Here is a 113,536-nt window from a genome sequence, read left to right as displayed (position 1 = left end):
ACAGGGCAAGTTGCTGAAATTGGTATCTTACCATTTATCTCGATAATGGCTTATATTTCAATAAGCCTTGGTTTAATTAACTTATTTCCGATACCAATGTTAGATGGAGGACACTTAATGTTTTATGCATTTGAGAAGGTTCTAGGTCGTCCTTTATCACAGAAAATGCAGGAAGGTTTTTTTCGAATCGGAATGTTTTTGTTGATATCATTGATGTTTTTTACAACTTTTAATGACCTAAAAGACCTAGGTTTATTTAATTAATTTCATTTTATATAAAGTTAAAAAGTAAGTAAAATCAACACTTATTTAATTAATACAAGATATTGTATCTAAAAAAATTTGAGACACTAAAAAAAAGCTTGATTTACAACGTTTATGACAAGTATGAATATTAACCAACAAAACCGGAGCTAAAATGAACAAAAAACAACTAATTGCATCGCTTTCAGGCTCTTTAAATTTGAGCAAAGCCGATGCTGAAAGAACATTTGATACAATTACCAACACTATTTTAGATGCACTAAAAGGTGACGATTCAGTAAAAATAGCTGGATTTGGTACTTATAAAGTAGCTAAGAGAAAAGCTAGAGTTGGAAGAAACCCAGAACAGGTGAGCAGATCCAAATCGCTGCTTCTCAAAAGGTAAAATTCTTACCAGCGAAAGCTTTAAAAGAAGTATTCAATAAATAATTATTTTTTTTAACAGCCCTAACGTTTTCAAAACACGTTTAGGGCTGTTACTATATGCAAAAACTGCATATCTATTTTACCTGATCAACGTTAGTTTTTAGAAATTAAAAATTTATAAGTCATAACCTTAACAGGAGGTCTTATGACTAAATTAATAAAGAAGATAACTGCACCATTACTTAGTTTAGTATTTTTACTAAACATGAGTAGCGCAGGTATGGCAGAGACAACAGTGTCTGCTGAAGTGGGGTTTATTTTTAATACTCTATTATTTTTAATTTGTGGTTTCCTTGTCATGTTCATGGCAGCAGGTTTTGCAATGCTAGAATCTGGTATGGTAACTTCAAAAAGTGTTTCAGTAATTTGTGCAAAGAACATCGGGCTTTATGCAATTGCTGGAATTATGTTTTGGCTAGTTGGTTACAACTTAGCTTATGGTATTCCAGAAGGTGGATATATTGGATCATTCACACCATGGTCAGATGCAAGTGCAATTGACACTGGTTATGCGGATGGTTCTGATTGGTTCTTCCAAATGGTATTCTGTGCAACAACAGTTTCAATTTGCTCAGGTGCTATGGCGGAAAGAATCAAGTTATGGCCATTCTTCTTATTTGCAGCTATTTTAGCTGGAGTAATTTATCCAATCGTAATGGGTTGGCAGTGGGGTGGAGGCTGGTTAGCTGAAATCGGTTTCTCTGACTTTGCGGGTTCAACTTTAGTACACTCAACAGGTGGAGCTGCTGCATTAGCAGGTATCATTTTGTTAGGTGCTAGATCTGGAAGATTTGACAGCAAAGGTCAACCAAAAGCGTTACAACCTTTTGCTGCATCTTCAATTCCATTAGTAACAATAGGTGTGTTTATCCTATGGTTAGGTTGGTTTGGATTTAATGGTGGATCTCAATTAGCATTAGGAACTTTTGATGATGCAGTTGCGATATCTACTATCTTTATCAATACAAATCTTGCAGCTTGTGGCGGTGTAATGGCTGCAGGTATCATTACAAGATTAATGTATGGTAAAACAGATGTAATTCAAATGTTAAACGGAGCAATTGGTGGCTTAGTTGCTATCACTGCAGAACCTTTAGCACCATCACCACTTGCAGCAATTTTAATTGGAGCAGTTGGTGGATTGATCGTAGTGTTTGGAACTAAATTATTATTTAATTTCAAATTAGACGATGTTGTAGGTGCAATCCCAGCTCACTTATTTGCTGGAATTTGGGGTACACTTGCAGTTCCACTAACTAATGCTGATGCAAATTTTAGTGCTCAGCTAATTGGTGTGCTTTCAATTAACATTTTTGTATTTGTGGTGTCTTACATCGTGTGGTCAGTAATGAAGGGCTTATTTGGTATCAGATTAAGTAAAGAAGCTGAAACTAAAGGTACTGACGTTACTGAAACAGGTGTAATTGCTTACGCGATACGAGACTAATTGCATGCAATAAAGAGGCTCTTCGATCTCCATATCGTTATCTCATTGGAGAGCCTCTAAAACAGAATAACTATCTCTCTCTCTTATAGTTAGAAAAGGCCCCTTTTTGGGGCCTTTTTTTTATACACATGTTCTATCGTCATAACTCTTTTGATTAATCAGCAATTCTTAAAATAAAAAACTTTAATAAAAGAACCATCATAACAAGGAGAGATAATGATTAATTTATTTAAAAATTTAACAATTAGTTCTGTAATCTTTTTCAGCATTACAGGTTTAGCCTCAGCAGAAACTACTATATCAGCTGAAGGACAATATATATTTAACACACTTGGTTTTTATTTAGGTGGTGTATTAGTTGCATTTATGGCTGCAGGATTTTGTATGCTTGAGTGCGGTTTGGTAACGACTAAAAGTGTATCAACAATTGCTGCAAAAAATATTGGTAAATTTGCTATAGCATCAATTGTATTTTTTCTATGCGGTTATAATCTTGCATATGGAATACCTGAGGGTGGATACATAGGAACATTCAAAATTTGGAGTGATGCTTCAGAAATTGGAACTGGTTATTCAGATTATTCAGATTGGTTTTATCAAGCAATGTTTGTTTGTGCGACGGTATCTATAGTATCAGGAGCGGTTGCAGAAAGAATTAAAATTTGGCCATTCTTTATTTTCTCAGCAATTATGGCTGCATTTATTTATCCAATCTCTATGGGTTGGCAGTGGGGTGGTGGCTGGTTAGCTACTGCTGGTTTTTCTGATTTTGCAGGATCTACTTTAGTTCATGCTTGTGGTGGTGCTGCAGCATTAGCAGGTGTTATAGTTTTAGGTGCAAGAGCTGGTAGATTTGGAAAAAAAGGTGAAACTAAATCTTTAGTTCCTTTTGCAGCTTCTAGTATTCCTTTAGTTACACTTGGAACTTTTTTATTATGGTTTGGTTGGTTTGGTTTTAATGGTTTCAGTCAATTAGCAGTTGGAACTTTTGATGATGTTACAGCAATTAGTAAAATTGCAGTTAACACTCATTTAGCAGGTGCAGCTGGAACAGTAACTGCAGCGTTAGTTACTAGATTAATTGGTGGTAAAACAGATATCATCATGATGTTAAATGGTGCTTTAGCTGGTCTTGTTGCAATAACTGCTGAACCTTTAAACCCAAGTCCAATCCTTGCAATGGTAATTGGTTCTATTGGAGCAATCATAATGTACTTTGGAACTAAGTTTCTAGAGTCGAAACACATAGATGATGTAGTCGGTGCAATCCCAGTTCATATGTTTGCAGGTATTTTTGGAACAATGGTAGTTCCGATTTCAAATCCAGACACAACATTTGGAACACAGTTTACAGGTGTACTAGCAGTTTGTGTATTTAGTTTTGTACTTTCTTACATAGTTTTTAGAGCACTCAAAGAAACTATTGGCTTAAGAATTAGTGCTCAAGCAGAAAAACTTGGAACTGATGTTGCTGAAGTTGGTGTTAAAGCTTACGCAATCAGAGACTAAAAAAATTATCTCTCTATAACGTCAAAGGGTCCCTTAGAAATAAGGGGCCTTTTTTATTTTTGTGAAAGGTTTTTAATAGTTTCTAAAACGTCTTTAGCGTGATCTTTAACCTTAACGTTATCCCAAATCTTGATAATTTTACCCTTTTTATCTATTAAAAAAGTAGTTCTAAGAACACCCATAAACTCTCGTACCCATAAACTTTTTTTTACCCCAAACTTTATATTTCTTAAGAACTGTTAGCTCTTCATCAGCTAATAAATCAAATTTTATCTTATATTTATCTCTAAATTTGTCGTGACTTTTTAAATTATCCTTAGAAATTCCATATACTTCACACTCTAATTTTTTAAATTTAGAGAGTAATTTGTTAAAATCATTTGTTTCGATAGTGCATCCTGGAGTGTCATCTTTTGGATAAAAATAAATAACAACATAATTACCGATCGAATCTTTTAATGAATAATCATCTTTTGAAGTTGAAGGAAGTTTAAAATTTGGAGCTTTAGTATTAGTTTTTAGCATAATTAACTAGCAATATAATGTTTTTGATATATTTTGAAATAGAATAATGACTATAAAATCAATTCAAACTTTATTTTCTGAAGCGATGCAAGAAATAAAAACAATTAATGCGGATGAAGCTTTAAAAATGGTTGAAGAAAATAACTGTAATTTAATTGATATTAGAGAAGGTAATGAATTAGAAAGTACTGGTAAAGTAGAAAATTCAGTTCATATACCAAGAGGAAAATTAGAAATTTATTTAGATCCTAACAGTGCTTTGTTTCAACAAGGTGTTTTAGATCAAAATAAAGAAATGGTTTTATTTTGTGCTGGTGGAGTAAGATCTGCTTTAGCGGTTAAAGCTCTAAAAAATATGGGGTATGAAAAAATATCACATATCGAAGGTGGCTTTGGTTCAATTAGCCAAAGCAAATTCAAAATAGTATAATTTAATTTAATTCCTCAAGAGCATATTCAAGACGATCTTGTCCCCAAAAAATTTTATTATTTACAATAAAAGTCGGTGCCCCAAAGACTTCTTTTTCAAAAGCATCACTAGTTAATCTTTTTAAATCATCTTTAATTGACTGTTGATTAATTTTATCCAAAAAGGCTTTACTATCTATATTTAAGACTTCTAGTAATTTTAAAACTTCGTTTTCTGATGATAAATCTAAATTATCTTTCCAATAAGCATCAAAAAAAATATCTAAGTATTTCTCTTTTTGATTACCATCTAGTGATAAATATCCACGCATTATCAAAAGTGAATTAATTGGAAATTTTAAATTCCATTTAAAAGAAATACTGTTTTTCCTTGAAACTAATTCACAATCACTCTGCATATTTTTCATTTTATATTTATTAAATGCAGGAGCGCTTATCCCTGCTAAATTATGAAGACCACCTAGTAAAATAGGCTTATAATTAAAAGTAATTTTTTGATTTTCCTTAATGTTTTGTATTTTTTTATGGGCTATGTATGAATAAGGGCTGATTATATCAAAAAAAAAATCAATGTAACTACTCATACAAATTCATTCTTTTTGCATAGAAAATTCTAATAATCCAATACAAGAATAAACCAATTGGTCCAATTAAATAAGTGATGATTAAAGGGATCGCTACCAACATTTTATTGATATAAAATTTTTGAGAGTCTTTAACGATCCACCCACCAATAAATAGGTTAATTGCAATAAAGTGTGTCCAAAAAAGCATTAAATATAAATGATCCTCAAACAATCTAGAAAGTTCATCTAACCCTAGATATAACGTAAAATTACTAACAAAATCGTAACCAAGTAAATAAGATTTATATAAAACAAAAATATAAGCACCACTTAAAACAAATATTGGAAATATTGAGGCTACAAAAATTCTAGCTAGATGAGAGTGTGGAAAAAAAATTAGCATAAACCAAAATGGTAGCACACCTATATTGATCCACATATAAAGTGTCTCAATAGTAAAATAACTATAAATTTGTTCGATCATTTAAATATATTATATAAAATCTAACCATGATTCCTATAAGAAATAGAAAAAAAACACTCCAAGTAACCGTAGAAGAGATGAGAAATTTTGCATTTGCCTATGTTGAAAAATATGCACCTTCAAAACAGCAGTTAAAAACTTATTTACTGAAGAAATATATGAAACTTTCTTCTTCTGATGTAAGAAAAAAAGACGTTAATAAATTGATCGATATTGTCTTGTCAGATCTAGAAAAAAACAAATTTATAAATGATCAATTTTATTCTGAAAGCAAAGCAAAAAGCATGATTCAAAGAGGAAACTCTATAAATAAAATTAGAAACTATTTAATGGGAAAAGGAATTCATGATGAGTTTATAAAAGATACCGTTGATAAAATTAAAGAAGATAACTCTGATCAAGATTTTTTTTCTGCTATAAAAATTTGCAAAAAAAAAAGAATAGGTCCAGCTAGAGCTGAGGACAATAGAACATTATTTTATAAAAAAGATATATCTTTATTGGCAAGAAATGGTTTCGATTTTGAGACTTCCAGAAAAGTAATGGATATAGAAAAAGATGAATACCTTAAAATAATTAATCTACTTTAGTTTTTTATCTTTTTCTTCCTCAACTAAATTATTAATTTTTTGTCTTATATAGTTTTTAACGAATACAAAAACTAATAAGCCAAAAATTGAAACAGAAACTATTATAATAAGTATAATTCTTAATTGCTCATCCATTATAATATATTTTTACTCTTTAAAATTAAGCTTGGATTTTTTAAGATCTTTTTTTCCATATAATATTTCATTCCCCATTAAAATCTGTAACAGTTCCACCCGAATGTATTAATATTGCATGACCTGCTGCTATATCCCATTCATAAGCCCTTGGCTCTGCAACGTAACCATCATATTCGCCAGCTGCTACCACACAAAACTTTAGTGAACTTTTCATTCTAACATTTTCAACAACCCCAATATCTTGATATATTTTTTGAATTTCAGGTTTAATTTTATTTGAATAAGAAATAAATCTAATTGGTCTTGCTATCATTAGCTTTTTCATTAAGTTTTATAGTATTTCCATTACTTAATTCAAAAGCATTTCCTTCACCATAAGAATAAAACATTCTTTTTTTAGCAGGCGCATAAATTAACCCTGCGGCAGGTTTGTTATTAATAATTAAGCCTGCATTAATTGTGAATTCTTCAAGGTTATTTATATAATCATAAGTTCCATCTATAGGATCAACCAACCAAAAATTTTTCAATTCAGTATTATCTTTGTTGTCAGATGTTTCTTCAGATATAATTGGTATATCTGGTGTGATTTCAGATATTTTTTTTGTTATAAATTTATTAACTTCAAGATCACCATTACTTACAGGCGTGTTGTCAGATTTAATTTCTTTTTTTAATCCTTTTTCTCTAAGATAATTGATAAGTCTCCAGCTTTTAAAAAAGGATCAATTAATTTTTCTACTATTATTTTAATATCCATTTTAAATTTATTTAATTCGTTTTAACTCAACATTTTTAGCAATGATTACTTTTTTTCCAGCATTTTCAAAATTAACTGTTACTTTATCATTGATAATAGATTGAACTTGTCCAATACCCCAGTCTTTATTGTTTGGATTAGTGACTTTGTCACCTGGTTCATAATCTAAAATCATTTAATTTAACTTATATTGTAAATAAGTATAAATACCACCTTATGAATAAAGAATTAAACTCTATTGGAATTAATAAAAAACCCTGAGGATACTACAGTAGTAGTTGCCATGTCTGGTGGAGTAGACTCTTCAACTGTAGCCGGAATTATGAAAAATGAAGGTTATAAAGTTATAGGAATAACTTTAAAACTTTATGATGATGGAAAAGAAGTTGCTAAATCTAAACAATGTTGTTCTGGACAAGATATAATGGATGCAAAACGTGTTGCTCACAAATTAGGAATTGAACATAAAATTTTATATTATCAAGATAAGTTTAAACAAGGTGTAATAGATAACTTTGTTGATAGTTATTTAAATGGGGAAACTCCAATACCATGTGTTCAATGCAATCAAACAGTAAAATTTAAAGATTTATTTGAAGTTTCAAAAGATCTTAAAGCAGATGCATTAGTAACTGGTCATTATGTAAAAAATATTACTGCAAATAACTCCAACAATATGTACAGAGCAATTGATGAAAATAGAGATCAAAGTTATTTTTTATTCAATACAACACGTGAACAATTAGATTATTTAAGATTTCCGTTAGGGGGAATGTTGAAAGATAAAACAAGAGAAATTGCAAAAGAGTTAGATTTAAATGTTGCAGATAAACCAGATAGCCAAGACATTTGTTTTGTACCCAATGGAGATTATGCATCAGTGATTAGAAAATTTAGACCAGACTCTTTTCAAAAAGGAAATATTAAGAATTTGGACGGAAAAGTAATTGGTGTTCATGATGGAATTATTAATTTTACAATTGGTCAAAGAAAAGGAATTAAAGTTTCAGATAAAGAGCCTTTATATGTTTTAAAAATAAATTCAGAAAATAATGAAATTATAGTTGGGCCAAAAGAAAACCTTGGAAAAAAAAACATATCTCTTAAAGATCTAAATTTATTAACTGACAAAAAAGATCTAGATAAAAATATTTTTGTAAAAGTGAGATCTACTGGAAATCTTCTTGAAGCAAAAGTTGAATTAAAAGATGATAATACAGCTCAAGTAAATTTACTTACTCCTGAAGATGGTATTTCACCAGGACAAGCATGCGTATTCTACAGCAAAGACCAATATGGCCATAAAGTTCTTGGGGGTGGGTGGATTAAAGAATAGAAGAATTATTTCTTCTTATTTTTTCTTTTAGCTCTTCTCTTTTTAGAGCCTTGTTTTCTTCTACCTCTATGTTTCTTCGGGTAACTCATTCAGTCCTATTTATTAATTTATTGACGTTTTTTACGGGATATAGCATTGTCTTCTTAACATATCAAATTTTATTATGAGCAATTCTTTTAAAACCTTTTTAAAGCACACGGCAAAAGACTTTCATAATCAGTCTGTTAATCCACCAATTGTGCGAGCTTCAACGATTATTTTTAAATCGATGCAAGATATTAGAAAAACACAAGATAAAGCAAAAAAAAACCCCACAGGAGGACACTTTGATTATGGAAGACAAGGAACCTCAACGACTCATATTTTACAACAAATTTTATCCAAACTAGAGGAAAGTTATTTTACTTTTTTAACACCAACAGGTTTTGGAGCTGTTTTTCTTGCAATTTTTAGCGTCACAAGACCTGGTGATGAAATTGTAGTAGCTGATCCAGTTTACAGTCCTACTCGATTACTTTCACAAGATTTTTTAAAAGAATTTAATATTAAAACAACTTTTTATGATCCACATGATCTTAAAACATTAGAAAAAGCTATTACAAAAAAAACTAAATTAATTTTTGTAGAAAATCCAGGTAGTAATACTTTTGATTTTCAAGATTTAGGTAAAATTATCTCTATTGCAAAAAAAAATAAAATTTTAACTGCAATTGATAATACATGGGGAACTCCATATTTTTTAAAACCTATTAAGCTTGGGTTTGACATGTCGATTGTGTCGGCTACAAAATATTATTCTGGACACTCTGATGTTATGGGAGGAAGTTTAGCAGTTAACAAAAAAGTTTTCGCAAAAGTAAAAGCAGCAGAAAGAGTGACGGGTTTAAGGTTGGGACCCGACGATGCTTATTTAATAACAAGAGGATTAAGAACTTTAGATGTTAGATTAGATCGACATAGAGAAAATGCAAAAAAAGTTGCAGAATTTTTATCTAAGTTTAAAAATATTAAGTTGTTATATCCATATAAAAAAGATTCTTATAATTTTAGAATGTGGAAGAAATATTATTCAGGAGCTTCAGGTTTAATGGGTTTAAGAATTAAAGCTAAGAATGAAAAATCTGTTGTTAAATTTGTAAATAATTTAAAATTATTTGGTCATGGTTATAGTTGGGGTGGGTTTGAAAGTTTGGCATTGCACCAAAATGTTAGAGAACAAGGAAATAGAAGTTACCTTAAATTAGACAAAAATGAACATCTTGTTAGATTACACATTGGTTTAGAGGATCCTAGCGACCTTATCGCTGATATAAAGCAATCACTAAAACATTTAAAGTGATCTTTAAATGTCATCTGAAAAATTTATTAAAAATAAAACCGTCTTAGTCACTCTGATTTCAGCCTGCGCAATTGTAATTGTGTCTCTTGGAATTAGACAAACGTTTGGGATGTTTTATTTTGATTTTTCAACTGACTTAGGAATTACTCTTTCACAATTTGGATTTGCACTAGGTCTGCAAATGCTTCTTTGGGGAGTTTTTGGTCCATGGTTTGGTGTCATTACAGACAAGTATGGTGGACATATAGCTGTATCTATTGGTTTTGTTTTTTACTTAGCAGGTATCTTATTACTTTATTCACAGTACAATACAGGACTATATTTTGTAACTGCAATAGGTGTGTTAATTGGTGTTGCACTTGGAGCAACAGCAATAAGCATTCCAGTTTCAGTTGTCGCCAAACATTTTCCCCAATCTAATAGAACTTTAGCAATGGGAATTGTTACAGCTTCAGGCTCGTTTGGATATTTTATATCACCAATATTTGTAAGATACTCACTAGTAGAAAATGGGTGGGAAAATACTCTTTTAATTTTTGCAGCATTTATTTTTATAGGATTAATTTTAGCTTTCTTTCTAACTACGCCAAAAAATGTTGTTGGAGGGAAAATAAATGACAACCAAACAGCTATAGAAGCCTTAAAAGAAGCTTTTGATAATAAAAGTTTTATTTATTTAACCCTAGGTTTCTTTGTTTGTGGATGGCATATAACATTAGTTGCAACACATATACCCGTTTATATAAGTGATAGGGGGTTACCCGAATGGTGTACAGTAACAATCTTATCAATGATAGGTTTGTTTAATATATTTGGAACATTAACATCGGGATATTTAGCTCAAAAATTTAGCAAAAAAATAATTCTTAGTATAATTTATTTTGCAAGAGGCTTGGTAATTGCTATATTTATTTTTCTTCCACCTAGCCCAATCATAGCTATATTTTTTGGTATGGCTTTTGGTTTTCTTTGGCTTTCAACGGTTCCTCCTACCATGGGGTTAGTTGGCTTTATATTTGGCACAAAATATATAGGACTATTATATGGTATTGTTTTTTTGAGTCATCAAGTTGGTTCTTTTTTTGGAGCATACCTTGGAGGAGTATTTCATGATTTATATGGTTCATATGATTATGCTTGGTACATATCTATTGCTTTATCAGTCTTTGCAGGTTTGATACATCTACCCATAATAGAAAAACAAGTTCCAAGACTTCAAACAGCTTAGAAAATTGAATAAAAAAAATTATTTAAACAGTATTAATAATTCACAGAAACCTTTTATAATTTATAAAACAATTAAAGGTTTTGACTTATTCACTGATTTTTCTAAGAAAATAATTTTAAATAATCAAAATATCAAACACTTTTTAAATCAAAATCACAGCTATAAGAAAAAATATAAAAGTACAGATTTGTATATTGGCTTTTTTGGGTATGAATTACTGAATAATTTAATTGGAGTTAAGGTACCTAGACAAAAGAGTATTAATTTTCCAAAAGGAATTTTTTACAAACCAGAGACAATAATTAATTTAAAAGAAGATTTAATCTACGAACCTCAATCAACTCATAAAATTGATAGAAATTTTAAAATAAATATTGATCAGAATTCATACACAAAAATTTTTGATAAATTTAAAAAGAAAATAAGATCTGGTCAAACATATCAAATAAAAATATGCACAAAATATAAGAATAAATCAAAAATAGATCCTTTAGATTTTTTTTGTAGACTCGCTAAAACTAATCTTGCTCCTGAGGCATTCATGATTAAAGATAAAAATTATTCAATTATTAGCTGCTCTCCTGAAAATTTAATCAATAAAAAAGGGCCCTCTATATCAACTAAACCAATAGCTGGGACTTTAAGAAAAACTAAAAATATTAATAAAAGAAAAGCATTAAATTTCTTTAAAAACAACATTAAAGAAACAAAAGAGCATAACATGATTGTTGATATGGAAAGAAATGATCTTTCAAGAATTTGTATACCTGGAAGTGTAAAGTTAAAAAAAGAGAAATCTGTTGAAGAATACAAAGATCTTTATCACTACGTAAGCTTAATTTCTGGCAAACTTAAAAAAAAAGTCGAGAATATAGATATCATAAAAGCTATGATGCCCGGTGGTTCTGTCATTGGTTGTCCTAAAATAAGTACTCTTAATCTTTTAAACAAACAGGAAAAAGAGAATAGAAATATTTATACAGGTAGCTTTGGTTATATAAAATTTAATGGTGACATGAAGTTCAATATTATTATTAGATCAATTTTAAATTATAAAAATATATCTGAAATTTCAGTCGCATCAGGTGTTGTAATTGACAGTAATGCAAAACACGAATTTAACGAGAACTTTATTAAAGCTAAAGCATTAATAGATTTATTTAAATGATATATGTTATAGATCATAAAGACTCATTTACACACAATGTGGTGCATCAATTATCTTTATTTGATAAAGTAGAATGTGATGATTTTTCAAAGGTTAATAAATCAAAATTAAATAAAGCATCTACAATTGTTTTTTCACCAGGTCCTGGATCACCAAAGGATTATCCATTATCTTCAAAAATTTACAAACAATTTAAAGGTAAAAAAAAAATAATTGGAATTTGTCTTGGTTTTCAACAAATACTATTTAGTGAAGGAGCTAGTATAATTGAACAAAATAAAATTTATCATGGATTTCAATCTGAAGTACTAGTTAATAAATCTAGTAAGTTGTTTATTGCTGGTAATAAATTTAAAGTAGGCAGATATCATTCTCTAAAATTAAAAGAACCTTTTAATGCAGAAAATTTTGACATAACGATGAGATGTGTTATTTCAGGAGCCGCGATGTCATTTGAAAATAATGTTGATAAAATTTATGGATTTCAATTTCACCCTGAGTCATTTTTAACTTTAAATGGTAAATTACTTATTAAAAAAATCCTATCAGCTTAAAGATCTTAAAGAAATTGATTTCAAAGATCTTTGGGGAGACCATGGTGTATTCACAACAATGTGGATATTTGGCAATCCACCAAAAATTCTTTTTTTTAAAGGCCACATTAATAATCTGATAAAATCATCCAAGGTTTATTCAATATACAAAACATCTTTAAAAAATAATATTTTGAATTTATTAAGAGAAAACTTAAATTCAAAAACCAAATATAATCATTTATTAAGAATAGCACTTAATAAAAACACTTTATCAATTTCACTTCGAAAACGTATTAAGCCAAATTTAAATTTTGATTTAAAATTAGTTAAATTAAAAAGACAAAAACCTGAGTTTAAAAATTTAAAATATAAAGAAATTTTAAAACATTTGTCAAAACTTGATAATTCAAGATCTGATATTGGATTGTGTTCAAATAATAAAATTTTTGAAACTGGAACTTCTAATTTACTTTTTATAAAAGATAATAAATTTTTTTCACCAAAAGAGAAATTTTATAAGGGAATTACTTACAAATTTTTCAAATCAAAAATAAAAAAAATTTATAAAAAAGATATCTTAGTTAATTCTTTAAAAGAGTTTGATGAAATTCTTTTAATTGGATCTGGAAAAGGTGTTGCTTCAGTACAAACCATTAATCAAATAAAGTGGAAAAGAAAAAGTCTAAAATTTTACAATATTCTTTCTCAACATTATAAATCTGCTGTAAATAAGTGTGCTAAATATAGATAAATGTAATGAGAGATCCTAATAACCCATGTTTATTTTGTAATTCTAAAGCTAGCGGTATAGCTCATGAGAATAATTTAGCTTATGCAAGTTATGATACTTATCCTGTTTCAGAACAACATTGTTTAATTATACCTAAAAGACATGTGGCAGATTATTTTGAATTATCTGATGATGAGATTATCGCATGCAATGATTTGATTAAAATTGTAAAACAAGAGGTTCTTAAAAAAGATAAAAATGTAAAAGCATTTAACATTGGAACCAATGCTGGAAAAATAGCCGGTCAATCAATCATGCATTGTCATATTCATTTGATTCCAAGAAGAGAAGGTGATGTTGATAACCCCCAAGGTGGTGTTAGATCGGTAATACCAAAAAAACAGCATTATAAACGTAAAATATAAATTATAGGTTGTTATTAAAGACACATTGACCAATAGTTAGGGTTGAACTATAGAATTAAGTAGATTAAAAAACTTTCTAATTTTACTATAAAATTTTACATAAGGGTAACATGTTACAAACAAATCCATTTTCTATTTTAGCTGAGACCGTATCTCCATTCGCTATGCAATCTTTTATTTTAGCAATGATTGCATTAATTGCGCTAGGCACAATCATTCAAATGATACATCATAAAAATTTGACGTATTTTTTAAATAATGCAAAAAAAGCCAAGCTTCAAGCAACTAGAGAAATAGGAGCGGGCGAAAAAGTATCAATTATTGCAAAAACAACTGTTGTTGATATTGGAACTACAGCTGAACTTGGATTTGGAAAACGAAGATTATCCCATGTACTTGGAATGTATGGCACAATCATCTTTTGGGTGTCTTCAGCAGTGTTGGTATTTTGTTATACAGGTGCTGATAAATCATCATCATCTACGTGGTCAATGTTGTGGCATGTCGGTGCCATTTTAACATGTGTGGGTGGATATTGGTTTTGGTTTTTCTTAAGAGTTGACGTTTCGGCAGAAGCTCATCCTTGGTATAGAATAATTAAAGCCGATTTATTTGTATTAGCATTATTAGCATGCTCGACTTTTGGACTAGCTTGGTCATATACTCAATCTAATGGTCAGTCAGAACTTTCTTTCTTATTTTTGGCCTTATTTGTTGTTTCGAATCTAGTTTTATTTGGAGGAGTTTACTGGTCAAAATTTGCTCATATGTTTTACAAGCCTGGTGCTGCAATACAAAAAAATCTAGCTGAAGCTGATGGGTCTAGAGATAATTTACCTCCACCAGCAGATGCGCCTGAACAGTTTGGTTTAGGAATTAAAAGAGAACAACCTAAACATTATTAATTATGAAAATTTTAAATAAGGAGAGAAAATAATATGTCAACATTTGTATACATGACTAGATGTGATGGCTGTGGTCATTGCGTAGATATTTGCCCATCAGATATAATGCACATTGATGAAAATATTAGACGTGCAAAAAACATTGAACCAAATTTTTGTTGGGAATGTTATTCTTGTGTAAAAGCTTGTCCTAATCACGCTATTGACGTTAGAGGTTATGCTGATTTTGCTCCAATGGGTCATAGTGTTAGAGTAAGAAGAGAAGAGGAAAAAGGAACCATTTCTTGGAAGATTAAATTTAGAAATGGAACTACTAAAGATTTTGTATCTCCAATTACTACAAAACCATGGGGAAAATTTATTCCAAAACTTGCTGATGGAGACAAACCTAATCAAGGTGAAATTAATTCTCAAAGATTGTATACTGAGCCTGAAGGACTTAATATTGATGGTGAGTTGCCAGTTGTTCCAAAAGACTCATTTAAAAAAGGAGTTTACTACTAATGGCAAAGCATAAAACACATTACGAAGATTGCGATGTACTAGTTGTTGGTGGTGGTATGGCTGGAACTGGTGCTACTTTTGAAGCTAGACACTGGGGTAGAGACATGAAGATTATTTGTGTTGAAAAAGCAAATATCGATAGAAGTGGTGCAGTTGCTCAAGGTCTTTACGCTATTAACTGTTACATGGGAATGCAGTGGGGTGAAAACCAACCTGAAGACCACGTAAGATATGCAAGAAATGACTTAATGGGAATGGTTAGAGAAGATTTAGGTTACGATATGGCTCGTCACGTTGACTCAACAGTTCACATGTTTGATGAGTGGGGCCTTCCAATGATGAAAAATGAAGAAACTGGCAGATACTTAAGAGAAGGTAAATGGCAGATTATGATTCATGGAGAGAGCTACAAACCTATCGTTGCAGAGGCTGCAAAAAAATCAGCTGATAAAATTTACAATAGAATTATGATCACTCATCTACTTATGGATGAATCTCAAGAAAACAGAGTAGGTGGTGCTGTTGGATTTAATATGAGAACTGGTGACTTCCATGTATTTAGAGCAAAAGCTGTTATAGTTGCAGCTGGTGGTGCTTCTCACATTTTCAAACCAAGAGCTGTTGGTGAAGGAATGGGAAGAACTTGGTATGCCCCTTGGAGTAATGGTTCAGCTTATGCATTACCGATTGCTGCTGGAGCTAAAATGACACAAATGGAAAATAGAATTGTGTTATGCAGATTTAAAGATGGATATGGACCTGTTGGAGCTTATTTCTTACACTTAAAAACTTACACTCAAAATGCTAATGGTGAAAACTATGAGAAAAAATGGTACGACCAAACCAAAGAGCTTGTTGGTGAATATATTGATCATCATCCAACTCCAACTTGTTTAAGAAATCATGCATTTATTCAAGAGACGATGGCTGGTGGTGGACCAATTCATATGGTTACTACTGAAGCTTTCCAAGACCCTCATTTAGAAACTGTTGGTTGGGAAAATTTCTTAGGTATGACAGTTGGTCAAGCAGTTGTTTGGGCATCTCAAAATATTGATCCAAAATATACAAATCCAGAATTAACCACATCCGAGCCATATGTAATGGGTTCTCATGCTACATGTTCAGGAGCTTGGGTAAGTGGTCCTGAAGATTTATCTCCACCAGAATATTTCTGGGGATATAACAGAATGCTTACAATTGATGGATTATTTGGAGCAGGTGATACTGTTGGTGGAAGTGCTCACAAATTTTCATCAGGTTCATTTACCGAAGGTAGACTAGCTGCAAAAGCTGCAGTTAAATACATTGAAGATAAAAAAGCTGAAGGTTTAAAAGTAACTGATAAACAATGCGAAGATTTTAAAGCTAAAGTTTATAAACCACTTGAAACATATACAGTCGCTCAAAATGAAATTACTGGGGGAACGGTTTCTCCAAGTTATATTTCACCAATTCAAGGGCTACAACGTCTACAAAGAATAATGGACGAATATGTAGGTGGAATAGCTACTAATTATATGACTAATGCTAATATGCTTAAGAGAGGTTTAGAACTTTTAGCATGGTTAGAGGAAGATCTTGAAAATGTTGGTGCTGAAGATTATCACCAGCTAATGAGAGCTTGGGAGCTAAAACACAGAGCTTTAACTTCTCAGTGTGTAACTGAGCACACTATGTTTAGAGAAGAAACTAGATGGCCAGGATACTATTACAGAGGTGATCATATGAAACTTGATGATGACAATTGGCATTGTTTAACAGTATCTAGAAGAGATCCTAAAACTGGCAAATTTAGTTTGGAGAAAGTTCCTGTCTACCATATCGTGGATGAGAACGAGAAGAAAAAAGCTTCTTAATAAGACTTTAGATCAAACAACATGGATATATTGTCAAAGACAGACGATGAGGTTTATGAAATAGCTAAGCCTATCTGGGATAATTTAGTTAAATCATCTAATTTAAAAGATTACGGTGGTTTTACCAAAGATTTCTCCACTCAAATGTTGTTTGGAGCTAACGAAGTAGAGCTTGGCAAGCAATGGGCTAACAATAAAATAATCACTAATTTAAAAGAAACATTTGAGCCATTTGGCTGCCTTAGAAGAGGTGTTCATGTCACTGTTTTAATTAAACAGACCAATAAAGAAATCTCGGGAGAATTTCTTGGTAGACTTGTTTTAGGTGAAGAAGATGGAGTAGTGAAAGTCTTTGGAGCAACCATCTACTAATCAAAAAAATAATTTAAATTTAAGAATAATGTTTGACAAATATTTATACGGGTGTATTGACGCAGTTAATGCGACTTTCAAACATAAAAATCATAAATAAAATTATTGAGTTAAAAACTGTTTTAATAAAAACAGGTATATTTATGAGCCTTGCTGCTTATTGGGGTGTTATTTTAGTTGGAACTTTTATCACATTTAACTAAGTTGTTTCTTAACAACTGTTAATTTTTTTATGGAAGTATTTTTACCTATAGCTCAAGTTTTTGTTAACCCAATCGAAATACTTTTGTTAAGTGCAATAGTTGGAGTTCTTTCAGGTTTGTTTGGAGTTGGTGGAGGTTTTTTAATGACACCTTTCTTAATTTTTTTAGGGGTACCACCAGCATATGCAGTTGCAAATGAAGCTAACAATATTTTAGCAACATCTGTTTCAGGCTCAACAACTCATTATTTAAAAAATACATTAGATTATAAAATGGGATTTATGATTGTTATTGGTGGAGCCATAGGAACATCATTAGGAATTTTAACTTTCACATATTTTAAAGATTTAGGAAAAATTGATACAGTAATTTCGTTAGCTTATATGTACATACTTGCAATAATAGGAACATTAATGCTTGTTGAAAGTCTGAGAGAAATAGACAGAGCTAAAAGAAATATTGTAATTAAAAAAAAATTGCATGTTCATTATTGGATTCATGGCCTTCCATTAAGGATGAGATTTCCAAAGTCAAAATTATACGAAAGTATTTTTACTCCAATTATAATAGGTTTGTTGGTTGGTTTTATAGCTGCAATAATGGGTATTGGTGGTGCTTTTATTTTAGTACCTGCAATGATTTATATCATTAAGATGCCGACAAAATTAGTTCCTGGAACTTCTTTATTTGTAACTATTTTTGTAAGTGTAATTGTTACTTTTTTGCATTCATTTAATTATGGTTCAATAGATCTATTGTTAGTAGCAATGTTAGTTGTTGGATCTATTATTGGTGTTCAAATTGGACAGAAGCTTGGTGAAAAAATTGACAGTTCAGGATTAAGAGCATTATTAGCTATCTTGCTATTAGTAGTTGGTATAGCAATTGCCTATGAAACTTTTTTTGCTGAACAATCTATTGCAGAAATATCAAGTGTATCTAGTTCAGATTTAAACTTTTTTTCAAAATTTATTAAAGAATTTTCAAATGATATGCCATTCTTTTATGGGTTATTTTCAATTATGTTTGCTATTCTTTTAGGTGTAGGTGCAGCTTTTATTAGAAGGTTTTTTTCAAATTTTAAGAAAAAAATGTTAATGAAATCTTAGCTAAGAAAATTGATATAAATTTCAATTGATATAATACTTACAACACCAACTGTCGCCATTCCAACAAATCCAACAACAAAGGGTTTGTAGCCCATATTTTTTAAGTCTCTAAGGTTTGTCGACAAACCAATAGCTGCCATTGCCATTGTAAGAAATACTTTAGATGAGGCTTTAATGTATTGAACTATGCTAACCCATGTTTCATTATATGAGCTCAAGAAAACTTGATCTCCTGCATTTCTCAAGATAATCATTCCAACAAATCCTAAAACAAAATAAGGAAAAATAGCTATTATTGAATAGTTTTGCGCCTTTGTTTGTCCTCTATTATAAAGATATGCAAAAAGAGGGATCATTATAACAAGAAATGTGTTTCTAATTAATTTAGTAACAGTTGCTATATTTAATGTTTCAGGACTATTGAACTGTTGGTCATAAATAAGACCTGCTGCAGCAACCTGAGAGGTTTCGTGAATTGAGGTTCCTAAAAATAAACCAACAAAAGTAGGGTCAGCATCAAAATAAAAATTAGCAAAATATGGATAAATAAGCATTGATAATATTCCAAACAATGTAATGTTAGCTATGGCATAAGATACTTCATTTTTTTTTGCACCAATGACTGGTGCTGTTGCCATAATGGCTGTTGTTCCACATACAGTGCTACCAATTGAAATTAAATAAGCCATTCTTGTAGGAATTTTAAGTTTTTTTACTAAAAGTTTAATTACAATCAGTACACTAATAATGCATATTATAATAAGAGGTATAGCTATTGCCCCAAACTCTAAAAATTCAAAAGGTTTTAATTGAATCCCAAGACAAATAATTCCAAGTTTTAAAATATATTTTTGAGTAAAATCCAATCCTTTGATAAAATTTTCTCTCATTTGAAATATATTTCCAAATAACATTCCAAATAAAATAGCAATCATTGCTGTAGATATTGGGCTTTTATCATAACCCAAAAGTTCGATACCAATAATGTTATTGAAACCTTGAGAGAGAGTATAAAGTACAAATGCTAAAACAATACCAGGTATTACTACCAGGTATTGTTTATAATTCATAAGAAGCTAGATTTGATTAAGCACTTCTGTAAAGTTTAGTCATCACAAATTCTTTATGACCTAAAGCTTCAGCACAAGTTAATCTTCCGTTTGCTACTCTAAGAGTAGTTTTTATTAATTCATCTCCTGCTTGAGACATATTCATTTCACGAGTTAAGATTTTTGAAACATCGCAATCAATATGTTCGCCCATACCTTTAACAGTTAATGGATTTGCAGTTAATTTAACAACTGGCTCAATTGGATTACCAACAATATTACCTTGACCTGTTGGGAATAAATGAATGTTAAAACCTGCTGCAGCTTGAAGTGTTACACATTCTGCTGCTGCTGAAGATGTATCCATAAAGTATAAACCTTTACCTTTAGTTGGTTCTTCTGCGGGCTCTAAAACATCAATAAATTTACAATTTCCAATTTTTTGGAAATTTCCAAAAGCTTTTTCTTCAATAGTAGTCAATCCACCTGCAATATTCCCAGCTGTTGGCTGACTTTCTGAAAGATCATCTGTTGCTTCTTTTAAAATAAAATCATTGTAAGAATTCCAAGTTTTCATAAATTTATCAGAAGCTTCTGGTGTTGCACCTCTGGTCGCACAAACTTGTTCAGCACCTGTTAATTCAGAAGTTTCTCCAAAACATAAATGAACACCCATTGGTTCTAATTTATCCATTAGATTACCAACTGTTGGGTTAGCAGCTAATCCAGATGTTGTATCAGACTCTCCACATTTTACTGAAATCCAAAGATCACTCATTGGACACTCTTCTCTTTGTTTTTCAGAAGCCCACATTACAAATTCTTGAGCTTTTTTAGAAGCTTTCATTGTAGTTCCAATGTCACCAGTTCTCTCAATATGAAATCCTTCAACTGGTTTTCCAGTTTTAGCAATACCATCAACTATTTTTTTAGTCCATTTTGGCTCAATACCAATAACGATTACTGCTGCAACATTTGGGTTACAGCCAGTTCCAATCATAGTTCTAAAATGAAGATCTAAATCTGCTCCAAATTGCAGTCTTCCATATGAATGGGGTAGAGCGATTGTTCCTTTAATATTATTTGCAACAGCCTCAGCACATGCATTCGAAATGTCATCTACTGGAAGAATAATTACATGATTTCTTGTACCAGCTCTGCCATTTTCTCTTTTATAACCTAAAAAACTTTTTGGAATTTCCATACTATTACCACTTCTTTGTTTTTACATTGTGAACATGAACGTGTTCACCTTTTTTAATTGATTTAACTACTTTACCAATATCGTGACCATATTTAAGAATTGTGTCACCCTCATTTAGATCGGTCATTGCAATTTTATGCCCCAAAGGGATCTCATCCATAGATTGAATATTAGTTGAACTGTCATCTTCCATTATCCAGCAAGCACAGTCTTGTTTTGGAGTTATTTTTTCAATAACAACTACTCCAACGTTGTCTTTTTTATCATGAATTATAATGTCTGTAGCCATATTTATAGTGTCGATTTGTTTGTTTGAAATTTTTAAAATCTTATATATTAATCGCATAGATTAACAAACGAATTTTAAAAAATTTTAATTTATACATTAGAGAGGTATGGTTTTATGACTAAGATGACAACAGAGGAAGCTTTTGTAAAAGTATTGCAAATGCATGGTATTGAACACGCATTCGGAATTATTGGTTCAGCTTTTATGCCAATTTCAGATATTTTCCCAGATGCAGGAATAACTTTTTGGGACGTTGCTCACGAAACTAATGGTGGATTAATTGCAGATGGCTACACAAGAGCCACTGGTAAAATGTCAATGGTGATTGCACAAAATGGACCTGGAATTACTGGATTAGTTACACCTATTAAAACTGCGTATTGGAATCATACTCCATTGTTACTAGTTACACCTCAAGCTGCAAATAAAACTATGGGCCAAGGTGGTTTTCAAGAAGTTGAGCAGATGAATTTATTTAAAGATATGGTTTGTTATCAAGAAGAAGTTAGAGATCCTTCAAGAATGGCAGAAGTGTTAAATAGAGTAATTGAAAAAGCAATTAGAGGATCAGCTCCAGCACAAATAAACGTGCCTAGAGATTATTGGACACAAGTTATTGATATTGATCTTCCTCCGATTGTAAGATTAGAAAGACAAGCAGGTGGTGTTGATGCAATTAAAAAAGCAGCTGACTTATTATCTAACGCAAAATTTCCAGTAATTCTTTCAGGAGCTGGTGTTGTAATTGGTGGCGCCATTGAGGATTGTAAAAAACTTGCTGAAAAATTGGATGCACCAGTTTGTTCAGGTTATCAACACAATGATAGTTTTCCAGGAAGTCATCCTTTGGCAGCTGGCCCATTAGGATACAATGGTTCAAAAGCTGGGATGGAATTAATCCAAAAAGCAGATGTTGTTTTAGCATTAGGCACAAGACTGAATCCTTTTTCAACTTTACCAGGTTATGGAATGGATTATTGGCCAAAAGATGCAAGTATTATTCAGGTTGATATGAATTCAGATAGAATTGGTTTAACTAAAAAAGTTTCAGTTGGAATTTGTGGTGATGCTAAATTAGTTTCACAGCAAATTTTGGCTCAACTTTCACCAACTGCTGGTGACACGGACAGACAAGCAAGAAAAGATATTATTCATCAAACTAAATCAGCTTGGTTACAAAAATTATCAAGTCTTGATCATGAAGATGACGACAAAGGTACAGTTTGGAATGAAGAAGCTAGAAAAAGAGATGCAGATAGAATGTCTCCTAGACAAGCTTGGAGAGCAATCCAAGCAGGTATGCCTGATGATGTAATTATCTCAAGTGATATTGGAAACAATTGTGCAATTGGAAATGCTTACCCAACTTTTGAAAAAGGAAGAAAATATTTAGCACCAGGATTATTTGGTCCTTGTGGATATGGCTTTCCTTCAATTTTAGGTGCAAAAATTGGTTGTCCAGATACTCCAGTAATTGGTTTTGCTGGTGATGGAGCATTTGGAATTAGCATGAATGAGATGAGTTCATGTGCTAGAGAAGAGTGGCCTGCAATTGCAATGGTTATTTTTAGAAATTACCAATGGGGAGCTGAGAAAAGAAATACTACTCTTTGGTTCGATGATAACTTTGTTGGAACAGAATTAGATCCAGAATTAAGTTATGCAAAAGTTGCAGATGCTTGTGGATTAAAAGGTGTAACTGTTAGAACAATGGAAGAAACCACTAATGCAATCAAGCAATCTTGTGAAGATCAAAAGAAAGGAATTACAACGTTTATAGAAGTAATTCTTAACCAAGAACTTGGTGAGCCTTTTAGAAGAGATGCTATGAAGAAACCAGTTAAAGTTGCTGGTATCAACAAAGCTGATATGATCAAACAACCTTCTTTAAACTCTTAAGATCTTTAAAATTTATACCAATTATCGTAAAGTCACTTCATGGAAGTGACTAACGATAATGGTTGTAGTTGGATAAAAGATTTAACTCCTCGAACAAATATCAAAACTCTTCATTCAAATGAAGATTGTGAGTGGCTGATTATTGGTGCGGGGTATACTGGGCTATCTGCAGCAAGAAAATTAGGTCAATTATATCCAAATCAAAAAATCATATTAGTAGATTCACAACTAGCTGGTGAGGGCGCTAGTAGCAGAAATTCAGGTTATTTAGTTGATACTACTCTTAATGACGGTTTCACTTCTAATAAAGAGCTAGATAATTATAAAAAAAAAACTGACATTTATGATTTAGGAATAAACTCTGTCAAAAAATTTATAAATGAACACCAAGTTGATTGTGACTGGAATGAATGTGGAAAATATTTTGCATCTTCAAAAATAGAAGATGAAAAGATTTTAATAAACTTTTCAAATACTCTTTCAAAATTAAATTTTAAACATAATTTATTATCTCATAATGAATTATCCAAAACATTGGGTACAAATTTTTATAATTTAGCACTTCATACTAAAGGTGGAGTGTTGTTGCATCCAGGAAAATTGGTTAGAGCAATGATTGACGTGTTACCAAAGAATGTTTATTTATATGAAAATTCATCTTTATTAAATTGGAATAAAACTAAAGATATAATCTCTTGTGAATTTAAAAATGGAAAAATTAAAGCAAAGAAAATTATTTTTGCTGCAAATGGCTTTTTAAAATCTCTAGGTATTAAATCAAGCTATAATTTTCCAATAACTTTAACTGCAAGTATGACAAGACCATTATCTAATGATGAGTTTAAATCTATTGGTCAACCAAAAGAATGGGGTGTGTTACCTGTAAGACCAATGGGTGCTACTATTAGAATGACTAAAGATAAAAGAATTTTGATACGAAATACAGCTGAGGTTCATAATCCTTTTAAGATGTCTGAGTCGAATTTACAAAAAAGATCTATTAATCAAAGAATTGGGATTAAAAAAAGGTTTCCACAATTACCGGATGACATTATTCAATCATCATGGTCTGGTGTTGTATCCAGAACAAGAAATAGCTCTCAAATATTTGAAAAAATTGATAATAACGTTTTTGCTGCTGGTTGTTATAATGGCTCAGGTATTGGAGTAGGTACCTTATTTGGTGAACAAATTGCTATCAAAGCTAGTGAAGAAAATTCAAAAGAAATAGAAACTATAGAAGCTAGAAACAAACCTACTTGGTTACCACCTCAACCTTTTTTAAATTTAGGCGTTAAATCACGTTTAATTTATGAGCGTTTAAGAGCTAGATCAGAAATTTAAAGAACAACCAAATCTAATTTTTGCTTACCTAATCTTTCATTACCATTTTCGGTGACTAAATAGGTTTCACCTAAATTCATAGCTAAATTACTATCTGAATCCATCAATATCATGTGCATGAAGAAGACATTACCAGGAGTTATTACATAAGGATTACCAGTGTATAACATTGGCCAGTCCATCCAGTTAGGTGAAAAAGTTGATCCTAAAGAATATCCACAAGCATTCATTCTTGCTTTATTAAATCCTAAATCATCAAATGTTTTTGCATGAGCATCAAAAACATCTCCTGCAGTTTTTCCTGGAACCAAAGTGTTTACACAGTTGGTTAAAGCTTCAACACAAGCTTCATGCATTTTTATATGTTTGGGGTCAGCTTTTCCTATAGGAATAGTTCTAAACATTGCAGAGTGATAATGTTTAAAAGTACCAGCCCATTCTAGACTTAATTGATCTGTGTTTGATAAGTTTCTTTTTTCAGCTTGGTATCTACAAAGTAAAGCATTATCACCAGAACCTATGATATATTCATTAGCAGGATAATCTCCACCACCTTCAAGAACTGCTCTTTGCATTTCAGCTAAAATTTTTGCTTCATTAGCTCCAGCTTTTGCATATTTCCAAGCTTCATCTAAAGCTCTATCTGCCAGCTCAGCAGCTTGTTTTACATATACTAATTCTTCATTAGATTTTATAACTCTTAGTTTTGTTATTAGTTCAGATTGATCTTCAACTTTACAATAATTTTCTAAGGATTTATTTAATCTTAAAGCGTTACGTCCTGTCATACCGTAAGCTTCATATTCAATACCAATATTTTTATTTTTTAGATCAAGTTCATCTAAAATTATTTTAAGATCATCAGTTGGATTTATTCCATCTTTATCCACCCAAATTCTTATATCTTGAATATTTGATGTATTTTGAGCTTGTCTTAAGTCAGGTGCACGAGTTAATAAAACTATATTTCCTTTTTGATCTAAAACTAAAGTTTGAAAAAAAACATATCCAAATGTATCGTAACCAGTAAGCCAATACATCGACTCTTGTCTAAACATTAAAAGAGCATCTAAATTTTGCTCTTTCATAGATTTTAAAACATCTTGTTTTCTTTTAGAAAATTCTTCTTTACTAAAATGAAGCGCCATTAAGAAATAATTGCTTTTACTGATCCTAATTTATCAATTTTACCTGTGTATAAACCTTTTCCAAGAATAGGAACTACACCTACAGTAGAACCAGTGAATACATAAAAATCTCTTCCCAAATCAACTTTATCTTTTTTAACTTTATTTAGAACAAATCTTAAAGAGTTAAGTGGGTTGATGTATACTGCGTTGGTATTGCCACTAACACTTTGCTTAACTTTTTTGTTTGAAATATTTGCTTTTAAATTACCAATATTAATTCTCTTATATTTTTTCTTTTGACCAATTAAAAACTTAACATTTCCACCGAAATCACTACTTAGATCTCCAAAAGAGGTTATTCCTTTTCTTTTTTGTCTATAACCAACTACCTCAATACATGGAGCCATATGTGATATAAATTTAGTAACATTTTTGCTTGTAATTGATCCTTTTGAAGAAAAAAAAGACTTTTTAATTAAATAACAAACTTCAAGCTCAATCCCTAAAGTTGATTTATTTATTTTAACACGTTTACCACTTTTTAAAAAATTTCTTTCATAAACTGATGCGTAAAATGGTTCTTTTTCTTTTAATTTTTTTAATAAGAGGAATACCTGTTCCACCAGCTTTATATCCAATTACTGGTTCTTTAATTTTACTTTCACACAGTTTTCTAAATTTGTCTGCTTCAGTAAGTTTTTTTGTAAATTTTTTAGGTATCGCTGAAATAATTTTATTTTTTAAAAAAGCGTTAACTAATTTATCTGAAAGCTTATCTTTTAAAGTTTTTTTCATTAGACTTTTTTATTTTAATACAGACATAGGATCAAGTCTTGTTTGAAACCAATTAATTCTAAAATCAAGATGGGGCCCAGTTGATCTTCCAGTTGATCCAACAGTGCCTATTATATCTCCTTGATTTATTCTATCTCCAACTGAAACTAAAACATTTTCAAGGTGAGAATATATTGTTGAAATACCATGACCATGATCCATAATTACTGTTCCACCAGTATAATATAAATCATCTTCAGCCATTGTAACAACACCAGTGCCAGACGATTTGATCATTGTTCCCTGTTTTGCAGCTATATCTATGCCGTAGTGAGGCCATCTTGGTTTACCGTTCAAAATTCTTTGACTGCCATAGACACCACTTATAATACCTTCTACTGGCATAATAAATTTTTCTTTAAAATAAATTAGATCAGAGTTGATAGCTCTTGCTTCACCAATTGCATTATTTTCTTTTTTAATTCTTTTATAAACTGACTCTGGTGGAGTAACTTTGCTCTCCGCAAGTCCATCAATTCTTTGTATGTTGTATTCTCTCTTTAAAACTTTTTTAGTAATTATTGATTTTTTCCCATTTAAAGTTTTGGTAAAAGTTAGATCAAATTTTCTATCTCTATCAATTCCAAAAACAAAAAAACCATCTCTAGATACTTTTACTTCTTTTTTACCAACTTTAATTTGTGCTTTAGGATTTGTTTTACCTAATATGAAATGACCTTGGGTAAAATTTCCTTGAAACTCAATTGCGTTTACTTGTGATGTTGTAAAAATGAATAATACTAAGAAAAATCTATAAATTATTGTGCTGTCCATCCGCCATCTATTACTATTGATGTACCTGTGATCATTGAAGAAGCTGAAGAAGCCAAGAAGCAAACAGTAGTTGCTATATCACTTTCTGTTGCTAATTTTCCCATAGGAATATTGCCTAAAGCTAATTTCTTAAATTTTTTATTTTTAAAGAAGTTTAAGACCATTGGTGTTGCAACAAATGTTGGAGCAACAGTGTTAACTCGTATGTCATTTTTTGCCAATTCAACACCCATTCCTTTAGTTAAACCCTCAATACCAAATTTAGTCATATTATAGACGTTTCTACCACTCATACCAACATGACCTAATTGAGAAGACATATTTATTATTGAGCCTGGTCTTTTTTTATTTTTTAACATCTTTTTAACAACAAGTTGAGCTACGTTAAAAGCAGCCTTAAGATTAAGATCAACCAAGTAGTTCATACTTTTTTGTTTAACTTTCTCAAAAGGTTCTGGAATATTTGTGCCTGCATTATTTACCAAGACATCTATAATTTTAATTTTATCTATCTTCTTTTTTAAATCTTCATAGTCCATTACATCACAAGGAACTTTAACAATTTTTCCTTTAATTTTTTTGATTTGCTTTTCTAATTTATCAAGATCAGATGGAGTTCTACTTAGGGCAATGACTGTTGCTCCAGCTTCAGCTAATGCAATTGAACAAGCTTTACCCAATCCTTTACCTGCACCAGTAACTAAAGCGTATTTATTTTTTAAGTTAATTTTTTGTAAATACATTATAGAAATAATATTTTAATATCTGTGTAAATCAACTCTACTGCAACAACTAATATTGCTAGTAATCCTGCCCATGCTATCCACTTGTATTTTTTAATCCAACCTGAGATTAAATTAGCTGCTGTAGCCATCAAAACAATTGATAACGCCAAGCCAAAAATTAATAACATGTAATGATCTCCTGCAGCTCCTGCTACACCAAGCACGTTATCTAAACTCATTGTAAAATCTGCCAATAAAACTGTCCATATAGCTTTCATGAAACTTGAATTATCTACTTTTACATCCTCTTCATCTGACTGACCCTTGATTACGTCCGTATATAGTTTGTAAACTATATAAAGAAGCAATAATCCACCAACTAACCTTAGGCCTGTTATCTGTAACAAATAAGCGGTTAGCATTGTTAAGATAATTCTTAAGATAACAGCACCACCAATACCCCAAAAAATTACTTTTTTTCTTTGTTCAACAGGAAACTTTGATGCAACCATTCCAATAATAATTGCATTGTCTCCAGCTAGAACTAAATCAATAAAAATGATCTGACCTAAAATTGTTAATTGCTCTGGTGTAAATAATTCTGCAAACATTTAGTGCTCTAGTATCATATCTGCACCTTTTTCCGCAATCATTATTGTTGGTGCATTAGTATTACCAGAGGTTATGTTAGGCATTATCGATGCATCGATCACTCTAAGATTATTTATTCCTTTAACTCTTAATTTTTCATCAACTACAGCCATATCATCTTGGCCCATTTTACAAGTCCCAACAGGGTGAAAAATAGTTTGAGCATAATTTGACGCCTCTCTAACTAACTCCTCATCATCATTAATATTTATTCCAGGTCTATATTCTTCTGGCGCATATTTTTTAAAAGTTTCAGATTCTAAAATAATTTTTCTTGTTAATTTCAATCCTTTTGCTGCAACCATCCTATCGTGATCAGTAGAAAGATAGTTTTGTTTAATTTTTGCGTAAGTTCTTGAGTCTTGATCTACTATGCTAACGTGACCTCTGCTTGAAGGCCTTACATTTGATACAGTTGGAGTAAATGCATGAAAATCATGGTTTTTAGTAGCAGCTAAAGTATCCATACTCATTGGTTGTACGTGCCACTGTAAATCAGGAAGTTCTAGAGTAGGGTCACTTTTTGCAAACATGCAAAGTTGACTTGCACCCATTGTCATAGGCCCGCTTCTTTTAAAAATGTATTCTAATCCAATCATTAAATTACCAAACAAACTATTAATTTTCTTATTAAGTGATTTTATTCCATGAATTTTGTAAATTGGTCTAAACATTAGATGGTCTTGTAAGTTTTCACCAACTCCTTTTAGTTCGTGTACCATATCAATACCTAAGTTTTTTAATTTATCTGAATTACCAATTCCAGACACTTGTAGTATTTGAGGAGAACCTATTGCTCCAGATGATAAAATAATTTCTTTATTTGCTTGAACTTTTTTTAATTCATTATCCTGCCAATATTCAACTTCTTTTGCAGTTTTGTTTTCAAAATTAATCTTTTTAACATGAGCTTTAGTGATTATTTTTAAATTTTTTCTATGTTTAATAGGGTTTAAATACCCAACCGAAGTACTACATCTAAATCCATCTTTTTCTGTGACTTGGAAATATCCACAACCATGATTGTCACCTGTGTTAAAATCTTTTGTTTTAGGTATTCCAAACTCTTCTGCAGCATTTTGAAATTCATTTAATAATGGTAGTTGAATTCTTTGATCAGATACAGATAAGGGGCCGCCAACTCCATGAAATTCACTTTTACCTCTTTCCTGATTTTCAGCTTTTATAAAATAAGGTAAAACATCATCCCAACTCCAGCCAGTATTTCCCAACTGTCTCCAAACATCATAATCTCTATGCTGTCCTCTTACATACAAAAGTCCGTTAATAGAAGAGCTTCCACCTAATGTTTTTCCTCTAGGGTATCTAATAGAAATATTATTCATACTTTCGTCAGGCTCAGTTTTATAGCACCAATCTACATCAGGGTTATGCATAGTTTTAAAGTAGCCAACTGGAATATGGATCCATGGATAATTATCTTTACCACCAGCTTCAACTAATAAAACTTTATGATTTGGATTTTCAGACAATCTATTGGCTAGCACACATCCTGCAGAGCCTGCTCCAAGAATAATATAATCAAAGTTTTCCATATTATTTTATTAGTATGTTTTTAATACTTGCAGAGTTTAGATTAATTTCAATCTACAACTTATAAATTAATTTTTATTAAATATCTAATCTTAAGTAGATTTTTTTTTTTAATATGTTAGTTTTTTTAATGCTTTCAGAAGATCAACTATCAATTTATAAAAAAAATGGTTTAGTTAAGAGTTCTACTTGCCTATCAGATGATAAAGTAAAAGATTTAAATAATGCTCTTGATAAATATTTAGATGATCACAAAGATGAAAACACTGAATTTGTATCTGGGTTATATGAAAGAGATAGTGATTTTCTTAAATTCGCAATGTATCCTGAAATAATTAGTGAAGTTAAACAATTAATTGGTGAGGATATAGTTCTCTGGGGATCTTCATTGTTTTGTAAAAAAGAGAAAAATGGAAAAGAAACTCCGTGGCACCAAGATGGAGAATATTGGCCAATTAAACCTTTAGAGTCCGTTACTGTCTGGTTATCTATTGATGAGGTAACAGAGGAAAATGGTCCATTACAATATATTCCTGGTTCTCATTTAGATAGAAAATTGGCAGAACATAACACTCTAGATTCAACTGACGTTACTTTAAACCAGACACTTAAAAATATTGATGAAATTAGAGATCAAGCAAAATCTGTTATTCTAAAACCTGGAATGTTTTCTATGCACGATGTGTATTTGTTTCATGGATCAAGAGCAAATAATTCTGGAAAAAGAAGAGCAGGTCTTACTTATAGATATATGCCAGCGTCATCTTTTTATGATCATGAAGCTGCTAAAGTCATTGAAGACAAAATTGGTTATTCTCTTCAAAGACAATTACACTTAGTAAGCGGTACTGATAAGTCTTCAAATAAAATTTATCAAGATCATACTAAATAAAATTTGCTACAATTCGAGACAATAATTATTGGTGCTGGAATTTCTGGTCTTTATCAGCTTCACAAATGTAGAGATGAATTAAATTTAAAAACATTAGCTATCGAAGAAGGATCAGATATTGGAGGGACTTGGTATTGGAATAGATATCCAGGTGCACGATGTGACTCTGAAAGTCATACTTATGGCTATACCTTTTCAGAAAAAATTTATAAAAATTGGACTTGGAAAGAAAAATATCCAAAACAAAATACAATTCTTAAATATCTAAAATTTGTAGAAAAAAAATTAAATCTTAGAAAAGATATTTTATTTAACAATAAAATAATTTCAGCCAAATATTTAGAAAATAAAAAATTATGGCAAATAAAAACAAATAAAAATAAAATATTTTTAACTAAGTATCTTATTTGTGCGGTTGGCTCTCTTTCAGCTACAAATATACCTAATATTAAAGGATTGAAGACGTTCAAAGGTGAATATTATCATACAGGTAGATGGCCAAAGAAAAAAATAAATCTTAAAAATCAAATTGTTGCACAAATTGGAACAGGCTCAAGTGGAATACAAGTTGCCCCAGAAATTGCAAAGACAGTTAAAAAGTTAGTAATTTTTCAAAGAACTCCAAATTACAGTATTCCTGCAAGAAATAAAAAATTAACTAAAGAAATGATTAATGATTATCTAAAAAATTATGAAAAGATAAAAAAACTAATAAAAAAAACACCTGGTGGCCATACATTCAGTTTTCCTGATAGATCAGTTTTTGATTTTAATAAAATAGAAAGAGATAAAATTTTTGAAAAAGCTTGGCTTAAAGGTAGTTTGGCTTTTAGAGCATGTTTTGGTGACATCACTAAAAATCTTAAAGCAAACGAAAAAGCATCTAACTTTATTAAAGAAAAAATATTAAAGATTGTTAAAGATAAAAAGATTGCAAAAATTCTAACAAACTTTGATCATCCCTTTACGTCAAAGCGTCCCACACTAAATACAAATTATTATGAAACTTTTAATAGAAAAAATATTGAATTAGTCGATTTGAAATCTAACCCAATTATTAAAATTACAAAAAATGGAATAAAAACTAAAAATAACGATTTTGATTTTGATAAAATAATCTTTGCAACAGGTTATGATGCTTTAACGGGTCCACTTTTGTCTTTAAATTTAGTTGGAAAAAAGAAAACCAAATTACAAAATTTTTGGAATAAATCACCCAAGACTTATCTTGGGCTAATGATTCCAAATTTTCCTAATTTATTTATAATACAAGGTCCGGGTAGTCCTTCAGTTCTTACGAATGTACCCGTGCAAATAGAACAGCATGTAGAATGGATTACAAATTGTCTTAATTTTTTAAATAAAAATAATAAAAAAACAATTGAACCAACTATCAATTCAGCAAAAAAATGGAGTGATGAAATTAAAAGATTAGCAGATGCGTCACTTTTTATGAAAGCTAAAATCTCTTGGTATAAGGGAGATAATATACCAGGAAAGCCAAAAGTCTTTATTCCTTACCCGGGTGGATTGCCTAGATATAGAAATATATGTAATAAAGTCGAAAAAAATCAATATAAAGAATTTTTAATAAAGTAATTATGAAAAAATATTTCCTAATAATAAGTTTATTTATTTGCTTTAATTTAACGGCTGCTGAAATTGAAATCATTTCTGACAAACCTGGAGATGGGAAAAAAATAATTTATCATTCATGGGTTCAAATTGAGTACACAGGTTCTTTTGAAAGTGGAGAAGTTTTTGATACTAATATTGGTAAAGATAGACCGTTAGTTGTTCAAATCGGAATGAAAGAAGTAATTCCTGGTTTTGAACGAGGAATAATTGGAACTACAAAAGGAACTAAAAGAAAAATTAAAATACCAGCTGAATTAGCATATGGAGAAAAAGGTGGTGGAGACGTTATACCCCCTAACACTGATTTAATATTTGAGTTTGAAATTATTGATGTGTTAGACCCTCATTATAAAATGATTAATTCAGATGAATTGATAAAAAGAATAAAAGATAATGCAGTAGCTCTAGATATTAGATTAGAAAACCAATGGGAAAATGGTGTTATAAAAGGAACTTTTCAGGAAACAGCTTTTAATAAAGATGGAAAATTCAACGTATACTTAATGGATAAGGTAAGAGCCCTTGCAGCTGAAGAATCTCAAAATATAGAAATTATCTTTATTAGTCATGATGGAGAGACAGCCGCAATACTTGGCAACGCTTTTGCTGAAGATCTTGGTTTTAAAAATGTTTCAGTTCTTAAAGGTGGAATTCTTCAATGGCTAAAGGAAGATAGAAAATTAGTTTCCCATAAAAAAGATAATTAATTTAAATTTGTTTTTTTCTTTGAAGATTTTTTAATCTAATTTCATCGTGAAATAAATCTATTACTCTTTCTTGTAAAAAAGAAGATTCTGACAGTGCTACATCATTGTTTATAACTTTGGTTATTTTTTTTTTATTAAAAGTTCCCCATTTGATTAATGATTTTACAATTGGAACGGTAGATTTTCCAAATTCAGTTAAAGAATATTCGGTATTAAGAGTTTCTACTTTTGAAACTTTTTTAATTAAAAGTTTATCTCTCTCCATATCTTTTAATTGCTTAGATAGCATTTGAGATGTTATTCCATTTAAGGATCTTTTCAATTCTCCAAAACGCATATGTTTAGATAGCAAACTATCTAAGATCATTATTTTCCATTTACCACCAATTAATTTTAAGGCATTAGCTACAGGAGAATATTTCATTTCGGTATTTTTTATATACTAGTCTATAGAATTGACCAAATAGTTTTTTAATTGAGATTAATTGCTTGGATAAGATTGAGAAATAATATTATATCTCAAAAAATTAAATTTTTATTTAACCCTGAAAGAAAATATATAAATGAAATTAGAAAATAAAGTTGCCATAGTTACTGGTGGAGGAAAAGGTATTGGTGCAGAAATTTGTTTAGGATTAGCAAAAGAAGGGGCAAAAATTGTTATTGCTGAAATGGATATTGAAAGTGGAAAGAATACACAAAAAAAAATTATAGAAAATGGAGGAGATGCAATTGTAGTGGATACTAATGTTGCTGATGAATTTAGTGCAAATAATATGGCTGAAGAAGCTGTCAAAAAATTTAGTAAAATAGATATTTTAATTAACAACGCAGGTATAAGGCATATTAATAATATATTAGATCATACAAAAAAGCAGTGGGATGAAATGCTTTCTGTAAATCTAACTGGGCCATATCTTTGTTGTAAGGCTGTAATTCCTCACATGATTAAAAATGGCAAAGGCAAGATTGTTAATTTTGGTTCTATTGCAAGTTTTATGGGTAGGCCTGATAGAGTTGCATATGTAGCTGCTAAGACTGGTGTTTTAGGTTTAACTAGAGCTTTAGCAGTAGATTTAACTGGAAAAAATATAAACGTTAATACTATTTGTCCAGGTTTGATTTCAACTCCTTTCAATCAAAAATTTGCAGAAGATCCAGTACATGGTGAGGCATGGGGTAAAGAAACTATTGTTGGACGATGGGGAGTGCCTTCTGATATATCTGGTGCAGCAGTATTTTTATCAAGTGATGATGCTGATTTTATTAATGGATCAGAGATAAAAATTGATGGTGGCTGGTTAGCTGCCAAAACCAGAAAAGGTGAGTTGGAAAATTAAATGAGTGATGATTTTAAAAAAAACTTAGATTTAGCTTTAGGAAATGCAAAAAGATTAACAAATAAAATTTTAATTGATGGAAAATTAATTTCTGCAAAATCTTCAAATAAAATTAAAGTAGTTAACCCAAGTACAGGAGAACAAATTGGTGAAGCTCCCCAGTGTGATAAACATGATGTTGATGTTGCTGTAAGTTCAGCAGAAACTGCTTTTCATAAATGGAAAAAAATTCCTGCACGTGAACGTGGAAAAATGATGACTGCTGCAGCAAGAAAACTTGAAGAAAGAAGAAGTGAGATAGAAACTTTACTAGCTTTAGATACAGGTAATGCTCTTAGAACTCAGGCAAAACCTGAAACAGCCGCTTCAATTGAATTGACTCATATGTTTGCTGGTCTTGCTGGGGAAATAAAAGGAGAAAATTACCCACCTAATATTCCTAACACAATACACTATACAACTAAAGATCCTATTGGTGTTGTTTGTGCAATAATTCCTTGGAACGCTCCATTATTTTTAACTGTAGCAAAAATTGCACCCGCAATAGTTGCAGGTAATACTGTCGTTTTAAAAACTGCCGAACAAGCTCCATTTTGTGCATTACTAGTTTGTGAAATTCTTCAACAAGAATTACCTCCAGGAGTTTTAAATGTAATATCTGGTTATGGTGAAGAGTGTGGTGAGCCTTTAATTGCTCATGAAAAAGTTAGAAAAGTAACATTTACAGGATCTTTTTCAGTTGGAAAAATTATAGCCTCTAAAGCCGCACCTAAATTATGCCCTGTTACTTTAGAGTTAGGTGGAAAAAATCCAAATATTATAATGAGTGATGCGGATCTTGAGATTGCAATTCCAGGAGTGATTGATGGGATGAGATACACGAGACAAGGTCAAGCGTGTACTGCAGGATCTAGAGTTTATATTCATGAAAAAATTTATGACAAAGTTTTAGAGGGAGCAGTGGAAAGATTAAGTAAACTTAAAATGGGGAATGCTCTTGATGAAAAATCAGATATTGGAGCAATTATCTCAGAAGAGCAACTTAAAAGAACTTTGTATTATATGGATATTGCAAAAAAAAATTCATCAACAAAGATTTTACATGGAGGAAATCAATCAAAAGGCGGAGAGTATAAAGATGGTTTTTATTATGAACCAACATTACTTTCAGGACTACCTGTAAGCTCTCCAGTTTGCCAAGAGGAAGTTTTTGGTCCTGTTGCTTGTGCTATACCTTTTAAAAGTTTTGATGAAGTTATGAAAAGTGCAAATGACACACAATTTGGCTTATCAGCAGTTTTATGGACTAAGGATTTATCAAGAGCCTTACAATTTGTTGATGAAATAGAAGCAGGTTTTGTTCAGGTTAATCAATGTGTTGCTCCTAGAGCAAATGTTTCTTATGGTGGAATAAAGATGAGTGGACTTGGTAAAGAGTATGCTTTTGACAGTATGATGAATCATTTTACGCAAAGCAAAACAGTATTAATAAATAGAGGGAAATCAAATATAGATGTCTAATCATATCGCTTTTATTGGAGTAGGTAACATGGGAAATCCTATGGCTAATCAATTAGTTAAAGCTGGAAAAAATGTAAAAGTTTTTGATGTTTCTCCAGATGTAATTGAAATAGCAAAACAGTCAGGCTTAAATGTAATTGGTTCTATGGAAGAATTACTCCAAGGCGCAACTACAGTGATTTCTATGTTACCAGAGGGAAAACATGTTCGTTCACTTTATTTAGGAGACAATGGGATATTAAAAAAAATTCCAAAAGATTGTTTGATAATTGATTGTTCTACAATTGATATTGAAACATCATTAGCTCTGGGCAATGAAGCAAAAAAAATTGGAATAAAAATGATTGATGCTCCAGTAACTGGTGGAGTTATGGGAGCAAGAATTGGAAAATTAAATTTCTTAGTAGGTGGAACTGATGAAGCAGTGGCTTTAGCTAAACCACTGTTCGATATAATGGGACAAAAAATTTTACATGCTGGTGCACAAGGAAGTGGAGTGGGTGTTAAAATTTGTAACAATATGTCTTTAGGAATTTCGATGATAGCTTCTGCTGAAGCTTTAATGTTAGCTCAAAGATTAAAAATGGATGTAAAAAAAGTTCACTCTATCATTAAAGAAGCATCAGGAAACAATTGGGCTATGACTAATTACACACCATTACCAAATCTTACAGAAGGAGTTCCATCAAATAATAAATATCGGCCAGGTTTTACAGCTGCTATGATGAAAAAAGATTTGAATTTAGCAAGGGATGCTGCAAAATCTGTAGATGCATCTACACCACTTGGTAAAGCTGCTCTAGATATCTTCTCTAAGTTTTGTGAAGATGGTGATAGTGAAACAGATTATTCTGGTATTTCTAAGATGATTGGTGGTGATGCTTGGGATTATCCGTTTGATCCAAAAGGTAAAGATTAAAACAAATCTAAACAAGAATAGTATTAAAACAATACTATAACACATAAATATATCTCTAATTGTAAAAAATAAAAAAAAAGGAATAAAAAGTTTTACATTTGTGTGAATTTAAGGTTTATTTCATCTCTTATTAAGACTTAATAAATTAACGAGAGGGAAATATAATGAAAAAAATCACTTCAATGATTTTAGCTTTAGTATTTGCAGTATCTCTAATTGGATCTGCTTCTGCTAAAACATTAAAAATCCAACTTACTTTTCCAAAAACTTCTTACGATGGTCAAATCGTTAAGATGTGGACTGACAGAGTAACAAAATTAACTCGAGGTGAGTTAAAATTTGAACTTTTATCAAAAGGTGAAGTTGTTGGTTTAAAAGAAACTTTAGAAGCTGTTGACAAAGGTCTTGTTGATGGTGGTGCTGCTTGGACTCACTACTGGTCTAACTATCACCCAGCTGCAATGTTATTTGGTTCGCCAGTTGCAGGTGGTGGTATTGGTTTAAGTACTAAATCTTGGTTAGCATGGTATTTTGATAATGGTGGTATGGAACTTTACGACCAATTATGGGATGAAATGGGGATGAACGTTAAAGGTTTTGTAATGGCATCTTCTGGTCCAGAAGCTTTAGGTTGGTTTAAAGAGCCAATTAATAGCATGGCTGACTTTAGAAAATATAGATTCAGAACTCCTCCGGGAATTCCTGGCCAAACTTACAAAGATATTGGTGTAGCTTCTGTTTCAATGGGTGGTGGAGATATTTTACCAGCTCTTGAAAAAGGAACTATCGATGCTGCTGAGTGGTGTTGTCCAAAGCCTGACTCTGTATTTGGTTTTCAAAAAGTATTGAAAAACTATTACCTACAAGGTTTACACCAAAACGTTGTAAATGGTGACATTTACATTAACGGTGATGTTTATAAGTCTCTAACTGACCATCAAAAATATGCAATGGAAGTTGCATCTGAAGCGATGATCACTAGAAATATTACAAACAGAGCTGTTGAAAACGGTAAAGCGCTTATCGATTTAACTGAAAATCATGGTGTTATACTTCATGATACTCCTGCTGATTATTTCACAGAGTACATGAATGCTGCACAAGCTACTATTAAGAAAAATGCTGCAGAAAATGCATTTTTCAAAAAAGTATATGACCACATGACTGCTCACGCAAAAATCGTAGTACCTTTTATTGCACAAATGGAAACATCTGATGCATCAATCGGAACTGCTTTTGCTAAGCAACAGTAAGTTATAAATTTTAAAGTGGGGATAGACTTATCCCCACTTTTTATTAATATCTAATTAAATCTTAAAATTAAAAAATCTTCTTATGGTCAAAAAAAAATCAGCACCTAAAGTAAAAGAAACTTTAGATATAACTGATGAGTTAATAGCTGAAAGAAGAACAAGTTTAAAAATGCCAAAGGACATGGTTCCTTGGATGGCTAAAACAATAGAATTTATTGACGCAAAAATGCTTTTAACTGGCAAAATTGTTTGTTGGATATGTGTCCCTTTAATATTTTCAATGGTTTATGAAGTTATAGGAAGACATTTTTTTAACAGACCTACTTTATGGGTTTATGATGTAACTAGAATGTCAGCTGGAGCATTTTTTATGCTTGGTGCTGCTTACACTTTATCAAAAGGTATTCATATTAGAGCTGATTTTCTATATAGAAATTGGAAAGTTAGAAACCAAGCTAAGGTGGACTTATTTCTATATTTATTATTTTTTTTCCCAGGTTTTCTTGTTTTTTTCTGGGTTAGTTTTGATTACGCTTACACATCAATTTGTGGAAGATCAGATTTAATGGAATGTATAGGTGGCAAGACTAGAATTCAAAGAGCAATGGACACAACTTGGATGCCAATAATGTGGCCTTTAAAAAGTTGTATGCCTATTGGTGCATTTTTACTTTTAGTTCAAGGCTTTTCAGAAATTTTAAAAAGTTACTATGCTTTTGTGAAAGGTAGATGGCCATAATGGATTTTTTCAGTCCCGAATTAATTGGAGCAATAATGATTGGTTGTATGTTATTTGCAATTTTTATTGGTTTTCCAATTTCATTCACATTAATATTTTTAGGCCTTGTTTTTGGTTATTGGGGTTTTGGTAAATTAGTTTTTTACCTAATGACACTTCAATTTAATATGATTATGACCGAAAGTACTCTGGTTGCTGTCCCACTCTTTATATTTATGGGTATATTAATGGAGTCAGCAGGCTTAATGGAAAGATTGTTTAATTCTGTACAGTTAATGCTTTCAAAGACTAGAGGTGCACTATTTTATGCTGTAATGTTTGTATCAACAATCTTTGCAGCAGCAACTGGTATTGTTGGAGCTTCAGTTACAATTTTAGGAATTATGGCTGGTAAAACAATGATTAGATCCGGTTATGATACAAGATTATCAGCAGGTTTAATTTGTGCTGGTGGTACTTTAGGAATACTTATTCCTCCAAGCATCATGTTAGTTGTAATGGGTCCTGTACTTGAAATTCCTGTTACTGATTTGTTTGCTGCAGCAATTATTCCAGGAATAATGTTGGCATCTTTATATGCTGGCTACACAACTTTGCGATGTTATTTAAACCCTAAACTTGGACCTGTTTTACCTGCAAGCGAAAGACCAAAAAATATGGGTAAGGTTTGGTATGAATTTTTTATGGGATTGGTACCACCTGCAGCGTTAGTATTTTTTGCACTTGGAAGTATTTTATTTGGTTTAGCAACACCTACAGAAGGTGCGGGTATGGGTGCATTTGGATCAATTCTTACTAGCTGTTGCTTATAAAAAGTTTACTTACAAAGGTTTAAAAGAAGCAATGATTAAAACTTTAGAAATTACTGCTTTAATTATGTTTTTAGTTGCTGCATCAAATTTCTTTGGAGCTGTGTTTTCTAAACTTGGAACACCATCTCTACTTACGGATTATTTGCTTGGATTAGAAATAAACAAATATTGGGTTTTAGCTATTATGATGGCAGTAATTTTCTTGCTAGGTTGGCCTTTAGAATGGGTTCCAATTGTATTAATAGTATTACCAATTTTATTACCATTAGTTCAAGAACTTGGATTTAATTTAACTTGGTTTGCTATTTTAGTTGCCGTTAACCTCCAGACCGCATGGCTATCACCACCTGTTGCTTTGTCAGCATATTTTTTAAAAGGGGTTGTTCCGCAATGGGATTTAAAAGATATTTATCTTGGAATGATGCAGTTTATGGTAATTCAAGTTATAGGTTTAATTTTAATTATTATATTCCCACAAATTGCACTATGGTTACCAAGTGTGATGTATCCATCACCTTAGTTTTTTATTTTTTGTTAATATAAGGGGTAACAGTTCCTAATAATATTATACCTAAAGATATAAAAATTTTTAAGGTAATTTCAGCATCAATTACTATCCAAGCTGATGTTGCACCAATTGGACCGGTAAGCGGATACATTAAGCTAATTCTTCCGATCGGAACTCTTCTTAAAGCATAATTATAAAATAAATAAGCAGCAAAAGTTATGAAAGATAAGGTTAAAGCTGCCATTACCGAAGGTGTAAATTCAAGATGATAAGTGTATTCAAAACTAGAGTTTGGCCAAATAATAAACAGTATTAAAAAAGATAATACAAAACCTGTAAAATATTGAAAAGTATTAACTGATAATTGATTGACCTTTGTTTGCATGAAACGTCTTCCAATAACTTCGTTAGTAGAAGCGCATAATATTCCTAAAAAAATTATTAAATCACCTAAATAATTTCCAGCACCTGATTTTGATTGGCTAGTAAGTAAGAGATAAGTTCCTATTAGAGTAATAAATGCACCAATTATTACTTTAATTTCGATTTTTTCTTTTAAAAATATTCTTGCAACAAACGGCTGCATAAGAGGTAAAGTACTTATTATGGCAACTCCATTAACTGGACTAGTTAATAAAAGACCAATATGAAAAGATAAGGTAACTAAAAATGGATTTAATAATCCCATTAAAAAAGGTTTTAATCCAACTTGTTTTATTGAGATATCAACTCTCATTACTAGACAAAAAATAACCATCAATAAGAAAGCAATAAAAAATCTTACTGCTAATAAGTCAATAATATAGAATTCTTTAAGTGCTAAAGTTACAAATGGTGGTCCGGCACCAAATCCAATTACAGCTAGTAGCATTGCAAAATAACCACTATTTTTTTTTAAGAAATCAATCATATGAAATTTTATAAATATTAAAAAAAAAGATACTGTATCATAGTTAATTAGTTTATTATTCAATAATGAATCAGCCTAAAGTTAAATATTCACTTTCTAATTGGGATTTAGTTACAGTTAACCCTAATTACAAAACTTGGAATTGGAAAGATTTGTTTTGTTTTTGGGGAGTAAACATCCAAAGTATTATTGCTTTTTCTTTGATTGCATCATTATATATTGTCTATGATTTAAACACTTTTGTAGTGTTTTTTGGAACCATTTTAGGATCATTTCTAGTTTATATTTTTTCAAATTTAATTGGTAAACCATCTCAGAAATTTGGCTTACCCTTTGCCGTATTATTACGTTCTTCATTGGGTTTTAAAGGAGCAAAATATTTAGCTTTATTAAGAGCCTTAGTGGGGATTTTTATGTTTGGTGTACAAACGTATATTTTGTCAAAAGCTTTTGGTTTTTTAATTAGAATTTTAATTTTTTCAATTGATAGTTCTTTATTAAACAAAGATATTTTTTTATTTTTTTTACTTGGTATTGATATTATTGATTGGATTTCGTTTAGTGCTGTTATCTTATTTCAAACTTTAATGTTTAGCGTGGGTATAAATTTTAATAAGAGATTAATTAATTATTCTGCTATTACAGTGTATGGAGGAATGATAATATTTTTTTTTGGAGTATTATTAAGTGATGTAAAACTTACCTCTCAAGCATTTGTTGAATTATTAGATTATGAAAATCTCCTAGATAATGAAAACATTTTTGCTCTATTGTCAGTAGCAGGAGCAATTTTTGCATATTTCTCAATTATAATCGTTACTTTTGGTGATTTTTCTCGATATGTTAAAAATGAAAATGAACTAAAAAAAGGTAATTTAAGTTTAATTGCCAACTTAATTGTTTTTTCTTTTTTTTCTGTTTTTATAGTTATTGGTTCAGATGTATTTTTAAATTTAAGGTTTCTTGATTTAAGTTCAATTTTAACTAATCCAACTGATATAGTTGGTAAAATTGACAATACATCTATTACAGTAATTGCCATTTTTTTTATTATTATTTCATCAGCATCAACTAATTTAGTAGCCAATTTTATTCCTTCTCAATATTCACTTATAAATTTTTTTCCTAACTCTCTAAATTTAAAAAGTGTGAGTTACATAATATTAATTGTTAGTTTCTTCATTGGTGTTTTTTGGGTGACTGTATTAAGTCAAATTGGGATTTTATCATTTATTGACACTTTTAGTTCATTTTTTGGCCCACTATTTGGTGTCATGGTTGCCGATTATTATTTGATCAAATCACAATCCATTAGCAACAAAGATATCTACTCAACTGAGGCTAGTGGTATTTATTATTTTTCTAATGGATGGCATATAAAAGGTCTTTACTCTTTACTAGTAGGTTTTATTTTCTCAGCTTCTACTATTTGGAATCCTAATTTAATGTTTTTGCAATCTTTTGCTTGGATAATAGGTGCATTTATCTCTTTAATAACTTATTATCTATTAACTAAAAAATAATTTTAATGAACAAATATGATTTTAATAACAGAACTGCTGTAATTACAGGCGGTGGACAGGGTTTTGGTCTTGATATTGCTAAAAGATTTTTAGATTCTGGTGCAAAAGTTATTATATGGGATATAGACGAAGAACTGCTTAAGTCAGCTGCTGCTGAAGTGAATAATTCAAACCTAAGCTATAACGTTATTGATGTTTCAAATTATTCACAAATAGAAAAAACTGTTTCAGAAATAACATCAAAAAACAAAATTGATATTTTAATAAATAATGCTGGAATTACTGGCCCTACGGCGCCATTATGGGAATATGATGTTGAAATGTGGAATAAAATTGTGCAAATTAATTTAGTTGGTACTTTCAATTGTTGTCGTGCAATTGTTCCAAATATGATTGAAAACAATTATGGAAGAATAGTAAATGTAGCTTCTGTTGCAGGCAAAGATGGAAATGCTAACGCAAGTGCTTACAGTTCAGGAAAAGCTGGCGCTATAGGGCTTACAAAGTCACTTGGTAAAGAGTTAGCTGATAAAAATATAGCGGTAAACGCCGTAACACCCGCTGGTGCAAAAACTAGAATTTTAGATCAAATGAGTAAAGAGCATGTTCAAAGAATGCTTTCAAAAGTTCCAAGAGGAAGATTTTTAGAGATCCATGAGTTTACGTCATTAATTTGCTGGCTTTCATCAGAAGAGAATACTTTTTCAACGGCAGCTGTTTTTGACATAAGTGGTGGTAGATCTACTTATTAATTCAATATGAAAACCTTAGCAAGATTATTAGTTTTAATTTTATTTATTTCTAGCCCAAGTTACGCTGATAAAATTAATGTATTTGAATTTACTGAGGCAGAACTTTTAGAGCTAGAAGTTAGAAAAGTAAGAGGGGCTGACAATAAAACAAATTACTCAATAGGGTCTGATGAAAATAGTAATTATTTAAAGGCTGTAGCAGATAATGCTGCATCTGGTCTTGGAAAAAAATTTAAAATTGATCTAAACAAGACTCCTTTTATCAATATTACATGGAAAGTAGAAAAAGATTTGCCTGGCATTTTAGAAAATACTAAAAAAGGACATGATTTTGCTGCCCGTGTTTTTGTAATAAAAAAAACAGGAGCAACACCATTATCTAACAGGGCAATCAATTACGTTTTTTCAAGTAACAATGTTGTTGGATTTAACTCACCTAGTCCATACACAAAAAAATCAATTGACAATGTTTTAGCTAGCACTAAGAATAACTTAAATGAATGGGTTACTGTAAAAGCCAATGTTAAAGAGGATTTTAAGAAATTTCACAATTTAGATGTTAATGAGCTAGATGGATTAGCAATTATGTCTGATACAGACAATTCAAAAATGAAATCTATAGCTTATTTTCAAAATATTTATTTTTCGAGTAATTAGTTATAACTTTAAATATTTTTTTAACCCAATACTTAAAAAAGATAAAAGAATTGCAACTATTACATCTGCAATAGGTGCCGCATTAGGAAAACCAAAGTTCCAAAGAATAACTCCAATTAACCAAATGATATATATTTTCATTAACTACTTATACCTTAGTTTGTTTTAAAATATTCTATAATTTGATATAATATTATTATGCATGAAAATTTTTATCATAATGTAAAAGTTTACTATGAAGATACTGATGCTGGTGGCGTTGTTTATTATGCAAATTATCTTAAATATTTAGAAAGAGCCAGAACGGAAGCTCTATCAACTATTGGATTAAGCAACATTCAAATTAAAGAAAAATTTGGTGCACTAATTATAGTTAAATCATGCAATATAGAATACAAAAAGTCAGCCCAGCTAGAAGATGAATTAAAAATTAGATCTTTTGTAAAATCGGTTACCAAAACATCTTTTTTTATGAACCAAATCATAACTAACGGTGATAGTGTTATTGTGGAAGCCCAAGTTCATTTAGTTTTTGTAAACGCAAAAAGTAAACCAGTCAAAGTTCCAGAAATAATTTTTGATAATTTTAAACCCTATTTTTGTGACACTATCAAATTGTAGATATTCTTTTTGCTTTCTTGAATAAATCAATCATCATTTTTTGAGATATTAGTTTTGTATTTACATTCCTAGGACTTGGATGATAGGAGGGCATTATAATTAAATTATCTGGCATAATATAAGATTTTCCATGCTTGAAATGAAATTTTTTAAGCAACTTATGCTTTCTTTTATAAAATTTTATACAATTATCAAAAGCCACCTTACCTAAAGTAATGATAATCTTTAATTGTTTTAAATTGGAAGCCTCAAAATCAAAATATTTAGAGCAATTAAGAAGCTCTTTGTTTAGAGGTTTGTCGCCTGGTGGAACACATTTAAGAATATTAGTAATATATGTTGAACTAAGTTTCAAACCATCATTTAAATTTTTGGATGTAGGTTGATTTGAAATTTTTGCTTTATATAAGCATTTGAATAAAAATTCTCCAGATTTATCACCTGTAAAGGCTCTCCCTGTCCTGGTTCCCCCATGTGCTGCAGGAGCTAGACCTAATATCAAAAGTTTTGCATTAGTATCTCCAAATCCAGTCACTGGTTTTCCCCAATAAACTTCGTTTATATTTTGTTTTCTTTTTTCAGAAGAAATTTTTTTTATAAATTTTACTAATCTTGGACATTTTTTACATTTAATAATTGTGTTATTAAGATTTTTAAATTTAATACTCATTAATGAAATTTATAAATTTTTTATTAATAATATTTATAACTATTAATTCGCCAGTTAAAGCAGATTTAAATCAAAATTTGATTAATGAACTTAAACAAGAAGGAAAGTTAATTTTTATAAGACATGCTTATGCTCCTGGAGGGGGAGATCCTATTAATTTTGATATTAGCAACTGTAATACTCAACGTAATTTAAACGATTCCGGCAGAATACAAGCTGATAAAATAGGGTCTTTATTTAGAGATAATAACATTTCTATTCATAAAGTTTATTCTAGTGAATGGTGCAGATGTAAGGAAACAGCATTAATTGCTTTTAATGAATTTGAAACAAAAAATTTTTTAAATTCTTTTTTTAGTTCAAAGTTTGTCCAAAACAAAAATTCTCAGATAAAAAATTTTAAAAAATTTATTAAAAGTTGGGAGGGTAAAAAAAACTTAATATTTGTAACTCATTATGTATTTATTAGTGAAATTTTAGGTTATGCACCATCATCTGGAGAAATAATCATCTCAAACAAAGATCTTAAAGTTATTGATACAATTGAAATAGAATATTAAGATAAGATATTATGTCTTCAAAAAAAGCAATGAAACAAGCCCAAAAACAATCTTACGCAAAACACAGAAGCAATATTACAAACAGCAGATTTAACTCGAAAAAGAAAATTTTACCAAAAATAAATAAAAAGAAAGATTAGATTAATTTATTTATCTTTTTTTTCTGTTAAAAATAGTCCTACTAATAGTAGTGCTGTCCAACCAATTCCTATTAAAGCTTTAGGACTTGTGTTTGCACTCCAAATGTCCAAAACTAATGCACCAAATATAAGCCCAGCTATGTAAATTATAATTACAATTGTTGATTTATCCATTTTTTAAACTCTTTTTAAAAAGAGACATTCCATTATTGATTTTATATTCATAAGACTCATTGAAGCTGTCTAATTGCCAACCACTCAGTCTTTTTTTAATCTCATCTAAATTATTTGATTTCCAATTATCACTAGTACCTTCAAGCTTCCAAGTCTTTTTTTCTTCGTTATTTCTTCCGCAACCATAACAATATCCTGTTGAGGGATCAGTTTTACAGATACTAATACACGGTGAAATTATCATATTTTTTAAAATTAATATAAATTACTACAGATAAATAGTTATTTTTTCATCAATTGTCATTGGACAAATAGTTTCAATAATATATAAAACCACGTAATTTGTGGGGCGATGGCGGAATTGGTAGACGCGTTGGTCTTAGGAACCAATATTTTCGGATGTGAAGGTTCGAGTCCTTTTCGCCCTACCATTAAAAAAATATGAAAGTTACAGTAGAAAATATAAAAGGCCTAAATAAAGATCTTAAGGTTCTAATCGATAAAGAGACTATGAGCTCTTATATGGATGAAAAATACGAGGAGATTAAAGGAACTGTTAATCTTAAGGGTTTTCGTCCAGGCAAAGTTCCAAAGGAAGTTTTAAAAAGACAATTCGGTAAAGCAATATTCGGTGAAGTTTTAGATAAAGTTTTAAAGGAAACTTCTACAAAAGCTCTTGAAGAAAATAAAATTAAACCTGCAGGTCAACCGAAACTAGATTTAAAAACTTACGGTGAAGATAAAGAATTAGAATATGTTCTATCAGTTACAGAATTACCAAAAGTTGAGGTTAAGTCAATTGAGAGTATAAAATTTGACCAGTATTCTGTAAAAATAGACAACAGCGAAACAGACAAAAGAATTAAAGAAATTGCAAAAAATCAGCCTAGTTTTAAAGAAGCAAGTGCTGAAACGAAAGCAAAAGAAGGTGATTTAGTTATATTAGATTATCAAGCTACAGTAGATGGCAAAGAATTTAAAGGTAGTGAAGGAAAAAATACTCAATTAACGCTAGGTAAAGATTTATTTTTAAAAGGATTCGACAAGCAGCTTATTGGAGTCAAAAAAGATGATGAAAAGATAGTTGATGCAGTTTTGCCTGAAAACTTTCCTGAAAAAGAATTGGTTAATAAAGACGCTAAATTTAAATGTAAAATTTTAAATGTAAAAAATCCTGAAGAGGTAAAAATTGATGATAATTTTGCAAAAAATTTAGGTGCAAAAGATTTAAATGATCTAAAAATATTAATTTCAAAACAAATAAATGATGAATATAAAAATTCATTAGACCAACTATCTAAAAACCAAATATTAAAAGAAATTGAAAAAATTAAAGTAGACGAAATTCCTGAAAATTTAATTAGTGAAGAGGTTAAGATACTTTCGCAAGGCATGGATGAAGAAGAAGCTAAAAAAAACAAAACTAAATTTACTGAGACTGCAAAAACTAGGATCAAAACAGGATTAATATTAAATGAATTTGGTGAACAAAATAAAATACAAGTATCTGAACAAGAAATTCAGGCTGAAGTACAAAAACAATTAAGAATGATGCCTGGACAAGAAAAGATGGTAATGGATTTTTATCAAAAAAACCCTTCAGCTGTTGCTAGCTTGAGAGGAACCGTTTATGAGGAAAAGATTTTAAATTTAATTAAAGAAAAAGCTAAACCAAATAAAAAAGAGATCACCAAAGAAGAAGCAGAAAAAATTTTAAAAGAAGCAAACAAACATGATCACGAACATGATCATGGGGAAGAAAAGAAAGCCAAAACTAAAACTACAAAAGAAAAAAAATCACCTCCAAAAGCTTCAAAACCAAAGCCAACAGTAAAAAAAGTTAGCAAAAAGTAATCTCAAGTTGTATAAGTTAATACGAATCAACTTATGACTACAAATATTCCTGAGCATATGAACACTTTAGTTCCAATGGTTGTTGAACAATCAAATAAGGGTGAGAGAGCTTATGATATTTATTCAAGGCTACTAAAAGAAAGAATTATTTTTCTAACTGGTCAAATTAATGACAATGTTGCATCACTAGTTACAGCTCAATTATTATTTTTAGAGGCAGAAGATCCTAAAAAAGAAATCTACTTATATATTAATAGTCCAGGAGGACTTGTTACAGCTGGACTTGGAATTTATGACACCATGCAATATGTTAAACCAGACATTTCAACTTTATGTATTGGTCAAGCAGCATCAATGGGTTCATTTTTGCTTGCAGCTGGAACAAAGGGAAAAAGGTTTTCTCTTCCAAATTCTAGAGTTATGGTTCATCAACCATCAGCAGGTTTTCAAGGTCAAGTGACAGATATAGAGATACATGCAAACGAAGTCTCGTCACTAAAAAAAAGATTAAATGAAATATATTCCAAGCATACGGGTAAATCAGTAGATGAAGTTAAGTCTGCTCTTGAAAGAGACAATTTTATGACTGCTGAAGTTGCTAAAGACTTTGGCCTAATAGACGAAGTAGTAGAAAAAAGATCTTAAACCACAATATATTGGATGCGATACAATCCAAACTTGATTAGTAGGAGTCTTCTATAATAAAGTAACCTAATTGATTCGTTATAAATATTATGACTACTAATAATAAAAATATTCTTTATTGCTCTTTTTGTGGAAAGAGTCAGCATGAAGTAAGAAAACTTATTGCTGGTCCAACTGTATTTATTTGTGATGAGTGTGTTGAGTTATGCATGGACATCATTAAAGAGGAAAGCAAAGATACTTTTGTAAAACATCAAGACGGTCTTCCATCACCAAAAGAAATTTGTTCAGTTCTAGATGATTATGTAATTGGTCAGCCACATGCAAAAAAAGTTTTATCTGTAGCTGTTCACAATCATTATAAAAGATTAAATTATGAGAGCAAAACTAGCAAAAATGTAGAACTTGCAAAATCAAATATACTATTAGTAGGTCCTACGGGTTGTGGTAAAACACTGTTAGCCCAAACGCTTGCTAGAATTTTAGATGTTCCTTTTACGATGGCTGATGCAACAACATTAACAGAAGCTGGTTATGTGGGTGAGGATGTAGAAAATATAATTCTGAAATTATTACAAGCCTCAGACTATAATGTTGAGAAAGCACAAAGAGGAATTGTTTATATTGATGAAGTTGACAAAATTAGTAGAAAATCAGAGAATCCATCTATAACTAGAGATGTATCTGGTGAAGGTGTTCAGCAAGCCTTATTGAAAATTATGGAAGGAACAGTTGCAAGTGTTCCACCTCAAGGAGGAAGAAAACATCCGCAACAAGAATTTTTACAGGTAGATACAACCAATATATTATTTATTTGTGGAGGCGCTTTTGCTGGACTTGACAAAATTATTTCTCAAAGAGATAAAGGTACATCAATCGGGTTTGGTGCTGATGTTAAAAATACACAAGACAAAAAAACTGGTGAATGGATGAAAACACTTGAGCCTGAAGACTTATTAAAATTTGGTTTAATCCCAGAATTTATAGGAAGACTTCCAATGATTGCAACACTTGAGGATTTAGATGAAAAATCATTAATTAAAATTTTACAAGAACCAAAGAATTCACTAACTAAACAATATCAAGAATTATTTAAACTTGATGGAGCAAAATTAACTTTTAAAGAAAACGCGCTTAAAGAAATTGCACAAAAAGCAATTAAGAAAAAAACAGGTGCAAGAGGCTTAAGGTCAATATTAGAAAATATTTTACTAAAAACTATGTACGACTTACCTAGCCAAGAAAATATAGAAGAAGTTATAGTTGACGCAGGCGCTGCTAAAGGTCAATCCCAACCAATATTGGTTCATACAAAAGGTGATGTTAAATCAAAGTCTAATAAGCCATCAGCGGCTTAATATCCTTAATAACTAACAAAAACCTATTGCAATATAAAATATAATATCCATATTATAGTCATGGACGTTAAAATCACTTCACCATTATTACCGTTAAGAGACATAGTTGTGTTTCCAAGTATGGTTATCCCTCTATTTGTAGGAAGAGATAAATCGATTTCAGCATTAAACGAGGTAATGAAGAAAGATAAAAAGATAATACTAGTAACACAAAAAAATTCAGAAATTGATGATCCAAAAAAAACAGACATATTTATGTATGGATGTGAAGGAAGTATTCTTCAGCTTTTAAAACTACCTGATGGAACTGTTAAAGTTTTAGTTGAGGGTATTAAAAGAGTAAAAATATTAGATTTTAAAGATAATGATAAATTCATAACATGTGAATATGCTCATTATAATGATATTGTTGCTAAAGATGAGGACTTATACCCACTTGCAGCTACTGCTTTAAGACGACTAGAAAAATTAACCTCTATTAACAAAAAAGTTTCAAGTGAAACTATTAACACTATTAAACAGCTTAAAGATCCATCACAAATTGCAGATAATATTGCATCGCATATCAATGCAACTATTTCAGAGAAACAACAAATCTTTGAAACAGTTGATGTGAAGAAAAGATTAAACGCCATTATTAAGATAATGGAAAACGAAACAAGTATTATAGGTGTTGAAAAGAGAATTAGAGGCAGAGTTAAAACACAGATGGAGAAAACTCAAAGAGAATACTATTTAAATGAACAGTTAAAAGCTATTCAAAAAGAATTAGGTGAAATTGAAGATGGTAAAGATGAAACGACTAGTCTTAATAAAGCCATCACCAAAGCTAAAATGCCTAAAGAAGTTGAAAAGAAATGCCTTCAGGAGTTAAAAAAATTAAAAAATATGAGCCCAATGTCCGCTGAAGCAACAGTTGTCAGAAATTATTTAGATTGGATGACAGAACTTCCTTGGCACAAAAAAAGTGAAGTTGATATTGATCTTACAAAAGCTTTAAATATTTTAGATAAAGATCATTTTGGTCTCGAAAAAGTTAAGGAAAGAATAATAGAATTTCTTGCAGTTCAAAAAAGAATGGAAAAAATTAAAGGACCAATTTTGTGTTTAGTTGGACCTCCTGGAGTGGGTAAAACTTCTTTGGGAAAATCTATAGCTAAAGCAACTAATAGAGAATTTGTAAGAATGTCCGTTGGTGGTATGAGAGATGAGGCTGAGATTAGAGGTCATAGAAGAACTTACATTGGATCTTTACCTGGAAAAATCATTCAAATGATGAAAAAAGCTGGAACAAAAAATCCACTTATATTATTAGATGAAATTGATAAAATTGGAAACGATTATAGAGGTGACCCGTCATCTGCTTTATTAGAAGCTTTAGATCCTGAACAGAATACAACTTTTAATGATCATTATTTAGAAGTTGATTATGACTTGTCTGATGTAATGTTTGTAACGACTGCAAATACACTAAATATTCTTCCACCACTTTTGGATAGAATGGAAGTAATAAGATTAGCTGGTTACACAGAGGATGAAAAAATTAGTATCGCAAACAAATATCTTTTACCAAAACAAATTAAAGATAATGGTGTAAAAGATAAAGAGATGAAATTGGAGAACGACATTATTAAAGAAGTTATTAGAGGCTATACAAAAGAATCTGGAGTTAGAAATTTAGAAAGAGAAATTTCAAAATTAGCAAGAAAAGTTGTTAAAAAAATAGTTGCTGGTGAAGAGAAAGAAGTGAACATAAATAATAAAAATTTATCTGATTTTCTTGGTATAGCTAAATTTAAATTCGGTGAACTAGAATCTGAAAATAAAGTCGGAATTGTAACAGGACTAGCATGGACAGAGTATGGTGGGGAAATTTTAAAGATCGAGACCGTGACAATGCCAGGTAAGGGTAGAATGCAAATTACGGGTAAACTTGGAGATGTGATGCAAGAGTCGGTTAAAGCTGCAAAGTCTTTCGTAAGATCAAAATGTTTAGAATATGGAATAATTCCTCCTTTATTTGAAAAAAAAGATTTTCACATCCACGTACCAGAAGGTGCAACTCCTAAAGATGGTCCATCAGCAGGAATTGGTATGGTAACTTCTATTGTTTCATCAATAACTGGAATTCCTGTTAGAAGAGATGTTGCAATGACTGGTGAAGTTACTTTAACTGGACAAGTGTTGCCAATTGGAGGTTTAAAAGAAAAACTTTTAGCAGCTCATAGAGCTGGTATTAAAGAAGTATTAATACCAAAAGAAAATGAAAAAGATTTAGTTGATATGCCAAAGAAAATTATTGATGATATCAAAATAACACCAGTTGAATATGCTGATCAAGTTTTAAAAGTAGCTTTAACAAAAGAACTTAAAAGAACTGAGTGGGTTGAAGTCGATATATCTAAAAAAGACGATAAATCTCAAGCTAGTATTCAATAATAATTAATTTACTTTATTAAACTGTTGATGTAATAAGTAGCCTTATTTTGTGGGTGGTTAGCTCAGTTGGTAGAGCATCTCGTTTACACCGAGGGGGTCAAAGGTTCGAGTCCTTTACTACCCACCAAAATATTAAAAGTGGGGGTGTAGCTCAGTTGGTTAGAGCGATCGCCTGTCACGCGATAGGTCGAGGGTTCGAGTCCCTTCACTCCCGCCACTTTTCATGATTTTCTCTGTGAATATCAATTAAAATGTGACGTAACAGCTCTTCAACAAAGGATAAAAACTGGTATATAGATCACCATGTTATCTGAATTTTTAAAAGATTACTTACCAATTATTCTATTTTTAATTATAGCGTTAGGACTTAGTTGTGCTTTTGTGATTATAAATTTTATACTCTCACCAAAAAATCCAGATCCAGAAAAATTATCTGCTTATGAGTGTGGATTCGAACCTTTTGAAGACTCTAGAATGGAATTCGATGTTAGATTTTATTTAGTAGCTATTTTATTTATCATTTTTGATTTAGAAATTGCATTTCTATTCCCTTGGGCAATCTCTCTTGGCAGTATTGGTTTATTAGGATTTTCTTCAATGATGATTTTTTTATTCATTTTAACAATTGGTTTTATATATGAATGGAAAAAAGGCGCTTTAGATTGGGAATAAAAAATTTACCACAATGAATAATAAAATAGATCAAGTACCAAATGAATTCAAACAGCTCGCTAAAGATTTTAGTGAAAATGGCTTTATAACAACTTCATTAGATAATTTAATTAATTGGTCTAGATCAGGCTCGTTACACTGGATGACTTTTGGTCTTGCCTGTTGTGCCGTTGAGATGATGCAAACTGCTATGCCAAGATATGATTTAGAGAGATTTGGTGCTGCACCAAGAGGATCGCCAAGACAATCTGATGTCATGATTGTTGCTGGCACTCTTACAAATAAAATGGCGCCAGCTTTAAGAAAAGTTTACGATCAAATGCCTGAACCGAGATATGTAATATCAATGGGCAGTTGTGCAAATGGAGGAGGCTACTATCATTATTCATACTCAGTCGTTAGAGGATGTGACCGAATTGTTCCAGTTGATGTTTATGTACCAGGATGTCCACCTTCAGCAGAGGCTTTGTTGTACGGTATACTTCAATTACAAAAAAAAATTAGAAACAAAGGTTCATTTATTAGGTAGATATGAAGAGTTTAGAAGATTTAGAAAAAAAAATAAATTCAGAATTGACAACTAAAATCAATGCTACTGAAATTAAACATAATCAACTATATATTGAAATTGATAAAGATGATTTGATCGATGTAACTCTTTTTTTAAAAACAAATCAGGAAACTAAATTTAGACAACTAATTGATATCACTGCTGTTGATTATCCAGAGAATACACAGAGATTTAAAATCGTTTATCTATTTTTAAGTCATGAATTTAATCAAAGAATTATTTTAACATATTTAATAAATGAAAACGAAGTTATTCCATCATTAACAAGCATTTTTCCTGCTGCAAATTGGATGGAAAGAGAAGTTTTTGATATGTACGGGGTATCATTTAAAGACCACCCAGACCTTAGAAGAATATTAACAGACTATGGATTTGAAGGCCATCCCTTAAGAAAAGATTTCCCTTTAACCGGACATAGTGAGGTCAGATATAGCGAGGATCAGAAAAAAGTTATTAGTGAGCCAGTCAAATTAGAGCAAAATTACAGAAACTTTGACTATGAAAGTCCTTGGGAAGGAACAAAATATATTAAAGAAGAAATAGATAATAATGACAAAAAAAATTAAAAATTTAAATTTAAATTTTGGACCTCAGCATCCAGCTGCTCACGGAGTTTTAAGACTGATTTTAGAACTTGATGGAGAAGTTGTTGAAAAAGCTGACCCACATATAGGTTTGCTTCATAGAGGAACTGAAAAGTTAATTGAAAACAAAACTTATATGCAAGCCGTACCTTATTTTGATCGACTAGATTATGTTGCACCCATGAACCAAGAGCATGCATTTGCTTTAGCTATTGAAAAAATATTAGATATTGATGTACCAATTAGAGCACAATATATAAGAGTAATTTTTTGTGAAATAGGAAGAATTCTAAGTCATATTTTAAATGTTACCACCCAAGCACTTGATGTCGGTGCATTAACGCCATCATTGTGGGGGTTTGAAGAAAGAGAAACGCTAATGACTTTTTATGAAAGAGCCTCTGGTTCAAGACTACATGCAAATTATTTTAGAGCTGGTGGTGTTCATCAAGATCTACCTCATGGATTAGAAGGTGATATCTCAAAATTTTGCCAAACATTTCCAAAAATTATAGATGATCTTGAAAGTTTGTTAACCGATAATAGAATCTTTAAGCAGAGAAATGTTGATATTGGAATCGTAACTAAAGAGGATGCGCTAGATTATTCTTTTTCAGGAGTGATGGTTAGAGGATCTGGAGTACCTTGGGATTTAAGAAAATCTCAACCTTATGAGTGTTATGATCAACTAGATTTTAAAATACCTGTTGGAAAAAACGGTGATTGTTACGATCGATATTTATGTAGAATTGAGGAAATGAAGGAAAGTGTTTCTATTATAAAACAATGTTTAGCAAAAATGGAAAAAGGACCAATCAAATCATTAGATGGAAAAATAAGTCCACCATCAAAAAAAGAAATTAAACAATCAATGGAGGCCTTGATTCATCATTTTAAACTTTTCACTGAGGGATACAGAGTTCCAAGAGACGAAATTTATACAGCTGTAGAAGCTCCCAAAGGTGAATTTGGAGTTTATTTGATTTCAGATGGATCAAGCAAACCCTATAAGTGTAAGATTAGAGCGCCAGGTTTTTCTCATCTTCAATCAATGGATTATTTGATTAAAGGTCATATGTTAGCTGATGTTCCTGCAGTTTTAGGGTCTTTGGATATCGTATTTGGAGAGGTGGATAGATGAGTTTAAGAAGACCTGCAAAAGAACAGCCAGAAACATTTGAGTTTAATTCGTCATCTCTAGAAGCTGCAAATGCTATAGTTTCAAAATATCCCAAAGGTAAACAGCAAAGCGCTGTTATGGCTTTACTTTATATTGCCCAAAAACAAAACGATAATTGGATACCTCTAGTAGCCATGAAGTATATAGCTAAATTTTTAGATATGCCATACATCAAAGTTTATGAAGTAGCTACATTTTACACGATGTACAATTTATCTCCTGTAGGAAATTTTTTTGTCCAAGTTTGCACAACTACCCCATGCATGATCAGGGGAGCTAATAAACTTGTTGAAGCCTGTAAAGAAAAAATTTCTGAAAATGAATCGGAGTTATCAAATGACAAGAGCTGTTCTTGGATGGAAGTAGAATGTTTAGGAGCTTGTGTAAACGCTCCGATGATGCAAATTAATGATGACTATTATGAAGATCTTGATAAAGAAAAAACATTAGAGATTTTAGAGAAAATTTTAAATGGTGAAACACCAAAACCAGGTTCTTACAGAGGTCGTGTGAGTAATCAACCTGAAAACAACAGAAAAACATTAATGGATTTAAAGAATGCTTAAAGATAAAGATAGAATTTTTCAAAACCTTTACAATGATTTGGGTTCAGATGTTTCTTCATCTCAAAAAAGAGGTGATTGGGTTAATACTAAAGATTTAACTGACAAAGGAAGAGATTGGATAATTAATGAGATGAAAACTTCTCAATTAAGAGGAAGAGGTGGTGCTGGATTTCCAACAGGTTTAAAATGGTCTTTTGCACCTAAAGAAGTTGGATCGAGACCTCATTATTTAGTGATTAATGGTGATGAATCTGAACCAGGCACATGTAAAGATAGAGATATCTTAAGATTTGAACCTCATAAATTAATAGAGGGCTGTTTAATAGCTTCATATGCTGTTCAAGCTCATGTTTGTTATATTTATATTAGAGGTGAGTATTTTGTTGATGGTCAAAAACTGCAAGCTGCGATAGATGAAGCTTACGAAAAAAAGTTAATTGGTAAAAATGCTGCTGGCACAGGATGGGATTTAGATATTTATATTCACTATGGAGCTGGAGCTTATATTTGTGGTGAAGAAACAGCTTTACTTGAAAGTATAGAAGGAAAAAAAGGTCAACCAAGATTAAAACCTCCATTTCCAGCTTTAATTGGTCTTTATGGGTGCCCAACAATTATTAATAATGTTGAAACTATAGCAGTTGTGCCTACCATTTTAAGACGTGGTGGAGAGTGGTTTGCTTCTTTAGGAAGAGAAAAAAACACAGGTACTAAAATTTTTTGTATTTCAGGAAATGTAAATAATCCATGTAATGTTGAAGAAGAAATGAATATACCATTAAAAGAATTAATAGAAGTTCATGCTGGTGGGGTAATTGGAGGTTGGGACAATCTGCAAGCTGTAATTCCAGGTGGATCGTCAATGCCGCTTATTCCTAAAGAAAAATGTGAAACATTAACTATGGATTTTGATTCTTTGATGGCTGAAAAAAGTGGACTAGGTACCGCTGGTATAGTTGTGATAAATAAAGATCAAGACATTATTAAATGTATGGCAAGAATTGCTAGGTTCTACAAACATGAAAGTTGCGGTCAGTGTACTCCTTGTAGAGAGGGATCTGGATGGATGTGGAGAATGTTAGAACGTATGGCAAAAGGTGAAGCAACAAAAGACGAAGTTGATATGCTAGGTGATGTAACAAATCAAATCGCAGGTCACACAATATGTGCGTTTGGAGAAGGTTCTTCATGGCCAGTGCAAGGTCTTTTAAGACATTTTAAAAAAGAGATAGAGGAAAGAAACAATTTAGATCTTATAGTAGAGAAAAAAAATACAATTCCTTATTTAGTAGACCAACATTTGTTAGATAAAAAAAATGCTTAAATTAAAAGTAAATAACATTGATATAGAAGTTGAAGAAGGTTTGACTGTTCTTCAAGCATGTGAAAAAGCTGGAGTTGAAATTCCAAGATTTTGTTACCATGAAAAACTTTCAATAGCTGGAAACTGTCGAATGTGTTTAGTTGAAATGGAAAAGTCTCCTAAACCAGTTGCTTCATGTGCAATGCCTGCAGCAGAAGGTATGAATATCAAAACAAATACAGCTTTTGTTGAAAAAGCAAGGAAAGGTGTGATGGAATTTTTACTTGCCAATCATCCGTTAGATTGTCCAGTCTGTGATCAAGGTGGAGAATGTGATCTTCAGGATCAATCTATGTTTTACGGTGTAGATAAATCAAGATTTAAAGAAAATAAAAGAGCAGTTCCTGAAAAAAACATGGGTCCTTTAATTAAAACTCAAATGACTAGATGTATACATTGTACTCGTTGCGTAAGATTTGCAACCGAAGTCGCTGGTGTGCCAGAGCTTGGAGCTATTGGCAGAGGTGAAGATATGCAAATTACAACATATTTAGAACAATCAATGCAATCAGAGCTATCAGCCAATGTAGTAGATTTGTGTCCTGTTGGAGCACTAACATCAAAACCATATGTGTTTGAAGCAAGACCTTGGGAACTAAAAAAGACAGAGACCATAGATGTTATGGATGCTATTGGTTCAAATATAAGAGTTGATACTTATGATTGGGAAGTAAAAAGAGTATTGCCAATTATAAACGAGGACATTAATGAAGAATGGATTTCAGATAAGACAAGATATGCTTGTGACGGTTTACTAAATCAAAGATTAGATACACCTTTTATAAAATATAATGGTAAATTTGAAAAAGCTTCATGGGAAGAAGTTTATAAAATTATAAAGTCTAAATTTGAAAATACATCTAAAGAAAAAGTATGTGGTTTTGTTGGAGATCTTACCAATATGGAAACTGGATATATTTTTAAAGAATTTTTTGATCGAACTTTAGACTCACAAAATTATGAGTCCAGATCAGATAATCGATTTATAGATATCAGAAAAAGAGAAAATTACCTATTTAACTCTACTATAAATGGTATTGAAGAGTCTGATTTAATTTTTTTAATTGGAACTAATCCTAGATACGAAGCAACAATTTTAAATGCAAGAATAAGAAAATCTTATTTAAATAATAATACTAAAATTATTTCACTAAATGATTTGGGAGATTTAACTTATCCATATGAAAGTTTAGACGGAAAGACTAAAACATTAAAAGATATTTTTGATGGTAATCATGAAATTTCTAAAAAAATAATTGATGCAAATAACCCTATGATTATAATTGGTGAGTCCTTATTAAATTTAGGCTCATCTCAATATTTCTTTAATAGTATTAAAAACTTTCTTACACAAAATAAAAAAATTAGTGAAGAATGGAATTCTTTTAATATTTTATCTTGTGATGCATCAACAGTAGGAAACTATGATCTTGGAATAATAAATGAAAGTAATGATTTATTAGAAGATTTGCAAAATCATAAATTTGATATTGTATATTTGATGGGTCAAGACAATTTAAATTTTGATAAGAAAGATGAGTTTATTATTTATCAAGGCAGTCATGGAGATAAAGGGGCTGAAATAGCTGATATTATTTTACCAGGTTCTGCTTACACAGAACAAGACGGATATTTTACCAATTTAGAGGGTAAAATTCAAAAAGCATACAAAGCCTCTTATCCTCCAGGTGATGCAAAAGAAGATTGGCAGATAATCAATGAACTTGCTGAACTTATGAATAATAGAAAATTGTTTAACGATAAGGAAGAGTTAGAAAGCAGCATGCTAAATTATATTAATTTGCAGAAAGAAAAACAAATTAACGATGAAGATAAAGCTAATAAAATTGATGAAAATGAATTTCAAGATGAATTATTGAAAGTTAATGTTAAAGATTATTATTTTTCTAATGTTATAGCTAGATCTTCTAAAACTATGATTGAATGCAATAATTCAAAAATAAATTTAAAATCTACGGGTACTGAAGGTTAACATGGAATATGTAAATATTGTTTTTCAAGAAGTTTATAAAATATTATTTTTATTAGTCCCAGTCCTTGTATCTGTTGCTTTGATAGTTTGGCTTGATAGAAGAGTTTGGGCTTTTGTCCAAAAAAGACAAGGTCCTAATGTAGTTGGACCATTTGGTTTGCTTCAATCTCTTGCTGATGCATTAAAATATATATTTAAAGAAATTATTATTCCTTCCAGTTCAAATAAAGTAATTTTCATTTTAGCCCCAATTGTTACTATGACTTTAGCCTTAATTTCTTGGGCTGTAATACCATTTAGCGCAACACAGGTTTTAGCTGATATAAATGTAGGTATTTTATATTTGTTTGCAGTTTCTTCATTAGGTGTTTACGGAATTATTATGGGTGGTTGGGCGTCAAACTCAAAATACCCTTTTCTTGGTGCTATAAGATCTGCCGCTCAAATGGTTTCATATGAGGTTTCTATAGGAGTTATTATTATCAATGTTTTACTTTGTGTGGGGTCATTAAATCTAAATGATATAGTTGAGGCTCAGCAAAACATGTGGTTTGTCATTCCATTATTTCCAATGTTTGTAATTTTCTTCATTTCATCTTTAGCAGAAACAAATAGACCTCCATTTGATTTACCTGAGGCAGAGGCAGAATTAGTTGCTGGTTATCAAACTGAATATTCAGGAATGATGTATGCTATGTTTTGGTTAGGTGAGTACGCAAACATATTATTAATGTGTGCAATGGGAGCCATTTTGTTTTTAGGTGGATGGTTGTCTCCAATAGATATTTATCCATTTACATTAGTTCCAGGTGCTATTTGGCTTATTTTAAAAATATTATTTTTATTCATTTTATTTGCTTTGGTTAAAGCTATCGTTCCTCGATATAGATATGATCAACTAATGAGACTTGGCTGGAAAGTCTTTTTACCTTTATCTTTAACTTGGGTAGTGCTAACTGCTAGTTACTTATTTTATTTTAACCTATTACCAACTAATTAATTATGAAATTATCAAGATTTTTTAAAACAATATTTATGACTGACTTTGCTGGAGGTTTATTTATTGCGATCAAAGAGATATTTAAATCAAAAAAAACAATTAATTACCCATTTGAAAAAGGCAAAATAAGCCCACGTTTTAGAGGAGAACACGCCTTAAGAAGATATCCAGATGGGGAAGAAAGATGTATTGCTTGTAAACTTTGTGAAGCAGTATGTCCCGCACAAGCAATCACAATTGAGTCTGCTGCAAGAGAAGATGGTAGTCGAAAAACAACACGATACGATATTGATATGATGAAATGTATTTATTGTGGTTTATGTGAAGAGGCTTGTCCAGTGGATGCAATAGTTCAAGGCCCAAATTTTGAATTTTCTACCGAAACTAGAGAAGAACTTTATTATACTAAAGAGAAACTTTTAGATAATGGAGATAGATGGGAAAATGTTTTAGCAGCAAATATTAAAGTTGATAACCCATATAGATAAAATCTATGATAGCTCATTCAATATTTTTTTATTCTTTTTCAATTATAGCTGTAATTTCTGCAATTATGGTTACCGTTTCCAAAAATACTGTTCATTCTGTTTTTTTTCTAATCTTAGATTTTATTAGCATCTCTTGTCTTTTTATAATGATAGGTGCTGAATTTTTAGGAATGATAATGTTAATTGTTTATGTCGGTGCGGTTGCAGTGTTGTTTTTGTTTGTTGTAATGATGTTAAATGTTGCACAACAAAAAAACCAATGGTTCGCATCTCAAGAAAGCTCTGGGCATATTCCGGTAGGCTTAATTATTAGTACAATTATATTTTTCGAATTAATAATAGTCATAGGTGGCTGGAAATATAAACCAGATTTATTTGATATAAACAATTCAGTTAATTCTTTTAATGTTAGTAATACTCATTCTCTAGGACAGATTTTATACACTGATTATATTCATGTGTTTCAATTAAGTGGTATGATTTTGTTGGTAGCAATGATTGGTGCCATTGTTTTGACTTTTAGAAAAAGAGCAGGGGTTAAAAAACAAAGTTATTTAAAACAGATATCAAGAGAAAGATCTGAAGGCGTTGAAGTGTTAGAGGTTGAAACCAATAAAGGAGTTAAAATTGATGACTGAAATTGGTTTAGGACATTATCTAACATTGGGAGCAGTTATTTTTTCAATTGGAATTATAGGTATATTTTTAAATAGAAAAAATATTATCGTTATATTAATGAGTATAGAGTTAATATTGCTTGCAGTTAACATCAATTTAGTAGCTTTTTCAATTTTCTTGGGTGATCTTGCTGGGCAGGTATTTACTTTATTTATTTTAACAGTGGCAGCTGCTGAAGCAGCAATCGGATTGGCAATAATTGTAGTTTATTACCGAAATTCAGGAACTATCCGTGTCGAAGAAATAGATAAATTGAAAGGATAATTATGGAAATTTCTATCTTATTTCTTCCGCTTGCAGCGTCAATTATTGCAGGTTTTTTTGGAAGATTCATTGGAGATAGAAACTCTGAAATTATTACTAGTGCTCTAGTTTCGATCTCCGCGTTTTTATCAATTTTTGTATTATACCAGGTTATTGAAAATCAATATGAGGAAAATATTGTTATAGCAACCTGGATAAATTCAGGGTCACTGGATGTTAATTGGTCGATGATGATTGATCCATTGTCTGCTGTGATGTTAGTGGTTGTCACATCAGTTTCATCTTTAGTACATATTTATTCTATTGGTTATATGTCTCACGATCCTCATAAACCAAGATTCATGGCGTACCTGTCGTTATTTACCTTTGCAATGCTAATGTTAGTTACCTCGGATAATTTTATTCAACTATTTTTTGGCTGGGAAGGCGTCGGTCTTTGTTCATATTTTTTAATTGGTTTTTGGTTTAAAAAAGAAAGTGCTAATGCTGCAGCAATTAAGGCATTTGTTGTAAATAGGGTTGGTGATTTTGGCTTTGCATTAGGAATCTTTTTAATTTTCTATTTATTTGGAACTGTAAATTATTCAGAGGTTTTTCAACAAGTCCCATCTATTACAGATAAAAATTTATCATTTTTAGGTTTTGAAGTTAAAGCTATAGATTTAATTTGTCTGTTATTATTTATTGGTGCCATGGGTAAATCGGCTCAAATTTTACTGCATACATGGTTACCAGATGCAATGGAAGGCCCAACACCTGTATCTGCATTAATTCATGCTGCTACAATGGTGACTGCTGGAGTATTTTTAGTTGTTAGATGTTCACCAATTTATGAATACTCACCATTAATACTAAATTTAATTACAATTGTTGGAATGACAACTGCATTTTTTGCAGCAACAGTTGCACTGGTTCAAACTGACATAAAAAAAATTATAGCATACTCAACATGTAGTCAATTAGGGTATATGTTTTTTGCAGCTGGTGTAGGTGCTTATAATGTTGCAATGTTTCACTTATTTACACACGCATTTTTTAAAGCTTTATTATTTTTAGGATCTGGCTCCGTAATTCATGCATTTAAAGATGAGCAAGATATTAATAATATGGGTGGTGTATGGAAGAAGCTTCCTTATACATATGCTCTAATGATTATAGGTACTTTAGCATTAACAGGCTTTCCTTTTTTATCAGGTTTTTATTCTAAAGATGCAATTATTGAATTTGCATATTTAAAAGGAAACACAAGTGGATATTATGCAGCGGGAATTGGAATTTTTACAGCATTTTTAACTTCAATATATTCATGGAGGTTAATCTTTAAAACGTTTCACGGTAAATATAATAATAAATTTGTAAAAATTGAAGAAACACATGAGTCACCATTAGTAATGTTAATACCTTTGGTTTTATTATCTATTGGAGCTATATTTGCAGGTTTTTTGTTTAAAGATCTTTTTGTTGGTCATGGTGGTGAAAATTTATTCTGGGCAGACTCTATCAAATTCTTAGAGCCTCTAAGTACAGAGCATCCGCCTACATGGTTTTTGCTTCTGACACCTTGCCTGGTATTACTATCTATCCCAATTGCTTACTATTTATTTATCAAAAATAAAGAATTACCAAATAAAATAGCCAATATGAACAAGCCATTATATAAATTTTTAGTTAATAAATGGTATTTTGATGAATTGTATGATGTTATTTTTATAAATCCCTCAAAAAAATTAGGTTTATTTTTTTGGAAGTTTTGCGATGGAAAGTTGATTGATGGATTTGGACCTGATGGCATCTCATCATTTATAAAAAGATGTTCAATTAAAGCTAATAAATTCCAAAGTGGTTTTATATATCAGTACGCTTTTGTGATGTTGCTAGGGTTTTCAGCTTTACTAACTTTTTTAATTGTTAATTAATGAACTTTCCAATTCTTTCTTCTTTGATTTTATTGCCAACTATTGGGGCACTTTTTTTAATTTTTTTAAAAAATGAAGATGGAAATAGTACAACAGCTAAATATGTATCGCTTTTTGCATCAGTAGTTAATTTTTTAATTTCTATTTATTTATGGATATCCTTTGATCAATCAATATCTGTCTTTCAATTTGTTGAGGATAGAACATGGATAGAGGGTTTTATTAATTACAAGGTAGGGGTAGATGGAATTTCAATTTTATTTATTATACTAACAACATTCATTACTCCTTTATGTATTATTTCAGTTAATAATTCAGTTAAAACAAGATTAAGAGATTTTTTAATAGCAATATTAATAATGGAAAGCTTTATGATAGGAGTTTTTTGTGCTCTTGATTTAGTTGTTTTCTATTTATTTTTTGAGGCTGGTTTAATTCCAATGTTTTTAATTATTGGTATTTGGGGTGGACCTAAAAGAGTGTATTCAGCATTTAAATTCTTTTTATATACATTATTGGGTTCTGTGCTTATGCTAGTTGCAATTATTTCGATTTATTGGATTTCAGGAACTACAGATGTAACTAAACTTTATGAACTTGGTATAGACGCAAAGTATCAAAATTTATTATGGTTGGCTTTTTTCAGCTCATTTGCAGTAAAAACACCCATGTGGCCAGTTCATACTTGGTTACCCGACGCACACGTCGAAGCCCCAACTGCTGGATCGGTTTTGCTGGCTGCAATTTTACTTAAAATGGCTGGCTATGGGTTTATACGATTTTCATTGGGACTTTTTCCAATTGCATCAGAAATTTTTACACCTTTAATTTATGCTTTAAGCGTCATAGCAATAATTGTGACATCGTTAATCGCATTAATGCAAGAGGATATGAAAAAACTCATTGCTTACTCCTCTGTAGCCCATATGGGTTTCGTAACATTGGGAATATTCACTATTCAACAACAAGGTATTGAAGGAAGTATAATTCAAATGATTAGTCACGGTTTAGTTTCTGCAGCTTTATTCTTATGTGTTGGTGTGGTTTACGACAGAATGCATTCAAGAATGATAAGTTCTTATGGGGGGATAGTTACAATCATTCCAAAATACTCAATTTTATTTATGCTATTTACTCTAGCAGCACTTGGTTTACCTGGAACAAGTGGATTTATTGGTGAATTCTTAATATTAATGGGCGTATTTAAAGATAACTTTTTAGTCGCTGTATTAGCTAGCTTAGGTGTAATTCTTGGAGCAGCTTACATGTTATGGTTATACAAAAGAGTTGTTTTTGGAAAGCTAATCAATGAGAACCTTAAGTCCATGATTGACTTAAATAAATCAGAATATTTTATTTTAGCTTGTCTTGCAGTACCAACATTATTTTTTGGATTTTATCCTGACCCATTAATTAATACAATTGAAGTTTCAGTTGAAGACTTAATTAATATGTATAATTCAAATATTATGATTAAATAAATGGAAAATCTTAATTTAGTATTACCCGAAATATTTCTCTCGTTATCAATAATGTTCTTATTGGTTTTGGGTGTCTTTAAGAATGATAGTTCCAAAATTACCTTTAATATTTCATTATTTGTTCTTTTAATTACAGCGATAATTACACTTAATGAAACTTTCAGCATTGATCGAATAACATTATTTAATAATAGTGTTGTTATCGATTACATGTCGTCACTAATGAAAATTATTACATTGCTTGGCGCTTTTTTTGTTTTAGTTATCTCATCAGCTTATCTTAAAACATTTAAAATTTATAAAATTGAATATCCAATTTTAATATTATGTTCAGTCCTAGGCATGATGGTAATGATTAGTTCTAACGACCTAATGGTATTCTACATGGGTCTAGAATTACAATCTTTAGCTCTTTATGTGTTAGCAACTTTTAACAGAGACCAATTAAAATCATCTGAGGCAGGTTTAAAATATTTTGTTTTAAGTGCTTTATCATCTGGTTTATTGTTATATGGCTGTTCATTGATTTATGGATTTTCAGGATCAACAAATTTTGATATAATTTCAAATCAGCTTAATTCAAATGAATATGTTTTAAGCTTTGGAATTGTATTTATTCTTGTTGGATTAGCATTTAAAATTTCAGCTGTTCCTTTTCATATGTGGGCTCCCGATGTTTATGAAGGTTCACCAACATCTGTTACTTTATTTTTCACAATGGTTCCTAAAATTGCTGCTTTGACAATCTTTATTAGATTTTTATACGTCCCCTTTTTAAATTTGATAGACCAATGGCAAATGATTATAATTTTCTTATCAATCGCATCTATGCTTTTTGGTGCAATAGCAGCAATAGGGCAAAGTAATATAAAAAGGCTTATAGCATATAGTTCAATTGGTCATATAGGCTACACTTTGGCTGGTCTGGCAACCGGTTCTAATGAGGGAATTCAGAGTTCAATTGTTTATATATCAATTTATGTTGTTATGAACTTAGCTTTGTTTTCTTGTTTGTTAATGCTTAAAAGAAATAATCAGTATTACGAGGATATAGAAGACCTTTCTGGATTATCTAAAAACCACCCTTTATTATCTTTGTCTTTATTAGTTATATTATTTTCTTTAGCAGGAATTCCTCCATTAGCTGGTTTTTTTGCAAAATTTTATATTTTCAAGGCTGTTATTGAGCAATCAATGTATTTCCTAGCAATTGTGGGTTTATTATCAACAGTTGTTGCGGCATTTTATTATTTAAGAATTATTAAAATAATATACTTCGACAAAGAAAAAGAAAAATATGATGAAGACCATAGTCTGTGGTTAAAATTTTCACTTACATTTTCAACAATATTAATTCTCTTATACTTCATTTTTCCGAGCCAACTGATCGAAGTGGTATCAAGAATTAATATTATTTGATGAGATTGAGAAAATTTAGATTTAAAAAAGTTAATAGCACAAACAATACTGCAATTAGAATTATCAAAAACTCCAATCATAAATTTGGTATGATTATTGCTGACTCACAATTAAATGGTAAAGGCCAATATGGAAAAAAGTGGATTTCCTATAAAGGTAATGTATTTGTTAGTTTTTTTCATAAATTAAAAAACATCAATATATCTCTTCGTACTTTAACAAAAATTAACTGTTTATTAGTTAAAAAAACTTTAGAAAAATACTATAAAAAAAAGATAATATACAAAAGACCGAATGATTTATTAATTAATAAAAAAAAAATTAGTGGAATTTTACAAGAAATAATTTCTATATCTGGAAATAAATTCCTTATAGTTGGTATAGGAGTAAATTTAATTAAAAATCCTAAAATTAAGAATTATCCAACAACCAATTTAACTGAATTGATTAATAAACCCATAAATAAGATCAATTTTGAAAATGAATTGAAAGTAAATTTTGAAAAAAATTTATCAAGAATGTATAAAATTAATAATAATTTAAATAAATATTAGATGTATATACTTGGTGATATTGGGAATACTGATACTAAACTTTTTTTAGTTTCAGCAAGAAATAAAATAATTAAAAAGATAAATTTTCCATCTAAAGAATTAAATCAAAAAAAATTGGATAAATATATCAGTTTACTTAAGCCGAACTATGAAAGAATTAACAAAATTTTATTTTGTAGTGTTGTTCCAAAATCTTTTGATTTAATTAAAAAATTCCTATCAAAAAAAACTAAAATTAATTGTTATGAAGTAAAAAATTTAGATATAAAATCTTTAATTAAGATAAAAGTTAATTACAAACAGGTTGGTTCTGACAGAATTACTAATGCAATAAGTTTAATGAACAATAAAAATAATTTTATTATTCTTGATTTTGGAACTGCAACAACATTTGACGTATTGATCAAAGACACATACTCTGGAGGAGTTATTGCTCCTGGTATTGGACTTTCATTAGCAGCTTTGGCTGACAAAGCGACATTAATTCCCAAAATTAATCTTAAAATGATTAAAAATGTCATAGGTAAAGACACTGTATCAGCTGTAAGGTCTGGTTTTTTTTGGGGATATGCAGGTTTAATTGACAATATCATTTATTTAATTAAGAAAGAGACTAGAAAATCTTTTAAAGTAATAATTACTGGTGGATTTTCTAACTTATTTAAAAAATCAATAAAAACGAAAGTTTATCACAATAAAGATATAACAATTAATGGTCTAATCGAGATTTCAAAATTAATTAAATAACATGAAAGATGAATTATTATTTTGTCCACTAGGTGGATCTGGTGAAATAGGCATGAACATGAATTTGTTTGCTTATGGCAAGCCAGGTGAACACAAATGGATAATGGTTGACATAGGCGTTACCTTTGCTGACGATACTCTACCAGGTATTGATTTAATTTACCCAGATCCTGGTTTTATTGTTGATAAAAAAGATGATCTATTGGGAATTATTTTAACTCATGCCCATGAAGATCACATTGGAGCCATAGCTCATCTTTGGCCCAAATTAGAATGCAAGATATTTGCTACACCATTTACTGCTGTTTTGATTAAAGAAAAATTTAAAGAAAAGCACATTGATATAACTAATCATCTTAAGATAGTTCAATTAAATGGAACAGTAGATTTAGATCCATTTAAAATTGAATACATTACATTAACTCATTCAATCTTAGAACCTAACGGTTTAAGAATTGAAACTCCTGCGGGTGTGATTTTACATACTGGTGATTGGAAAATTGATCCAGAACCTTTAATTGGTGGAAAAATTAATTCTAATAGATTGAAGGAAATAGGTAATGAAGGTGTTCTTGCAATGATATGTGATTCAACAAATGTTTTTAGCCTGGGTAAAGCAGGCTCAGAATTAGATGTTAGAAAAAGTATGTTAAATATTATGAGTAGTTTAAAAAAAAGAATTATTGTCGCTTCATTTGCTTCAAATGTTGCTAGACTAGAAACAGCTTTTTATTGTGCAGAAAAAACAGGCCGACAAATATCTCTAGTTGGAAGATCAATGCATAGAATATTTAAAGCAGCTAGACAATGTGGTTATTTAAAAGATGTTATAGAGCCAATAGATCCTCGCGAGGCTAAAAATATTTCAAGAGAAAAGATAGTTTATCTTTGCACAGGTAGTCAAGGTGAACCTATGGCAGCATTGATGAGAATTGCCAAATATACCCATCCAGATGTATTTATTGAAAAAGATGATACTGTCATATTTTCATCTAAAATTATTCCTGGTAATGAAAAAAAATTATACAATTTACAAAATCAATTAGTTAAAGATGGTATCGAAGTTATATCTGAAGAAAATGAATTTGTTCATGTTTCAGGACACCCAAATAGAGATGATTTAAGAGAAATGTATGATTGGGTAAAACCAAAATGTGTTATTCCTGTTCATGGTGAGCATAGACACATGATTGAGCATATAAAATTTGCAAAAGAAATGAATGTACCAAACACTGTTCAAGTTGAAAATGGTGATATTGTTAAGCTTCATCCAGGAAAACCTGAGGTATATGATAAAGCCCCAAGTGGTAGACTTTATGTAGATGGAAATATTAGTGTAGTAGAGGATGCTCAATCAATTAAAGATAGAAAAAATTTAAGTGCAAACGGATACATTGAAGCAACTGTTTTAATTACTCCAAAAGGCAATATTCATAAAAGACCAGTTTTAACTTTTAGAGGAATTCCAGTTGATGATACAGAAGAATTTGTTTATGGTTTAGAGGATGTAATTGAGGAAATTACAAGAACTTTTAGACTAGGAAGTAAGCAACAAGAACATAATTTAATAGATGCACTTAAGATTGCTTGTAGAAAATTTTCAAAAGAAAAGACTGGAAAAAAACCTTTTACAAATATTAATCTAGTAAGAATTTAATGAGCATCACAGGTTTAGCGATAATCTACATTATCATATGGTGGATTGTTTTTTTTGCTATCTTGCCAATAGATGTAAATAGAATAAAAACAGTTAAAATAGATGGTGAAGATCCTGGATCACCTGAAAATCCAAAAATGTTAAAAAAATTCCTATATTGTACAGGAATTACAACTGTTATTTTTGTAATAATTTATTTATTAATAAAATTTGAATATTTAAATTTAAGAAATATTATTAATTAAGATGCTTTTATCAAAATCTTTTATTCCAATATTAAAAAATAATCCTTCTGAGGCAAAAATTAAATCTCATCAATTAATGTTGAGAGTAGGAATGATTAAACAAGCATCTGCTGGTATTTACTCATGGCTTCCACTTGGTTTTAAAGTGATGAAAAAAATAGAAGCTATTGTTAGACAAGAACAAAATAGAATTGGTGCACAAGAAATTCTAATGCCAACAATTCAATCAAGTGAAATTTGGAAAGAAAGTGGCAGATATGATGATTATGGAGAAGAAATGCTCCGAATTAAAGATCGTCAGAACAGAGAAATGCTTTATGGACCAACTAACGAAGAACAAGTAACTGAAATTTTTAGATCTTCATTTAAATCTTATAAATCATTACCTCAACTTCTTTATCATATTCAATGGAAATTTAGAGATGAGATTAGACCTCGATTTGGAATAATGAGAGGTAGAGAATTTTATATGAAAGATGCATATTCATTCGATGTTACAGATGAAGATGCATTTTACTCTTATAACAAATTTTTCTTATCTTACTTAAGAACTTTTAAAAGATTATCTTTAACGGCTATTCCAATGGCAGCTGACACAGGCCCCATAGGTGGAAATTTATCACATGAGTTCATAATTTTAGCAGATACAGGTGAAAGTAAAATTTTTACAGATAAACGTATTTTTGATTTAACTAGTGAAGGTACTAATTTAGAAAAATCTTCATTAGAGCAAATGCGTAAAAAATATGAACAGTTTTATTCAGTGACTGATGAAAAATTTAATAAAGATGAATTTGAAAAAATAGTTTTAGAAGAAAATAGATTAATTACAAAAGGTATTGAAGTAGGACACATTTTTTATTTTGGTGACAAATATTCAAAAGCTATGGACGCTGCAGTTGATCTACCAGGAGGTAAAAAAGATTTTGTTAAAATGGGGTCTTATGGGATTGGTGTATCAAGATTAGTAGGGGCTATTATTGAAGCTAAATACGATGAAAAAAATGAAATCATGAAATGGCCATTGTCTGTTGCTCCATATGATATTGCGCTTATTCCAATGATAAACAAAAATGATACTTCAGCTCTTGAAAAGGCCAACAATATAAACTCTGAACTAATTAAAAATAATATTGAAGTTATTATTGATGATACAGATGAAAACTATTCATCAAAAATTAAAAAGATGAATTTAATTGGAGCCCCATATCAAATTGTAATTGGAAAGAAATCTGAGGGTGATCTTCTAGAATTTAAAGAAACTGGTGGCGAAACTCAGAATCTAAGCTTAGATAAAATAATAGAAATTATAACAAAACAAAAAGTTTCAAATTGATTTCTACGTTAGAAAAAGAAATTACTTTTAGATTTTTAAAAGCTAGAAAAAAAGATGGCTTTTTGAATATTATTTCTATTTTTTCCTTTATAGGGATTAGTCTTGGTGTTGCAGTTCTAATAATTGTCATGTCTGTTATGAATGGATTTAGGACAGAGTTAATAAATAAGATAGTAGGATTTAACTCACATATAACTGTAAAATCTTACGATAATAATGGAATTCAAAGAGATAAATTAGATAATAATAATTTAAAACTTATTAGTAAAAATTTAATTTTTAGCAACTCAGGTGAAGCTATTATTTTAAAGAATAATACTTCAAAAGGAATAGTTTTAAGAGGCTATCAAGCTGAAGAATTTTCTAAATTATCAATAATTCAAAATGACAAATTTAAAGGCGAAAGTTCTATCCTAGGTAAAAATTCTATCTCTATAGGTAACGAACTAAGTTTTAGTTTAGATCTTAAATTAGGAGATAAAATTACCCTTATGTCACCATCAGGAGTTGAAACAATTATTGGAAGTATGCCAAAACAAAAAACTTTTGAGATAACATCAATTTTTAATAGTGGATTAGCAGATTTTGATAACAATATAGCTCTGATCAATTTAGATACATTAGATGATTTTTTCGGTTTTGAAAAACAAGAAAGAAATTTAGAAATTTATTTAAAAGATCCAAAAAATATTGAAAAACAAAAACAAACAGTCCAAAAAATTTTTGATCAAGAATTTATTTATACATGGGCTGATATGAATAGTTCTTTGTTTTCTGCATTAAAGATTGAAAGAAATGTAATGTTTATAATATTATCTTTAATAATTATTGTTGCTGCGTTCAATATTATATCTGGATTAACTATTTTGGTTAAAAATAAAACAAGGGATATTGCAATTTTAAAATCAATTGGTGTTTTAAATAAATCAATTATTAAAATATTTTTTTTAATTGGCATAATAATTGGAACTTCTGCAACAATTTTTGGAATTTTTTTAGGTGTTACATTTTCACTTTATATAGAAGATTTTAGACAATTTTTAAGTTCAACTTTTAATATAAGTTTATTTCCTGAGGAAATTTATTTTTTAAGTACTATGCCGTCAGAAATTAATCCTTCTTCAATTCTATTGATATCAATATGTTCTATATTAATAACTATTATTGTATCTATTTTTCCTGCATTTAAAGCAGCTAATTTAGATCCAATCCAAGCATTAAAATATGAATAATTTTTTAAGATTAAAAAATATTTCCAAATATTTTAATACTGAAAAAAAAATTAAAGTTTTAAAAAATCTATCATACAACTTTAATAAAGGTACAATGTATGCATTGATGGGTCCATCAGGTTCTGGAAAGTCAACATTATTGAATTTGATATCTTTAATAGACAGACCCACACTTGGATCTATTAGATTTAATGATCACTTAGTCAATTTTACTAATAAAAAAAGAAACGATATTTTTAGAGCTAAAAATATTGGAATTGTGTATCAACAAAATAATTTACTTTCAGATTTTACAGCTTTAGAAAATGTTTATTTAGCAAATTTATCTATAAATAATGATAAAGACTCAGCCATGAAAAAAGCAAAAGATCTATTAAGAAAAATAGGCTTATCCAATAGGTTTAATCATTTTCCCTCACAATTATCTGGTGGTGAATGTCAGCGTGTAGCTATTGCAAGAGCTATTATAAATGATCCAGAAATTATTCTTGCAGATGAACCTACTGGAAGTTTAGATTTAACTACTGCTAAAGAAATATTTCAACTTTTAAATAATCAAAAAAATCCCAACAGATTAATTATATTTGCAACCCATAATAGATTTTTTGCCAACAAGGCAGATTGTCTTTTGGAGATGACAGATGGTAGTGTAAAAACTATTGATGTCTGAGTTAATTGAACTTAATTTTAACCATTTAAAAATACACACACAATATTCAATTTGTGAAGGAGCTGTAAAAATAGATGATTTACAAGAATTTTCAAAATTAAATAAAATCAAATCATTGGCTCTTTGTGATACATCAAATCTATGTGGAGCTCTAGAATTTGCTGAAAAAATTTCAAAAGTTGGGACACAACCAATTATTGGCACTCAAATTAATTTTAAATTTAGTGATTGTGTTGGTTTGTTACCTTTATACGCACTCAATGAGGAGGGCTATAAAAGAATAATTAAACTATCATCCACCTCATTTCTTGAAAATGATGAACTGTCGGATCCACATATTGATTTCGAAGAATTACTAAAGGACAACACTGGTGTAGCTATTTTTTCAGGAACAATTTTTGGATTATTTGGAGAATTATTTAATAAAGGAAAATTCAGTGATATTTTTGAATTATACAAAAAACTAAAATTAAATTTTGATGATCGATTTTATATAGAGATCCAAAGACACGGTGATCAGAATGAATTAGGTTTTGAAAAATTTAACTTAAATAAATCCTTAGAATTAGAAATTCCAATAATAGCAACAAACGAAGTTTTCTATTTAAATAAAGATATGCATGAAGCGCATGATGCATTAATTTGTATTGGTAACAAAACTTATGTTAATGAAAAATCAAGAATACGTTTAAGCAATCAACACTATTTAAAAAATAATTCAGAAATGACAGAATTATTTTCAGATTTACCTGAAGCTCTAGAAAATAATTACAATTTTCCCTTAAGGTGTAATTTTAGACCATTGTTTTCTAATCCAATTTTACCAAACATTAGCTCTGAAAAAGGAGGAAATGCCGATGATATTTTAAAAAAAAATTCACTACATGGGTTAAGAATTAAATTTGATAAAATTTTTAATGTCAAAGCTAATGATTTAGAAAAAAATAAAGATTACATAGTTTATAAAGATAGATTGGAACATGAATTATCAATTATAATAAAAATGAAATACTCTAGTTATTTCCTTATTGTATCTGATTATATAAAGTGGGCAAAAAATAATGATATTCCTGTTGGTCCTGGTAGAGGTTCTGGAGCTGGATCTCTTGTTGCTTGGTGTCTTTCAATTACGGACGTTGACCCAATCAAATTTAATCTCATTTTTGAAAGATTTTTAAATCCAGATCGTATCTCAATGCCTGACTTTGATATAGATTTTTGTGAGGAAAAAAGGGATCTAGTTTTTAAATATTTAACAAAAAAATATCAAGATAGTGTTGCTCACATTATTACTTTTGGTAAATTAAAAGCAAGAATGGTAATTAGAGATGTTGGGAGAGTCTTGGGTTTACCTTATGGTTTCGTTGACAGTATTTCAAAAATGATTCCATTTGATCCATCTAGACCCCAAAGTTTATCTCAATGTATTGCAGGTGAACCAAGATTACAAAAACTTGTAAATGAGGACCCTAGAGTAAAAAAATTAACTGATCTTTCATTAAAACTTGAGGGATTGAATAGAAATGTTGCAACACATGCTGCTGGTGTAGTTATAGCAGATAAAAAGCTTACAGAGATAGTGCCATTGTACAAGGATGTTTCGGCAAATTTGTTATTACCATCAACTCAATTTGATATGTATTCTGCAGAAAATGCCGGATTAGTTAAATTCGATTTTTTAGGATTAAAAACACTTACTGTTATCAACAATACTCAAAAGTTAATCAAAAAAATTGATAAAAATTTTGATGTAGAAAAAATCAGTTATGAGGATCAAAAGGTGTTTGATTTATTATCAAGTGGTAATACGGTTGGATTGTTCCAGGTGGAGAGTGCTGGAATGAGGGAAGCACTAGTTCAAATGAAACCCAATCATATTGAGGATATTATTGCTTTAGTTGCTCTTTATAGACCTGGCCCAATGAGTAATATTCCAACATACAACGATTGTAAACATGGTAGACAAACACCAGATTATCTGCATCCTTTATTAGAAGATATTTTAAAACCAACATATGGTGTAATTATATACCAAGAACAAGTGATGCAAATTGCCCAAAAATTATCTGGTTTTACAGCTGGACAAGCTGATCTTCTTAGAAGAGCAATGGGAAAAAAGAAAAGAGCAGAATTAGAAAAACAAAAACAAGGTTTTATTGCCGGAGCATTAAATAATGGAATTGCAAAAGATGTCGCTGCAGGAATTTTTTTAAAAATTGAACCTTTTGCTGAATATGGTTTTAACAAAAGTCATGCTGCAGCCTATGCTATTATATCTTACCAAACTGCATTTTTAAAAACTTATTACCCTAAAGAATTCATTGCAGCATCAATGACAATGGATATTTCAAATCAAAATAAGTTAAGTGAATTTTATGAAGAACTAAAAAGATTAAATGTAGATGTTTTAAGACCTGATATTAATGAGTGTTTTGAAGATTTTAGAACAATAAATAATAAATTTTATTATGCCTTAGGTGGTGTTAAGGCTGTCGGATATGAAGCTATTTCTAATGTTGTTAAGGAAAGAACTGAGAATGGAAAATTTCATTCTATAAATGATTTTTTGAATAGAGTTAACCCAAAAGATATGAATAAATTACAATTAGAAGGCTTGGTTAAAGCTGGTGCTTTTGATAACATCAATAACAACCGACAAGCTCTTTTTGACTCAATTCCAAATTTTATTATTAAAACTAAAAATATATTTGAAAATAAATCAGCAAATCAAATAGATTTATTTTCTGATGACGACAATTCAGAAAATAATATTGTTAATGATATTGAAGATTGGAAATTTGAAGAACGATTATCTAAAGAGTTTGAAGCAGTAGGTTTTTTTATTTCAGATCATCCTTTAAACCAATTTACAGAAATTTTTGATGATTATAAGATTATTGATTATTCTAATTTTAATTTGAGTGATGAAATAAAAGATGCCAATATTGCTGCAACCTTATTAAAAGTTCAAGAAAGAAAAACTGCCAAAGGTAACTCCTATGCTGTATTAAAATTAACTGATTTAAGTAGTGTTTTTGAAATATTTATTTTTTCAGATATTCTTGAGTTAAATCGTGAAATTTTAAAAGAGGGTAATTCTTTACTGTTAACTTTAATTAAAAGCATATCAAACGATGAAAATAGATTTAAAAGAATTAATGTCCAAAAAATAGGATCTATGATGGATTTATTCAATAGCCCAATTAACGAAGTCTCTTTCAAAGTTAATTCTGATGAAAATCTAGAAACAATTTCATCAATTCTGTCTGAGGATGGTAAAACTGAGGTAGATATAAGTATGATTGTTGATGACAAAACACTACGATTTAAACTTAAAAACACAAGGAATCTTGACAGAAAATCACTAAATCTTTTAAGAAAACAAGATATATCGAGCTCTATAAACTAAATAAAACTTGTTAATTTCATGAATTATTAGTAAATAATGCTTAATTTTAATTAACACGCACACAGTTGTTGGTTTTATACCTCCGGTCCTTAATTGGAAATTACTGTGGTGGCTTAACCGGGAATAAATATGAAAATACCTAGCATAACAATACAACAATTATTAGAAGCAGGCGTTCATCTTGGACACAAAACTTTAAGATGGAATCCAAAAATGAAAAAATATATTTTTGGGAAAAGAGACTCAATCCATATTATGGATTTAACACAAACATTAGAATTAACTAAAGTTGCTTTAGAGAAAATATATTCAACGATAGCTAACAACGGTAAAATTTTATTCGTTTCAACTAAAAAACAGGCATCAGAGGCTATTGCAGAAGTTGCTAAAGAAACTGACCAGTACTTTGTAAATTATAGGTGGCTTGGTGGTATGCTTACTAATTGGGGAACTATATCGGGTTCAATTAAAAAGATGAAAAAATATGAAGCTGATCTAGTTTCGGAAAATAGAGGTTTTACCAAAAAAGAACTGCTTAAAATGAGTGTAAAAAAAGATAAACTTGAAAGATCACTAGGTGGTATAGCTGAAATGAAAAAAACTCCTGATTTAGTTTTCATAATTGATACAAATTATGAGTCACTAGCAATCGCAGAATCAGTAAAATTAGGAATACCTATAATTGCGATTCTTGATAGTAATTCTAACCCTGATAATATTGATTATCCAATACCTGGCAATGATGATGCTCGTAGATCTATAGATCTTTATTGTAATTTAATCAAAGAAACTATTAATAACGCTAAGAGTTCAATTCCATCTCCTGAACCAAAAAAAGAACCTAATCAGGATACAAAAGAAAAAACTCAAGAAAAAACTCAAGGAAAAACTGTTCAAGAAATTGATAGAGAAAAATTAGAACAAAAATTTTCTAAAGATAAAAAGGAGACCTTAAACTAGTATGAGTGATATTGAAAATGTTAAAAAATTAAGAGAAGCAACTGGCGCAGGATTTAAAGATTGCAATCTTGCAATAAAAGAGTCTGGTGGCGACATTGATAAAGCAATCGAAATTTTACGTGTAAAAGGAATTTCAAAAGCTTCAAAAAAAATGTCTAGAGATGCAAAAGAAGGTGTTGTTGCTGTAAGTGGTGACGAAACCAAAACATCAGTTATTGAGGTAAATTGTGAAACAGACTTCGTTGCAAAAAATGAAGATTTCACAAATTTTGTTAAAGAACTTAGTGAATTAAATAATAAAAAAAACTCTAATTTAGATGATTTAAAAAGTTCTAAAATGAAAAATGATGAAACAGTTGAGGACAATGTTGTAGCATTAATTGCTAAAATTGGTGAAAAAATTACAATCGGTAAAGCAAAAACGATTGAAAATTCTGGAACAGTAAACAATCATTATTTGCATACAGTTGTTAAAGATAATATATCAAAACTAGCAGTTATTGTTTCATTAGAAACAAAAGATAATTCTGAAGTAGTTAAAAATTTTGGAAAACAATTATCTATGCATATTGCTGCCTCTAACCCATTAGCTCTCACTTCAGATTTAATTGATCAATCAATTGTTGACAAAGAACAAGAGCTTGTAACAGAAGAACTAAAAAATTCTGGAAAACCAGATGATATTGCGAAAAAAATCAGCTTAGGAAAAATGAATAAATTTAAAGAGGAAAATTCTCTTTTAACACAAGCTTGGGTTATGGAACCTAAAAAAAAGGTTCAGGATATAGTTAAAGAGCTTTCAATTGCTGATTTAAAAATAAAAGAATTTTATAGAATAAAGATTGGAGAGTAAATGTTTGATGAAAAGTCTTACAATATCAAAATGGATAAAGCCATTGAGGTTTTTTTAAAAGAACTTTCTTCACTTAGAACTGGTAGAGCAAACGCTGCAATGCTAGATTTAGTTAAAGTTGATGTTTATGGACAGCAAATGCCCATCAATCAAGTTGGCAGCATAACTACACCTGAGCCTAGAATGATTAATATTCAAGTTTGGGATTCAAGCAATGTCCCGTTAGTTGATGCTGCAATTAAAAAATCAGACTTAGGTTTAAATCCCCAGATAGATGGCCAATTGATTAGGCTTCCTGTTCCAGAACTTAATGAGGAAAGAAGAACAGAATTAAAAAAACTAATAAAATCAATTGGTGAAAAATGTAAAGTTTCTATCAGAAACATTCGAAGAGAGGCAAATGAGGATTTAAAAAAACTTTTAAAAGCAAAAGAAATTGGAGAAGATGATGAAAAATCATCTGAAAAAAATGTTCAAACAATTACAGATGATCATATAAAGGTAGTTGATGAAAAGGTTTCTTTAAAAGAAAAAGAAATAATGACCATATAAGATGAACCCGCTCAATCATGTGGCCATAATTATGGATGGCAATGGAAGGTGGGGATTAAAATACAAAAACTCTAGAAACGAGGGTCATAAAGCAGGTCTTAATACAGTTGAAAAAATCATTAAAGAAACTATTAGACAAAAAATTAAATATTTAACATTGTATGCTTTTTCTACAGAAAATTGGAATAGGCCAAAAAATGAAATAAATTTTTTGTTTGATTTACTAGAAAATTTCCTATCCAAAAAAATTGAAGAACTTAATAAACAAAATATTAAACTCAATATTGTTGGCGTAAAAAAGTTTTCAACAAAATTGAATAAACTTCTAAATCATTCAGAAAAGAAAACATCAAAAAATACAAGACTTCAAATTAATCTTGCACTAAATTATGGTTCAAAATTTGAAATTTTAGATGCTTTTAAGAAATTAAGTAAAAATGGTGACAAAATAAACGAAAAAAATTTAACAAGGTATCTACAGACAAAAAATATTCCAGACCCTGAATTATTGATCAGAACAGGCGATAAAAAAAGATTAAGTAATTTCTTACTATGGCAATTGGCTTATGCCGAAATTTTTTTTGAAAAAAAATTATGGCCTGATTTTGATGAAAAAGACTATATTAAAATCATCAAAAAATACAAAAAAATTAAAAGAAACTTTGGTAATATTTGATGTCACAAAATTTATTAAAAAGAATAATCACTTCAATTGTTTTATTGTTTTTATTATTTTTCATCAATTTTAGTCATAAATATATTTTTATTTTTTCAATTTTGTTACTTGGTATTCTTATCTATATTGAAGCAAACAATATATTTTCAAAATTAATATCACTGCAGCTATTAAAAAAGAAAACTTTATCTGAAACATTTAATTTTAGATTTCTTAGCTTAAATATCATAACTTTTTGTTATGTATTTTTTGTATTTTGTAATCTCTCGTTTGAAATTCATAGATCTGAAGGTCCTATTTTTTTTCTATACATAATTAGCATATGTTTTTTTACAGATATTGGTGGTTATGTTTTTGGTAAATTAATAGGTGGTAAAAAATTATCAAAAATTAGTCCAAATAAAACAATATCAGGAACAGTTGGTTCGTTTATATTTTCAATTATTCCATTAATTTTATTCTTAAATTTTGGTTATTTGAATTTAGAATTTAATTTAACTAATATTTTGTTTAGTTTATTAATTTCATTGATTAGCCAATTAGGCGATCTATTTGTTTCTTTTTTTAAGAGAAAAGCAAAAATCAAAGATACAGGTAAATTACTACCTGGTCATGGAGGAGTTTTAGATAGAGTAGATGGTGTTTTATTTGCAATACCATTTTCGTATTTTTTACTAAAATTATTTTAAATGAAGAAAAAGATTGCTATACTTGGGTCAACTGGTTCTATTGGCAAAACATTAATAGAAATAATAAAAAAAGATAAAAAAAACTTTAATGTAATTTTACTTACAGCACATAAAAATTATAAAGAAATTTTAAAACAAGCAAAAATTCTAAAAGTAAAAAATTTAATCATAACTGATAAAAAATCATATCTTAATTTATCAAAAAATAAATTGGGTAAAATTAAAATTTTTAATAATTACGAATCCTTTAATAATATTTTTAATGAAAAGATTGATTATGTGATGAGCTCAATTTCTGGGATTAATGGTTTAACACCAACAATAAAAATTATTAAATTTACAAAGAAAATAGCTATTGCAAATAAAGAAGCAATTATCTGTGGTTGGCACTTAATAAAAAAAGATCTTAAAAAATTTAAAACATCTTTTATTCCAGTAGATTCTGAGCATTTTTCAATTTTTTATTCTTTACAAGGTAATAAAATTTCTAATGTGAATAAAATATATTTAACAGCTTCTGGAGGCCCCCTAATCAATACTCCAAAAAATAAATTTAAGGATATTAAAATTTCAGAAGCTATTAATCATCCAAATTGGAAGATGGGAAAAAAAATATCTGTAGATTCAGCAACTATGATGAATAAAGTTTTTGAAATTATAGAGGCAAAAAAAATATTTAATATAAAATATGAATCATTGGATATATTGGTGCATCCTTCATCATACGTTCATGCAATTATAAAGTTTAATGATGGAATGGTAAAAATTATTGCACATGACACTAACATGAAAATTCCTATATTTAATTCACTATACGAGAATCAAAATAAAAAAATTAAAACAGATAAATTAAATCTTAATAAATTAAATTTATTAAATCTTAAAAAAGTCGATTTGAATAAATTTCCATCAATAAAGATTATAAAAAAGCTTAAAAATAAGGAATCTTCCTTAGAAACTGTAATTGTCTTAGCCAATGATATTTTGGTTAACCATTTTTTATTAAAAAAAATTTATTTTACTGATATAGTAAGGCTTCTTCAAAAACTGATTAGTATGAAAAAATTCAACAATTATAGAAAGAGTAAATTAAAAAATATTAACTCAATAATTTTATTGAATAATCAATTACAATCAACAATTAACAAAATGATTGCATAATATTTATGAGTTCAATTTTTACTTTTTTAAAATTTGTCTTTATTTTTTTGATGCTGTTATCATCAAAAGCAATTTCCAATACTATAGATAAAATTGAAATAACTGGAAATGACAGGATTACGGATGAAACTATAAGATTATTTATTTCTGTAAGTAAAAATGATGAAATTAATGATATTGAATTAAACAATATATTAAATGATTTGTATGAAACTAATTTTTTTAAAAACATAGTTGTTAATTTCAAAGATCAAATTTTATTAATTAATGTTGAAGAAAATCCTATTATTGAAAACGTTAATTATAATGGAATAAAAAGTAATAGAATTTTAGACTTAATAAAACAGGATACCTTTATTAAGTCTAGATCATCTTTCAATGAAAATTTATTAAAAAAAGAAAAATTAAAAATTGAAAATATTTTAAAAAATTTAGGTTATTACAACTCTAATTTAGAAATTTTAGTCGAAGAGACAAAAAATAACTTAGTTATCATTACATATAATATAGATTTGGGAAAAAAATCAAAAATTAAAAAGATCACTTTTATAGGGAATAAAGTTTTTAAAGATAAAAAACTTCATAGAATTATAACAAGTTCAGAATATAAATTTTGGAAATTTATCTCTGGTAGAAAATATTTAAATCAAAATTCAGTTTCTTTTGATGAAAGACTTTTACAAAATTTTTATAAAAATAATGGATATTACAATGTAAAAATAAATTCTTCATTTGCTAAACTTATTGACTCAAATAATTTTGAATTGATTTTTAATATTAATTCTGGTCCCAAAGTCTTTTTTGGCAATTTAGATTTAGATTTACCTTCAGATTTTGATGAAAAAAATTTTAGTCCTATAATAGAACTATTTATAAAAACTGAGGGAAAAGCATATTCAATTAATCAAATTGATAAGATTCTTGATGAAATTGATACTATTACAACTCTTGAGCAGTACAAATTTATAAAAGCTAATGTAACTGAAAATATAGAAGATAACTTAATTAACCTAAAATTTACAGTTGAAGAAAGTGAAAAAATTTTTGTTGATAGAATAAATATAACTGGAAATACAATCACTGCTGAAAATGTTATTCGTAATCAATTATTGCTTGATGAGGGTGATCCTTTTAGTGAAATTTTAGTAACTAAATCTATTAACAATATTAAAAGTCTTAATTTTTTTAAAAAAGTTGGATCTAAAGTTATAATTAATGAGGATAATAACACTAAAACAATTAATATTTCTGTAGAAGAAAAACCTACTGGTGAAATTTATGCTACAGCTGGTGCCGGTACTTCTGGTGGATCTTTTGGTTTTGGTGTTAAAGAAAATAATTTTTTAGGCAATGGAATTGGCCTTGATACAAATTTTGAATTAACAAGTGAGACATTTAAAGGCAAGTTTTCAGTTACCAATCCAAATTTTAATAATACAGATAAAACTCTATATATATCCGCTGAATCTAGTGAAAATGATAACTACCAAAATTTTGGTTACAAAACAAACAAAACTGGTTTGATTATAGGTACTAATTTTGAATACCTCAATGATTTTTATTTGGGATTGTCTAATTCTAACTTTTATGAAGTAATTCGAACTAATAGTACGGCATCAGCACAACAACAAGCTCAAGAAGGAAATTATTGGGATTCTTTTATCAAATTAGATTTTAATTATGATAAACGTAATCAAAAATTTCAAACAAATTCTGGATTTAGATCGTTCTATTCATTGGATTTACCAATTTTAAGTGACACTAATACTTTAAAAAATTATTATAATTATGATCACTATTTTGATTTTTTTGAAAATAACTTTTCTTCTATTTCTTTTTATTTTCAAACTGCAAATTCATTAAATAATAAAGATATAAAACTATCTGAAAGAATAAATATTCCATCAAGTAGATTAAGAGGTTTTGAAAGGGGAAGAGTGGGCCCTAAAGATGGTGACGATTTTATTGGTGGAAATTATGCATATTCGATTAATTTTGCATCAAATGTACCTTTTTTATTTGAAGAGTCACAAAAACTAGATTTCTTAATTTTTGCAGATGCAGCCGATATATGGGGTGTGGATTATGACTCATCTATTAAAGGTAATGGCATTCGATCTTCTATTGGTGTTGCTCTTGATTGGATGAGTCCATTAGGTCCTATGAATTTTAGTTTGGCTTATCCAATTACAAAAGTAACCGGAGATAAGACTGAATCATTTAGATTTAATTTAGGTACAACTTTTTAATTCAATGTTTAAAAAATTTTTTTTCATATTAATACTTTCGTTACTATCATTTAATGCATTAAAAGCGGATGTAAAAACTTCATATGTAGATATTGACTATATCTTATCTAATTCTATTGCAGGCAAATCACTTTTAGAAAAGTTAAAAAAAGAGGAAAAATTAAAAATTGATAAATTTAAAATTAGCGATGAAAACTTTAGAGATAAAGAAAAAAAAATAATAGCAAAAAAAAACCTCATCACCAATGAAGAAATAAATAAAGAATTAAAATCATTACAAATTGAATTTCAAAGTTACAAAAAAAATAAAATTCAGGAAATTAAAGAATTTAAAGATAAAAGAAATAGAAATATTTTGAACTTTATAAAAATGATAAACCCAATAATTGAAAATTATATGACAGAAAATTCAATTTCTATTTTGCTAGATAAAAAAAATATTTTTATTGCAAGTAAAGACTATGATATTACAAAAAATTTGATTACACTAATTGATAAAAAAATTGAAAATATAGACATAAAATAAATGATAAATTTAAATAAAAGTGAAATCGAAAATTTACTTCCTCACAGAGATCCAATGCTATTAATTGATGAGCTTAATGATATCAAAAAATTAACCTCTGCTACTGGAATAGTTAATGTTAAAAAGAATAGTTTTTTTGTTCAAGGACATTTCCCTGGACAACCAGTTATGCCAGGAGTTCTTATCGTTGAGGCTTTTGGTCAAACAGCTGCTGCTTTAACAGCACATGGTATCGACAAATCTACATACGAGAATAAACTAGTTTTTTTAATGGGTGTTGAAAAAGCTCGTTTTAGAAGCCCTGTCATTCCTGACTGCAAATTATTATTAAAAGTTGAAGCCATAAGATCTCACGGCAGAGTTTGGAAATATAAAGGCGAAGCTTTTGTGGATGACAAAAAAATGGCTGATGCAATGTGGTCAGCTACTATCGTAGATAAGAAATAAATAGCAATAATTGTTGATAACTTATTATATTTTGCTTTGTTAAAAGCAAACATGGTTAATCCTTTTTTTAAAAATCACGGTCCTTTTAAATTAGTTGATATATTAAAAGATTTGAATCTAAATCATATAGAAATAAACAAAGATTTATTTATTAATGACATTAAAGATTTGAAAAACTCTCAATCAAATGAAATTACATTTTTTCATTCACAAAAATACAAGTCAGTAGCAAATAATACAAAAGCAACTTTTTGTTTAACAACAGAAATTTTAAAAAAAGAATTACCTAAAAACTGTAAACCAATAATAGTAGACAATGTTTTAGTTTCAACCTCCATTATTACAGCTAAATTCTATCCAGATTCAATAGAGGATAGTTTTGATGATACTGTTCAAGAAATTGATCAAACTAAATTCAACGATTTTGTAAAGTATGGTAAAAATGTATTAATTGGTGAAAATGTTATCAATTGGTTCAAATTGTTCTATAGGACATAACACGATTATTGAAAAAAATGTTATTATTGGTGACAACTGTTCTATTGGTTCAAACACAGTCATTAGAAATACTTTAATTAAAAAAAATGTTAAAGTTCTTGATAATTGCACTATTGGAAAACATGGGTTTGGTTTTTTTCCAAATAACAAATCAAATTTAAGATATCCCCATATAGGTGTTGTTTTAATTGAAGATAATTGTGAAATTGGTTGTGGTTCGACTATAGACAGGGGCTCAATGTCAAATACTCATATTGGTAAAAATACGTATTTAGATAATCAAATTCATATAGCTCATAACGTTAAAATTGGAGAAAATTCAATTATAGCTGGTCAAGTAGGAATTGCTGGAAGCTCCACAATTGGTAGCAATGTAAGAATTGGAGGGCAAGTTGGAATTTCAGGACATTTAAAAATTGGTAATAATGTTGAGATTGCAGGTGGGAGTCGGAGTTATAAGAGATATACCTGATAATATTAAAGTTATGGGTTACCCAGCTAAAAATATTAGAGAATTTTTGAAAGAAAATAAATGATACATAAAACAGCAATTATAGATCCTAAAGCAAAAATTTCCTCTAGTGCAAAAATTGGACCATACTCTATCATTGGTCCACATGTAGAAATAGGAGAAGATACAGATATTAATTCACATGTAAGTATTGCTGGCTATACAAAAATTGGAAAAAATAATAAAATTTATCCTTTTGCATCTATTGGAAATGAGCCTCAAGATTTAAAATTTAAAGGTGAAAAATCTTGTCTTGAAATTGGAGATAATAATAAAATAAGAGAATACGTTTCAATAAATCCGGGTACGAATGGTGGTTCTGGATTAACAAAAATTGGCAATAACTGTTTATTTATGGTTTCGTCGCATGTTGCTCATGATTGTACTATCGGTAATAATATTGTTGTTGTTAACAATGTTGCGATTGGCGGACATGTTCATATTGATGATAATGCGATTATTGGTGGCAACTCTGCAGTTCATCAGTTTATTAGGATAGGTAAGTTTGCTATGATTGGTGGAATGTGTGCTGTTATCAGAGATGTAATACCATACGGATTAGTTCATGGAAATAGAAGTATACTTCAAGGTATTAACTTAATTGGTCTTAGAAGAAATAATATTTCAAATCAAGATATTACTTTACTTAGTAATGCTTATAAGGAAATTTTTAAAAGTGAAAATCTATCTGAAAATTTAAATAATTTATCTGATGATTTTAAAAAAAATGACCTTGTTACCGAAATTTTAAGATTTCTTCAAAAAGATAAAAAAAGACCAATTTGTACTCCATTTTTAAAATAAGATGATTGGATTATTTTTAGGGGACACTGATTTTCCAAAGATAATTCTTAAAAAAATTAAAAAATTAAAAAAAAAATATTTTATTATTGATTTATCGAAAAATAATATTTTTAAAAAAGATAAAAATTCATTTCGAATAAGTATTGGAAAATTTGGAAAAATTATTGATTTAATTAATAAAAAAAAAGCCAAAGAAGTATTATTTGCAGGTAAAATTTTAAAGCCAAATTTTTCCACATTAAGATTAGATTTAAAAGGTATTTATTACATGCCACGTATCCTTAAGGCTGCTAAATTTGGTGATGCAGCAATTTTAAAAACAATATCAAAATTCTCAGCGATGAAAAAATTAAAGTTATTCGTTCAAACTTTTATAGTCCTGAATTATCATTAAAATCTGGAAATTATTCAAAAATAAAACCAAATTTAAGAGATGTTAGTTCAATTAAAAAAGGAATAAGATATTTTAAAGATTTAAATAGCTTAGATCATGTTCAGGCAATTATTGTTAAAGATGAATAATATAGTAGCAACAGAAGGCAGGCAGGGAACTAAAAAAATGATTTCAAAATTAAAAAAAAAAACCGAAGGAATATTAATAAAATTACCTAAATCAAAACAAGATTTAAGATTAGACCTTCCAACAATTGGGTTTAATACTTTAAAAGATTGTAAAAAATTTGGTTTAAAGGGGATAGTTTTAAAATCAATGCACAATATATTTTTAGACAAATATAAATGCATAAGTTTTGCAAATAAAAATAAAATTTTTATAAAGGTTTTATGAAAAAAATCTTTATATTAACGGGAGAACCCTCAGGAGACAAATTAGCTTCTTCAATAATTACAAAGTTAAAAATTCAAAATCCTAACATTGAATATTTATCTGTTGGAGGTGAACATTTAAATAATTTGGGTATAAGATCTATTTATGATTTAAAGGATATTACATATCTTGGTTTTACCAGCGTATTATTAAATATTTTTAAGATAAAAAAAAAAATCAGTAAAACAGTCGATGAAATTCTAAAATTTGATCCTGATATATTATTAAGCGTGGATAGTCCTGACTTCACACTAAGAGTGGCAGAAAGAGTTAAAATGTTAAATAACAAGATAATAACAGTTCACTATGTTGCTCCTAAAGTTTGGGTTTGGCGAAAAAAAAGAGTTAAAAAAATTAAAAAATTTATAGATCATATGCTTTTATTATTTAGTTTTGAAAAAGAATATTTTGATAAAGAAAATATTAAAACTACTTTTGTAGGACATCCATTGATAGAAGATAAAGAAAATGTAAAGATTGTCTCCAATAATTTGATTTCTAAAGATAGAATGATTATATCAATATTTCCAGGCAGTCGAAAATCTGAAACTACTGTTTTAATGCCAATACTGTTAGATTTTATAAAGTTAATGAATATAAAAAATTATAATTATGATTATATTTTTCACGCAACGAATGAAAATAAGAAATTTTTGGCTGACCAAATTAAAAAATCTAATTTAAAAAATATTGACGTAGTTTCGGATGAAAATATTAAATTAAAAGTATTATCTAATTCTGTTTTTGCTGTTTCTAAATCAGGGACAGTTTCATTGCAAATTTGTAATTTAAATATACCTTCAATAATAATCTACAAGTTAAGTTTTTTAAATTTTATGATTTTTAAATTTTTAGCAAATATCAAATTTGCTAACATCATTAACATTATTAATGATAAAGAAGTAATTCCCGAATTATTGCAAAAAGAATGTAATTCTAAGGAAATTTTTAACTCTGTAATTTATTTATTAAAAAATCCAGATTTAATAAAAAAACAGCTAATAATTGTAATGACACATTAGATGGTATTAGATCTAAAACATCCTCATCAAATGAGTCAGCTCTAATTTTAAACAAGTATCTTACTTCCTAATCTTTTTTTAACCTCTTCTTTACCTAACGAAATGATAATATCATAAAGTCCTGGGCCAAATTTAGAACCTGTTAAGGCTACTCTAAGTGGTTGACCAACTCCTTTGAAATTTGTCTCATATTTCTTTATTAGTTCATTTACAATTGGCTCAAGGCTTTCTTTATTCAAGTATTTTATATCTGTTAGATCGTTATTAAATTCTTTTATAATGTTTTTTGACTTTTCATCTATTAATTTTAAATCTTCATCATTAAATTTAATTTCATCTAGATATTATATATTTTGCATTATTATAAATATCTTCCAAAGTTTTTGCTTTGTTTTTAAGAAAAGATAATGATCATTTTAATTTTTGCTTCTTTTATTGGGTTTATTTTTTCTTTATAAATTTCACAATATTCTACAAGATGCTTGTAGAGATCATTTTCATCAATATTTTTTAATATAATGCTCATTCATCGATAAAATTCTGCTCATATCTAGTTTTGAAGGAGATTTGCCAATACCTTCTAAGTTAAAGTGTTCTAATACTTTCATCAAGAGTAAATATTTCCTTATCCTCAAAAGACCAACCCAATCTAAGCAAATAATTTCTTAAAGCATCAGGCATTATGCCAATTTTAGAATAGTCATCTAATGTTGATGCATTATCTCTTTTTGATAATTTTTTACCTTCTATTGTATGAATAAGGGGTATATGTGCAAATTTTGGCAAATCCCAATTCATAGCTAAATAAATTTGCATTTGTTTGAAAGTATTAATTTTATGATCATCTCCTCTAATAATGTGTGTCATATTCATTTGATGATCATCGACTGTAGCAGATAAATTATATGTTGGTGTACCATCGTTTCTTAAAATTATGAAATCTTCAATTGTATTATTGTCAATTTCAACATCACCTTGAACTAAATCTTTTAATACTGTTGATCCCTCTATTTTACTTTTAAATCTTATTACTGGTTTTATATCTTTAGGAGCTTCAGAATCTGGCATATCTCTCCATTTTCTATTATAAATATAAGGAAGTTTTTTTTGTCTAGCTCTTTTTTTTTGTTCTTCAATTTCTTCAGTTAGAACAATAACATTTATAAGCATTACCATTTTCTAATAAGTTCATTTGCAACATCTACATGATCTTTAATTTTAGTTGATTGGATATATTCCTCACCATCATGCTCTATACCAAGCCATTTTAAAGATTTAATAATTTGAATTTTATGCTCATCTTTAGATCTTTCTTTATCAGTATCCTCAATTCTAAGGTGAAATGTTCCTTTTTGGTTTTTAGAAAATAACCAATTAAAAAGTGCAGTTCTTACACCACCAATATGAAGAGCTCCAGTAGGTGAGGGAGCAAATCTAGTTGCTACTTTTGACATCAGTGATGTTTAGACTATTTTTTTAGAAGTTTCTATATAAAGATACCAAAACTCCTTGAACTTTAACTCTATCTGGTCCAAAAATTTTAGTTTCATAGTTTCTATTAGCACTTTCAAGTGCAACCACTTTACCTTTTTTACGAATTCTTTTAAGCATAGCTTCATGTTCATCAATTAAAGCTACAACAATTTTTCCATTATCAGCAGTATCAGTTCTTCTTAATAATTACAGTATCACCTTCATTGATGCCAGCTTCTATCATAGAGTCACCTTGAACTTTTAATCCAAAATAATCACCATTTTTTTCTAGATTGCTTGGCAAAGGAATTCTTGACACTTCATTTTGTATAGCTTCAACTGGAGTTCCAGCAGCTATTTTTCCAAGAACAGGAACTTCCATATCATCAGAATTAATATTAACTTCATCCAAACCACCTTTAATTACACTAGGTGAGAAACTATTATAAATATCATTTGCAGATGCTGTTTCTGGCAATTTAATCACCTCTAAAGCTCTTGCTTTGTGAGCTAATCTTTTAATAAATCCTCTCTCTTCTAAGGCACTAATTAATCTATGAATTCCTGATTTAGACTTTAAATTAAGTGATTGTTTCATTTCCTCATAAGAGGGTGAAACTCCAGAGCTTCTCAACTTCTTGTTGATAAATAAAAGCAGGTTTTTTTGTTTTTTAGTAAGCATAAGAACAAATATCGTACAAATAATGTTCTATAAAAGTTCTTATAAATAAACAATAGTAAAAAAGTTAGTTAAAATAGGGGTTAATTTAACTACAAAACAGAGAAAATAGAATTTTCTGACAAATTTTTTAAAAGTGATTCACCAATTAAAAAAGTTTTAATAGAAGTTTTATTATTCAAATCCAAAAGTTCATCTTTTGTTTTAATTCCACTCTCAGAAATTAAAGGTCCTTGATGATTCAAAAGCACATTATGAATATCGTAGGTTGTATTTATATCAGTTTTAAGTGTTTTTAAATTTCTATTGTTAATTCCAATTAAAGCATCTTTAAAATTTAAAGCTTTTTCTGCCTCTTCTACAGTATGCACTTCAACAATAACAGACATGTTAAATCTTAATGCTTCTTCATATAAGTTCATTAGCCAAATCATCAGACACACCAGCTAGAATAATTAAAATTGCATCAGCACCATAACTCTTTAGCAAAAGGTATTTGAAATTTATCAATAAAAAAATCTTTACATAAAATTGGTAATTTAAATGTTGGCTTTTAATTTTAGCTGATATGCATTAAACTTTCCTAAAAAAAAATCTTCTTCAGTTAGTACAGAAAGACAAGTTACATTATTTTCGTTATAAATTTTTGCAATTTCTACAGGATCATAATCTATCTATAATTATACCTGCTGAAGGACTAGCTTTTTTAATTTCAGCAATTATTGAAATTTTATCTTGAATTATGTTATTTTGAATTTTTTCTTTAAAATCAATAAAAGTATTATTTTTATCAATATTTCATTTAAAGAATCTAAATTTATTGAATTTTTTAGAGCTATCAACTCTTTCAATTTTTTTTGATGATTATATTATTTAATATATTCTCAGACATTTTGTATTTTTTCTAAATGTGAGTAGGGTTTACCAGTAAAGATAAATTCTCTAGCATAATTATAGGCATCAGAAAATTCAATGTAATTTTTCACCAACAATTAAACCAGCTGCAGCATTTAAACAAACTGCTTTTGAAAAATCATTATCTTTACCTTTAAAAATTTCAATCATTTTATCAGCATTAAAATCAGCATCATCACCAACTAGATTATCAAATCTATCTGCATTTACATTAAGAGTTTTTGGATCAATTATAATTTCAGATATAATACCATCTTTTAATTGAATTACATTTGTTTGTGCGTAAGGAGAAATTTCGTCTAAACCATCTTCACTGTTTACAATCCATGCAAATTTAATATTCAGATTTTTAAGTCCTTCTGCAAACACTTTTAAGTAATTTTTTATCAAAAACTCCAACAACTTGTCTTTCAACTAAAGCAGGGTTGCTTAATGGACCAATCATATTAAAAATAGTTCTTTTACCAATTTTTTTTCTGACCGGACCAACAAATTTCATTGCACTATGATATATTGGGGCAAACATAAAACCAAAATTATTATTATTAGATTTCTTTTTCAATATCATTTGGCTCAAGATTTATTTTAATTTTAAGAGCCTCCAGAACGTCCCCAGAGCCACATTTTGAAGACACAGCTTTATTGCCGTGTTTAGCTACTTTTGTGCCCATACTTGCCAATAGTAAAGCTGAAGCAGTAGAGATATTTAAGAGTATTCATGCCATCACCACCTGTTCCACAAGTATCAATACAATCAGCAACATTTACTCTTTTTGATTTTTCTCTAAGAACATAAACTCCACCAGCAATTTCATCCGAAACTTCACCCTTTTCAGATAGTAGAGTTAGAAAATTATAAATTTCATCCTCATTAGCTTTGCCAGTCATTAATAATTCAAAAGCAGATTTACTTTCTTCAAAAGTCAAATCTTCTTTTTGTCTTAATTTTTCTAAAATTAGTTTCCATTAATTAATAATTCACAAAGTTCTTTAATATTTTAATTCCTAATTTAGTTTTAATACTTTCTGGATGGAATTGTACACCATGAATATTATATTTTTTATGCTGAACACCCATGATTAATCCGTCATCAGTTTCAGCAGTAATTTCTAGATTTTCAGATAATGATTTTTTATCAATAATTAGGCTATGATATCTTGTGGCTTCAAAGGTTTTGGGAAGGTTCTTTAAAATTCCAATATTTTTAGATCGAATTTTACTTGTTTTTCCATGCATTAATTTTTTTGCTTGAACAATTTTTGAACCAAAAACCTGACCAATAATTTGATGTCCTAAGCATACTCCAAGGAATGGAATATCTTTATATAAGGTTTTCAAAATATTCAAACAATTTCCTGATTGATTTGGATTTCCAGGTCCAGGTGAAATTACAATTTTATTATATTTTTTTTTTATAATTTCTTTTGAAGTAATTTTATCATTTCTAACAACATCTACATTAGTTTTTAATGATGATAAATAATGATAAAGGTTGAAAGTGAAACTATCGTAATTATCAATTAATAATATTTTCATTATCTCAATGCATTAATTAAGGCTTTTGCCTTGTTTACCGTTTCCTCATATTCTTTAATTGGTTTGCTATCTGCAACAATTCCAGCACCTGCTTGAACATAAAATTTTTTATTTTTTGCAACTGCTGTTCTTAATGCAATACAAGTATCAAATTCACCATTAGCTGAAAAATATCCAATACCACCTGCATATACTTTTCTCCTTGTTGCTTCTAATTCATCAATAATTTCCATAGCTCTTATTTTTGGAGCTCCTGATACTGTACCTGCTGGAAAACCTGACAATAATGATTTAAACTTAGAAAATTTTTTATTATATATTCCTATTACATTAGAAACTATATGCATAACATGAGAGTATTTTTCTATAATAAAACTTTCAGTAACTTTAACAGAATTAATTTTAGAAACTTTACCTGCATCATTTCTGCCTAAATCTAAAAGCATTAAATGTTCTGATAATTCTTTTTTATCTTTTAACAAATCTTTTTCGTAGAAAAGATCCTCTTTTCTTGTTTTTCCTCTAGGTCTTGTCCCAGCTATTGGTCTTACAGTAATTTTGTTGTCTCTTAATCTTACTAGTATTTCAGGGCTAGCCCCAATTATTTGAAAATCATTAAAATTGAAGAAAAACATAAAAGGAGAGGGGTTTGTGACCCTTAATTTTTTATAAATTTCTAAAGGTTTTTTTGTAAGTTTTGCTTCAAACCTTTGACTTAAGACCACTTGAAAGATGTCACCTAACTTAATATATTTTTTTGCTTTATTGACCATGTTTAGATATTTATTTTTTGTTGTATTAGATTTAACTTTAATTTCTTTAACAACATTTTTTTTTGATTTGTATAAATTTTTTAAAGTAGATTGAATTGTAAGTTTGAAAAGTTCAGATTTTATTTCATCGAACTTCTTTTGATAATTAGCAATTTTTTCATCATTAAAAATATTAATAATATAAAATATTTCTTTTTTTAAATTATCATGAATTACAAGAGTTCTAGGTCTAAGCAATCTAACGTCTGGTAAATTAAGATCATTTTTACAATTATTAGGGATTTTTTCTATATATCTAATAGAATCATATGAGAAATATCCTGAAATTAAAGAGCAAATCTTAGGTAATTTTTTGGGTGTTTCAAATTTAAACTCCTCAATTATCTTCTCTATTAATTTTTCAGGCTTATCTTTTAATTTAATTTTTTTTTTATTTTTAGTCAGATAAGAATTTTTGTTATTAAATTCCCAGATTTTGTCGGGATTTTTGCCAAAAATAGTATACCTACCTTTTATCTTACCCTTTTCAACAGATTCAAAAATAAAGCTATTTTTTTCAACTAAAAAATTATCAATTAAATTTATTACCTCGTCATCATTTTTGACTTTTTTAGAAGTGTAAATAATTTGATTTTTTTTGCTTCTATGTCGAAACTTAAAATCTTTGAAGTTTCGATTAATTATCATTTGAAATAATTTTTAACTCTATCAATAGTTTTTTGATTTAATTGAACTTGATATTTGGTGTTAAGTAACTGATCATAAGATTGGATAATAGATTTTCTAGTGTTAGTATTTTGATTTTTAATAAAACTTATGTAATTTTCATCAGTTTCATTAAATCTATTTCTTTTTGAACTAACTAATTTTACTAAATAAATTCTATTTTCTTTATCATTTACTAATGTGAATGAATTAATAGGTAAAGAATAGAGCATTTTAACCGAATTTGTTTCAAACTTATCATTGTCATTTATTGAACTAATAGATAAGTATTGTTTGTTAGATCTAGCCATTTCTTCGAACCTATTATCGTCAAATTTTTTATTTTGTATTTCTTCCAAGATACTTCTATTAAGATCAAACTTACTTTTTTGAAATATAAGATCTTGAATTTCTCTTTTGTATCTTGATCTGATAAATCTGGGAGCTCGATCATATTGTTAGTTATAGAATACAATAAATAGTTATCTCCATTTTCAATTAGATCAATTTCAGTAGATTTTTTTGAAAAAATTAGATCTTCGTTTATTTTTTTAGTTGAGCTTGGAGTAAATTCCTTAATCTTTATAATATCAGTTTTTATATTTTGAATAATAGAGTTAAAATCATCTCCATTTGAAATTTTATTTTCAATTTTATCTATTTCATTAAAGAAATCCTGATTGAATTCCTCTAAACCAATTAAGGTTTTAGGATTTAAAACAGCATATTTAAAATCAATATATTCTCTTTTTAATTGGTCTTTATTTTCATCTAGGAAGTTGTTTATTTCTAAATTTGTAAAGTTTTCTTTAATTTTATAAAAATTTTCCATTCCCACATACTCAAGATTTAAAGATTTATTTTCCTCTAGAAATTTATTTTTTGTAAGAAAATTAGGTGTAATTGTTCCTGCACCAATAAAATCAAATAGATGTTTTTGTAGCTCACGATTTTTTAATTGTAATTCGAACATTGGTGCTGACATATTATTTGATAGTAAAAATTTTTCATACTTTGTTCGTTGAAAAACTTTATTTTCATCTTGAAAATTTTTGTTTTCTTTAATTTTCTGTAAAACTGTTAAATCTGTAATTGAAAGATTGAAATCTTCTACCTCTAGATCAATTAATGTTGTTGAGATTAATCCAGATAGAAGTTCTTCAATTATATTATTGTCTAAATTTTCCCTGATAGCTTGTTGCGAAATTCCACTTTGGTTAACATAGTTCATGAAATCTTGAGTAGTTACATTAGTTTTATTAATTTTAGCGATATTGTTTTGATTGTTAGTGCTAAAACCACCCCCAAATCCACCAAAGCCAAACGCGATTATAATCACTATAATTAGAATTAAACCGCCTAATTTTTTTCCACCAAATTTTTTTAAAGTTTCTATCATTAGCTATAAATTTATTGATCTGTAAAAACAAATCTATAGATTAAAATTTCAATTATGACAAATAAATATATGTATTTTATAGCTAATTGGAAAATGTTTGGTGATTTAAGAACATTAAATTCACTTGATAGCGTTATAAAATTTTCAAAAAATAATAAAATTAGTAAGTTCAGAATTATTTATTGCCCACCTAGCACTCTTATACGCCCATTATCAAAAAGGTTAAAAAAAACAAATCTAGAAGTCGGAGCACAAAATTGTCATGAGAGTGAAAACTATGGAGCTTTCACAGGTCATGTAAATTCTAAAATGTTAAAAAATGTTGGAGCTAAATATGTTATATTGGGACATTCAGAAAATAGGCAATCTGGTGAGACAGACAAATTAATTAATCTAAAAATAAAGAGCGCAATTAAATCAAATTTAAAAGTCATTTTTTGTATTGGGGAAACACTGAGTGAAAAAAGAAAAAAACTAACTAACAAGGTTTTAGCAAAACAAATTAATAACGGATTAAGCTCTATTAAAGATACTTCAGATATCATTATAGCTTATGAACCCGTATGGTCTATTGGAACAGGCTTAATTCCAAAATCAAAAGATTTATTAAATTCAATTTCATATATTAAAAGTAAATTTCGTAGAAAAGTTCCAAAAGTTTTGTATGGTGGTTCAGTAAACAATAAAAATATTACTGAATTAAAAGATATCAACATTATTGATGGTTTTTTGATTGGTGGAGCCTCACAAAATTCAAAAAAATTTATTGATATAATTAAAAAAACCTTTAATTAACCCAACATGGAAAACATACTTCTTGTAATTAACATCATTTTAGCTCTGATTTTAGTATCTTTAATACTTTTGCAAAGATCTGAAGGAGGCGCTCTAGGCATAGGAGTTTCTCAGGAAAATTTCATGCTATCAAGATCTGCGGGTGGTTTTATGACTAAAGCTACAGCGATTGTTGCTACTCTTTTTATAATTTGTAGTTTAGCATTAACTATTATTTCCAGAGCTGAATTAACACCAACAAGTTCTGTTTTAGATACAATTGAAGAGAAAACAGAAGATACGCCTTCAATTCCAGAAAATAATTAATTAATAGTTTTCAATTCAATTTTTATTCGCTATAAGATAGTTCCATGGCGCGATACATTTTTGTCACCGGCGGTGTGGTTTCTTCATTAGGAAAAGGGCTCTCTTCAGCTTCACTTGCTTATTTATTACAATCCAGAGGTTATAAAGTTAGATTAAGAAAATTAGATCCATATCTTAACGTAGACCCTGGAACTATGAGTCCATTTCAACACGGAGAAGTTTATGTAACCGATGATGGTGCGGAAACTGATTTAGATTTAGGTCATTACGAGAGATTTTCTGGAGTATCATCAAAAAAATCAGACAATATCACAACTGGAAAAATTTACAGTGATGTTCTTAAAAAAGAGAGAAAAGGTGAATATTTAGGAAAAACAGTTCAAGTAATTCCTCACATCACAGATCGCATTAAACAGTTTATTAAAAACGACTCTTCAAAAGAGGATTTTGTAATTTGTGAAATTGGAGGAATTGTAGGAGATATAGAAAGTTTACCATTTGTCGAAGCAATTAGGCAGTTTGCAAATGATGTAGGTAAAAAAAATGCATTGTTTATTCATTTAACATTGGTTCCTTATTTAAAGGCTTCTGATGAAATCAAAACAAAACCAACTCAACATTCAGTTAAAGAATTAAGAAGTATTGGAATTCAGCCAGACATAATAATTTGTAGATCGGAAAGACCAATACCGCTTGAACATAGAAAGAAAATTTCTTTATTTTGTAATGTAGACATTAAGAATGTAATTGAAACAGTTGATGTCAGAACTATTTACGAAGCTCCCATGAGTTTTTTTAAAGAAAAGTTAGACATTCAAGTTTTAGATTATTTCAAACTAAAATCTAAGAAATCTGCAAACTTAAGTCCTTGGAAAAAAATAACTAAAATTATTCTTAACAACAAAAAGGAAGTAAATATTGCAATCATTGGTAAGTATGTTGAGCTTAAAGATGCTTATAAATCCTTAGATGAAGCATTAACTCATGGTGGCATTGATAATAAGATAAAAGTAAATCTAGTTAGAATAGATTCTGAAAAATTAAAAGTTTCTGAAATTAAGGTAAAGCTCAAAAATATTTCAGGAATATTGATCCCAGGTGGATTTGGAAAAAGAGGAACAGATGGAAAAATTGAGGCAATTAAATATGCTAGATTAAATAAAGTTCCTTTCTTAGGAATTTGTTATGGAATGCAAATGGCAATTATTGAATTTGCTCGAAATCAATTAAGTTTAAAAAATGCCACATCAAGTGAATTTGACAAAAAAGGATTACCAATTATTGGATTAATTAACGAATGGACCAGAGACGGAAAAATGATTAAGGGTACTGATAAAGATCTAGGTGGAACAATGAGATTGGGTTCATATGAGGCCAAGTTAAAAACCAATACATTAATAAGAAAGATATATAAATCTAAAACAATTCATGAGAGACATAGACACAGGTATGAAGTGAATATTGCTTTTAAAGAAAAATTTGAAAAAAAAGGTATGATTTTTTCAGGATTATCACCAGATAATAAATTACCAGAAATTATAGAGTTAAAAAATCACCCGTGGTTTATTGGGGTACAATTTCATCCAGAATTTAAATCTAGACCTTTAGCTCCTCATCCTTTATTCTCATCTTTTATCAAAGCAGCAAAAAATCATAAATGAATAGTAAAAAAGTTAATTGTGGAAAAATAGAAATTTCAAATAATAATAAAATTTGCATTATTGCTGGACCTTGTCAGCTTGAAACAGAACAACATGCAATGGATATGGCAGGTAAAATTCAAGAAATTACTAAAAAATTTGATCTTGGATTTATTTATAAAACTTCGTTTGATAAAGCTAATAGAACCAGTCTAAAAGGTGTAAGAGGGGCAGGTTTAGAAGCTTCCCTTCCAGTATTTGATAAAATTAAAAAAGAACTAAACGTTCCAATTTTAACAGACATTCATAACGCAGAACAATGTTCATTATTAAAAGATCATGTTGATATTTTACAGATACCAGCATTTTTATGCAGACAAACAGATCTTTTAATTGCTGCTGCAAAAACGAATAAGATTATAAATGTTAAAAAGGGACAGTTCTTAGCTCCATGGGACATGGTTAATGTTACTAAAAAAATATCAGACTCTGGAAATGAAAATATTTTAGTTACAGAAAGAGGGGCTAGTTTTGGGTACAATACTTTAGTATCAGATATGAGATCACTACCCATCATGGCTAAGAATGGTTATCCAGTAATTTTTGATGCAACACATTCAGTACAACAACCTGGCGGACAAGGCGAGTCTTCTGGCGGACAAAGAGAGTTTGTTGAATATTTAGCAAGAGCTGCTGTTGCTGTCGGTGTTGCAGGAGTATTCATTGAAACTCATCAGGACCCTGATCACGCACCATCTGATGGACCAAATATGGTTCCATTGGATAAATTAGAAAATTTACTTAAACAACTAACTGATATTGATAACTTAATTAAAAAGTAGTGAGCAAAATCTTAAAAGTAAAAGCACGTCAAGTCTTTGATAGCAGGGGAAATCCAACAGTTGAAGCTGAAGTTTATGTAAAAAATAATAGTGCTTCGGCCATCTGTCCATCTGGAGCATCTACTGGAACCTACGAAGCTTATGAAAAAAGAGATAAAAATAATAAAAGATATTTAGGAAAAAGTGTTTTTGGTGCAGTAAATTTAGTTAATACAAAAATTTCAAAAAATTTAAAAGGTCAAAATATTCATAACCAAGTACGAATTGATACTCTTTTAATAAACCTTGATGGCACAAGACAAAAAACAAACCTCGGAGCAAATGCAATGTTAGCTGTTTCTATGGCTGTTAAAAAACTTTCAGCCAAAGTTAAGAAGTTACCTTTATATAAAACATTTTCAGTAAAGAAAAATTTTCAACTACCATATCCTTTAATGAATATAATTAATGGTGGGGCACATGCTAACAATGGCCTTAGAATCCAAGAATTTATGATCAGACCAGATCGAGCAAAAACTTTCTCAGAAGCGACGAGAGTTTGTTTTTTAGTTATTAAAAGCCTAAGTAAGTTGATTAAAGATAAGGGTTTATCAACATCTGTTGGTGATGAAGGAGGCTTTGCTCCAATGATCAGTAGCAACAATCAGGCCCTAGATTTAATTGTTTCTGCAATTAAAAAAGCAGGTTTTAAAAATGGAGAAGATGTTTCCATATGTCTTGATGTTGCGGCCAATGAGTTATTTAAAGAGACTAAATATTCCATACATTCCAAAAGTTATATCTCTGTAGAAAAATCTATTAAAGAATATCAAAAAATTATTAACAAATACAAGATCAAATCAATAGAAGATCCTTTTGCAGAAAATGATTGGATTGCTTGGAATAAATTAATGAAATCAGTCAACAATGTTCAAATTGTTGGAGACGACTTATATGTGACTAATCTTGAAAGACTGAAAAAAGGTTTTTTGAATATTTCATCCAATTCAATTTTGATTAAACTCAATCAAATTGGTACAGTTTCTGAGACTTTAGATGTTATTAAATTTGCCCAAACCATAGGTTATAAAACAATCATATCTCATCGATCTGGAGAGAGTGAAGATACATTTATTGCAGACTTAGCTGTTGGGACAAATTCTAATCAAATAAAAACTGGATCATTAGCAAGATCTGAGAGAGTTGCTAAATACAATCAATTAATTCGTATTGAAGAAGAGCTTGGAAAAAAAGCGAGGATGAATAAAATCGATTAATGTTAAGATTAATAAAAAGAAATTATTTTTTATTAATATCAATATTTTTGATTTTATACTTTAGTTTTAATCTTGTATCTGGTGAAAGAGGGCTATTTTCCTACATTGAAAAAAAAGAACTTATGTCTAACTTGAAAAAAGAAGAAAAATCTTTAACTAGTAAAATAACAGATATGGACCATAAGAACTCATTATTAAGCACAAATTTGGATCTTGATTATGTGGAAACTCTAATTAGAGAAAGGTTTTTATTTGGTAAAGAAGGTGAGACAATCTATATAATTAAAAATGATGAAAACTAGACATCCAGAAAAAGAAAATAAACCAATCAACCCAATTAAGAAAAAACCAGACTGGATAAGGTCAAAACTTTCAAACAGTAAAGAGTTTTTCTTAACAAAAACAATAGTTAATAATAATAACCTAGTAACCGTTTGTCAGGAAGCTAACTGCCCTAATATTACTGAGTGTTGGAGTAAGAGACATGCAACATTTATGATAATGGGTGATACGTGCACAAGAGCATGTGCTTTTTGTGATGTTAAAACTGGTTTGCCTGGAAAATTAGATCAATTAGAGCCAGTTAAAATTGCTCAAGCTGTAAAAAAATTAAATTTGAAACATGTTGTTATCACATCTGTAGATAGAGATGATTTAGAAGATGGAGGATCAGAACATTTTTATGAAACAATAAATCAAACAAGAAAACAAAATCCAAATACTACAATCGAAGTCCTTACTCCAGATTTTTTAAGAAAAGGAGATGCTTATAAAAGAGTATTAGATGCAAATCCTGATGTGTTTAATCATAATATTGAAACAGTGCCAAGTTTGTATTTAAAAGTTAGACCTGGCTCAAGATATTTTTCTTCATTAGAACTTTTAAAAAATGCTAAAAAAGTTAACAAGAATGTTTTCACTAAATCTGGAATTATGGTTGGATTAGGTGAAAGTAGAGATGAAATTTTGCAAGTAATGGATGATTTAAAAGCTGCAGATGTTGATTTCTTAACTATTGGACAATATTTGCAACCTTCAACAAAACATTATCCTCTTGATAGATATTATACTCCTAAAGAATTTGATGATTTAGCAACTATTGCTAAGGCAAAAGGATTTTTATTAGTTTCTTCATCTCCCTTAACAAGATCTTCCTACCACGCTGATGAAGATTTTGCTAAACTTCAACAAAACAGATTAAATCAACATTAATGCCTAAAGCATCAGTTAAGAGATTAATTGAATGTAAAAAAGATCAACTTGTTGATTTAGTTCTTGATATTGAAAAATATCCAGAGTTTGTTCCTTTTTGTTTGGACTCACATGTTTATGAAAGAAATACAGAGGGTAATCAAACTTTAATCATTGCCGACCTTACCATTGGCAAAGGACCATTTAAAGATACCTATAAAAGTGATGTAAAATTTGACAAAGAAAATAGTACTATAAATGTAACCAATATAGGAGGTCCATTAAATCATTTAGAAAATAATTGGAATTTTAATGAAACAAAAGGTGGTACCGAAATTTTTTTTGATATTGATTTTGAAATTGAGAATAAATTCTTAAATATTTTGATGTCAAAGTCTTTTGAATTTGGTTTGAATAAGATAGCAGATGCTTTTCAAAAAAGAGCAGAAGATCTTTATAGACCTATAGAGGATCCATTAAATTAATTTTAAAATAATATTAATTACTTTTTTGACGGTAGCTCTTTGTATCTGAATCCGTTTTTTTGATTGAAATTTATTTTCTTCAACAAACATTGTTTTATCTTTTTTAAAACCAATATAAACAAGACCAATAGGCTTATTTTTTGTAGAACCACCGGGGCCAGCAATTCCAGTAATAGAAACATTTATTTTACTTTTTGAAATTTTAGATAAATTTTCAACCATTGCCTTACAACATTCATAACTAACCGCCCCATATTTATTTATAATTTTCTTATTTACTCTAAGAATCTTAATTTTAGCTTGATTGGAGTAAGTAGTTAGTCCCATTTGAAAATATTTTGATGAGTTAGCTAATTTAGTTAAATTATGAGCCAGCAATCCACCAGTACAAGACTCAGCAATCGATATAGTTAATTTTTTTTTAATTAATTTTTTATGAAGTAATTGAATACTCATTAGAATTTAAGACTTATTAGGTAGATTAATATCATTGAATATAATCCAGCCATTATATCGTCCATGATTATTCCAAAATAGTTTTTAAAATTTTTATCAAAATAGCTAACAGGAAATGGCTTTACAATATCAAAAAACCTAAACAATATGAATGACAATACATAATATATTTCGATTTGCATATTTAGTTGATTAGTTTGGTTTAAATATAGCAACAATATTAAAGGCATAGCTTGACCTAAAACTTCATCAATAACTATTTGTCTTGGGTCTTTATTCTTAAACTCACTTTCTGCATCTTTAACTGCATAAAATGAATAGAAAAATAAAAGAGTAAAAAAAATTATTGAAAATTTAAGATCAGTATACTCAAGGTATTCATATGCGATATAAATAAATATGGTAGTAACTAATGATGTAACAGTCCCCGGTATTTTAGTTAAATAACCATAACCAAAGAAAGTTGATATCAGTACATTTATTTTCTTCATTGTGATATTGAGCAAATAACTTCACAAGCTATTGCTTTTTCCTTTCCAATTAATCCTAATTTTTCAACTGTTTTACCTTTTAAATTAATTAAATCTTTATCTAAATTTAATAAATCAGATAAAGAATTTATTATTTTATTTCTATATTTGGAAACTTTAGGTTGTTCACATATCAAATTAATATCTAAATTATTAATGTAGAAATTGCTTCTATTTAAAATATCAACAATGGGTTTGAGCATTTTTGGAGATCTTATATTTTTAAATTTATTTCTATTATCTGGAAAAAAAGTTCCTATATCTTTTTTTCTCATTGCACCTAATAATGAGTCAATTACTGAATGTAAAATTACATCTCCATCTGAGTGACCTTTTAAACCTGAATGAAAAGGGATTTTAATACCGCCTAAATAAAGTTTTTTATCTTTAACTAATCTATGAATATCAAATCCAATTCCAAAAAAAGTTTTAATATTGTTGATATCTTCTTTAAAGGTAATCTTATCATTTAAAATTTCACCATTTATAAATTTTATTTTAAAATTGTTGTTAATAAATAAAGTTGCTTCATCTTGAATTATTTTTTTTTGTTTTATGGATAAATTATAAATATCTTTAAACTTAAATGCCTGTGGTGTTTGTGTTAAATAAGAATTTTTTTTATCAAGATTAAATAATTGATTCTTAACTTTATATTTAATCGAATCTTTTGATGAAATTACAGGTATAGATGCTTTATTTGTTTGAAGTGATTTAATTAATCTTTTTAAAAGTTTAATTGTGAAATTTGGTCGGGCCGCATCATGAATTAAAACATTACTTGGTTTAAATTTTTTAATATATTTTAAAGCAATCAATGAAGAATCTGATCTTTCTTTACCACCCTTAATAATAACAACATCTTTGGAATATTTTTTTTTGATTTGTTTTTTTTCATTAACAACTAAAATTATTTTCTTAAAAAGTTTTGAGTTCATTGCTTTATCTAAAGAATGTTCAAAAAGAGCTTTATTTTTATAGGTAATAAATTGTTTTAATTGGTTTGAATTAAATCTTTTGCTTTGTCCGGAGGCAAGTATTATAAAATAATTATTCATCATTTAAGGTAATTATTATTTAAGAATGCACGATTTTATTAGAAAAAACATATATTTAATTCTCCTATTTATTATCACATTATCTATAGGTTTTTTAACTTTTTTAACTTTTATTGATAAAAGCCCCGTAGAACTTTCAAGTCAGAATTTACAGTATTTATTAGTTCTAAATATTGTTTTACTCGCATTTCTTTTTATTTTTATTTTTTTAGAAATTAAAAAAACTATCAAAAATGATATTGATGCGGATGGGATTAATTCAAATAAAAAATACATCACATACTTTGCGTTATTTACTTTTATACCTTCTTTACTAATATCAATTTTTTCTTTATTTCTTTTTTCATTTGCTCTTGAGAAATATTTTGACAAAAAAGTTACAACAGTTGTAAATAACTCTTATGAATTAGCTAGAGATTATGTTGATGAAGTTAGAAATAAAATTCAATCAGAAATAGTTCTTATTGCTTTTGATGTAAATAAAAGTAAAAAATTTTTAAATGATAATGAAAAAGAATATGAAAGGTTTTTACAAACTCAAAAATTAATAAGAGGTGTTGATGAAATCCATATAATTGATTTAAAAAAAAAACCATTATTCTCAACATTAGAGAATGATGATTTATATATACCTCCAGTTGATGAAGCTTTAAATCTTGTATTGGATGATGATCGTCCTTTAAAAATTATTAATGCTCTAGAAAATAGATCGGCTGCTATTATGCGCCTTCAGAATTTTAACGATAGATTTATTTATGTAGTTAAATATCTTGATAAAGATATTTCAAAATATTTAACTGAAACAGAAGAGGCTATAAATTTTTATTATACGGTTGAAGAAAAAAGCACAGGTATAAAAATTTCATTTGCAATAATTTATATTATTATTGTTTCACTTTTATTATTTATATCTATTTCAATAGCTATTAGATTTTCATCTAGATTCTTTAGATCAATTAATAATTTGATTTTAGCCTCCACTTCAATTGGACAAGGAAATTTGGACATTAAAGTCCCTGAAGTTAAAACTGATAAAGATTTAGAGATATTAAATAAAAATTTTAATCAAATGATTGTTCGATTGAAAGATCAACAAGAAAAATTAGTTTTAAATGAACGACATGAAGCTTGGGGTAGTCTAGCAAGAAAACTTGCTCATGAAATTAAAAACCCACTAACACCAATTCAATTAACCATTGACAGATTAAAAAATAAATACTCAAACGAATTAGATAAAAAAAATAAGGAAAATTTTAATGAAAATTTAAAGATTATTAATAACCAAATTAAACAAATAGAAAAATTAGTTAATGAATTTTCTGATTTTGCAAGAATGCCAAAACCAATTTTTCAAAAAAATGATCTAATTATATTAATAAATGATAATATTAAATTGTTACAAGAATTAGACCTGACCATTAAAATTGATTTTACGCATAATAATCAGCAATTATTTTTTGATGGTGATAAAGAACAATTAAGTAGAGTTTTTCTTAATTTAATTAAAAATTCAATTGAAAGTATCCAGCAAAAAGCTGAAAAAGTAAGTGATTTTAACAAAAATATTACTATTGAACTTAACAATTTTGATAGTCATATAAGTCTTGTCATTAATGATACTGGTATAGGATTCAAAAATTTGAACAATAATATTAAAGAAATTTTAAATCCATACTTTACAACAAAAAAAAAGGGGACCGGATTAGGTCTATCAATAGTTAATAAAATAATTAATGATCACAATGGGAATATTGAATTTATATCAAAAACTGACGGAGCAATAATAAAGATTATATTTACAAAACAATGAGCGCTGAAATTTTAATAGTTGATGATAATGCTGATATAAGAAATATCATTAATGAATTAATTATAGATGCTGGTTACAAAACAAGAATTGCTGCCAATTTTAATCAAGCTTTAGCTGAAATAGACAAAAAACTTCCTGATGTTGCTATATTAGATGTTAAATTAGATAAAGGAGATAACGATGGAATTGAACTTTTATCACATATTAAAACTAAGAATAAGGATGTTCCCGTTATAATAATTTCAGGTCACGCAAATATTGAAATGGCTATAAAATCTTTGCATCATGGTGCTTTTGAATTTATAGAAAAACCATTTGATCAAGAAAGATTGTTAAATTTTGTAAGTCGTGCTGTTGAAAACTATAACCTCAAAAAACAAAATAGAGAATATGAAAGTAAATTATTTTCTTCTTACGATCTAATTGGCAACAGTAAAAACACAACTAATATAGTTGATCAAATAAAAAAGATTTCGTTAACAGAAAGTAGAGTTTTTATATGTGGCCCCTCTGGATCTGGAAAAGAACTGGTAGCAAGAAAAATACACAAAAACTCTATAAGAAATAAGAATCAATTTGTTGTTTTAAATGGTGCTTTATTAGATTCAAATAAATATGAACTTGAATTATTTGGCGAAGAAAAAGAAAATGGATCGATATCATACGGAGCTCTTGAAAAATCCAACAAGGGAACTTTACTAATTGATCAAATTTCAGAGATACCACTTGATATTCAATCAAAAATCTTACGAGTGTTAATTGATCAAAAATTTAAAAGAGTTAATGGGAATAATGATGTCAGTGTTGATGTAAGATTAATTTGTTCATCAAGCAAAGATTTAAAAAAAGAAATTCAATTAGGAAACTTTAGAGAAGATCTGTTTCATAGAATAAATGTGTTTGAAATAAATATTGAACCTTTAAGTCAAAGAATTTCAGATATTCCGTTATTAATTAAATATTTTTCCAAAAAAATATCAGCAAACTACAATATTAAAGAGTTAGAAATTGATGAGAACAATAGTTATATTTTAAATCACAATTGGAAAGGTAATGTTAGAGAATTAAGAAACTTAATTGAAAGAATTGCAATATTGCAACCTGATACCAAAGACAAAATCTCAAATATTATTAAGGAGTCATTAAAAATTGATAATTTTGACAATCAGATTGCAGAAAATAGCCTTTCTGTACCATTAAAAGAAGCTAGAGAAAAGTTTGAAAAAGAGTATTTAACTATCCAACTTAAAAAATTTAATGGCAATATTTCAAAAACAGCAAATTTTGTTGGTATGGAAAGAACAGCTTTACATAGAAAACTAAAAATCTTGGGAATAAAAGAATTTAATTAAAATGAATATAATTATTTGTGGTGCTGGCAGAGTAGGTTTTACTATAGCCAAACAACTTAGTGAACAGGGTCATTCAATTACTGTTATTGATCAATCTAGTGAAGATATTCAAAAAATTGATGAATCATTAGATGTAAAAGCTATAGTCGGTAAAGCCACTTATCCATCAATATTAGAAAAAGCCAACGCATCAGAAACAGATATGATTATAGCTGTTACACGTAACGATGAAATTAATATGGTTATTTGTCAAATAGCTTTTTCTATTTTTAATATTCCAAAAAAAATTGCTAGAATTAGATCTCAAGATTATTTAAATCCAAAATTTACTACTGTTTACAATAAAGAAAATTTACCAATCGATGTAATTATTTCACCTGAGTTAGAAATAGCAAAATCTATTCAAAGAAAATTAGAAGCACCTGGAGCTTTAGATAGTGTCCCTTTTGCTGACAATAAAATTAGATTATTAGAAATCTTGATTAATGATAATTGTAATCTAATTAATATTAAACTGAATGAATTAACAAAAAAACATCCTAATCTTGATGCAAATATTATTGGTGTCATAAGAGGAGATAAATTTTTAATCCCTAAAAAAAATGATGATATTCAAAAAGATGATAAGATTTATGTAATTATAAATTCTTCTCAAATGTCCCAAACACTAGAAGCATTTGGTCATACTGAAAAAGTATCAAAAAAAATACTAATTGTTGGTGGGGGCAATATCGGCTTTAATCTTGCAAAGAACCTTGAGGAGAGCTTAGATGCTGTAAGAGTTAAAATTATCGAAAAAGATAAAGATCGGTCTGAATTTTTAGCAAATGAATTAAATAACACTATTGTAATTAATGGTGACGCACTTGATGAAGAGGTGTTGGTTGAGGCAAATTTAGAAGAAGCAGAAACGGTGTTAGCTCTTACAAATGATGATGAAGATAATTTAATGGTAAGTGTTCTTGTTGAAAAGTTTGCAAAAGATGACAAAAAAATTAATGATAAAAGAACAATGGCTTTGATTAACAAGCCAAATTATTCATTATTACAGAACTCTCTAAAAATAGATGATTTGATTGATCCAAGAATGAACACAGTTTCAAGTATTCTTAAACATATTCACAAAGGAACAATAGAAACAGCTTATACAATTTTAAATGGAGAGTATGAGGTTATTGAAGCTGAAATTATTGAGACCTCAGAATTAATTAATAAAGAATTAAAAAATTCAAATTTACCATCGGAAATAAGAATAGGCGCAGTTTTACGAGATGATAAAGTAGTGATACCTAGATCAAACTTTGTATTTCAAAAAGATGATAGAGTTGTTTTTTTAGCAAAAAAAGACTCCATTTCAGTAGTAGAAAACATATTTAGAATAAGCTCTATATAAATTCAAATGTCTCTTTTCAGAGTAAAATATCTTAGTTTTTTTTTTATATTAATATCGATCTTTTCATTTTTTAATATCATCTACTCTTACTATTTTAATCTATATTTGAATCTCAACACATACTATTTTAGTTTATTTTCATCACTAGCCATTGGTCTGCTTTTCTACAAGATAAAAGAGATAACTAAAAAACCATCTATTTTTGAAAAAATTTTAACTGTTTTTTTAGGCTATATTTTACTCCCGTTAATACTATCATTACCTTTTTACTTTAGTATTTATAATTTAACTTTTTTAAACTCTATTTTTGAGTCTGTTTCAGGTTTTACCTCAACTGGATTTACAATTTTTGACAATATAAAACATATTGATCAAGGGTTAATCTTATGGAGATCCTCTATTCAATGGATAGGTGGTTTATATTTTTTATTTTCAATTATTTTTTTAATAGATATTTATGATGATAGTTTAAAAAAATCACTAACAAATTTTTTATCATTTAATAGTTCTGAAATATTAAAACAAACAGTTAAAATATTTATATTATATTCTGCGATAACATTATCAATTTTTTTTATATTAAATATTTTCGACATTAGATCTTTTAACTCCTTAAATTTATCAATGACAATAATTTCATCAGGTGGTTTTTTACCAACTAATGACCTTTCATTAATTCTTACTAATCAATCACAAATAGTAATTTTTTCATTATTAATGTTAGTTTCTTTTTTTAGTATTTTTTTTATTTATAATTTGATTTTAATAAGAGATAAGAATCTTAATTTTTTCTACGAAGATATTCATTTATTTTTGTATTTTTTATTTATTGTCACAATTTTTTTTACTTTTTTTAGTTTTGATAATAATTTTACTTACATCTTTTTGTCTTTAGTCAGCAGTATATCTAATATTGGTATCTCTTTAGAATTTGATCAATCAAGGTTAAGTTTCATTTATCTAATTTTAGTAATAATAGGAGGATCTTTTTTTTCTACAAGTTCTGGTATAAGATTTTTAAAAATATATTCTTTAACTAAATATTCATTTAATCAAATTCTATCTTTTAGCAAACCAAAGAATGTTTTTATGAATAAGTTAATATTTTCTAAAATTAATTTCGATTTCAAAGAGATAAATAAATATTTTTTAACAATTTTGATTTTCATAATTTCGTTATTTATTTTAACTTCTTTATTAAGCTTGAGTGGTATTAGCTTTGAAAGCTCATTTAAATTAGCTATTTTAACTTTAATGAACACTGTTAATTCCTCAGCTTATGGGATGAGTGAATTCAATTTTAACGATTTACATTTTTTAACTAAATTTTTTATGATTTTTTTTATGATTATTGGAAGAGTAGAGCTTTTATCTTTACTTTTAATAGCTAAAAAATTTCTTTTTAAATATTAATTAAATACTATATATGTACATGTATTAATTTTTGCGCCCTTAGCTCAGCTGGATAGAGCATCGGTTTTCTAAACCGAGGGTCGCACGTTCGAGTCGTGCAGGGCGCACCATCATCAATATATATTCTGATATTTTTTTTCTACACTACATATAGTTAGAATGGTTCTAATATTAAGAATTTTCCTTTGATCAACTTTATATAATGATAGAAAGTTGGTCTGATTCAAATTTAATTTGAATTATTTGTTAACAAATAAAAATAACTAAAAGGAAGAATAATGTTTAAATACTTAAAACAATTAACTTCTTTAGTGGCAATGGTTGCTGTGTTGTTTACTTTTACAACAGAAACTTTCGCTGCTAAAAAATCTAAGACACTTAAAAACACTCAGAAGAAGGGTTTTGTAAGATGTGGAGTATCTCAAGGTTTACCAGGATTTTCTAATGCAGACGCTGCAGGAAATTGGACTGGTGTTGACGTTGATGTATGTAGAGCGGTAGCTGCTGCAGTACTAGGTGATGCAAACAAAGTTAAGTTTACACCATTAAGTGCTAAAGAAAGATTTACAGCTTTAACTTCTGGTGAGATTGATATCTTATCAAGAAACACAACTTGGACTCTTTCTAGAGATGCTGACATTGGACTTACTTTCGTTGGAGTAAACTTCTACGATGGTCAAGGTTTCATGGTTAGAAAAGACTCTGGAATTACTTCAACAAGCCAATTCAAAAATGGAATCTCAGCTTGTACTAACATTGGTACAACAACTGAGTTAAACATGAGAGACTTCTTTAACTCTAAAGGAATTTCTTATACTCCAGTTGCTTTTGAAAAAGCTGATGAAGTTGTAGCTGCTTATGATGCTGGTAGATGTGATACTTACACTACTGACAAATCAGGTCTTGCTGCACAAAGAACTAAAATGACTAACCCTGATGATCACATCGTGTTACCTGAAACTATTTCAAAAGAGCCATTAGGCCCTGTTGTTAGACAAGGTGATGCAGTATGGGAAGATATCGTAAGATGGTCTTTAAATACTATGATCGAAGCTGAGGAGTACGGTGTTACTTCTGCTAATGCTGACATGATGAAAACTTCAGAAAACCCACAAATCAAAAGATTAGTTGGTGCTGAAGGTGAAATGGGTGCTGCATTCGGTTTAGATAACGAGTGGAACTTAAGAATTATCAAACAAGTTGGAAACTATGGTGAAAGTTATAAGAGAAATATAGCTGACACTGGTATCTTACCAGACAGAGGTCCAAATGAATTATGGACTAAAGGTGGTATTTTATACGTTCCACCATCAAGATAATTTAAAGTTATAAATTAATTAAAAAGGGCTAGATTTATCTAGCCCTTTTTTTATAGTATCAAATCAAATGAAATTTAAAAAAATCTTACCTCAATTTTTAACTCTATTATTTATAGTTTTAATATTTGGTTTCTTTACAATGAATGCACAAGAGAACATGGATACCCGTGGTATTCAGTTTGGTTTTGGTTTTTTATCAAAAGAAGCTTCATTTGATATTCAATTTTCACTAATCGATTATGATGGCTCCATGTCATATGGTCGAGCTTATTTAGTAGGATTGTTAAATACTTTATTAGTATCTTTTATTGGGATTATTTTATGCACAATTTTGGGTATAATTGTTGGTGTTGCAAGACTATCACCTAACTATTTAATAAATAAAACTGCTAGCTTTTATGTAGAGTTTTTTAGAAATGTACCTTTATTATTACAGATATTTTTTTGGTATTTTGCTGCACTTAAGAGCATTACCTATGCCAGAAGATGCTCCATTGATTTTTGGATCATCATATATGACCATTAAAGGACTTTATACCGTTGCACCAGTTTGGAATAACTTTGACGTATTTTTTAGTAGCACTTAATTATTGCAATGATAATTATTTTCTTTTTCAATAAATTTGCAAAAAGAAAACAAGAAGAAGAAGGAAAACAGTATCCTAAATTTTTAATATCTTTAGGTATATTTATAATTATACCAGCGCTAACATTTATTGTTGGAGGTGTTGATTTATCATGGAGTTTTCCTGAACTAAAACAATTAGCCAAAACTTCTTTTACTTTTGAAGGGGGGCTTGGAATACCACCAGAATTAATAGCATTAACTTTAGCTCTTACATTATATACAGCAACTTTTATTGCTGAAAATGTTAGAGCAGGTATACAAGGGGTTGGTAAAGGTCAAAAAGAGGCAGCAGCATCAATTGGTTTAACACCAAACCAAGTTTTAAAGCTAGTTATAATGCCTCAAGCTTTAAGAATTATTATCCCACCAACAACAAACCAATATTTAAACCTAACTAAAAACTCTTCTCTAGCAGCTGCTATCGCTTATCCAGATTTAGTTTTAGTATTTGCTGGAACTGCGATGATGCAAACAGGTAGAGCTATAGAGATTGTTGGTATTACGATGGCTACTTATTTAACAATTAGTTTAGCTATTTCAATGTTTATGAATTGGTACAACAAGAGAATTGCAATCCAGGAAAAATAATAATGACTAATGTAAATTTTTTAAAACCAAATAAAGAAAATCTAAATTTATTTTTAGTTTTAGGTTCAACTTTTTTTGTATTAGGATTACTTGATTTCTGTTTAAATAATTTTTACGAAACAAATATCACAGGTTTTTTACCAGGTTTTATTAAGTTTCTTTACTCCTCTAATTTTTGGAATGATTGGTCTTCATTTAATAAGAATAGAGTTTTCTGGAATTAAAATTTTAGATGAACTGAATAAGAACATAAATAC

The 113,536-nt window shown here is 29.2% G+C and carries 132 protein-coding genes, 4 tRNA genes and 4 pseudogenes (1 of these 140 cut by a window edge); 98 read left to right on the top strand and 42 right to left on the bottom strand.

Annotated elements, in window-relative coordinates; translation table 11 throughout:
* The 4 genes and pseudogenes from rseP to Q0X98_RS06610 form a co-directional block, all read left to right on the top strand.
* A protein-coding gene (gene rseP / locus Q0X98_RS06630; protein WP_297682279.1) for an RIP metalloprotease RseP crosses the window boundary here: on the top strand, window positions 1-264 show its end. 849 nt of this gene lie to the left of the window's left edge; only the last 264 of its 1,113 coding nucleotides appear in the window; its start codon lies off the left edge, out of view; its stop codon occupies window positions 262-264.
* A 154-nt stretch (window positions 265-418) separates the two neighbouring features.
* A pseudogene (locus Q0X98_RS06625) lies at window positions 419-693 on the top strand (HU family DNA-binding protein).
* Between the two features lie 142 nt (window positions 694-835).
* Entirely contained in the window at window positions 836-2,137 is a 1,302-nt protein-coding gene (locus Q0X98_RS06615) for an ammonium transporter (protein ID WP_297682275.1), read from the top strand.
* A 216-nt stretch (window positions 2,138-2,353) separates the two neighbouring features.
* Window positions 2,354-3,646, top strand: coding sequence for an ammonium transporter (locus Q0X98_RS06610; RefSeq protein ID WP_297682273.1), 1,293 nt, complete (start codon window positions 2,354-2,356; stop codon window positions 3,644-3,646).
* 53 nt (window positions 3,647-3,699) lie between these two features.
* Here Q0X98_RS06610 and Q0X98_RS06605 read toward each other — a convergent pair whose 3' ends face one another.
* Window positions 3,700-3,828 carry a hypothetical protein gene (locus Q0X98_RS06605; protein ID WP_297682270.1) on the bottom strand — a complete coding sequence of 43 codons (129 nt, stop codon included), beginning with the start codon at window positions 3,826-3,828 and terminating at the stop codon, window positions 3,700-3,702.
* Entirely contained in the window at window positions 3,815-4,171 is a 357-nt protein-coding gene (locus tag Q0X98_RS06600) for a peroxiredoxin (RefSeq protein WP_297682268.1), read from the bottom strand. Before Q0X98_RS06600 ends, Q0X98_RS06605 begins: the two co-directional genes overlap by 14 nt.
* Window positions 4,172-4,217: 46 nt before the next feature.
* On the opposite strand from Q0X98_RS06600, the gene Q0X98_RS06595 reads away from it, so the two are divergent.
* Window positions 4,218-4,601 carry a rhodanese-like domain-containing protein gene (locus Q0X98_RS06595; protein WP_297682266.1) on the top strand — a complete coding sequence of 128 codons (384 nt, stop codon included), beginning with the start codon at window positions 4,218-4,220 and terminating at the stop codon, window positions 4,599-4,601.
* Between the two features lies 1 nt (window position 4,602).
* Here the strand turns inward: Q0X98_RS06595 and Q0X98_RS06590 are convergent, their stop codons facing one another.
* Window positions 4,603-5,184 (bottom strand): 2-hydroxychromene-2-carboxylate isomerase, encoded by a 582-nt coding sequence (locus Q0X98_RS06590; protein ID WP_297682264.1) that lies wholly within the window; start codon window positions 5,182-5,184, stop codon window positions 4,603-4,605.
* Window positions 5,177-5,650 (bottom strand): ABA4-like family protein, encoded by a 474-nt coding sequence (locus Q0X98_RS06585; RefSeq protein ID WP_297682262.1) that lies wholly within the window; start codon window positions 5,648-5,650, stop codon window positions 5,177-5,179. The genes Q0X98_RS06590 and Q0X98_RS06585 overlap by 8 nt, the downstream gene beginning before the upstream one ends.
* A 26-nt stretch (window positions 5,651-5,676) precedes the next feature.
* Between Q0X98_RS06585 and Q0X98_RS06580 the strand changes: the two genes are divergently transcribed.
* A complete protein-coding gene (locus Q0X98_RS06580; protein WP_297682260.1) occupies window positions 5,677-6,240 on the top strand; it encodes a RecX family transcriptional regulator in 564 nt (187 codons plus the stop codon).
* Here Q0X98_RS06580 and Q0X98_RS06575 read toward each other — a convergent pair.
* The 4 genes from Q0X98_RS06575 to Q0X98_RS06560 all read right to left on the bottom strand — a co-directional run bounded on the left by Q0X98_RS06575 (window position 6,232) and on the right by Q0X98_RS06560 (window position 7,313).
* Window positions 6,232-6,375 (bottom strand): hypothetical protein, encoded by a 144-nt coding sequence (locus Q0X98_RS06575; protein ID WP_297682258.1) that lies wholly within the window; start codon window positions 6,373-6,375, stop codon window positions 6,232-6,234. The two genes, Q0X98_RS06580 and Q0X98_RS06575, sit on opposite strands and share 9 nt — an antisense overlap.
* A gap of 67 nt (window positions 6,376-6,442) precedes the next feature.
* The gene (locus Q0X98_RS06570) at window positions 6,443-6,703 is read right to left on the bottom strand and encodes an inositol monophosphatase family protein (RefSeq protein WP_297682256.1); all 261 of its coding nucleotides are present in this window, start codon (window positions 6,701-6,703) and stop codon (window positions 6,443-6,445) included.
* A complete protein-coding gene (locus Q0X98_RS06565; RefSeq protein WP_297682285.1) occupies window positions 6,672-7,043 on the bottom strand; it encodes an inositol monophosphatase family protein in 372 nt (123 codons plus the stop codon). The genes Q0X98_RS06570 and Q0X98_RS06565 overlap by 32 nt, the downstream gene beginning before the upstream one ends.
* A 102-nt stretch (window positions 7,044-7,145) precedes the next feature.
* The gene (locus Q0X98_RS06560) at window positions 7,146-7,313 is read right to left on the bottom strand and encodes a DUF3553 domain-containing protein (protein ID WP_297682254.1); all 168 of its coding nucleotides are present in this window, start codon (window positions 7,311-7,313) and stop codon (window positions 7,146-7,148) included.
* A 41-nt stretch (window positions 7,314-7,354) separates the two neighbouring features.
* Between Q0X98_RS06560 and mnmA the strand changes: the two are divergent.
* The 13 genes and pseudogenes from mnmA to Q0X98_RS06495 all read left to right on the top strand — a co-directional run bounded on the left by mnmA (window position 7,355) and on the right by Q0X98_RS06495 (window position 18,852).
* Window positions 7,355-8,474, top strand: a pseudogene (gene mnmA / locus Q0X98_RS06555) (tRNA 2-thiouridine(34) synthase MnmA).
* Between the two features lie 163 nt (window positions 8,475-8,637).
* The gene (locus Q0X98_RS06550; RefSeq protein WP_297682252.1) at window positions 8,638-9,813 is read left to right on the top strand and encodes a PLP-dependent aspartate aminotransferase family protein; all 1,176 of its coding nucleotides are present in this window, start codon (window positions 8,638-8,640) and stop codon (window positions 9,811-9,813) included.
* Window positions 9,814-9,820: 7 nt separating this feature from the next.
* Entirely contained in the window at window positions 9,821-11,041 is a 1,221-nt protein-coding gene (locus Q0X98_RS06545; RefSeq protein WP_297682250.1) for an MFS transporter, read from the top strand.
* Between the two features lie 4 nt (window positions 11,042-11,045).
* Window positions 11,046-12,209, top strand: coding sequence for a chorismate-binding protein (locus Q0X98_RS06540; RefSeq protein ID WP_297682248.1), 1,164 nt, complete (start codon window positions 11,046-11,048; stop codon window positions 12,207-12,209).
* Complete coding sequence (locus tag Q0X98_RS06535; protein ID WP_297682246.1) at window positions 12,206-12,763, top strand: aminodeoxychorismate/anthranilate synthase component II; 558 nt, start codon at window positions 12,206-12,208, stop codon at window positions 12,761-12,763. The genes Q0X98_RS06540 and Q0X98_RS06535 overlap by 4 nt, the downstream gene beginning before the upstream one ends.
* Entirely contained in the window at window positions 12,726-13,496 is a 771-nt protein-coding gene (locus Q0X98_RS06530; RefSeq protein ID WP_297682244.1) for an aminotransferase class IV, read from the top strand. Before Q0X98_RS06535 ends, Q0X98_RS06530 begins: the two co-directional genes overlap by 38 nt.
* A 5-nt stretch (window positions 13,497-13,501) precedes the next feature.
* Window positions 13,502-13,900 carry an HIT family protein gene (locus tag Q0X98_RS06525; RefSeq protein ID WP_028037134.1) on the top strand — a complete coding sequence of 133 codons (399 nt, stop codon included), beginning with the start codon at window positions 13,502-13,504 and terminating at the stop codon, window positions 13,898-13,900.
* A gap of 110 nt (window positions 13,901-14,010) precedes the next feature.
* A complete protein-coding gene (locus Q0X98_RS06520; RefSeq protein WP_297682240.1) occupies window positions 14,011-14,805 on the top strand; it encodes an adenylyl-sulfate reductase in 795 nt (264 codons plus the stop codon).
* Window positions 14,806-14,838: 33 nt separating this feature from the next.
* A complete protein-coding gene (gene aprB, locus Q0X98_RS06515) occupies window positions 14,839-15,309 on the top strand; it encodes an adenylyl-sulfate reductase subunit beta (RefSeq protein WP_023648677.1) in 471 nt (156 codons plus the stop codon).
* Window positions 15,309-17,168 carry an adenylyl-sulfate reductase subunit alpha gene (gene aprA / locus Q0X98_RS06510; protein ID WP_297682237.1) on the top strand — a complete coding sequence of 620 codons (1,860 nt, stop codon included), beginning with the start codon at window positions 15,309-15,311 and terminating at the stop codon, window positions 17,166-17,168. The genes aprB and aprA overlap by 1 nt, the downstream gene beginning before the upstream one ends.
* Window positions 17,169-17,189: 21 nt before the next feature.
* A complete protein-coding gene (locus Q0X98_RS06505) occupies window positions 17,190-17,540 on the top strand; it encodes a hypothetical protein (protein WP_297682235.1) in 351 nt (116 codons plus the stop codon).
* A 68-nt stretch (window positions 17,541-17,608) separates the two neighbouring features.
* Window positions 17,609-17,743 (top strand): hypothetical protein, encoded by a 135-nt coding sequence (locus Q0X98_RS06500; protein WP_297682233.1) that lies wholly within the window; start codon window positions 17,609-17,611, stop codon window positions 17,741-17,743.
* A gap of 29 nt (window positions 17,744-17,772) precedes the next feature.
* Complete coding sequence (locus tag Q0X98_RS06495) at window positions 17,773-18,852, top strand: TSUP family transporter (protein WP_297682231.1); 1,080 nt, start codon at window positions 17,773-17,775, stop codon at window positions 18,850-18,852.
* Here Q0X98_RS06495 and Q0X98_RS06490 read toward each other — a convergent pair.
* Genes Q0X98_RS06490 through Q0X98_RS06480 form a run of 3 tightly spaced genes read right to left on the bottom strand, consistent with a single transcriptional unit; the run spans window position 18,849 to window position 21,451 of the window.
* Window positions 18,849-19,922: a putative sulfate exporter family transporter gene (locus Q0X98_RS06490; RefSeq protein ID WP_297682229.1), complete on the bottom strand. Its 1,074-nt coding sequence runs from the start codon at window positions 19,920-19,922 to the stop codon at window positions 18,849-18,851. The genes Q0X98_RS06495 and Q0X98_RS06490 overlap by 4 nt on opposite strands.
* A 16-nt stretch (window positions 19,923-19,938) precedes the next feature.
* Entirely contained in the window at window positions 19,939-21,105 is a 1,167-nt protein-coding gene (locus tag Q0X98_RS06485) for a UxaA family hydrolase (protein WP_297682227.1), read from the bottom strand.
* Window positions 21,106-21,109: 4 nt separating this feature from the next.
* Window positions 21,110-21,451 carry a UxaA family hydrolase gene (locus Q0X98_RS06480; RefSeq protein ID WP_297682225.1) on the bottom strand — a complete coding sequence of 114 codons (342 nt, stop codon included), beginning with the start codon at window positions 21,449-21,451 and terminating at the stop codon, window positions 21,110-21,112.
* A gap of 57 nt (window positions 21,452-21,508) precedes the next feature.
* On the opposite strand from Q0X98_RS06480, the gene xsc reads away from it, so the two are divergent.
* Together xsc and Q0X98_RS06470 are read left to right on the top strand one after the other, a co-directional pair.
* Window positions 21,509-23,293 (top strand): sulfoacetaldehyde acetyltransferase, encoded by a 1,785-nt coding sequence (gene xsc / locus Q0X98_RS06475; RefSeq protein WP_297682223.1) that lies wholly within the window; start codon window positions 21,509-21,511, stop codon window positions 23,291-23,293.
* Between the two features lie 39 nt (window positions 23,294-23,332).
* Entirely contained in the window at window positions 23,333-24,637 is a 1,305-nt protein-coding gene (locus tag Q0X98_RS06470; RefSeq protein ID WP_297682221.1) for an FAD-binding oxidoreductase, read from the top strand.
* Here the strand turns inward: Q0X98_RS06470 and Q0X98_RS06465 are convergent.
* The 7 genes from Q0X98_RS06465 to Q0X98_RS06435 are packed head-to-tail and all read right to left on the bottom strand — an operon-like array spanning window position 24,634 to window position 30,307.
* Complete coding sequence (locus Q0X98_RS06465) at window positions 24,634-25,785, bottom strand: Xaa-Pro peptidase family protein (protein WP_297682220.1); 1,152 nt, start codon at window positions 25,783-25,785, stop codon at window positions 24,634-24,636. The genes Q0X98_RS06470 and Q0X98_RS06465 overlap by 4 nt on opposite strands.
* The gene (locus Q0X98_RS06460) at window positions 25,785-26,390 is read right to left on the bottom strand and encodes a fumarylacetoacetate hydrolase (RefSeq protein ID WP_297682218.1); all 606 of its coding nucleotides are present in this window, start codon (window positions 26,388-26,390) and stop codon (window positions 25,785-25,787) included. Before Q0X98_RS06460 ends, Q0X98_RS06465 begins: the two co-directional genes overlap by 1 nt.
* The gene (locus Q0X98_RS06455) at window positions 26,323-26,562 is read right to left on the bottom strand and encodes a hypothetical protein (RefSeq protein WP_297682216.1); all 240 of its coding nucleotides are present in this window, start codon (window positions 26,560-26,562) and stop codon (window positions 26,323-26,325) included. Before Q0X98_RS06455 ends, Q0X98_RS06460 begins: the two co-directional genes overlap by 68 nt.
* Window positions 26,563-26,571: 9 nt before the next feature.
* Entirely contained in the window at window positions 26,572-27,375 is an 804-nt protein-coding gene (locus Q0X98_RS06450; RefSeq protein WP_297682214.1) for a M23 family metallopeptidase, read from the bottom strand.
* Entirely contained in the window at window positions 27,360-28,118 is a 759-nt protein-coding gene (locus tag Q0X98_RS06445; protein ID WP_297682213.1) for an SDR family oxidoreductase, read from the bottom strand. The genes Q0X98_RS06450 and Q0X98_RS06445 overlap by 16 nt, the downstream gene beginning before the upstream one ends.
* Complete coding sequence (locus Q0X98_RS06440) at window positions 28,118-28,711, bottom strand: TerC family protein (RefSeq protein ID WP_297682211.1); 594 nt, start codon at window positions 28,709-28,711, stop codon at window positions 28,118-28,120. The genes Q0X98_RS06445 and Q0X98_RS06440 overlap by 1 nt, the downstream gene beginning before the upstream one ends.
* Entirely contained in the window at window positions 28,712-30,307 is a 1,596-nt protein-coding gene (locus Q0X98_RS06435) for a GMC family oxidoreductase N-terminal domain-containing protein (protein WP_297682209.1), read from the bottom strand.
* Window positions 30,308-30,435: 128 nt separating this feature from the next.
* Here Q0X98_RS06435 and Q0X98_RS06430 point away from each other — a divergent pair, with 128 nt between their 5' ends.
* The 3 genes from Q0X98_RS06430 to Q0X98_RS06420 are packed head-to-tail and all read left to right on the top strand — an operon-like array spanning window position 30,436 to window position 33,542.
* On the top strand, window positions 30,436-31,197 hold the full coding sequence (locus tag Q0X98_RS06430; RefSeq protein WP_297682207.1) for a phytanoyl-CoA dioxygenase family protein: 762 nt from the start codon (window positions 30,436-30,438) through the stop codon (window positions 31,195-31,197).
* A gap of 3 nt (window positions 31,198-31,200) precedes the next feature.
* Entirely contained in the window at window positions 31,201-32,796 is a 1,596-nt protein-coding gene (locus Q0X98_RS06425) for an NAD(P)/FAD-dependent oxidoreductase (RefSeq protein WP_297682205.1), read from the top strand.
* Between the two features lie 2 nt (window positions 32,797-32,798).
* The gene (locus Q0X98_RS06420) at window positions 32,799-33,542 is read left to right on the top strand and encodes an FKBP-type peptidyl-prolyl cis-trans isomerase (RefSeq protein WP_297682203.1); all 744 of its coding nucleotides are present in this window, start codon (window positions 32,799-32,801) and stop codon (window positions 33,540-33,542) included.
* A 1-nt stretch (window position 33,543) separates the two neighbouring features.
* On the opposite strand, the gene Q0X98_RS06415 is transcribed toward Q0X98_RS06420, so the two are convergent.
* Window positions 33,544-33,966: a helix-turn-helix domain-containing protein gene (locus Q0X98_RS06415; protein ID WP_297682201.1), complete on the bottom strand. Its 423-nt coding sequence runs from the start codon at window positions 33,964-33,966 to the stop codon at window positions 33,544-33,546.
* Between the two features lie 139 nt (window positions 33,967-34,105).
* Between Q0X98_RS06415 and Q0X98_RS06410 the strand changes: the two genes are divergently transcribed.
* The 7 genes from Q0X98_RS06410 (at window position 34,106) to Q0X98_RS06380 (ending at window position 40,646) form a co-directional block, all read left to right on the top strand.
* Window positions 34,106-34,882 (top strand): glucose 1-dehydrogenase, encoded by a 777-nt coding sequence (locus Q0X98_RS06410; RefSeq protein ID WP_297682200.1) that lies wholly within the window; start codon window positions 34,106-34,108, stop codon window positions 34,880-34,882.
* Window positions 34,883-36,403 carry an aldehyde dehydrogenase family protein gene (locus tag Q0X98_RS06405; RefSeq protein ID WP_297682198.1) on the top strand — a complete coding sequence of 507 codons (1,521 nt, stop codon included), beginning with the start codon at window positions 34,883-34,885 and terminating at the stop codon, window positions 36,401-36,403.
* Window positions 36,396-37,322, top strand: a complete 927-nt coding sequence (gene mmsB, locus Q0X98_RS06400; protein ID WP_297682196.1) for a 3-hydroxyisobutyrate dehydrogenase — start codon at window positions 36,396-36,398, stop codon at window positions 37,320-37,322. Before Q0X98_RS06405 ends, mmsB begins: the two co-directional genes overlap by 8 nt.
* A 164-nt stretch (window positions 37,323-37,486) precedes the next feature.
* Entirely contained in the window at window positions 37,487-38,575 is a 1,089-nt protein-coding gene (locus Q0X98_RS06395; RefSeq protein WP_028037108.1) for a TRAP transporter substrate-binding protein, read from the top strand.
* 82 nt (window positions 38,576-38,657) lie between these two features.
* Complete coding sequence (locus Q0X98_RS06390) at window positions 38,658-39,314, top strand: TRAP transporter small permease subunit (protein WP_297682193.1); 657 nt, start codon at window positions 38,658-38,660, stop codon at window positions 39,312-39,314.
* On the top strand, window positions 39,314-40,126 hold the full coding sequence (locus Q0X98_RS06385; protein WP_297682191.1) for a TRAP transporter large permease subunit: 813 nt from the start codon (window positions 39,314-39,316) through the stop codon (window positions 40,124-40,126). Before Q0X98_RS06390 ends, Q0X98_RS06385 begins: the two co-directional genes overlap by 1 nt.
* Window positions 40,095-40,646 carry a TRAP transporter large permease subunit gene (locus Q0X98_RS06380; RefSeq protein WP_297682189.1) on the top strand — a complete coding sequence of 184 codons (552 nt, stop codon included), beginning with the start codon at window positions 40,095-40,097 and terminating at the stop codon, window positions 40,644-40,646. Before Q0X98_RS06385 ends, Q0X98_RS06380 begins: the two co-directional genes overlap by 32 nt.
* A gap of 4 nt (window positions 40,647-40,650) precedes the next feature.
* On the opposite strand, the gene Q0X98_RS06375 is transcribed toward Q0X98_RS06380, so the two are convergent.
* Entirely contained in the window at window positions 40,651-41,607 is a 957-nt protein-coding gene (locus Q0X98_RS06375; protein ID WP_297682187.1) for a DMT family transporter, read from the bottom strand.
* Window positions 41,608-41,609: 2 nt separating this feature from the next.
* On the opposite strand from Q0X98_RS06375, the gene Q0X98_RS06370 reads away from it, so the two are divergent.
* Genes Q0X98_RS06370 through Q0X98_RS06360 form a run of 3 tightly spaced genes read left to right on the top strand, consistent with a single transcriptional unit; the run spans window position 41,610 to window position 44,476 of the window.
* Complete coding sequence (locus Q0X98_RS06370; protein ID WP_297682185.1) at window positions 41,610-43,067, top strand: cytosine permease; 1,458 nt, start codon at window positions 41,610-41,612, stop codon at window positions 43,065-43,067.
* Window positions 43,068-43,072: 5 nt separating this feature from the next.
* Window positions 43,073-43,819 carry an SDR family NAD(P)-dependent oxidoreductase gene (locus Q0X98_RS06365; protein WP_297682183.1) on the top strand — a complete coding sequence of 249 codons (747 nt, stop codon included), beginning with the start codon at window positions 43,073-43,075 and terminating at the stop codon, window positions 43,817-43,819.
* A 6-nt stretch (window positions 43,820-43,825) separates the two neighbouring features.
* Window positions 43,826-44,476 (top strand): DUF3047 domain-containing protein, encoded by a 651-nt coding sequence (locus Q0X98_RS06360; protein ID WP_297682182.1) that lies wholly within the window; start codon window positions 43,826-43,828, stop codon window positions 44,474-44,476.
* Here Q0X98_RS06360 and Q0X98_RS06355 read toward each other — a convergent pair whose 3' ends face one another.
* A complete protein-coding gene (locus tag Q0X98_RS06355) occupies window positions 44,477-44,617 on the bottom strand; it encodes a hypothetical protein (protein WP_297682181.1) in 141 nt (46 codons plus the stop codon). It abuts the gene before it with no gap.
* A gap of 57 nt (window positions 44,618-44,674) precedes the next feature.
* Between Q0X98_RS06355 and Q0X98_RS06350 the strand changes: the two genes are divergently transcribed.
* Window positions 44,675-45,097 (top strand): YbgC/FadM family acyl-CoA thioesterase, encoded by a 423-nt coding sequence (locus Q0X98_RS06350; protein WP_297682179.1) that lies wholly within the window; start codon window positions 44,675-44,677, stop codon window positions 45,095-45,097.
* Here Q0X98_RS06350 and Q0X98_RS06345 read toward each other — a convergent pair.
* Window positions 45,087-45,767 (bottom strand): uracil-DNA glycosylase, encoded by a 681-nt coding sequence (locus Q0X98_RS06345; protein ID WP_297682177.1) that lies wholly within the window; start codon window positions 45,765-45,767, stop codon window positions 45,087-45,089. The genes Q0X98_RS06350 and Q0X98_RS06345 overlap by 11 nt on opposite strands.
* Window positions 45,768-45,769: 2 nt before the next feature.
* Here Q0X98_RS06345 and Q0X98_RS06340 point away from each other — a divergent pair, with 2 nt between their 5' ends.
* Entirely contained in the window at window positions 45,770-46,327 is a 558-nt protein-coding gene (locus Q0X98_RS06340; protein WP_297682174.1) for a histidine phosphatase family protein, read from the top strand.
* A gap of 11 nt (window positions 46,328-46,338) precedes the next feature.
* On the top strand, window positions 46,339-46,467 hold the full coding sequence (locus Q0X98_RS06335; protein ID WP_297682172.1) for a hypothetical protein: 129 nt from the start codon (window positions 46,339-46,341) through the stop codon (window positions 46,465-46,467).
* Between the two features lie 6 nt (window positions 46,468-46,473).
* On the opposite strand, the gene Q0X98_RS06330 is transcribed toward Q0X98_RS06335, so the two are convergent.
* Window positions 46,474-46,641, bottom strand: a complete 168-nt coding sequence (locus Q0X98_RS06330) for a hypothetical protein (RefSeq protein ID WP_297682170.1) — start codon at window positions 46,639-46,641, stop codon at window positions 46,474-46,476.
* Window positions 46,634-46,885, bottom strand: coding sequence for a DUF1289 domain-containing protein (locus Q0X98_RS06325; protein ID WP_297682168.1), 252 nt, complete (start codon window positions 46,883-46,885; stop codon window positions 46,634-46,636). The genes Q0X98_RS06330 and Q0X98_RS06325 overlap by 8 nt, the downstream gene beginning before the upstream one ends.
* Window positions 46,886-46,987: 102 nt before the next feature.
* Between Q0X98_RS06325 and Q0X98_RS06320 the strand changes: the two genes are divergently transcribed.
* The 44 genes from Q0X98_RS06320 to lpxB all read left to right on the top strand — a co-directional run bounded on the left by Q0X98_RS06320 (window position 46,988) and on the right by lpxB (window position 88,736).
* A tRNA-Leu gene (locus tag Q0X98_RS06320) sits at window positions 46,988-47,072 on the top strand.
* Between the two features lie 10 nt (window positions 47,073-47,082).
* Window positions 47,083-48,495: a trigger factor gene (gene tig, locus Q0X98_RS06315; protein WP_297682166.1), complete on the top strand. Its 1,413-nt coding sequence runs from the start codon at window positions 47,083-47,085 to the stop codon at window positions 48,493-48,495.
* 33 nt (window positions 48,496-48,528) lie between these two features.
* Entirely contained in the window at window positions 48,529-49,140 is a 612-nt protein-coding gene (gene clpP, locus Q0X98_RS06310; protein ID WP_297682164.1) for an ATP-dependent Clp endopeptidase proteolytic subunit ClpP, read from the top strand.
* A gap of 89 nt (window positions 49,141-49,229) precedes the next feature.
* Complete coding sequence (gene clpX, locus Q0X98_RS06305) at window positions 49,230-50,498, top strand: ATP-dependent Clp protease ATP-binding subunit ClpX (RefSeq protein WP_297682162.1); 1,269 nt, start codon at window positions 49,230-49,232, stop codon at window positions 50,496-50,498.
* Window positions 50,499-50,558: 60 nt separating this feature from the next.
* Window positions 50,559-52,937 carry an endopeptidase La gene (lon, locus tag Q0X98_RS06300; RefSeq protein ID WP_297682159.1) on the top strand — a complete coding sequence of 793 codons (2,379 nt, stop codon included), beginning with the start codon at window positions 50,559-50,561 and terminating at the stop codon, window positions 52,935-52,937.
* A gap of 51 nt (window positions 52,938-52,988) precedes the next feature.
* Window positions 52,989-53,064, top strand: a tRNA-Val gene (locus Q0X98_RS06295).
* Window positions 53,065-53,077: 13 nt separating this feature from the next.
* Window positions 53,078-53,154: transfer RNA gene (locus tag Q0X98_RS06290), tRNA-Asp, on the top strand.
* A gap of 86 nt (window positions 53,155-53,240) precedes the next feature.
* Window positions 53,241-53,609, top strand: coding sequence for an NADH-quinone oxidoreductase subunit A (locus Q0X98_RS06285; RefSeq protein WP_297682157.1), 369 nt, complete (start codon window positions 53,241-53,243; stop codon window positions 53,607-53,609).
* A gap of 13 nt (window positions 53,610-53,622) precedes the next feature.
* Entirely contained in the window at window positions 53,623-54,138 is a 516-nt protein-coding gene (locus Q0X98_RS06280; protein WP_297682155.1) for an NADH-quinone oxidoreductase subunit B, read from the top strand.
* Between the two features lie 2 nt (window positions 54,139-54,140).
* On the top strand, window positions 54,141-54,746 hold the full coding sequence (locus Q0X98_RS06275) for an NADH-quinone oxidoreductase subunit C (protein ID WP_297682153.1): 606 nt from the start codon (window positions 54,141-54,143) through the stop codon (window positions 54,744-54,746).
* Window positions 54,730-55,905 (top strand): NADH-quinone oxidoreductase subunit D, encoded by a 1,176-nt coding sequence (locus Q0X98_RS06270; protein ID WP_297682151.1) that lies wholly within the window; start codon window positions 54,730-54,732, stop codon window positions 55,903-55,905. Before Q0X98_RS06275 ends, Q0X98_RS06270 begins: the two co-directional genes overlap by 17 nt.
* A complete protein-coding gene (gene nuoE, locus Q0X98_RS06265) occupies window positions 55,902-56,510 on the top strand; it encodes an NADH-quinone oxidoreductase subunit NuoE (RefSeq protein ID WP_297682149.1) in 609 nt (202 codons plus the stop codon). The genes Q0X98_RS06270 and nuoE overlap by 4 nt, the downstream gene beginning before the upstream one ends.
* On the top strand, window positions 56,503-57,834 hold the full coding sequence (gene nuoF / locus Q0X98_RS06260; protein ID WP_297682147.1) for an NADH-quinone oxidoreductase subunit NuoF: 1,332 nt from the start codon (window positions 56,503-56,505) through the stop codon (window positions 57,832-57,834). The genes nuoE and nuoF overlap by 8 nt, the downstream gene beginning before the upstream one ends.
* On the top strand, window positions 57,827-59,866 hold the full coding sequence (gene nuoG / locus Q0X98_RS06255; RefSeq protein WP_297682145.1) for an NADH-quinone oxidoreductase subunit NuoG: 2,040 nt from the start codon (window positions 57,827-57,829) through the stop codon (window positions 59,864-59,866). The genes nuoF and nuoG overlap by 8 nt, the downstream gene beginning before the upstream one ends.
* Window position 59,867: 1 nt before the next feature.
* Window positions 59,868-60,866 (top strand): NADH-quinone oxidoreductase subunit NuoH, encoded by a 999-nt coding sequence (nuoH, locus tag Q0X98_RS06250; RefSeq protein ID WP_297682143.1) that lies wholly within the window; start codon window positions 59,868-59,870, stop codon window positions 60,864-60,866.
* Window positions 60,867-60,868: 2 nt separating this feature from the next.
* A complete protein-coding gene (gene nuoI / locus Q0X98_RS06245) occupies window positions 60,869-61,354 on the top strand; it encodes an NADH-quinone oxidoreductase subunit NuoI (protein WP_297682141.1) in 486 nt (161 codons plus the stop codon).
* Between the two features lie 5 nt (window positions 61,355-61,359).
* A complete protein-coding gene (locus tag Q0X98_RS06240) occupies window positions 61,360-61,992 on the top strand; it encodes an NADH-quinone oxidoreductase subunit J (RefSeq protein ID WP_297682139.1) in 633 nt (210 codons plus the stop codon).
* Window positions 61,985-62,296 carry an NADH-quinone oxidoreductase subunit NuoK gene (gene nuoK, locus Q0X98_RS06235; protein WP_271491689.1) on the top strand — a complete coding sequence of 104 codons (312 nt, stop codon included), beginning with the start codon at window positions 61,985-61,987 and terminating at the stop codon, window positions 62,294-62,296. The genes Q0X98_RS06240 and nuoK overlap by 8 nt, the downstream gene beginning before the upstream one ends.
* A 2-nt stretch (window positions 62,297-62,298) precedes the next feature.
* Window positions 62,299-64,212: an NADH-quinone oxidoreductase subunit L gene (nuoL, locus tag Q0X98_RS06230; protein WP_297682134.1), complete on the top strand. Its 1,914-nt coding sequence runs from the start codon at window positions 62,299-62,301 to the stop codon at window positions 64,210-64,212.
* Window positions 64,212-65,693, top strand: coding sequence for an NADH-quinone oxidoreductase subunit M (locus tag Q0X98_RS06225; protein ID WP_297682132.1), 1,482 nt, complete (start codon window positions 64,212-64,214; stop codon window positions 65,691-65,693). The genes nuoL and Q0X98_RS06225 overlap by 1 nt, the downstream gene beginning before the upstream one ends.
* Window positions 65,694-67,112: an NADH-quinone oxidoreductase subunit NuoN gene (nuoN, locus tag Q0X98_RS06220; RefSeq protein ID WP_297682130.1), complete on the top strand. Its 1,419-nt coding sequence runs from the start codon at window positions 65,694-65,696 to the stop codon at window positions 67,110-67,112. It abuts the gene before it with no gap.
* The gene (locus tag Q0X98_RS06215) at window positions 67,112-67,666 is read left to right on the top strand and encodes a biotin--[acetyl-CoA-carboxylase] ligase (RefSeq protein WP_297682129.1); all 555 of its coding nucleotides are present in this window, start codon (window positions 67,112-67,114) and stop codon (window positions 67,664-67,666) included. Before nuoN ends, Q0X98_RS06215 begins: the two co-directional genes overlap by 1 nt.
* Window positions 67,667-68,413: a type III pantothenate kinase gene (locus tag Q0X98_RS06210; RefSeq protein WP_297682127.1), complete on the top strand. Its 747-nt coding sequence runs from the start codon at window positions 67,667-67,669 to the stop codon at window positions 68,411-68,413.
* 1 nt (window position 68,414) lies between these two features.
* Entirely contained in the window at window positions 68,415-70,070 is a 1,656-nt protein-coding gene (locus Q0X98_RS06205) for a ribonuclease J (protein WP_297682125.1), read from the top strand.
* Window positions 70,070-70,315, top strand: a complete 246-nt coding sequence (locus Q0X98_RS06200) for a DUF1467 family protein (protein WP_297682123.1) — start codon at window positions 70,070-70,072, stop codon at window positions 70,313-70,315. The genes Q0X98_RS06205 and Q0X98_RS06200 overlap by 1 nt, the downstream gene beginning before the upstream one ends.
* A gap of 1 nt (window position 70,316) precedes the next feature.
* The gene (gene proS, locus Q0X98_RS06195; protein WP_297682121.1) at window positions 70,317-71,651 is read left to right on the top strand and encodes a proline--tRNA ligase; all 1,335 of its coding nucleotides are present in this window, start codon (window positions 70,317-70,319) and stop codon (window positions 71,649-71,651) included.
* Entirely contained in the window at window positions 71,648-72,883 is a 1,236-nt protein-coding gene (locus Q0X98_RS06190) for a lipoprotein-releasing ABC transporter permease subunit (protein WP_297682119.1), read from the top strand. The genes proS and Q0X98_RS06190 overlap by 4 nt, the downstream gene beginning before the upstream one ends.
* On the top strand, window positions 72,876-73,553 hold the full coding sequence (locus tag Q0X98_RS06185) for an ABC transporter ATP-binding protein (protein ID WP_297682117.1): 678 nt from the start codon (window positions 72,876-72,878) through the stop codon (window positions 73,551-73,553). Before Q0X98_RS06190 ends, Q0X98_RS06185 begins: the two co-directional genes overlap by 8 nt.
* Window positions 73,546-76,962, top strand: a complete 3,417-nt coding sequence (dnaE, locus tag Q0X98_RS06180; RefSeq protein WP_297682115.1) for a DNA polymerase III subunit alpha — start codon at window positions 73,546-73,548, stop codon at window positions 76,960-76,962. Before Q0X98_RS06185 ends, dnaE begins: the two co-directional genes overlap by 8 nt.
* A gap of 129 nt (window positions 76,963-77,091) precedes the next feature.
* Complete coding sequence (rpsB, locus tag Q0X98_RS06175; protein WP_297682113.1) at window positions 77,092-77,922, top strand: 30S ribosomal protein S2; 831 nt, start codon at window positions 77,092-77,094, stop codon at window positions 77,920-77,922.
* 1 nt (window position 77,923) lies between these two features.
* Entirely contained in the window at window positions 77,924-78,775 is an 852-nt protein-coding gene (gene tsf / locus Q0X98_RS06170) for a translation elongation factor Ts (protein WP_297682111.1), read from the top strand.
* Window positions 78,776-79,327 carry a ribosome recycling factor gene (gene frr / locus Q0X98_RS06165; protein WP_297682109.1) on the top strand — a complete coding sequence of 184 codons (552 nt, stop codon included), beginning with the start codon at window positions 78,776-78,778 and terminating at the stop codon, window positions 79,325-79,327.
* Between the two features lies 1 nt (window position 79,328).
* Window positions 79,329-80,003 carry a polyprenyl diphosphate synthase gene (uppS, locus tag Q0X98_RS06160; protein WP_297682107.1) on the top strand — a complete coding sequence of 225 codons (675 nt, stop codon included), beginning with the start codon at window positions 79,329-79,331 and terminating at the stop codon, window positions 80,001-80,003.
* Complete coding sequence (locus Q0X98_RS06155; RefSeq protein ID WP_297682105.1) at window positions 80,003-80,692, top strand: phosphatidate cytidylyltransferase; 690 nt, start codon at window positions 80,003-80,005, stop codon at window positions 80,690-80,692. The genes uppS and Q0X98_RS06155 overlap by 1 nt, the downstream gene beginning before the upstream one ends.
* Window positions 80,693-81,853, top strand: a complete 1,161-nt coding sequence (locus Q0X98_RS06150; RefSeq protein ID WP_297682103.1) for a 1-deoxy-D-xylulose-5-phosphate reductoisomerase — start codon at window positions 80,693-80,695, stop codon at window positions 81,851-81,853.
* A 50-nt stretch (window positions 81,854-81,903) separates the two neighbouring features.
* Window positions 81,904-84,102 carry an outer membrane protein assembly factor BamA gene (gene bamA / locus Q0X98_RS06145; RefSeq protein WP_297682101.1) on the top strand — a complete coding sequence of 733 codons (2,199 nt, stop codon included), beginning with the start codon at window positions 81,904-81,906 and terminating at the stop codon, window positions 84,100-84,102.
* A 4-nt stretch (window positions 84,103-84,106) separates the two neighbouring features.
* Window positions 84,107-84,628, top strand: coding sequence for an OmpH family outer membrane protein (locus Q0X98_RS06140; RefSeq protein ID WP_297682099.1), 522 nt, complete (start codon window positions 84,107-84,109; stop codon window positions 84,626-84,628).
* Window positions 84,629-85,075 carry a 3-hydroxyacyl-ACP dehydratase FabZ gene (gene fabZ / locus Q0X98_RS06135; RefSeq protein ID WP_297682097.1) on the top strand — a complete coding sequence of 149 codons (447 nt, stop codon included), beginning with the start codon at window positions 84,629-84,631 and terminating at the stop codon, window positions 85,073-85,075.
* Window positions 85,076-85,126: 51 nt separating this feature from the next.
* Window positions 85,127-85,573 carry an LpxD N-terminal domain-containing protein gene (locus Q0X98_RS06130; protein WP_297682095.1) on the top strand — a complete coding sequence of 149 codons (447 nt, stop codon included), beginning with the start codon at window positions 85,127-85,129 and terminating at the stop codon, window positions 85,571-85,573.
* Window positions 85,536-86,045 carry a DapH/DapD/GlmU-related protein gene (locus Q0X98_RS06125; protein ID WP_297682093.1) on the top strand — a complete coding sequence of 170 codons (510 nt, stop codon included), beginning with the start codon at window positions 85,536-85,538 and terminating at the stop codon, window positions 86,043-86,045. The genes Q0X98_RS06130 and Q0X98_RS06125 overlap by 38 nt, the downstream gene beginning before the upstream one ends.
* Before the next feature lie 60 nt (window positions 86,046-86,105).
* Window positions 86,106-86,888 carry an acyl-ACP--UDP-N-acetylglucosamine O-acyltransferase gene (gene lpxA, locus Q0X98_RS06120; RefSeq protein ID WP_297682091.1) on the top strand — a complete coding sequence of 261 codons (783 nt, stop codon included), beginning with the start codon at window positions 86,106-86,108 and terminating at the stop codon, window positions 86,886-86,888.
* Between the two features lies 1 nt (window position 86,889).
* Window positions 86,890-87,282 carry a hypothetical protein gene (locus Q0X98_RS06115; RefSeq protein WP_297682089.1) on the top strand — a complete coding sequence of 131 codons (393 nt, stop codon included), beginning with the start codon at window positions 86,890-86,892 and terminating at the stop codon, window positions 87,280-87,282.
* Between the two features lie 120 nt (window positions 87,283-87,402).
* The gene (lpxI, locus tag Q0X98_RS06110) at window positions 87,403-87,675 is read left to right on the top strand and encodes a UDP-2,3-diacylglucosamine diphosphatase LpxI (protein WP_297682088.1); all 273 of its coding nucleotides are present in this window, start codon (window positions 87,403-87,405) and stop codon (window positions 87,673-87,675) included.
* A complete protein-coding gene (gene lpxB, locus Q0X98_RS06105; protein WP_297682086.1) occupies window positions 87,672-88,736 on the top strand; it encodes a lipid-A-disaccharide synthase in 1,065 nt (354 codons plus the stop codon). Before lpxI ends, lpxB begins: the two co-directional genes overlap by 4 nt.
* A 47-nt stretch (window positions 88,737-88,783) precedes the next feature.
* On the opposite strand, the gene Q0X98_RS06100 is transcribed toward lpxB, so the two are convergent.
* The 15 genes and pseudogenes from Q0X98_RS06100 to Q0X98_RS06030 all read right to left on the bottom strand — a co-directional run bounded on the left by Q0X98_RS06100 (window position 88,784) and on the right by Q0X98_RS06030 (window position 96,217).
* Window positions 88,784-89,014 carry a hypothetical protein gene (locus tag Q0X98_RS06100; RefSeq protein WP_297682283.1) on the bottom strand — a complete coding sequence of 77 codons (231 nt, stop codon included), beginning with the start codon at window positions 89,012-89,014 and terminating at the stop codon, window positions 88,784-88,786.
* 116 nt (window positions 89,015-89,130) lie between these two features.
* Window positions 89,131-89,262, bottom strand: a complete 132-nt coding sequence (locus Q0X98_RS06095; RefSeq protein ID WP_297682084.1) for a hypothetical protein — start codon at window positions 89,260-89,262, stop codon at window positions 89,131-89,133.
* Window positions 89,263-89,321: 59 nt separating this feature from the next.
* Window positions 89,322-89,906 (bottom strand): glutamate--tRNA ligase family protein, encoded by a 585-nt coding sequence (locus Q0X98_RS06090; RefSeq protein WP_297682082.1) that lies wholly within the window; start codon window positions 89,904-89,906, stop codon window positions 89,322-89,324.
* Window positions 89,906-90,190 carry a glutamate--tRNA ligase family protein gene (locus Q0X98_RS06085; RefSeq protein ID WP_297682080.1) on the bottom strand — a complete coding sequence of 95 codons (285 nt, stop codon included), beginning with the start codon at window positions 90,188-90,190 and terminating at the stop codon, window positions 89,906-89,908. Before Q0X98_RS06085 ends, Q0X98_RS06090 begins: the two co-directional genes overlap by 1 nt.
* A gap of 22 nt (window positions 90,191-90,212) precedes the next feature.
* Window positions 90,213-90,891: pseudogene (gene lexA / locus Q0X98_RS06080) on the bottom strand (transcriptional repressor LexA).
* Window positions 90,892-90,980: 89 nt separating this feature from the next.
* Window positions 90,981-91,532, bottom strand: a pseudogene (locus Q0X98_RS06075) (hypothetical protein).
* A 19-nt stretch (window positions 91,533-91,551) separates the two neighbouring features.
* Window positions 91,552-91,629, bottom strand: a complete 78-nt coding sequence (locus tag Q0X98_RS06070) for a hypothetical protein (protein WP_297682281.1) — start codon at window positions 91,627-91,629, stop codon at window positions 91,552-91,554.
* A 228-nt stretch (window positions 91,630-91,857) separates the two neighbouring features.
* The gene (locus Q0X98_RS06065; RefSeq protein WP_297682078.1) at window positions 91,858-92,172 is read right to left on the bottom strand and encodes a hypothetical protein; all 315 of its coding nucleotides are present in this window, start codon (window positions 92,170-92,172) and stop codon (window positions 91,858-91,860) included.
* Window positions 92,153-92,329, bottom strand: coding sequence for a hypothetical protein (locus Q0X98_RS06060; protein WP_297682077.1), 177 nt, complete (start codon window positions 92,327-92,329; stop codon window positions 92,153-92,155). The genes Q0X98_RS06065 and Q0X98_RS06060 overlap by 20 nt, the downstream gene beginning before the upstream one ends.
* A 19-nt stretch (window positions 92,330-92,348) precedes the next feature.
* The gene (locus tag Q0X98_RS06055) at window positions 92,349-92,474 is read right to left on the bottom strand and encodes a hypothetical protein (protein WP_297682076.1); all 126 of its coding nucleotides are present in this window, start codon (window positions 92,472-92,474) and stop codon (window positions 92,349-92,351) included.
* Window positions 92,455-92,730: a hypothetical protein gene (locus Q0X98_RS06050; RefSeq protein WP_297682075.1), complete on the bottom strand. Its 276-nt coding sequence runs from the start codon at window positions 92,728-92,730 to the stop codon at window positions 92,455-92,457. The genes Q0X98_RS06055 and Q0X98_RS06050 overlap by 20 nt, the downstream gene beginning before the upstream one ends.
* A 43-nt stretch (window positions 92,731-92,773) precedes the next feature.
* Window positions 92,774-93,340: an aminodeoxychorismate/anthranilate synthase component II gene (locus Q0X98_RS06045; RefSeq protein ID WP_297682074.1), complete on the bottom strand. Its 567-nt coding sequence runs from the start codon at window positions 93,338-93,340 to the stop codon at window positions 92,774-92,776.
* Window positions 93,340-94,800, bottom strand: a complete 1,461-nt coding sequence (trpE, locus tag Q0X98_RS06040) for an anthranilate synthase component I (RefSeq protein ID WP_297682073.1) — start codon at window positions 94,798-94,800, stop codon at window positions 93,340-93,342. Before trpE ends, Q0X98_RS06045 begins: the two co-directional genes overlap by 1 nt.
* Complete coding sequence (locus Q0X98_RS06035) at window positions 94,797-95,129, bottom strand: hypothetical protein (RefSeq protein ID WP_297682072.1); 333 nt, start codon at window positions 95,127-95,129, stop codon at window positions 94,797-94,799. Before Q0X98_RS06035 ends, trpE begins: the two co-directional genes overlap by 4 nt.
* Window positions 95,087-96,217 (bottom strand): SurA N-terminal domain-containing protein, encoded by a 1,131-nt coding sequence (locus Q0X98_RS06030; RefSeq protein WP_297682071.1) that lies wholly within the window; start codon window positions 96,215-96,217, stop codon window positions 95,087-95,089. Before Q0X98_RS06030 ends, Q0X98_RS06035 begins: the two co-directional genes overlap by 43 nt.
* Before the next feature lie 54 nt (window positions 96,218-96,271).
* Between Q0X98_RS06030 and Q0X98_RS06025 the strand changes: the two genes are divergently transcribed.
* Genes Q0X98_RS06025 through Q0X98_RS05990 form a run of 8 tightly spaced genes read left to right on the top strand, consistent with a single transcriptional unit; the run spans window position 96,272 to window position 102,732 of the window.
* Window positions 96,272-97,012 (top strand): triose-phosphate isomerase family protein, encoded by a 741-nt coding sequence (locus Q0X98_RS06025; protein WP_297682070.1) that lies wholly within the window; start codon window positions 96,272-96,274, stop codon window positions 97,010-97,012.
* 6 nt (window positions 97,013-97,018) lie between these two features.
* Window positions 97,019-97,318: a preprotein translocase subunit SecG gene (secG, locus tag Q0X98_RS06020; protein ID WP_028037049.1), complete on the top strand. Its 300-nt coding sequence runs from the start codon at window positions 97,019-97,021 to the stop codon at window positions 97,316-97,318.
* A gap of 44 nt (window positions 97,319-97,362) precedes the next feature.
* Window positions 97,363-98,979 carry a CTP synthase gene (locus Q0X98_RS06015; protein WP_297682069.1) on the top strand — a complete coding sequence of 539 codons (1,617 nt, stop codon included), beginning with the start codon at window positions 97,363-97,365 and terminating at the stop codon, window positions 98,977-98,979.
* The gene (kdsA, locus tag Q0X98_RS06010; protein WP_297682068.1) at window positions 98,976-99,800 is read left to right on the top strand and encodes a 3-deoxy-8-phosphooctulonate synthase; all 825 of its coding nucleotides are present in this window, start codon (window positions 98,976-98,978) and stop codon (window positions 99,798-99,800) included. Before Q0X98_RS06015 ends, kdsA begins: the two co-directional genes overlap by 4 nt.
* Window positions 99,800-101,056 carry a phosphopyruvate hydratase gene (gene eno / locus Q0X98_RS06005; protein WP_297682067.1) on the top strand — a complete coding sequence of 419 codons (1,257 nt, stop codon included), beginning with the start codon at window positions 99,800-99,802 and terminating at the stop codon, window positions 101,054-101,056. Before kdsA ends, eno begins: the two co-directional genes overlap by 1 nt.
* Window positions 101,056-101,358, top strand: coding sequence for a septum formation initiator family protein (locus Q0X98_RS06000; RefSeq protein WP_297682066.1), 303 nt, complete (start codon window positions 101,056-101,058; stop codon window positions 101,356-101,358). The genes eno and Q0X98_RS06000 overlap by 1 nt, the downstream gene beginning before the upstream one ends.
* The gene (lipA, locus tag Q0X98_RS05995) at window positions 101,348-102,268 is read left to right on the top strand and encodes a lipoyl synthase (RefSeq protein WP_320415285.1); all 921 of its coding nucleotides are present in this window, start codon (window positions 101,348-101,350) and stop codon (window positions 102,266-102,268) included. Before Q0X98_RS06000 ends, lipA begins: the two co-directional genes overlap by 11 nt.
* On the top strand, window positions 102,268-102,732 hold the full coding sequence (locus Q0X98_RS05990; protein WP_297682064.1) for a type II toxin-antitoxin system RatA family toxin: 465 nt from the start codon (window positions 102,268-102,270) through the stop codon (window positions 102,730-102,732). Before lipA ends, Q0X98_RS05990 begins: the two co-directional genes overlap by 1 nt.
* Here the strand turns inward: Q0X98_RS05990 and Q0X98_RS05985 are convergent.
* The 3 genes from Q0X98_RS05985 to ispF are packed head-to-tail and all read right to left on the bottom strand — an operon-like array spanning window position 102,724 to window position 104,779.
* A complete protein-coding gene (locus tag Q0X98_RS05985; RefSeq protein ID WP_297682063.1) occupies window positions 102,724-103,188 on the bottom strand; it encodes a CinA family protein in 465 nt (154 codons plus the stop codon). The two genes, Q0X98_RS05990 and Q0X98_RS05985, sit on opposite strands and share 9 nt — an antisense overlap.
* Window positions 103,188-103,679, bottom strand: coding sequence for a phosphatidylglycerophosphatase A (locus Q0X98_RS05980; RefSeq protein ID WP_297682062.1), 492 nt, complete (start codon window positions 103,677-103,679; stop codon window positions 103,188-103,190). Before Q0X98_RS05980 ends, Q0X98_RS05985 begins: the two co-directional genes overlap by 1 nt.
* Window positions 103,676-104,779: a 2-C-methyl-D-erythritol 2,4-cyclodiphosphate synthase gene (ispF, locus tag Q0X98_RS05975; RefSeq protein WP_297682061.1), complete on the bottom strand. Its 1,104-nt coding sequence runs from the start codon at window positions 104,777-104,779 to the stop codon at window positions 103,676-103,678. Before ispF ends, Q0X98_RS05980 begins: the two co-directional genes overlap by 4 nt.
* A 22-nt stretch (window positions 104,780-104,801) precedes the next feature.
* Here ispF and Q0X98_RS05970 point away from each other — a divergent pair, with 22 nt between their 5' ends.
* The 9 genes from Q0X98_RS05970 (at window position 104,802) to Q0X98_RS05930 (ending at window position 113,503) form a co-directional block, all read left to right on the top strand.
* A complete protein-coding gene (locus Q0X98_RS05970) occupies window positions 104,802-106,586 on the top strand; it encodes an ATP-binding protein (RefSeq protein ID WP_297682060.1) in 1,785 nt (594 codons plus the stop codon).
* Window positions 106,583-107,938, top strand: coding sequence for a sigma-54 dependent transcriptional regulator (locus Q0X98_RS05965; RefSeq protein ID WP_297682059.1), 1,356 nt, complete (start codon window positions 106,583-106,585; stop codon window positions 107,936-107,938). The genes Q0X98_RS05970 and Q0X98_RS05965 overlap by 4 nt, the downstream gene beginning before the upstream one ends.
* A 1-nt stretch (window position 107,939) precedes the next feature.
* Entirely contained in the window at window positions 107,940-109,331 is a 1,392-nt protein-coding gene (gene trkA / locus Q0X98_RS05960) for a Trk system potassium transporter TrkA (RefSeq protein WP_297682058.1), read from the top strand.
* A 105-nt stretch (window positions 109,332-109,436) separates the two neighbouring features.
* Complete coding sequence (locus Q0X98_RS05955; RefSeq protein ID WP_297682057.1) at window positions 109,437-110,744, top strand: potassium transporter TrkG; 1,308 nt, start codon at window positions 109,437-109,439, stop codon at window positions 110,742-110,744.
* A 33-nt stretch (window positions 110,745-110,777) separates the two neighbouring features.
* Window positions 110,778-110,854, top strand: a tRNA-Arg gene (locus Q0X98_RS05950).
* Window positions 110,855-111,022: 168 nt separating this feature from the next.
* Complete coding sequence (locus tag Q0X98_RS05945; RefSeq protein WP_297682056.1) at window positions 111,023-112,063, top strand: amino acid ABC transporter substrate-binding protein; 1,041 nt, start codon at window positions 111,023-111,025, stop codon at window positions 112,061-112,063.
* Between the two features lie 67 nt (window positions 112,064-112,130).
* Entirely contained in the window at window positions 112,131-112,589 is a 459-nt protein-coding gene (locus Q0X98_RS05940) for an ABC transporter permease subunit (protein ID WP_297682055.1), read from the top strand.
* 69 nt (window positions 112,590-112,658) lie between these two features.
* The gene (locus Q0X98_RS05935) at window positions 112,659-113,279 is read left to right on the top strand and encodes an ABC transporter permease subunit (protein WP_297682054.1); all 621 of its coding nucleotides are present in this window, start codon (window positions 112,659-112,661) and stop codon (window positions 113,277-113,279) included.
* A gap of 2 nt (window positions 113,280-113,281) precedes the next feature.
* Complete coding sequence (locus tag Q0X98_RS05930; RefSeq protein ID WP_297682053.1) at window positions 113,282-113,503, top strand: hypothetical protein; 222 nt, start codon at window positions 113,282-113,284, stop codon at window positions 113,501-113,503.
* The last annotated feature ends 33 nt before the right edge of the window (window positions 113,504-113,536 follow it).

Origin of the sequence: uncultured Candidatus Pelagibacter sp., assembly GCF_943788075.1 — a bacterium.
GTDB lineage: Bacteria > Pseudomonadota > Alphaproteobacteria > Pelagibacterales > Pelagibacteraceae > Pelagibacter.
Note: the sequence above shows the minus strand (reverse complement) of the source record. Positions and strands in the feature narration are given on the sequence as shown.

Coding starts and splice junctions, on each gene's coding strand:
- Q0X98_RS06615 (WP_297682275.1), top strand. CDS start 836: ATGACTAAATTAATAAAGAAGATAACTGCACCATTACTTAGTTTAGTA.
- Q0X98_RS06610 (WP_297682273.1), top strand. CDS start 2,354: ATGATTAATTTATTTAAAAATTTAACAATTAGTTCTGTAATCTTTTTC.
- Q0X98_RS06605 (WP_297682270.1), bottom strand. CDS start 3,828: ATGGGTGTTCTTAGAACTACTTTTTTAATAGATAAAAAGGGTAAAATT.
- Q0X98_RS06600 (WP_297682268.1), bottom strand. CDS start 4,171: ATGCTAAAAACTAATACTAAAGCTCCAAATTTTAAACTTCCTTCAACT.
- Q0X98_RS06595 (WP_297682266.1), top strand. CDS start 4,218: ATGACTATAAAATCAATTCAAACTTTATTTTCTGAAGCGATGCAAGAA.
- Q0X98_RS06590 (WP_297682264.1), bottom strand. CDS start 5,184: ATGAGTAGTTACATTGATTTTTTTTTTGATATAATCAGCCCTTATTCA.
- Q0X98_RS06585 (WP_297682262.1), bottom strand. CDS start 5,650: ATGATCGAACAAATTTATAGTTATTTTACTATTGAGACACTTTATATG.
- Q0X98_RS06580 (WP_297682260.1), top strand. CDS start 5,677: ATGATTCCTATAAGAAATAGAAAAAAAACACTCCAAGTAACCGTAGAA.
- Q0X98_RS06575 (WP_297682258.1), bottom strand. CDS start 6,375: ATGGATGAGCAATTAAGAATTATACTTATTATAATAGTTTCTGTTTCA.
- Q0X98_RS06570 (WP_297682256.1), bottom strand. CDS start 6,703: ATGAAAAAGCTAATGATAGCAAGACCAATTAGATTTATTTCTTATTCA.
- Q0X98_RS06560 (WP_297682254.1), bottom strand. CDS start 7,313: ATGATTTTAGATTATGAACCAGGTGACAAAGTCACTAATCCAAACAAT.
- Q0X98_RS06550 (WP_297682252.1), top strand. CDS start 8,638: ATGAGCAATTCTTTTAAAACCTTTTTAAAGCACACGGCAAAAGACTTT.
- Q0X98_RS06545 (WP_297682250.1), top strand. CDS start 9,821: ATGTCATCTGAAAAATTTATTAAAAATAAAACCGTCTTAGTCACTCTG.
- Q0X98_RS06535 (WP_297682246.1), top strand. CDS start 12,206: ATGATATATGTTATAGATCATAAAGACTCATTTACACACAATGTGGTG.
- Q0X98_RS06530 (WP_297682244.1), top strand. CDS start 12,726: ATGGTAAATTACTTATTAAAAAAATCCTATCAGCTTAAAGATCTTAAA.
- Q0X98_RS06525 (WP_028037134.1), top strand. CDS start 13,502: ATGAGAGATCCTAATAACCCATGTTTATTTTGTAATTCTAAAGCTAGC.
- Q0X98_RS06520 (WP_297682240.1), top strand. CDS start 14,011: ATGTTACAAACAAATCCATTTTCTATTTTAGCTGAGACCGTATCTCCA.
- aprB (WP_023648677.1), top strand. CDS start 14,839: ATGTCAACATTTGTATACATGACTAGATGTGATGGCTGTGGTCATTGC.
- aprA (WP_297682237.1), top strand. CDS start 15,309: ATGGCAAAGCATAAAACACATTACGAAGATTGCGATGTACTAGTTGTT.
- Q0X98_RS06505 (WP_297682235.1), top strand. CDS start 17,190: ATGGATATATTGTCAAAGACAGACGATGAGGTTTATGAAATAGCTAAG.
- Q0X98_RS06500 (WP_297682233.1), top strand. CDS start 17,609: ATGCGACTTTCAAACATAAAAATCATAAATAAAATTATTGAGTTAAAA.
- Q0X98_RS06495 (WP_297682231.1), top strand. CDS start 17,773: ATGGAAGTATTTTTACCTATAGCTCAAGTTTTTGTTAACCCAATCGAA.
- Q0X98_RS06490 (WP_297682229.1), bottom strand. CDS start 19,922: ATGAATTATAAACAATACCTGGTAGTAATACCTGGTATTGTTTTAGCA.
- Q0X98_RS06485 (WP_297682227.1), bottom strand. CDS start 21,105: ATGGAAATTCCAAAAAGTTTTTTAGGTTATAAAAGAGAAAATGGCAGA.
- Q0X98_RS06480 (WP_297682225.1), bottom strand. CDS start 21,451: ATGCGATTAATATATAAGATTTTAAAAATTTCAAACAAACAAATCGAC.
- xsc (WP_297682223.1), top strand. CDS start 21,509: ATGACTAAGATGACAACAGAGGAAGCTTTTGTAAAAGTATTGCAAATG.
- Q0X98_RS06470 (WP_297682221.1), top strand. CDS start 23,333: ATGGAAGTGACTAACGATAATGGTTGTAGTTGGATAAAAGATTTAACT.
- Q0X98_RS06465 (WP_297682220.1), bottom strand. CDS start 25,785: ATGGCGCTTCATTTTAGTAAAGAAGAATTTTCTAAAAGAAAACAAGAT.
- Q0X98_RS06455 (WP_297682216.1), bottom strand. CDS start 26,562: ATGAAAAAAACTTTAAAAGATAAGCTTTCAGATAAATTAGTTAACGCT.
- Q0X98_RS06450 (WP_297682214.1), bottom strand. CDS start 27,375: ATGGACAGCACAATAATTTATAGATTTTTCTTAGTATTATTCATTTTT.
- Q0X98_RS06445 (WP_297682213.1), bottom strand. CDS start 28,118: ATGTATTTACAAAAAATTAACTTAAAAAATAAATACGCTTTAGTTACT.
- Q0X98_RS06440 (WP_297682211.1), bottom strand. CDS start 28,711: ATGTTTGCAGAATTATTTACACCAGAGCAATTAACAATTTTAGGTCAG.
- Q0X98_RS06435 (WP_297682209.1), bottom strand. CDS start 30,307: ATGGAAAACTTTGATTATATTATTCTTGGAGCAGGCTCTGCAGGATGT.
- Q0X98_RS06430 (WP_297682207.1), top strand. CDS start 30,436: ATGCTTTCAGAAGATCAACTATCAATTTATAAAAAAAATGGTTTAGTT.
- Q0X98_RS06420 (WP_297682203.1), top strand. CDS start 32,799: ATGAAAAAATATTTCCTAATAATAAGTTTATTTATTTGCTTTAATTTA.
- Q0X98_RS06415 (WP_297682201.1), bottom strand. CDS start 33,966: ATGAAATATTCTCCTGTAGCTAATGCCTTAAAATTAATTGGTGGTAAA.
- Q0X98_RS06410 (WP_297682200.1), top strand. CDS start 34,106: ATGAAATTAGAAAATAAAGTTGCCATAGTTACTGGTGGAGGAAAAGGT.
- Q0X98_RS06405 (WP_297682198.1), top strand. CDS start 34,883: ATGAGTGATGATTTTAAAAAAAACTTAGATTTAGCTTTAGGAAATGCA.
- mmsB (WP_297682196.1), top strand. CDS start 36,396: ATGTCTAATCATATCGCTTTTATTGGAGTAGGTAACATGGGAAATCCT.
- Q0X98_RS06395 (WP_028037108.1), top strand. CDS start 37,487: ATGAAAAAAATCACTTCAATGATTTTAGCTTTAGTATTTGCAGTATCT.
- Q0X98_RS06390 (WP_297682193.1), top strand. CDS start 38,658: ATGGTCAAAAAAAAATCAGCACCTAAAGTAAAAGAAACTTTAGATATA.
- Q0X98_RS06385 (WP_297682191.1), top strand. CDS start 39,314: ATGGATTTTTTCAGTCCCGAATTAATTGGAGCAATAATGATTGGTTGT.
- Q0X98_RS06370 (WP_297682185.1), top strand. CDS start 41,610: ATGAATCAGCCTAAAGTTAAATATTCACTTTCTAATTGGGATTTAGTT.
- Q0X98_RS06365 (WP_297682183.1), top strand. CDS start 43,073: ATGAACAAATATGATTTTAATAACAGAACTGCTGTAATTACAGGCGGT.
- Q0X98_RS06360 (WP_297682182.1), top strand. CDS start 43,826: ATGAAAACCTTAGCAAGATTATTAGTTTTAATTTTATTTATTTCTAGC.
- Q0X98_RS06355 (WP_297682181.1), bottom strand. CDS start 44,617: ATGAAAATATATATCATTTGGTTAATTGGAGTTATTCTTTGGAACTTT.
- Q0X98_RS06350 (WP_297682179.1), top strand. CDS start 44,675: ATGCATGAAAATTTTTATCATAATGTAAAAGTTTACTATGAAGATACT.
- Q0X98_RS06345 (WP_297682177.1), bottom strand. CDS start 45,767: ATGAGTATTAAATTTAAAAATCTTAATAACACAATTATTAAATGTAAA.
- Q0X98_RS06340 (WP_297682174.1), top strand. CDS start 45,770: ATGAAATTTATAAATTTTTTATTAATAATATTTATAACTATTAATTCG.
- Q0X98_RS06335 (WP_297682172.1), top strand. CDS start 46,339: ATGTCTTCAAAAAAAGCAATGAAACAAGCCCAAAAACAATCTTACGCA.
- Q0X98_RS06330 (WP_297682170.1), bottom strand. CDS start 46,641: ATGGATAAATCAACAATTGTAATTATAATTTACATAGCTGGGCTTATA.
- Q0X98_RS06325 (WP_297682168.1), bottom strand. CDS start 46,885: ATGATAATTTCACCGTGTATTAGTATCTGTAAAACTGATCCCTCAACA.
- tig (WP_297682166.1), top strand. CDS start 47,083: ATGAAAGTTACAGTAGAAAATATAAAAGGCCTAAATAAAGATCTTAAG.
- clpP (WP_297682164.1), top strand. CDS start 48,529: ATGACTACAAATATTCCTGAGCATATGAACACTTTAGTTCCAATGGTT.
- clpX (WP_297682162.1), top strand. CDS start 49,230: ATGACTACTAATAATAAAAATATTCTTTATTGCTCTTTTTGTGGAAAG.
- lon (WP_297682159.1), top strand. CDS start 50,559: ATGGACGTTAAAATCACTTCACCATTATTACCGTTAAGAGACATAGTT.
- Q0X98_RS06285 (WP_297682157.1), top strand. CDS start 53,241: ATGTTATCTGAATTTTTAAAAGATTACTTACCAATTATTCTATTTTTA.
- Q0X98_RS06280 (WP_297682155.1), top strand. CDS start 53,623: ATGAATAATAAAATAGATCAAGTACCAAATGAATTCAAACAGCTCGCT.
- Q0X98_RS06275 (WP_297682153.1), top strand. CDS start 54,141: ATGAAGAGTTTAGAAGATTTAGAAAAAAAAATAAATTCAGAATTGACA.
- Q0X98_RS06270 (WP_297682151.1), top strand. CDS start 54,730: ATGACAAAAAAAATTAAAAATTTAAATTTAAATTTTGGACCTCAGCAT.
- nuoE (WP_297682149.1), top strand. CDS start 55,902: ATGAGTTTAAGAAGACCTGCAAAAGAACAGCCAGAAACATTTGAGTTT.
- nuoF (WP_297682147.1), top strand. CDS start 56,503: ATGCTTAAAGATAAAGATAGAATTTTTCAAAACCTTTACAATGATTTG.
- nuoG (WP_297682145.1), top strand. CDS start 57,827: ATGCTTAAATTAAAAGTAAATAACATTGATATAGAAGTTGAAGAAGGT.
- nuoH (WP_297682143.1), top strand. CDS start 59,868: ATGGAATATGTAAATATTGTTTTTCAAGAAGTTTATAAAATATTATTT.
- nuoI (WP_297682141.1), top strand. CDS start 60,869: ATGAAATTATCAAGATTTTTTAAAACAATATTTATGACTGACTTTGCT.
- Q0X98_RS06240 (WP_297682139.1), top strand. CDS start 61,360: ATGATAGCTCATTCAATATTTTTTTATTCTTTTTCAATTATAGCTGTA.
- nuoK (WP_271491689.1), top strand. CDS start 61,985: ATGACTGAAATTGGTTTAGGACATTATCTAACATTGGGAGCAGTTATT.
- nuoL (WP_297682134.1), top strand. CDS start 62,299: ATGGAAATTTCTATCTTATTTCTTCCGCTTGCAGCGTCAATTATTGCA.
- Q0X98_RS06225 (WP_297682132.1), top strand. CDS start 64,212: ATGAACTTTCCAATTCTTTCTTCTTTGATTTTATTGCCAACTATTGGG.
- nuoN (WP_297682130.1), top strand. CDS start 65,694: ATGGAAAATCTTAATTTAGTATTACCCGAAATATTTCTCTCGTTATCA.
- Q0X98_RS06215 (WP_297682129.1), top strand. CDS start 67,112: ATGAGATTGAGAAAATTTAGATTTAAAAAAGTTAATAGCACAAACAAT.
- Q0X98_RS06210 (WP_297682127.1), top strand. CDS start 67,667: ATGTATATACTTGGTGATATTGGGAATACTGATACTAAACTTTTTTTA.
- Q0X98_RS06205 (WP_297682125.1), top strand. CDS start 68,415: ATGAAAGATGAATTATTATTTTGTCCACTAGGTGGATCTGGTGAAATA.
- Q0X98_RS06200 (WP_297682123.1), top strand. CDS start 70,070: ATGAGCATCACAGGTTTAGCGATAATCTACATTATCATATGGTGGATT.
- proS (WP_297682121.1), top strand. CDS start 70,317: ATGCTTTTATCAAAATCTTTTATTCCAATATTAAAAAATAATCCTTCT.
- Q0X98_RS06185 (WP_297682117.1), top strand. CDS start 72,876: ATGAATAATTTTTTAAGATTAAAAAATATTTCCAAATATTTTAATACT.
- dnaE (WP_297682115.1), top strand. CDS start 73,546: ATGTCTGAGTTAATTGAACTTAATTTTAACCATTTAAAAATACACACA.
- rpsB (WP_297682113.1), top strand. CDS start 77,092: ATGAAAATACCTAGCATAACAATACAACAATTATTAGAAGCAGGCGTT.
- tsf (WP_297682111.1), top strand. CDS start 77,924: ATGAGTGATATTGAAAATGTTAAAAAATTAAGAGAAGCAACTGGCGCA.
- frr (WP_297682109.1), top strand. CDS start 78,776: ATGTTTGATGAAAAGTCTTACAATATCAAAATGGATAAAGCCATTGAG.
- uppS (WP_297682107.1), top strand. CDS start 79,329: ATGAACCCGCTCAATCATGTGGCCATAATTATGGATGGCAATGGAAGG.
- Q0X98_RS06155 (WP_297682105.1), top strand. CDS start 80,003: ATGTCACAAAATTTATTAAAAAGAATAATCACTTCAATTGTTTTATTG.
- Q0X98_RS06150 (WP_297682103.1), top strand. CDS start 80,693: ATGAAGAAAAAGATTGCTATACTTGGGTCAACTGGTTCTATTGGCAAA.
- bamA (WP_297682101.1), top strand. CDS start 81,904: ATGCTGTTATCATCAAAAGCAATTTCCAATACTATAGATAAAATTGAA.
- Q0X98_RS06140 (WP_297682099.1), top strand. CDS start 84,107: ATGTTTAAAAAATTTTTTTTCATATTAATACTTTCGTTACTATCATTT.
- fabZ (WP_297682097.1), top strand. CDS start 84,629: ATGATAAATTTAAATAAAAGTGAAATCGAAAATTTACTTCCTCACAGA.
- Q0X98_RS06130 (WP_297682095.1), top strand. CDS start 85,127: ATGGTTAATCCTTTTTTTAAAAATCACGGTCCTTTTAAATTAGTTGAT.
- Q0X98_RS06125 (WP_297682093.1), top strand. CDS start 85,536: ATGTTATCAATTGGTTCAAATTGTTCTATAGGACATAACACGATTATT.
- lpxA (WP_297682091.1), top strand. CDS start 86,106: ATGATACATAAAACAGCAATTATAGATCCTAAAGCAAAAATTTCCTCT.
- Q0X98_RS06115 (WP_297682089.1), top strand. CDS start 86,890: ATGATTGGATTATTTTTAGGGGACACTGATTTTCCAAAGATAATTCTT.
- lpxI (WP_297682088.1), top strand. CDS start 87,403: ATGAATAATATAGTAGCAACAGAAGGCAGGCAGGGAACTAAAAAAATG.
- lpxB (WP_297682086.1), top strand. CDS start 87,672: ATGAAAAAAATCTTTATATTAACGGGAGAACCCTCAGGAGACAAATTA.
- Q0X98_RS06095 (WP_297682084.1), bottom strand. CDS start 89,262: ATGAGCATTATATTAAAAAATATTGATGAAAATGATCTCTACAAGCAT.
- Q0X98_RS06090 (WP_297682082.1), bottom strand. CDS start 89,906: ATGCTTATAAATGTTATTGTTCTAACTGAAGAAATTGAAGAACAAAAA.
- Q0X98_RS06085 (WP_297682080.1), bottom strand. CDS start 90,190: ATGTCAAAAGTAGCAACTAGATTTGCTCCCTCACCTACTGGAGCTCTT.
- Q0X98_RS06060 (WP_297682077.1), bottom strand. CDS start 92,329: ATGTTTGCCCCAATATATCATAGTGCAATGAAATTTGTTGGTCCGGTC.
- Q0X98_RS06055 (WP_297682076.1), bottom strand. CDS start 92,474: ATGGGCACAAAAGTAGCTAAACACGGCAATAAAGCTGTGTCTTCAAAA.
- Q0X98_RS06045 (WP_297682074.1), bottom strand. CDS start 93,340: ATGAAAATATTATTAATTGATAATTACGATAGTTTCACTTTCAACCTT.
- trpE (WP_297682073.1), bottom strand. CDS start 94,800: ATGATAATTAATCGAAACTTCAAAGATTTTAAGTTTCGACATAGAAGC.
- Q0X98_RS06035 (WP_297682072.1), bottom strand. CDS start 95,129: ATGGCTAGATCTAACAAACAATACTTATCTATTAGTTCAATAAATGAC.
- Q0X98_RS06030 (WP_297682071.1), bottom strand. CDS start 96,217: ATGATAGAAACTTTAAAAAAATTTGGTGGAAAAAAATTAGGCGGTTTA.
- Q0X98_RS06025 (WP_297682070.1), top strand. CDS start 96,272: ATGACAAATAAATATATGTATTTTATAGCTAATTGGAAAATGTTTGGT.
- secG (WP_028037049.1), top strand. CDS start 97,019: ATGGAAAACATACTTCTTGTAATTAACATCATTTTAGCTCTGATTTTA.
- Q0X98_RS06015 (WP_297682069.1), top strand. CDS start 97,363: ATGGCGCGATACATTTTTGTCACCGGCGGTGTGGTTTCTTCATTAGGA.
- kdsA (WP_297682068.1), top strand. CDS start 98,976: ATGAATAGTAAAAAAGTTAATTGTGGAAAAATAGAAATTTCAAATAAT.
- Q0X98_RS06000 (WP_297682066.1), top strand. CDS start 101,056: ATGTTAAGATTAATAAAAAGAAATTATTTTTTATTAATATCAATATTT.
- lipA (WP_320415285.1), top strand. CDS start 101,348: ATGAAAACTAGACATCCAGAAAAAGAAAATAAACCAATCAACCCAATT.
- Q0X98_RS05990 (WP_297682064.1), top strand. CDS start 102,268: ATGCCTAAAGCATCAGTTAAGAGATTAATTGAATGTAAAAAAGATCAA.
- Q0X98_RS05985 (WP_297682063.1), bottom strand. CDS start 103,188: ATGAGTATTCAATTACTTCATAAAAAATTAATTAAAAAAAAATTAACT.
- Q0X98_RS05980 (WP_297682062.1), bottom strand. CDS start 103,679: ATGAAGAAAATAAATGTACTGATATCAACTTTCTTTGGTTATGGTTAT.
- ispF (WP_297682061.1), bottom strand. CDS start 104,779: ATGATGAATAATTATTTTATAATACTTGCCTCCGGACAAAGCAAAAGA.
- Q0X98_RS05970 (WP_297682060.1), top strand. CDS start 104,802: ATGCACGATTTTATTAGAAAAAACATATATTTAATTCTCCTATTTATT.
- Q0X98_RS05965 (WP_297682059.1), top strand. CDS start 106,583: ATGAGCGCTGAAATTTTAATAGTTGATGATAATGCTGATATAAGAAAT.
- trkA (WP_297682058.1), top strand. CDS start 107,940: ATGAATATAATTATTTGTGGTGCTGGCAGAGTAGGTTTTACTATAGCC.
- Q0X98_RS05945 (WP_297682056.1), top strand. CDS start 111,023: ATGTTTAAATACTTAAAACAATTAACTTCTTTAGTGGCAATGGTTGCT.
- Q0X98_RS05940 (WP_297682055.1), top strand. CDS start 112,131: ATGAAATTTAAAAAAATCTTACCTCAATTTTTAACTCTATTATTTATA.
- Q0X98_RS05935 (WP_297682054.1), top strand. CDS start 112,659: ATGATAATTATTTTCTTTTTCAATAAATTTGCAAAAAGAAAACAAGAA.
- Q0X98_RS05930 (WP_297682053.1), top strand. CDS start 113,282: ATGACTAATGTAAATTTTTTAAAACCAAATAAAGAAAATCTAAATTTA.